Below are 84,637 nucleotides of genomic sequence, written 5' to 3' on the forward strand. Positions count from 1 at the left end.
GGCTCGCTCGCCTGCACCAGCCGTCGTCCGCGCGCCGAAAGCACCATGCGCCGCCCCTCGCGCTGGAACAGGGCGACGCCGAGCTGCTCCTCGATCTCGCGAACACGGGCGGAAATGGCGGGCTGGGTGGTGTTGAGGCGCTGCGCGGCTGCGGCGAAGGTGCCGAGCCGGTCGATCCACATCAGCGTTTCGAGATGGAACAGGGCGATGCGCTTCATGGCAATATGATAACCAATGGCTATCGGAATTGATAAAAAATAATCGCTATTCGTAATGGAAACCGCGCTCTAGCCTCCGCCCCGCAATCGGAAGAGGATTTGCCTCATGAAGAAGATCTATCCCAGCGCCGAGGCCGCGCTGGAAGGCGTGCTCAAGGACGGACTGCTGATCGCGGCAGGCGGTTTCGGCCTCTGCGGCATCCCCGAGCGCCTGCTCGACGCGGTGCGCGATGCAGGGGTCAAGGACCTGACGTTCGCCTCGAACAATGCCGGCATCGACAACGAAGGCATCGGCAAGCTGCTGCGCACCAAGCAGGTGAAGAAGATGATCTCGTCCTACGTCGGCGAGAACAAGGAGTTCGAGCGCCAGTACCTCGCCGGTGAACTCGAGGTCGAGTTCTGCCCGCAGGGCACGCTGGCCGAGCGGATGCGCGCGGGCGGCGCCGGCATCCCGGGCTTCTACACCAAGACCGGCGTCGGCACCCAGGTCGCCGAGGGCAAGGAAGTGAAGGTCTTCGGCGGGCAGGAATACATCCTCGAGGAAGGCATCTTCGCCGACCTCAGCCTCGTCAAGGCGTGGAAGGCGGACGAGACCGGCAACGTCGTGTTCCGCAAGACCGCGCGCAACTTCAACGTGCCGGCCGCCACTTGCGGCAAGATCTGCGTGGTCGAGGTGGAGGAGATCGTGCCGGTCGGCAGCCTCGATCCCGACGCGATCCACCTCCCCGGCGTCTTCGTCCAGCGCATCGTCGTGGGCGCGCCCTACGACAAGAAGATCGAGTTCACGACGACCCGCGAGAGGGAGGCTGTCTGATGCCCTGGAATCGCAATGAAATGGCCGCGCGCGCGGCGAAGGAGCTTGAGGACGGGTTCTACGTGAACCTTGGCATCGGCATCCCGACGCTGGTGGCGAACTACGTGCCGCAGGACATCACGGTCACGCTGCAGAGCGAGAACGGGATGCTCGGCATCGGGCCGTTCCCCTACCCGGACGAGGTCGACCCCGACCTCATCAACGCCGGCAAGCAGACGATCAGCGAACTGCCGCAGTCGGCCTACTTCGACAGCGCACAGAGCTTCGGCATGATCCGCGGCGGGCACATCGACCTGACCGTGCTCGGCGCGATGGAAGTGGCCGAGAACGGCGACATCGCCAACTGGATGATCCCGGGCAAGATGATCAAGGGCATGGGCGGCGCGATGGATCTCGTCGCGGGCGTCAAGAAGATCATCGTCGTCATGGAGCACACCTCCAAGAACGGCGATCCCAAGTTCATCCCCTCGTGCACCCTGCCGCTGACGGGGCGCAACGTGGTGGACATGGTCATCACCGACCTCGCGGTGTTCCAGCGCGCCGACCACGACAGCCCGTTCAGGCTGGTCGAGATGGCGCCGGGCGTCACCGCCGAGGAAATCGCCGCGAAGACGACCGCGCACTACGTGAGCTGAAACCGCCGATGTCGTCCCCGTGTTCGCGGGGACGGCGTTGCCGCGAGGGGGCTCGCCTTCCTCGGGACTTGTCATTATTCCTCCCCGCACTCGACGCCGAGAGGACCCACATGACCTACACGCTGATCACCGCGAACCGGAACTATTCGAGCTGGTCGCTGCGCCCCTGGGTGCTGATGAAGGCCCTCGGCATTCCCTTCGAGGATGAGCTGGAGCAGTTCACCATGCCGGTGAACTACGACGCCTTCCGCAGCTTCTCGCCCACCGGACAGGTGCCGGTGCTGATCGACGAGGAGCGCACGATCTGGGACTCGCTCGGCATCGCGCTCTACCTCGCCGACCGTCATCCCGGTGTCTGGCCTGCCAACGAGGACGCCCGGACCTACGCCCAGAGCGCGGTCTGCGAAATGCACGGCGGCTTTTCGGCGCTGCGCGGCTTCTGCACGATGAACGTGGGCGTGCGGGTGAAGCCCCGGCCGATGGACGGACAGCTGGTGCGCGAGATCTACCGGGTGCGCGAAATCTTCGAGGAAGGCCTCTCGCGCTTCGGCGGGCCATGGCTGGCGGGGCCTGAGTTCACCGTGCTCGACGCCTTCTACGCCCCCGTCGCGTTCCGCGTGCGGACCTATGGCCTCGATGTCGGGCGCGGGCAGGCGTGGGTCGACGCCGTGCTCGCCCATCCGGCGATGCGCCAGTGGGAAGAAGAAGCCCTCGCCGAGGAATGGCGCGAAGAGAGCCACGAGGCGGAACTGGCCGCAGCGGGCGAGATCATCGCCGATTACCGAACCGGGGGCTGATCCCATGCGCGTCCTGCTGACAGGCTCCTCGGGCTGGCTCGGCAGGCACCTTGCGCCGCTGCTGGGATCGCGGGGGCACGACGTCGTCGGGCTCGACGTGACGCCGGGCGCGGCGACCACGATCGTCGGGTCAGTGGCCGACCGGGACCTCGTGTTCCAGACGGTCGCGCACCACGGCATCGAGGCGGTGATCCACGGCGGCGCGCTGCACAAGCCGGACATCGCGCGGTTCCCGCGGCAGGCTTTCGTCGACGTCAACGTGACCGGCACGCTCAACCTGCTGGAAGCTGCCGCCGAGGCCGGGCACGCGCGCTTCGTGTTCACCTCCACGACCTCGCTGATGGTCCGGGGCGACGTGCGCGCCGGGGCGGGCGAGCAGGGCGCCTGGTGGATGGACGAGAGCTTCGGCCCCATCGCCCCGCGCAACGTCTACGGGATCACCAAGCGCGCCGCCGAGGACCTGTGCCGCCTCGTCTCGCGGGAGAGCGGGATGGCGGTGGCAATCCTGCGCACCGGCCGCTTCTTCCCCGAGGACGACGACACCCACGCGGTCCCCTCCGGCCCGAACCTCAAGGCCAACGAGTTCCTGAACCGCCGCCTGACGGTTGCCGACGCGGCGCTCGCCCATCTTGCCGCGCTGGAGCGGATCGAAGGCTGCGAGACCTTCGTGCTCAGCGCCCCGCCGCCGTTCGTGCGGATCGATGCGGCGGAACTGGCGACCGATGCACGCGCGGTGATCGCCCGCCACTTCCCCGATGCCGAGGCGCTCTATGCGCGCGCCGGCTGGGTGCTGCCCGAGCGGATCGAGCGGGTCTACGATCCCGCCAAGGCCGAACGCCTGCTCGGCTGGCGCGCGCGGACGGACTTCGCCGCGATCCTGGACGCGCTGCGCTGCGGCGCAGAAATGCCCTTCGCCCACGATCCGGAATGGGTGTCGCCAGTGCTGGGACAGTCATCCCGCTGGTGATGCCGACTGTCTTGCGGCGGTCAGACGGGCACTCCATAACCCGCCGGTCATCACATGGGAGAATCTCGAATGGCCGACCTCGCCTCCATCCCGCTCGAGCGTATCGACGGCAAGTCCGATAGCCTCGCCGATCATGCCGGCAAGGTGCTTCTCGTGGTCAACGTCGCGTCCAAGTGCGGGCTCACGCCGCAGTACGAAGGGCTCGAGGCGATCTACAAGGAGTACCAGGACAAGGGATTCGAAGTGCTCGGCTTCCCCGCCAACGACTTCGGCGCGCAGGAGCCCGGCACCCACGAAGAAATTGCCGAGTTCTGCTCGGTGAACTACGGCGTCTCGTTCCCGCTCTTCGCCAAGGCCGACGTCACCGGCGAGGCCAAGCAGCCGCTCTACGCGGCGCTTACCGAAGCCGTGCCGACCAAGCAGGGCGATGTTGCCAGCATGAAGGAGCGCTTCAAGGGCTATGGCATGACGCCGAACGACGACCCCGAAGTGCTGTGGAACTTCGAGAAGTTCCTGATCGCGCGCGATGGCTCGGTCGCGGGCCGCTTCGCTCCGGGCACCGCGCCTACGGACCCGCTGCTGATCGGCGCGATCGAGGCCGAACTGGCGAAGTAATCCAGGCGGGGGCGTCAGTCCCCCACCAGCACGAACGGCGCCCAGCTTGCGGGGTGGGCGCCGCCGGGGATCGAGGGGTCGCGCATCACGTCCAGCTGGGCGCGGCGCAGCGCCTCGGCCCGCGATAGGCCGGAGCTTGCGCCTTCCAGCGTGCGCAGCGTCAGGCGCCCGGCCACGTCGTCGCGCACCGGCCAGTGCGAAAGCAGCAGCGCGCGCGATCCCGCCGAGATGAACGCCCGCGCGAGTCCCGAGTAGGTCGGCGCGTTCTCGCTGTCGCCCGCGCTGGTGTCGCAGGCCGAGAGGATCACCCAGTCCGCGTCGAGCCGCAGCTGCGCCACTTCCGAGGCCGTCAGCAGCCCGTCGTCGAGCGCCGAAGGCACATGCGGCGGGGTCATCACCAGTGCCGGCTCGACCACCCCGCGCAGCGCGCCGCCGACGAGGCCGTGGGTGGCGAAGGCGATCACGCGCGCCTGTTCGAGCGGCGCCTGCTTCACCGCCGTCTCCGTCGCCCCCGCGCCGACGAACAGCTGGCTTCGGGTCCCGAAACGGCTCGCCATGTCGTGCAGCTCGCGCCCGGCGTCGGGCAGGCTGGCAAGCTGCGCGAGCGACTCGACGCTGACATCGCCCCCCTTGATGCGCGGCGCCGAGCGCATGGCCAGCACGGAAGGCGGGCCGAGCAGCGGCGCCCCGATCCCGGCGAAAGTCAGCGCCCTGGCGGACCGGGACGGACGCCGGGGCAGGGGAGAGGCGCTGATCATCACGCTCACCGCCAGATCGCGCGCAAGCCAGCGTGTCTCGCGCAGCGTCTTGGCGTCGGCGTCGTCGCCCTTGGGCGGGCGGCTCACCAGCGCGGCGAACGGCACCGTCGACAGGCTGCCGGGCGCCAGGATTTCCAGCTCTCGCACCGACTTCAGCACGCCGCGCACCGCCTCGGGGAACACCAGCTGGTAGAGTTCGTAGGCGGCCTGCCGGTCGAACCCCGCGTGCGTTTCATCCAGCAGTCCCGCCTCGACCGAGGCGCGTATCCGCTGTTGCAGCTCCAGCAGGCGCCGGGGAGCGACGCCTGTCTCCCCGATCACGACCGCCTCGCGCGTGACGAGCTGCGCGATGATGCCGGTCTCGTCGTTGCCGATGAGCAGCAACCCCTGTCCGGGCTTCAGCCGCGCACGCGCGTCGGCGAGCTTCGCCGGCTCGACGGCGGTCAGCGCCTTGTAGCCCGGCACGAGAGCGGCGACCTCCGCATCCGCATCGCGCAGCTTCGCATCGAGTGCGGCGGTGTCGGACGCGAGGTCGCGGGCGGTGGCGGCGTCACCGGAGATCATCGCCTGGTCGAGCGCCTTGCGCAGCTGACGCGCCTGTACCGTCAGCGAAAGGTAACCACGGATCGCCTCGCGCGCCTGCGGCCCATACTTGTCCTGCAGCACCGCGAGCGAGGAGAACGCGCCTTGCAGATCGCCAAGGTTCGCCATCTGCAACGCGTCGAACGCCTGAGCCTGCGTCCCGGTCTGGGCGGCGATGTCAGCCAGTTGCATGAAGGCGGCGCGAAACTCTCCCGCCATCGCCAGCACGTCCCGGCGCGCGGTGGCGCGGTCGAGCAGGCGGGTGCGCAGCGGGGCGAGCGCTTGCGACAGCATCGCGAGCGCCTGCACCGGTTCGCGCTCGCTGGCATCTAGGCGCGCTTCGAGCAGAGTGGCGGTTATGCGCGCCCGGTTGGTGGGCGTGGTGCTGATTTCGAGGGCCTGGCGCGCGTGGGTGAGCAGGGGCCGCGCCTCGTCGTCGCGCCCGGCCCTCATGAGCGCGGCGGCGAGATTGTATTCCGCGGTGAGCACGACCTGGTCCTCGGGCGAGGCCGAGTACTTGCGCGCTACGTCGAGCGCTTTCCGGCGCAGCGCGAGGGCCTTGTCGCTGTCACCCTGCCAGGTCGCCATCCGTGCCTGCTGGCCGATCATGGTGGCGAGGCCATTCGCCTGCCGGCGATCGGGATGGGCTTCGAATATAGCCACCGCGCTGTCGTAGAGCGGCCCGGCCTCGGCACGCATCCCGGCATTGTCGAGCGCATAGCCGAGGCTGTGCAGCGAGATCGCCAGCTGCGGGCTGTCGGGCGGCAGGATCGCCCGTCGCTTCTCCAGCGCGGCGCGCAGCAGCGGGATCGCCTGCCCGTATTGCCCTGCCTCGGCCAGGATGGCGCCCAGTTGCTGGGTGGTTGCGACGCGCACCCGGTGGTTCTCGGGCAGGTGTGCTTCGGCCCAGGCGGCGGCTTCCCGCGCGGTGACGACCGCCGTCTCTGCGTCGGACACGTAAAGCTGCAAAGCGGCGAGGCTCATGGCCCAGTCGGCGGGGCTTTCTAGGTCCTCGCCCGTGGCGAGCGCATGGGCACGGGCGATGGCGACCGCTTCGGTGACCAGGGGGATCGCCTCGATCTGGCGTCCGCGCTGGTATTCGATGATGCCGAGGCCATAGAGCGCCTCGCCATATTCGGGACTTTGCCTGCCCTCCAGCTGCGCGGCGAGATCGAGCGCGCGGCGGGTATAGGCCTCCGCCTCTTCGAGCTTGCCCAGCGCGCCGAGTTCGGAGCCGATGTGGAGCAGCAGTCCGGCGCGGTCGGGGGTCAGCGGGGCGTTGCGGGCCTCCAGCCCGGCATCGACCTGCCGGAAAAGCGCCAGCGCCTCCTCCGTGCGGGCGAGGGAGGACAGCGCCTGTGCGCGCACCGCCTGCGCGTAGAGCAGATCGACCGGATCGACGCCGCGCTCCTTCGCAGCGCGGGAAAGCACGTCGTCGACATGGCGCAGCGCCGTCTCGGGATCGCCCGCGGTGTCGTAGCCGCGCAGGCGATGGAGTTCGTCCGTGGCCGGGGAGGACCGCGCCGGGCTTGCTCCCGGGAGCGTGATTGCCAGCACGATCGCGCACCACAGCCTGCGCATTCCAGTCCCCACCCCCTGGCGAACGCGGAGGGCCGCAAGTGGCCGCTCCCAAGCGCCGAGGAGAAGCCCATTCGGCTGTTAATACAACTCACAAGTTCTGTAATGACGGGTGAAAATCATGTCACGTCACCCGTCGCGACCGGCCTGGCGGGGTCGGCGATCCATTCGCTCCACGAGCCCGGGTAAAGCCGACCGGCAGGCAGCCCGGCGACCGCCATCGCCAGCGCATTGTGGCAGGCAGTGACGCCCGAGCCGCACTGAAGAATCGCCGGTGCATCGTCCAGCAGCGCGGAGAACTCCGCCGCGAGGCTTCCCGGATCGCGGAAGCGGCCGTCGGGGCCGAGGTTGTCGCGGAAGAAGCGGTTGCGCGCGCCGGGGATGTGGCCGGCCACGGGATCGAGCGGATTGGGTGTGCCCGCGAAGCGCGAGGGATCGCGCGCGTCGAGCACTTGCGACGTGTCCGCGCCGATCTGGCCAAGAACCTCGGCGGCGGTCACGGGAGCAGGTACGAGCGTTTCGCCCACCTCGAAGTCGCCCGAGGCGGTGCGGGGCGTCGGCCCGGTTTCGAGCGGGAGTCCGGCCGCGACCCACGCGGGCTTGCCGCCGTCGAGCACGGCGACCGGCGCATGGCCGAGCCAGCGCAGCAGCCACCACGCCCGCGCCGCCCAGGCACCGCCGCTGCTGTCGTAGGCGACGACCTGCTGGTCCCTGCGCAGCCCCTGCGCGCGCAGCCACGCCGCGAGCGCGACGGGCGCGGGCAGCGGATGGCGGCCGTTGCTGCCATCGGGCGGGGAGGCGAGGTCGTTGTCGAGGTGGGCGTAGCGGGCGCCGGGGATGTGGCCCCTGGCGTAGATCTCGGCGCCCTTGTCCGGCGCGCTCAGCTCGAACTCGCAGTCGAGCACCAGCACGTCGCTGCCCGCCGTGAGCAGGCCGCGCAGGGCATCGACGCCGATCAGCGTTTCGTAGATCATCGTATGGCCCGCCTATGTGAACTGGTGGACACAGCGTAAAGTCTGAGAGGGCCGCTGTCGATGCGTTAGCGCAGGGAACCGGCGGTTTTCACGCTGCCGCACCACTCGCCGAACAGATGTATGCGCTCCCAGAGCAGGGCGCGGGTGCCGGCCATGTTGTGGACGTGGCCCATGCGCGGGCAGACGAACAGGTCGACGCTGCGGGCCGAGGCATAGGCGCGCGCCTCTCCGCGCGGGTCGGGCACGAGATCGCGCACGCCCATGGCGCAGAGCACCGGCACCGTGATCGCGGCCGCCTCGGAGGCGACGACGCCCGGCGTCAGGGTCGAACGCGCCGCGCGCTGGGGCGTGCGGCGCGCGTACCACGGCGGCGAGGGCGCGTCGGGATCGCCGCCGCGCGCGATGCCTTCGTAATGGGCAAGGTCCTGCTCGACGACCTCGACCGGCACGTCGTCGTAGTGAAATCCCCAGGCGACGGCTTCCCACGCGGCCTGTGCGGGCGCGCCCTGAACGGCGGCGAGCGCGGCGGCGTTGAGCGGCTCGCGGCATTCCGAGAGCCGGGCGTCGCGCGGATACCAGGCGACCACCACCGGCGCGCCGCCGGGCGGGGTCGCGGGGTGCGAATGTACCGCGCTGAAGCCGAGCACGCCGATCCCGTCGAAGCTGCCGTGGCGCGCCTGCTGAGCGATCAGCAGTGCTCCGCCAAGCGACTGGCCGATGCCGACCACGCAGGCGCCGTTCACCGGCGGATAGTCCGGTGCGAGCACGCCGTTGGCGAGGCGCAGGACGATCTCGGCCTGCGCGGCATGGGCGGCGGCGGTGAGCATCGAGTAACCGAGGTCCTCGGGGTCGATGCCGCTGGAGCCGTCGCAGCCCAGCCAGTCGAGCGCGACGAAGATCCAGCCGCGCTCCGCGTGGAACGCGCTCTGTGCTCCGCTGCCCGCTCCCGGCAGATCGCATGTATAATACCCGCGGGCATAGCTGCTGCTCGGCATGGCGATGCAGATCACGGGCCGAGCGGGCAGCATGGCGGGCTCGGGGAGGATCACCGTGGCCGAGATTCTGGCCGCCACGCCCAGCCCTACTGCATCGCTGACGTCGATACTGACTTCGAGCTGCCGCACGCGTTCCCTTCCTTCTCCCGGCCGTCCCTCGTGCCTTGGCATCTCTTGTCACCCTGATTGACGGCGCCGGGCAATCCCATATTGTTCGCGGCACAGGACCGATCGTCCCGAGGATCGGCAAGGAGAGAGGGACCGCGACCCATGCCCGGCCAGTCCGAGACGAGGGCGCCGATGGTAAGCTCGAACGCGCGGCGCGGCCTGTCCGAACTGCTGGCGGAACTGCGCCTGTCCGGGCGGACATGGTGCTACGGCGACTTCGGCGGGAACGCGGGCTGCGCGGTGGCCTCGGGCGATGCGGTCTTCGTCCATGCAGTGATCCACGGCACGTTGCGTCTCGCCTGCGCGGGCGGGGCGATGGCGCAGCTCGGGCCGGGCGACGTTGCGCTGGTGCTCTCGGGCGAGGCCCATGCCCTGCGCACCGCACCGGGAGCCGCCGCCCAGCCGCACGACCTCCTTCGCCGGGACAGTGAGAATGACGTGCCGCCGACGCTGAGCTTCGGCGAACCGGGCCGGGTCGGTGCGCGCGTACTCAGCGCGCGGCTGCGGGCGACCTGGCCCGGCGACGTCGCCCGCTCCTCGCTGCCGGCGCTGCTGCGCGGCCCCTGCGGCCTGCTGCAGGGCGAGGCACTGGCCGGGGCCGGGATGGGCGCGGGATCGACCGCGCTGCTCACCCGCATCGCCGAGATGCTGCTGGTCGCCGCCTTGCGCGCCGACCCGGCCTGCCGCCGCATCCTCTCCTGCGAGAAGCGCGATCCGGTGGAGGAGGCGATGCAGCTCATCGCGGCCAGCCCGGCGCATCCCTGGACGGTCGAATCGCTCGCCCGCGCGGTAGGCATGGGACGCTCCAACTTCGCGGCGCATTTCTCGACCGGGGTGGGCAAGGCGCCGATGGAAGTCGTCGCGCAGGCCCGCATGGAGCACGCCGCGCTGCTGCTGCGGCAGGGGCGCATGAAGATCGCAGAGATCAGCGAACTCGCCGGGTACGGCTCGGAAGCCGCCTTCAGCCGCCGTTTCAGCCGCCATTTCGGCGTCACTCCCAGCCAGATGCGCGAGGACGCCCGCGCCGCCCGCGCCGAGGCGGCGGCGGTGCCCGCCTTCCGCGCGATGCTGGCCGGCGCGCGCGGCCGCGCCGCCCCGCGCGAACCGGTCGCCGAGAGCGTGACGGCGGGCGAGCACCTGCCGCCGGGCCATGTGTTCATCGCTCCGGGGCGGCGGGACTGATAGAGCGGACGCACTGGACGATCGGTCAACGTGCATGGAGGCCCGGGGCTTCTCTCCGCCCCCGACATGCGCGACCCATGGTGCAACGAAACCAAAAGCACGGGAGAGCACCATGGCCACCGCCCCCCTCGACAGGCCCCGGACCGCGTACAAGGTCATCGACGCCGACACGCACCTCACCGAGCCGCACGACATGTGGACCCGCCGCGCGCCCGCATCGATCCGGGACCGGGTGCCGCAGGTGAAGATGCTGAACGGCCAGCGCTGCTGGGTGATCGACGGCGACAAGTCGATCGGCACCGGCGCGCACCCCAACAGCGCGATCCTCAAGGACGGCGGCAAGGTCCGCGTGCTCGACGAGTTCCTCAAGCTGCAGTTCGAGGACGTTCATGTCGGGTCATCGTCGCTCAAGGAACGGCTTCAGGTCATGGACGAATGCGGCGTTTTCGCACAGATCGTCTACCCTAATATCCTGGGGTTCGGCGGGCAGGCGGCCGCCCATGTGGATGCCGACCTGCGCCTCGCCTGCGTGCAGATCTACAACGACGCGGTGGCGGAGATGCAGGCCGAATCGAAAGGCCGCTTCTTCCCGATGGCACTGCTGCCGTGGTGGGACGTGAAGCTCTCGATCGCCGAGACCGAGCGCTGCGCCGCGATGGGCCTGCGCGGCATCAACATCAATTCCGACCCGCACCTCGTCGCGCTGGATGGCGGAAAGATACCCGACCTCGCGCACGAGCACTGGTATCCGCTGTGGGAAGCCTGCGAGGGGCTGGAGATGCCGGTGAATTTCCACATCGGCGCATCGGAAACCTCGATCGACTGGATGGGGCAGCAGGGCTGGCCCTCGCTCACCCGTGACCTGCGTTCGGGGATTTCGGGGGCGATGCTGTTCTTCAACAATGGCAAGGTCGTGGCGAACCTGATCTATTCCGGCCTGCTCGACCGCTTCCGCAAGCTCAAGTTCGTCTCGGTGGAGAGCGGGATCGGCTGGGTGCCGTTCATGATGGAGGCGCTCGACTACCAGCTCGTCGAGATCGCGGAGGGGCGCAGCTTCGAGAAGAAGCCCAGCCAGTACTTCAAGAGCAACTTCTACGCCTGCTTCTGGTTCGAGACCGGCCAGAACGCCGCCGACATGGTGCGCAAGGTGGGCGTGGACAACGTGCTGTTCGAAACGGATTTCCCGCATCCGACCGGGCTCTACCCGATCAAGAACCTGGAAAGCCGCATGGGCGACCTGACACACGAGGAGAAGGTCAAGGTCCTGGGGGGCAATGCGGCGAAGCTCTACCGCATCGAGGTCTGAGGCCGTCACGTCGCCGGGGCGGATTCTCGCCTCTACCTGCGCCGATGGCTTCTGCACGCGGTGATTGTCGGTAAGCCTGCGCCAGAAAACCCCGGGAGAGACCTCAGATGACCTACAGAGTTGCCATCGTCACCGGCGCCGCAGCCGGTATCGGCGCCGCCTGCTCGATGCGCCTTGCACAGGACGGGATCGCCGTCGGCGTGCTCGACCTCGACGAAGCCCGCTGCGCCGATACGGTTCAGGCGATCAAGGACGCGGGCGGCACCGCCATTGCGCTGGGCGCCGACATCTCGAACCGCGAGCAGGCCGCCGCCGCCGTCGCCAAGTGCCGCGACGCGTTCGGCCCGATCTCGATCCTGGTAAACAATGCGGGCGTCACCGACTTCACTCCGTTCGAGGAGCTGACCGACGAGCGCTGGGACCTCGTCTACGCGATCAACGTGCGGGGGCCGATGGTGATGACGCAGCTGGTGCTGAAGGACATGAAGGACGCTGGCTGGGGCCGCATCGTCAACATCTCGTCGTCCTCGGCGCAGACCGGGGCGATCAACATGGTGTGCTACTCCTCGTCGAAGGGCGCGGTTGTGACCATGACGCGTTCGATGGCGCAGGAATTCGGACCCTGGGGCATCACCGTCAACAACATCCCGCCGGGCTCGGTGATGGGCACGATCATGTCGGAAGCCAACCGCGAACGCTTCCAGATCCCGACCGAAGTGCTGCTCCAGACCGTGCCCGTCCGGCGACTGGGCGAGCCTGCCGACATCGCCAATGCCTGCGCCTGGCTGTGCCATGAGGCGTCGGGCTACGTCACCGGCCAGACCATCGGCGTCAACGGCGGCCGCGTGGTCACCTGACGTCCGCAGGCGGGTTATGTCCCGCCGTCCAAAAACGACGAAGGGGCCGACAGCCTGCGCTGCCGGCCCCCGATCCACATGGGGGGTGGAAATCGTCGAGACCGACGATCAGGCCTTCTTGTCGGCCTCGTAACGCTCGATGGCTTCGATCACGATGCGGCGCGCGTCTTCAGCGTTGCCCCAGGTGCCGACGCGAACCCACTTTTCCTTTTCCAGGTCCTTGTAGTGGGTGAAGAAGTGCTCGACCTGCTGGTAGACGATGTCGGGCAGGTCTTCCTTTTCCTTGACGTGCGAATAGTAAGGGAAGGTCGAGTTCACCGGCACGCAGAGCAGCTTCTCGTCGCCGCCGTGCTCGTCTTCGAGATTGAGGACGGCGATCGGACGCACCTTCACAACGCAGCCCGGGATGAACGGCGAGCGCGCCACGACCAGCGCGTCGAGCGGGTCGCCGTCGGGCGAGAGGGTGTGCGGCACGAAGCCGTAGTTCGCCGGGTAGCGCATCGGCGTGTGGAGGATGCGATCGACGAAGAGTGCGCCCGACGCCTTGTCGAACTCGTACTTGACCGGCTCACCGCCGACGGGAACTTCGATGATGACGTTCAGGCTCTCCGGCACATTGTCGCCAACGGGAATCATGTCGATGCGCATAACGGTCCTTACTTTAACAGGTACGCCCAAGTCGCACCGGTTGGATCACGATGCGGCCGGACTTAGCGGCGCAACTATTGCACTGCAACAGGCTATTGGAATGAACGTAATCTAGTTGTCGGGCCCGATTTCGAGACCGAATTTTCGCCCTCTAGTTTTTACGGGGGCTGAGAAGCCGGTCCAGTCCGTTGGGCTTGCCGGGCGTTGTGCTTTCGAGCACCGGGTAGCGAAGTCCGCCGTGATAGTCGATCGTCACCATCTGGTAGCGGTCGTCGCGGCGCACGAGCAGCGAGATCGGCTCCTTGGACGATTTTGCCGCGGTGATCGCGTCCTTGATGACGTCGTCGGAATAGGCACGGCCGTTGACGGCGGTGATCTTGACGGTGTTGACGATCCCGGCGTCGTAAGCCGGGCCATCCCACAGCGTGGAGGTGACTTCGCCGTCCTTGTTGAGCGCCATGCCCAGCGAATAGGTCAGGTCCACCGTCTTGCGCGACTCGGCCACGCCCTTGTCGTAGGCGTTCTGCTTGTCCTTCCAGACCAGCTTGTAGCCGGCCATCTCGATGCCCTTGAGCGGCGCGGGCTGGCCGGTCGCATAGAGGCGGGTGCGCAGGAAGCTGGCCCAGTCGTAGGCATAGACGCCGTTCAGCGTCGCCACGATCTCGTCGAAGTCGTAGGTTACCTCGCCCCAGTCGCCGTCGCGCACGCCGAAGAACGCCCTGGCGAAATCGTCGAGGCCCTTCTTGCCGGCCGTGCCCTGGCGGATGATCTGGTCCGCCTCGAGCCAGGTGAGCGCGCCCTCGACGTAGTAGTCCTCGCTGCGGGTCAGCGAGGTGTAGGGCAGCGGCTTGCGGCGGGCGAGCTGCGGCGCGTTGGTCGTGTCCTCGACCGAGCGCCAGCCGCGGCCCGGAGTGCCCTCTGCGTACTTGGCGGCGGCGGTGGCGAACGAGCCGAGAATGGTGTCGCGCGTTTGCACGCCCGAGCGCGCGGCCAGGACATAGCCCCAGAACTGGGTCTGGCCCTCGTACATCCACAGGAGCGTGTTCTGCATCGGCTGCTGGTAGTCCGGCGTCCAGGCATCGGCACCGCGGCGGAACTTGCCGTTCCAGCTGTGGACGAACTCATGCGGGATCACGTTGTGGTCCCAGTCCATGTCGTCCCAGCTGGTCCAGGCCTTGGGCTCCATCTGGTTCTCGCTCGAGCGATGATGCTCGAGCCCGATGCCGCCCATGCGGTCGGTCAGCGCCAGCAGGAAGTCGTAGTGGTCGAAGTGTTTCGCGCCGAAGGTCGCCAGCGCCTCGGTAACGAGGTTGCGATAGGTCTGCATGTGCTCGGGCTTGATCGCGAGCATTTCAGGCTCGTCGGCGACGACGTCCATCGAGACGCCCTGACCGAGGTCCCAGCGCTGGGCGTGGACGCCGGCGAAGATCGGCGAATCGACCAGGCGCTCGAAGTCGATGGCGTTCCAGCTCACCTTGTCGCCAGCGCGGGTCATGCCGTCGAGCGCGGTGTAGACGGTCCAGCCTTTGGGGAAGGTCACAGTCGGCTTCATGACGATCCCGCGCGTGTAGTAGCCGGCGGGGTAGAGGCTCATCTTCTCCCACTGGAGGTTGAGCATCTCCTGCGTCATCGTCACGCGGCCTTCGCTCGTCTGCAGCGGCGAAGTGTGGACGAACTTCGCGGTGACGGCCTTCGTGCCCTCAGGCAGCGCGAGGTGGAAGGCGTTGACTGCCACCGTATCGCGCACCCACGGAATCTCCTTGCCGTCGGCGAAGAAGTGGATCTGCGCGAGCAGCGCATAGGGCCCGGTCTCGGAGTGGTTGCCGGGCAGCCAGCCCGCCTGTAGCAGCGTCAGCGCCTTGGTGCCGGCGGCGACCGGAAAGGTCTGCGTCACGCGGTAGACGCCGCGCTCGATGTCGCTGGCGTCGATGGCGAGCGCGACCGTCCCGGCATAGGGCACGTCGCGCGCCGCCGCGATCTCCGGTGGCAGCGGGGGCGCCATGGGAGTGCTGCGGGTAGCGTCCTGTGCCAGAGCGGCCGTCGAAAGGAACAGGGAGGCGAGGAGCGTGGTAGTCGCGAACCGATAGATCATTACGCAATCCATTGCGTCTGGAATCGCGTTTGGCAACTATCGAAACATCCATTTCCCCCGCTACCACTTCCCCCACGCGCCCTATCGGTCTAAGCGCGCGCGTCATGAACACTACGCCACAGGCCATTCGCGGAACCCAGGATATCTTCGGTGCAGAGGCCGAAGCCTTCGCCCATGTCGTCGAGACGTTCGAACGCGTGCGCCGGCTCTACCGCTTCCGCCGCGTGGAAATGCCGGTGTTCGAAAAGACCGCCGTGTTCTCGCGCTCGCTGGGCGAGACGACCGACGTGGTTTCCAAGGAAATGTACTCTTTCGAGGACCGAGGCGGCGATTCGCTGACGCTGCGGCCCGAATTCACCGCCGGCATCGCCCGCGCCTACCTGACCGACGGCTGGAAGCAGTTCGCCCCGCTCAAGGTCGCCACCCATGGCCCGCTGTTCCGCTACGAGCGCCCGCAGAAGGGCCGCTACCGCCAGTTCCACCAGATCGATGCCGAAGTGATCGGCGCGCCCGAGCCGATGGCCGACGTGGAACTCCTCGTCATGGCCGACCAGTTGCTCAAGGAACTGGGCATCTCGGAAGGTGTGACGCTGCAGCTCAACACGCTGGGCGACGGCGCCAGCCGCGATGCCTGGCGCGCCGCGCTGGTGGAATACTTCCGCGATCACAAGGATGCGCTGAGCGAGGATTCGCAGGACCGGCTGGAGCGCAACCCGCTGCGCATCCTTGATTCCAAGGACCCGCGCGACAAGCCGTTCACCGCCGACGCGCCCAGGATCGACGACTTCCTTTCGGGGGAGGCGCAGGACTTCTTCGGCGCGGTGACACAAGGGCTCGAGGCGGCCTCGGTGGACTTCGTCCGCGCCCCGTCCCTTGTGCGCGGGCTGGACTACTACAGGCACACGGCTTTCGAATTTGTGACAGATCGTCTGGGCGCGCAGGGCACCGTGCTCGGCGGCGGCCGCTATGATGGCCTTATGGTCGCGCTCGGCGGCCCCGAGACCCCGGCGGTCGGCTGGGCGGCGGGCATCGAGCGTCTGGCGATGCTGGTCACCGATGCCGGCGGCGCGGCGGAAGCGCCGCTCACCGCGATCCTCGCCGTCGAGGACGATGCGGCCTTGCCGTTCGCGCTCAAGGCGATCACCGCGCTGCGCCACCAGGGCATCGATGCCGAGATGATCGCGACGGGCAGCCCCCGCAAGCGCTTCGACAAGGCCGTGAAGCTGGCCGCCAAGGTGCTCGTCTCGTTCGTCGTCAAGGACGGCGTGCCCACCGCCAACCTGCGAGCCGGTGACACCACCGCCGAGCGCCTGGCGGTCGAGCAGGTGCTGGTGTCGATCCACCCGTGAGCATTTCGGACGCCCGCCTCGCGCAGATGGCTGCGCGTCTGGCCGAACTCGAAGCGCGGCTCGCCTCGGGCACGCTGGAGGGGGACGCCTTCGTCGCCGCCAGCCGCGACTATGCCGAGCTGGAGCCGGTGGCGCGCGTCGCCGCCGACGTGGCCTCGATGCGCGGCGAACTGGAAGTGCTCCAGAAACTCGAAGACCCCGACCCCGAGATGCGCGCCCTTGCCGCCGAGGAAGTGCAGCGCCTCAAGACCGAACTGCCGGAGGCCGAGCGCCGCCTGGCCGTCTCCATGCTGCCCCGCGACGCGGCCGACGTGCGCCCGGCAATGCTGGAAATTCGCGCCGGAACCGGCGGCGACGAGGCCGCGCTGTTCGCCGCCGACCTCTACCGCATGTACGAACGCTACGCCGCCGAGCAGGGCTGGCGGGTCGAAATGGTCAGCGCCAATGCCAGCGACGTGGGCGGCTTCAAGGAAGTGGTGGCCAACGTCACCGGCTCGGGCGTCTTCGCCAAGCTCAAGTTCGAAAGCGGCGTGCACCGCGTCCAGCGCGTGCCGGTGACCGAGAGCGGCGGGCGCATCCACACCTCGGCGGCCACCGTCGCGGTGCTGCCGGAGCCCACCGAGGTCGACGTCCAGATCGAGGACAAGGACCTCAAGATCGACATCTACCGCGCATCCGGCGCGGGCGGCCAGCACGTCAACACCACCGATTCGGCCGTCCGCATCACCCACCTGCCCACCAATCTCGTGGTGATCTGCCAGGACGAGCGCAGCCAGCACAAGAACAAGGCGAAGGCCATGCAGGTCCTGCGCGCGCGCCTCTACGAGAAGATGCGCGACGAGGCGCAGGGCGCCGAGGCCGAGGCTCGCAAGGCCATGGTCGGCTCGGGCGACCGCTCGGAACGCATACGCACCTACAATTTTCCGCAAGGGCGCGTCACCGACCACCGCATCAACCTGACGCTCCACCGCCTGCCCGAGATCCTCGAGGGGCCGGGCCTAGCCGAACTGGTCGATTCGCTCATCGCCGAGGACGAGGCCAAGCGCCTCGCGGCGATGGATGGCTAAACCCACGGTCGGCGAGGTCATCCGCGATGCCGCCCAGCGCCTGAGCGCCTCCAGCGACACCGCCCGGCTCGACGCCGAGGTGCTGATGGCCCACGCGCTCGGTACCGATCGATCGACGCTGCTGCTGCGGCACATGCGCGATCCCGCGCCGGAGATCTTCGCCGATCTGGTCGAACGCCGCGCCGCCAGCGAGCCGGTGGCCTACATCACGGGGCACCAGGAATTCTTCGGCCTGCCCTTCATCGTCGGCCCCGACGTGCTGATCCCGCGCGGCGATTCGGAAACCCTCGTCGAAGCCGCCATCGCCGCCCGGCCGGACGCGCGGAGGGTGCTCGACTGCGGCACGGGCTCGGGCGCGCTGTTGTTGGCGGTGCTGGCGAAGCTGCCCGAAGCGCGGGGCCTCGGCATCGATCGGTCGCCGGGCGCGCTCGCCGTGGCCGCCGCCAACGCCCGGGCGCTGGGGTTGGACGACCGCGCCGAAATGCTCGCCGCCGACTGGCACGCCCCGGGCTGGAGCGAGGCCCTTGCAGGCTCGTTCGACCTCGTCCTCGCCAATCCGCCTTACGTCGAGGACGGCGCGGTGCTCGACACGTCGGTCCGCGCCTTCGAGCCGGCTGGAGCGCTGTTTTCCGGACCCGAAGGGCTCGACGACTACCGCGTGCTGGTACCCCAGCTTCCTGGGCTGCTCGCCCCCGGCGGCGTCGCGCTGGTGGAGATCGGCCATGAGCAGGCGGAGGCGGTCATGGCGATCGGCATGGACTGCGGGCTTGCTTCCCAGCTTCACCGGGACCTTGCCGGACGGGCTCGGGTCGTCGCTTTTTCGGTGGGAAACGTAAGCTCCGGGTAAGTTTTCGCTTGGAATTCGCCGGTACAATGCCTAATGAATGAACCGAACCGGCCTATGGACGATGTTTTCCCATACCCGGTTCGCCTCCAGCATTTGCAAGCGTTCGTGGTTTAAGCGCCACGGCAAGGCAGATGGGGAACTCGCGGCAGCCGGGGGCCAGCCGGGATCACAGACGTTCGGCAGACCGGCCTTTGGGGCGCAGGTCGATGCTAAGGGTTTTGAGGAAAATCATCCTTGAATAACAATCGCGGTAACAACAATAACCGCCGGCGTGGCCGCGGTAACAACAATCGCCAGCAGGGCGGCGGCCAGCAGACTAACCGGATCGACAGCAGGGCGCGCGGCAACGCGCCGCAGATGCTCGAGAAGTACCGGAAGCTGGCCCATGACGCCCATCTGAACGGCGACCGTGTGACGGAGGAATACAACCTCCAGTTCGCCGATCACTACTTCCGCGTCATCGCCGACCAGAAGCAGCGTCAGGACGATTCGCGCCAGCCGCGCCGGGACGACCGTCTTTCGGAATACGGTGACGACTTCGCCGCTGCCGAGTACGATCCCTACGGCGAAACGCCTTCGATGCCGGCAACGCATGCCGATCGCGGGCCGCGCCAGGAGCGTGAGCAGCGCGGCGATCAGCAGCAGCGCGAACCGCGCGAGCAGCGCCAGGACCGCTACGAGCGCGAACCGCGTGCCGAAGCGGCAGCCGAGCAGGCGACCGAGGTCGAGGAAACCGGTTCCGAGGAAGCCGCGCAGGCTCCCGGTTCGGTCTACGAGCCGCCAGAGAACCCCTTCATTCGCGACAACCGTGGTCCGGGCCGCGGCCTGAAGCAGCGCAAGCCGCGCCGTCCCCGCGACGACGAGGCGGGCGAAGGCCAGGCCGATGCCGTTTCGCAGGACGTTTCGGAAGAGCCGGGCGGCAACTTCGATGCGGCGGTCCTGCCGCCGGCGATCTCGGCCCGCCCCGCGCGCAAGCCCAAGGCAGCACCCGCCGAGCAGCCCTCGGAAGGCGCCGAGGCTTCGGCCGAGCCGGCCGGCGAGGAAAAGCCCCGCCGGCGTCGTACCCGCAAGCCTTCGGCCGACGACGCGGGCGCCACGCCCGAAACCGTGAACGGTTGATTTGAGACACTCCATCCATCGCGGCGCAACTGGACTTGCGCCGCGATGGACCGGGCTTACAAGCCCATGGCGATGCAGTCCGATCGGCGCTCTTCGCCCACCCCCCGAACCCCCCGCCAGACCCTGAGCCTGGCACTGGCTCCCCGGCGACCCCGGGCCCGGGCCATCGTGGCGACGATCGCCGGTGCCGTGGCGGCCTGCGGCTTCCAGCCCTTCGCGCTATGGCCGCTGACGTTGATCGGCGTGGCCTGGCTGCTCGAACTCACGATGCGGGCGCGCACCGGCCGACAGGTCTTCGCGCTCGGCTGGTTCTTCGGCCTCGGCCACTTCACCCTCGCCAACAACTGGATCGCCACGGCCTTCACCTACCAGGCTGAGATGCCTGCGTGGTTGGGCATGATCGCGGTGGTGCTGCTCGCCCTGTACCTTGCGCTGTTCCCCGCCGCGGCGATCCTCGCGGCATGGCTAGTGGTGCGGCCCGACCGTGACGGCGCGGCGCCCCGGCGCTTCGGCGCGCTCCTTCTCGCATTCGCGGGCGCGTGGATCGTCACCGAGTGGACGCGCGGCTGGCTGTTCACGGGCTTCGCCTGGAATCCCATTGGCGTGGCGCTGCTGGGCGGGTTCGACAGCCGGGGCCTTGCTCTGCTGACGCAGTGGGTCGGGACTTACGGGCTCTCAGGCGTACTCCTCCTGCTGGCCGGACTGCCGGGTGTCTGCGCCAGAGCGGGGATGGGCACGAAGCGCCGTGCGGTGTGGGCTCTGCCGGTGGTCGTCATCGCCGCCGGACTGACGTGGGTCATGTACGCACCCGGCCCGCCGGCAACGCAGGGCGCGATTCCCTATACCCTCGTCCAGCCTGACCTGCGCCAAGAGGTCATCGACGATCCGCGTCACTTCGAGCCCAACTTCCGCAAGCTCGCCACGCTCTCGCTGCCGCTCCAGCCGGGTGACCGCAGGCTGGTGCTGTGGCCCGAGTCGGGGCTCGGCGACTTCCTGCGCGATGGCTATCCGGCCTACACTTACGCCGCCTATACCTACGCCGCCGACCCGCTCATTGCGCGCAAACGCATCGGCCGGGTGATCGGCCCCTACGGCCTCCTTCTGACCGGCGCGGTCGACCTCGTGATCGACCACGACGAGGAGGTCGCCGCGCGCAACTCCGTCACCGCGATCGACGGCGGCGGTGCCATCCTCGCGGGTTATTCCAAGGCCCACCTCGTGCCTTTCGGCGAGTATCTGCCGCTGCGCTGGGTGCTGGAGCCGCTCGGGGCCAGCCGCTTCGTCGCCGGCACGCTCGATTTCTGGCCGGGCCCGGGGCCGCGCACGATCGACTTCGGCCCTTATGGCGAGGCGGGCATTCAGATCTGCTACGAGATCGTCTTCAGCGGCCATGTCGTCGACCCCCACAACCGGCCCGACTACATCTTCAATCCCTCGAACGACGGCTGGTTCGGCGCCTGGGGCCCGCCCCAGCACCTTGCCCAGGCGCGGCTGCGGGCGATCGAGGAGGGGATGCCCGTCCTGCGCTCCACGACCACCGGTATCAGCGCGGTGGTCGACGCGGACGGCATCGTGCGGGCGTTCGTGCCCTGGCACAAGGCCGGGCGGCTCGATGGCCGCATCCCGCCGCCGCACGAGCCGACCCTGTTCGCGCGGCTCGGCAACCTGTTGCCGCTGGCGCTCGCCGCGCTGTTGCTTTTTTCAAGTCTTTGCGTGGTTGCACTGAACCGCCGGTGGAGCTAAACGGGGTCACATAAAGTTTCCTTTATATCCCAAGGTCTCTCATGCGCAGCAACTACGTCTTCACCTCCGAGAGCGTCTCGGAAGGTCATCCGGACAAGGTTTCCGACCAGATTTCCGACGCCATCGTCGATCTTTTCCTGTCCAAGGACCCCGAGGCGCGCGTCGCCTGCGAAACCCTGACGACGACGCAGCTCGTGGTCCTTGCGGGTGAAATCCGCTGCAAGGGCGTCTACGAAGACGGCAAATGGGCCGATGGCGCGCTCGATGAGATCGAGAATACCGTCCGCCAGGTCGTGAAGAAGATCGGCTACTGCCAGGACGGCTTCCACTGGGAGACCTTCGAGTTCATCAACCGCCTGCACGGGCAGTCCGCGCACATCGCGCAGGGCGTCGATGCCGACGGCAACAAGGACGAAGGCGCCGGCGACCAGGGCATCATGTTCGGTTACGCCTGCGACGAGACGCCCGACCTGATGCCGGCGACGCTCTACTACAGCCACAAGATCCTGCACCGCCTGGCCGACGACCGCCACTCGGGCGCGGCCCCGTTCCTCGAGCCCGACGCCAAGAGCCAGGTCACCCTGCGCTTCGAGGACGGCGTGCCGGTCGCCGCGACCGCGGTCGTCGTCTCGACCCAGCACCAGGCTGGCTACGACGAGGGCGAAAAGGAAGCCGAGCTCAAGGCCTACGTCCGCAAGGTCGTGACCGAAGTGCTGCCCGATGGCTTCGTCAACGGCGAGACGGTGTTCCACATCAACCCGACCGGCTCGTTCGAGATCGGCGGCCCTGACGGCGACGCCGGCCTCACCGGCCGCAAGATCATCGTCGACACTTACGGCGGCGCGGCTCCGCACGGCGGCGGCGCGTTCTCGGGCAAGGACCCCACGAAGGTTGACCGCTCGGCCGCCTACGTGACCCGCTACCTCGCCAAGAACGTGGTTGCCGCGGGCCTCGCCACGCGCTGCACGATCCAGGTGTCCTACGCGATCGGCGTGTCCGAGCCGCTGTCGCTCTATGTCGACACCCACGGCACCGGCACCGCCAAGGATGCCGACCTCGAAGTGGCGATCGCGCGCGTCGCGGCCGACACGCTGGGCGGCCTGACCCCGCGCGGCATCCGCGTCGGCCTCGGCCTCAACAAGCCGATCTACGCGAGCACCGCTGCCTACGGCCACTTCGGCCGCCAGCCCGAGGGCGACCTGTTCCCCTGGGAGCGGACCGACCTCGCCGACGCGCTCAAGGCGGCGCTGGCCTGACCTGATACTCCGTCGTCCCCGGGTTGCCCGGGGGCGACGGACGGTCATCGACCGAACCCGGATGCCTGTCGACCGGCGGCATCACTCCCCTTGCCATGATCGAAACAGGCGATAGCTTCGCCCGATCATCTCCGCGCTTTCCTGACGCGGACTGCAGGGGACTTATCCATGATCGAAACCGACCGCCGCGGCGCTCTCGGCCTTGCCGCCGTGCTTCCCCTCGCCTCGGCGATCCCGTCGTTGCTGGCGAATGCAGCACAGGCAGCCGAAACGGGGAGCGCCGCCGCCTGGGACCTGACAGAGCTATTCCCTGACCTCGCCGCCTGGGATGCGGCGCGCAAGGACGTGGTCGCCGCGCTGCCGCGCCTTGCCGGCTACAAGGGCACGCTGGGGCAGGGCGCGGGTGCGATGGTCAAGGCGCTGGAAGATATCTCGGCAGTGACGCTCAAGTTCATGCGCGTCTACGTCCACGCCTCGCTGCGCGCGGACGAGGACGTGCGGGTCTCCGCCAACCAGGAGCGTAATGCGCAGGTAGAGGACCTTTACGCCCAGTTCGGCGAGGCGACCGCCTGGACGAGCCCGGAAGTGCTGGCACTCGGCAAGGACAAGGTCGAGGGCTACATCGCCTCGAACGACACGCTGAAGCGCCGCTTCGCCTATTCGCTGCGCAAGACGCTGCGGCAGGCGGCGCATACGCTGGACACCAAGGGCGAGCAGATCCTGGCCGCCGTGTCCTCGCCGCTGTCGGGCCCGCAGACGATCCGCGAGCAGCTGTTCAGCTCCGACATTCCCTGGCCCACGGTCACGCTGTCCGACGGGCGCAGCCAGCGCCTCGACGCGCAGGGCTATACGCTGACCCGCGACGCGCCGAACCGGGATGACCGCAAGAAGGTCATGGACGCCTTCTTCGGGCAGATGGGCAAGTTCCAGAACTCGCTCGGCACGGCGATGGCGGCCAAGCTCAAGGGCGACGTCTTCGAGGCGCGGGCGCGCAGCTATCCCAGTTCGCTGGCGGCGGCGCTCTCTCCCGACAACGTGCCCGAGGGCGTCTACCGCACGCTGATCGCGGAGACCAACGCGGGCCTGCCGCAGCTGCACCGCTCGTTCCAGCTGCGGCGCAAGATGCTTAAGCTGCCGGACATCCACTACTACGACATCTACCCGCCGCTGGTGAGCCTGGAGCGCAAGTTCACGCTGACCGACATGCGCAACATCACCCTGAAAGCGGTCGAGCCGCTCGGGCCAGACTACGTCAAGCGGCTGGGCACGGCGACGGCGGCGAAGTGGATGGACCCGCTGCCGCGTCCCGGAAAGCGCGCGGGCGCCTACATGAACGGCGCCGCCTACGGGGTGCATCCGTACCTGCTGCTCAACCTCGGCGAGAACTACGAGGGGCTGTCGACTTACGCGCACGAGTGGGGTCATGCCATGCACACGCTGCTGGCCGATACCGCGCAGCCGTTCGAACTGTCGGACTACCCGATCTTCACCGCCGAGATCGCCTCGACCTGCAATGAGGTGCTGCTGACCGAGTACATGCTCGCGCAGGCGAAGACCAACGAGGAGAAGATCTACTACCTCGGCATGCGGCTGGAGGGTATGCGCGGCACCTTCTTCCGGCAGGCGATGTTCGCCGAGTTCGAGCTGAAGATGCACGAGATGGCGGAGGCCGGCGAGGGCCTGTCGGGCGAGAGCCTGACCAGGGTCTACCTCGACCTGCTGAAGCGCTACCACGGCCCGGACTTCGTCATCGACGAGCCCTACGCGGTGGAATGGGCCTATATCCCGCACTTCTACAGCCAGTTCTACGTCTACAAGTACGCCACCTCGATCGCGGCGGGGACGTGGTTCGCGCATTCGATCCTGAACGGCGGCAAGGCCGAGCGCGAACGCTACCTCGACGTGCTGCGCGCGGGCGGCTCGGCCGACCCGGTGGACATCATCAAGGCGTCCGGCCTCGACATGACCGGGCCCGAGCCATACCGCGGCCTGGTCGCGGACTTCGCTGCGACCATCGACCAGATCGAGAAGCTGATGGCTTGATGCGCAATCCGCCCCGTCGCCTGGCGGTGGGGAGGATCGGCTGCGATCAAGCGCTCGTTTTTGCGGGCTCCATCCCGTCGAGCGGCGTTTTGCGTCCCGGCCCGCCGCTGACGGCGACGGTCATCTCGCCGAGGCCCTCCATCCAGGCGTGCATGGTGTCGCCCGCCACCACCGGCCCGACCGAGCGCGGCGGGGTGCCTGAGAAGATCACGTCGCCGGGGTACAGCGTCATCACCGAGGCGGCGTGTTCCACGAGGTCGGCGATGCCCAGCACGAGGCGGCGGGTGCTGTCGACCTGCCGGTCCTCGCCATTGACCTTGAGCACGAAGTCGAGCGCGTCCGGGTCGGCGATCTCGTCGCGGGTGGTGAGCCAGGGGCCCATCACGCCGTAGGTGTCGAAGCTCTTGCCGAAGCTGGGAAATTCGCTGCCCTGCATCGTCATGTCGAGGCCGATGCAGTAGCCCGCGACGTAATCCAGTGCCTCGCTCGCAGGGATTTCGGTGCCCTGGCGGCCGATGACGATGGCGATCTCCATTTCGTGGAAGGTGGTGCGCTCGGGCCAGCGCAGGGTGACGCCGTCCGCCTCGCCGGCAGCGGCATTGGTCATCTTGAACAGCAGGCCGAGGCGGCGCGGGTGGCCGCCCATCGCCAGCACTTCCTCGAAATTGCCCGCGCCGCACAGGAACTTGCCCGGATTGGCGACGGGGTTGCGCAGCAGCACGTCGGCGACGGGGATGCCCGGCGCGTTGCCCGCGAGGTCCTCCATCAGCGGGCGCAGCGTTTCCAGGTTGGCGATGAACTGGTCGCCCGCCGGGTAGGGCCAGCGCACGTCGGGCAGGGTGTCGGTGACGGCGGTGACGTCATGCACCATGTCGCCGCGCACGACCCCCACGCGCACGGGCTCGTCGGGCCGTGTCTGGTAGCGGCAGATCTTCATGGCGGCGTCCTCTCCCGTCGTGTTTGGGAGAGCTAATCGCCCGCATGCCGCGCGGGCAAGCACCGCATGTCCACGGCGCCTGCCCCGGCGTCCAAGCCGTCCCCGGCGTCGCCGGGGACGAATAGGGATCAGGCCGGCTTGATGCCCATGCAGAGGTACTTCACCTCCATGTAGTCATCGAGGCCGTAGTGCGAACCCTCGCGCCCCAGCCCGGACTGCTTGACGCCGCCGAACGGGGCGACCTCGGTGGAGATGAGGCCAGTGTTGATGCCGACCATGCCCGCTTCCAGCCCCTCGGCCACGCGCCACACGCGGCTGAGGTCGCTGGCGTAGAAGTAGCTGGCGAGACCGAACTCGGTGTCGTTGGCCATGCGGATCGCCTCGGCCTCGTCGGTGAAGCGGATGACGCCCGCGAGCGGCCCGAAGGTTTCCTCCCGGGCGAGCTTCATGTCGGGCTTCACGCCGGAGATGACGGTGGGGTTGAAGAAGCTGCCGCCGCGCTCGTTGCGCTGCCCGCCCGCGAGCACGGTGGCCCCGCCGTCGACCGCGTCCTTGAGGTGCTCCTCGACCTTCTCGACCGCCTTTTCATCGATCAGCGGCCCGACGTCGGTGCCCTTGTCCATGCCGTAGCCCACGGTCATGGCGTTGACGCGTGCGGCGAGCTTGGTGACGAACTCGTCGTAGACGCCGTCCTGCACGTAGAAGCGATTGGTGCAGACGCAGGTCTGGCCGCCGTTGCGGAACTTGGAGATCATCGCGCCTTCGATGGCCGAATCCACGTCGGCGTCGTCGAACACCAGGAACGGCGCGTTGCCGCCGAGTTCCATCGAGCACTTCTTGATGGTCTCGGCACATTCGCGCAGCAGGTCGCGGCCGATCTCGGTCGAGCCGGTGAAGGTCAGCTTGGCGACCTTGGGGCTCGAGGTCAGGGCCGAGCCGATCTGGCCGGCGCTGCCGGTGACGACGTTCACGACGCCCTTGGGGATGCCCGCCATCTCGCACAGCTGAGCGATGGCCAGCGCCGAGTAAGGCGTGGCCGAGGCGGGCTTGATGACGATGGTGCAGCCCGCCGCCAGCGCCGGGCCGAGCTTGCGGGTGATCATCGCGTTGGGGAAGTTCCAGGGCGTGATCGCGGCGACGACGCCGACGCCCTGCTTGATGACGACGATGCGGCGGTCTGCCGCATGGCCGGGGATGACGTCGCCGTAGGCGCGCTTGCCCTCTTCGGCGAACCACTCGATGAAGCTGGCGCCGTAGGCGATCTCGCCGCGCCCTTCGGCGAGCGGCTTGCCCTGCTCGCGGGTGAGCAGTTCGCCGAGGTCGTCCTGGTGCTGCAGCATCAGTTCGTAGAGCTTGCGCATCAGCTTCGAGCGCTCGCCGGCGGTCTTGGCGCGCCAGGCGGGGAGGGCGGCCTCGGCGGCGTCGATCGCGCGGGCGGTTTCGTCTGCGCCCATCTTGGGAACCGTGCCGAGCACCGCGCCCGAGCCCGGATCGGTGACTTCGAACGTCGCGCCGGAATCGGCATCCACCCACTCGCCGTCGATGTAGCACTGCTGCTTCAGGAAGTCGGTGTAGGCCATGTGGTGCGGTTCCTCTGATGCCGGTGGCGAGTGGGGCGCATCGGAAGCACGCCCGCGAATGTCCCGGTTTGAATAGGCACGACCCCTAGCCCTGACAAGGCGCACCGATCTCCTCGCATAAGCGCGAGGTCGGGCGATTGACGCTTCTCCGCTGCTCGGTTAGTCTTGGTGTCGAATAATAATTCACAAATGCGAACTCTTTGGGAGAGATCGGCTTGGAATACGCAGGGTACATCGGCGGCGCCTTCGTGAAGGGCGAGGGCGAGCGCTTCGAGGTGCAGAATCCTTCCGACGAATCGGTGGTGGCCGAAGTGGTGGGCGTCTCCGCCGCGCAGGCCGACGCGGCGATCGGCGCGGCGCGGCAGGCGTTCGATTCGGGCGTCTGGTCGGGGCTGACGATGAAGGCGCGCGCCGCCGCGATGACCCGCTTCGGCGAGGCGATGCGCAAGCGCGCCGACTGGCTGAAGGAATGCGCGATCGACGAGGCCGGGTGTCCGGTCTCCTCCACGGTGATGGGCGCGCAGGTCCACGCGCCGCTGCGCATGACCGACGAGATCATCGACCTGTTCCTGCGCCTGCCCGAGCAGGAGGAGAATCCCCTGCCGATCCACGAACGGGTCAATCCCTACTTCGTGGTGCAGAGCCTCAAGCGCTGGTCGCCGCTGGGCGTGGTCTCGGCGATCTCGGCCTACAACGTGCCGTTCTACACCGCGTTCTGGAAGGTGGTGCCCGCGCTGATGGCGGGTGACACGGTGATCCTGCGGCCCAACCCGCTGACCCCGATCTCGTCGATGATCTTCGCGGCGGCGGCGGAGGAAGCGGGCCTGCCGCCGGGCGTCATGAACGTCATCGTCGAGCCTGGGCTTGCCGGCGGCCACGCCATGACCACCGACCCGCGCGTCGACATGGTCTCGTTCACGGGCTCGTGCACCGTCGGCGCCAAGGTGGCCGAGCAGGCGGCGCCCACGCTCAAGCGGCTGGTGCTGGAACTGGGCGGCAAGTCCGCGCAGATCTACCTGCCCGACGCGGTGGGCCGCGCGGCGTCGGCGGCGTATTCGGTCTGCACTTCGCACGCGGGGCAGGGCTGCGTGCTGGGCACCCGGGTGTTCGTGCCCGAGGAGAATAAGGCCGAAGTGCTCGACGGCATGGCCAAGGCGCTGTCGGCGGTGAAGATCGGCCCGGCCAGCGATCCCGCCACCCAGCTCGGCCCGGTCATCAGCGCCGCCCAGCGCGACCGCTGCGAGCATTTCACCAACGCCGCCGTCGCTGCGGGCGGGCGCGTGGTGTGCGGCGGCAAGCGGCCCGAGGGGCTGGACAAGGGCTTCTACTGGGAGCCCACCGTGCTCGACCTTCCCGACAACTCCAACCCCGCCGCGCAGGAGGAGATCTTCGGGCCGGTGGTGGGCGTGATCGGCTACCGCGACCTCGATCATGCGGTGGAGATGGCCAACGACAGCCGCTTCGGCCTGTCGGGCTGGGTCCACGGCGCGAACAAGGTCAAGGCGCTGGAAGTCGGCCTGAAGATCCGCAGCGGCGCGGTCAACATCAACGGCGCGGTGATGTCGAGCTACGCGAGCGGCGGCGGCATCAAGATGAGCGGTCAGGGCCGCGAGCGCGGGATCGACGGCCTGCGCGAGTTCCAGATGATCACCACGCTGAACATCGGCGGGTAGACAAAAACAACAGAGACGGGAGAGGGACGATGGACGGACTGGTTCAAGGCAAGGTGGCGCTGATCACCGGCGCGGGTTCGGGCGTGGGGCGCGCGGCGGTGCTGCTGTTCTGCGAGCACGGCGCCAGGGTCGTCGCCGCCGACATCAACGGTGCCAATGCCGAGGAAACCGCCGCGCTCGCCAAGGCGGCGGGCGGCGAGGCGATCGCAGTCACCTGCAACGTCGCCGACCCCGCCAGCGTCGATGCGGCGGTGGCGGGGTCGGTGGAGAGCTTCGGCCGCCTCGATATCATCTACAACAACGCCGGCATCACCATCAGCCCGGTCCCCGGCAAGGGGTTGCGCAGCCTCGTCGAGTGCGCGCCCGAGGAGATGAAGCGGGTCGAGGACGTCAACATCAACGGCGTCGTTTACGGCTGCCAGGCGGCGATCCGCCAGTTCGAGGCGCAAGGAGGCGGCGGGGTGATCGTCTCCACCGCCTCGGTCGCGGGGCTCATGGGCTATGGGGGCGTGCTCTACGGCGCGACCAAGGGCGCGGTGGTACAGCTCACCCGCGCGCTGGCGATCGAGGTCGCGGACAAGGGCATCCGCGTCAACGCGGTCTGCCCAGCCGGCATGCTCACCCACTATGCCGGCATGGACCCCGACAGCGAGCACCGCGGCCGTATCCTCGAAGGCATGGGCAAGGCGCATCCGCTGGGCAAGGCGATCGACCCGCGCGACACCGCCTCCGCCGCGCTGTTCCTGTGCTCGGACCTCGCGAGCAACATCACCGGCGTGAACCTGCCGGTCGATGGCGGGTTGTTCGCCGGCCGCAAGGCGGGAGGCTGACCATGGCGAGCTGCCCGATGCATGGCGGCAATTCCGCCGCCCTCGCCTCGCTGATGAGCGACAATCCGCGCTATGCCGAGATGTTCGACGTGGGCAAGGAGAGCGCGAACGCCGGCGTGGACGGCAACCGCGACTACACCGACGACATGAACGCGCTGCGCGATGCTGCCCCGGTCCACAAGGGCTCCTTGCGCGAACTGCTCGGCGTGCCCGAGATGGCGCATTCGATGGGCCCGCCGCGCGAGGCTATGACGTTCTTCTCGTACCGCGCCTGCGAGATTGGCTTTCGCGAGAACCTGCTGTTCTCGTCCGAGGGCTACAACGAGAGCCCTGGCGTGCGCACCATCGGGCCGACGATCCTCTCGATGGTCGGCAAGCCGCACAAGCGGTTGCGCTCGGCCGCGCAGCCGCTGTTCAAGCGGCCCAAGGTGATCGACTGGTGGAACAAGCGCTGGATCGAGGAGACCGTCGATGCCCTGCTCGACCGGCTGGTGGACGAGGAGACGACCGACCTCAATTCCCAGCTCTGCGCGCGCCTGCCGATGGCCACCGTCACCCGCGCGATCGGGCTTGAGGGCGAGGACGTCATCGAGTTCCGCTACCAGCTCAACCGCGCAACTTTCGGCGCGGCGAAGCTGACGCCTGCCGAAGCGGCCGAATCGCGCGCCTGGGTGGACAAGACCCTGCGCGACCTCATTGCGGAGAACACCCGCAATCCCGGCGACAATCTCATCACCGGCCTCATCGCCAGCGAGATCGTCGACGAGGAGGACGGCTTCAAGCGCAAGCTCACCGAGGACGAGATTTTCGGCTACTGCAAGCTGGCGATCTTCGCGGGCGGCGGCACCACATGGCGCCAGCTGGGCATCGCCATCGATGCGCTGATGAACCACCGCCATTTCTGGGACGCCTGCCGGGACGACCGCTCGCTTGTGGAACTGGCGGTCGAGGAATCGCTGCGCTGGCGCTGCACCGACCCGATGATGCCGCGCCTCTGCACCGCCGATGCGGAGGTGGAAGGCGTCGCCGTCCCCGAGGGCACCCGCGTGTTCCTGGCCTTCGGCGCCGCCAACCACGATCCCGCCGTGTTCGAGCGTCCGGGCGAATACGATATCTTCCGAAAGAAGCAGGCCAACATGGGCTTCGGCTTCGGCCCGCACCGGTGCCTGGGCATCGAGGTCGCGCGGCAGGAGATGATCGTCGCCATCAATGGCCTGCTCGACCGGTTCCCGAACATGACGCTCGATCCCTCGAAACCGAAGCCCGAATATCGGGGCCTCGAGCACCGGGGCATGACGGCGGTGACGGTGAAACTGAAATGAGCGAGACGATGAAACAGGTCGTGCTGGCGGCCTATGCCAAGGGCAATCCCAAGCCGTCCGACTTCCGCATCGAGGAGGTGCCGGTGCCTGTCGCCGGGGAGCGCGAGATCCTGCTCAGGACGCTGTGGCTGGCGGTCGATCCGCTGATCCGCTTCTCGCTCGACGAAAAGCTGCTTTCGGGCGCGACGCGGATGGAGCTGGGCGCGGTCATGGTCGGGCCGACGGTGTGCGAGGTCGCCGCCTCGAACCATCCCGACTATGCTGTGGGCGACGTGGTCGAGGGCCGCTCGGGCTGGCAGGAATACGCCGTCGTCGCGCCGGACCAGAGCGACTATCGCGGGCCCCCGCGCAAGGTCGATAGCTCGCTGGCGCCGGTCTCCACCGCGCTCGGCGCGCTGGGCGGGCCGGGACAGACCGCCTACGAGGGCATCGTCAACGTCGGCAAGGTCAAGGCGGGCGAGACCGTGGTGATCTCCGCTGCCGCAGGGGCAGTCGGCTCGATCGCCGGGCAGATCGTCAAGGTGCTGGGCGGCCGGGCGGTGGGCATCGCCGGGGGCGCGTCCAAGTGCGCGGCGCTGCTGGACCTCGGCTTCGATGCGGTGGCGGACTACAAGGCGCCGGACTTTGCGGACCAACTCAAGGCCGCGCTGCCCGATGGGGCGGAAGTCTACCTCGACAATGTCGGCGGCGACGTGACCCTGGCCGTGCTCCCCCACCTCAAGCGCGGCGCGCGGATGCCGATGTGCGGCTTCATCGCCTACTACGGAGTCGGCATGGAAGGGCCGGGCCCCGACCACCTCCCCGGCTTCTACCGCCAGATCATGGCCAAGGCGCTCGAGATCAAGGGATTCGCCGGGATCTTCGCCGGCAAGAAGGGGCTGGAGGACATCGCCGGGTGGATGAAGGACGGAAAAATCCGCTTTGCCGAGTCCGTCGTCGAGGGGCTGGACGCCGCGCCGCAGGCCTTTTCGAGCGTGTTCTCCGGTCATGACCACGTCGGCAAGCTGCTGGTGCGCGTCGCACCCGAGGCTTGATCCGGGGCGCAGGCCGGTTCAGCGTGGATCACATGCACAGCACCACTCTACCGCGCCCGCCGCGCAGCACCGCGAACCCTGCCCCTGCGCGCGTCGCCGGGTCGGTGCGGCGCACGACGAGCATCGACGTCTCGTGGCCGGACGGCGTCGAGGGCCAGCGCCTCTTCATCGGCGCGGCGCGCGACTTGTGGACCCCGGTCGCGGGCGAGGACGGGCTGACCCTCGCCGAGGCCCGCTTCGAAGTGCGCATGACCGAGGACAAGGCCATCACCGCGATCACCGCCGAGCCCGCGCCGGAGGGTCTCCAGCGCCTCGTCGGCGCGCGCGCGGGCGGACACCTGAGGATGCTGCTGCGCGAAGTGATGCCGGACCTCGCCGCGCGGGCGCATCCGCTCTACCTCGTGCTCGACGACCTCTCGGGCACCGCGCTGGTCAGCGCCTTCGCGTGGTCGCAGTGGTATCCCGACTGGGCCGAACGCCTGCGCCAGCGCCTCGGCGAGGAGCAGCATGCGCAGTTGATGGCGCAGCGCGTCAACGTGTGCTGGGGGCTGCAGGAGGGGAACAGCGGCGTGCAGCCGGGCGGCGTGCCCAAGGATGTCGCCAGTGCCGATGCCGGGGACGTGCGCAACCCGCTCGACCCGCAGGGCTGGCATGAGCTCTCGGACCGCGACGGCGCCGGTTTCCGCCGCGCCCGCCGCATCGACGTGACGCGGGATGAAGCCGCCGGGGTCATCCGCATCGACTCCGCCTTCCAGGACAGCGCCACCCGCCCCGAGGGCGGCCGCGTCGCCATCCATGAATACAACCTGCGCGCCGTCGCCGACATCGCCACCCTGGAAGTGCTGTCGATCGAGCCCGAGGCGCGCATCCTGCCGTTCTCCGAATGCCCCGGCGCCATCCACAACACCCAGCGCCTCGTCGGCCGCAATCTCGGAGAAATCCGCGAGGAGGTGCTGGCGCAGCTGCGCGGGCCGGAAGGCTGCACCCACCTCAACGACGCCCTGCGCGCGCTGGCAGACGTCCCCGAACTGGCGGCGCGGATCGCTTCCTAACGTCACCCCGACCTTCGCCGGGACGACGGATGGGCGATGCAACGTGCGCTCCCCCGCAACCCTGCTTGACCGCCGCAGTGCAAGCGCCCCGGCTCGCTTGCGCCGCCCCGCGCCACGTGGAAGGCCATGGCCAACAACCATGACCCCCGGGGAAAAGAGTGACCAAGTCGGTCGTCACGCTCGATGACAAGTACGTGCAAGGCGAAGGCCAGGTCATGCTCTCGGCGCTTCAGGGCGTGGTGCGCCTGCTGCTCGACCAGGCGCGGCGGGACAAGGCGGCGGGGCTGAACACAGCGGGCTACGTCACCGGCTACCGCGGCTCGCCGATCACCACGCTCGACGCGCAGCTCTGGGCGACCGAGAAGCTTCTCACCGCCCACGACATCCGCTTCGAGCCCGGCCTCAACGAGGAACTGGCCGCCACTTCGATGCGCGGCACCCAGCAACTCGGCTGGTACGGCAAGCCGCGCGTCGAGGGCGTCTTCGCGCTGTGGTACGCCAAGGGCGTCGGCGTCGAGCGCGCGGGCGAGGCGATCAAGGCGGCGAACTTCGAAGGCACCCACGCGAAAGGCGGCGCGCTGCTGCTCTGCGGTGACGACCATGCCGCCAAGTCCTCGCTCACCGCGCACCAGAGCGAGCACGTGCTGGTCACGGCGATGGTACCGGTGCTCTATCCCGCGACCACGGACGAGATTCTGACGATGGGCCAGCTCGCCTGGGCACTGTCACGCGCCAGCGGGCTCTATGTCGGGATCAAGGCGGTGACCGACACGCTCGACCTCACCACCACCGTGACTTTGCCGGGGCACACTTTCCCGATCCACACGCCCGAAGTTAACGGATCGCCAAACCTGCGCCTCGCCATGTCGGCGCTGGAGCAGGAGGCAGCGGTGATCGAGCAGCGCCTGCCGATCGTCCAGCGCTTCGCCGCGCTCAACCGCCCCGACCGGGTGAGCCACGAAGCCGCCGACCGCCGCCTGACCATCGTCAGCGCCGGCAAGGCGTGGCTCGACGTCTGCCAGGCGCTCGCCGACCTCGGCCTCGACGACGACGCCCGCCGCCGCGCGTTGGGCCTCCGCGTGGTGAAGCTGGGCCTCGTCTGGCCGCTCGACGTCGCCTTCGTGCGCGAGGCCTGCGGGCACAGCGCCGAACTGCTGGTGGTCGAGGAGAAACGCTCCTTCATCGAGGAACAGCTCGCCCGCCTGTTCTACGGCCGCGCCGACGCCCCGGTGCTGACCGGCAAGACCCTGCCCGACGGCACGCCGCTGCTGCGCGAAACAGGCGTCCTCGATCCCGCCACGGTGAGGCGCGTGATCGCCGCCCGCCTCGAAGCACTCGGCGTGCTCGACGACGAAACGCGCGCCCGCGACGCCGCGTTACGCGTGATCGAGGACGGCGCGACGGCTCTCCAGCGCACCGCGATCCGGCCCGCCTATTTCTGCTCGGGCTGCCCGCACAACACCTCGACGCTGGTGCCCGAGGGCAGCGCGGCGATGGGGGCGACCGGGTGCCACGGCCTCGCCCACTACATGCCCGAGCGCAATACGATGCAGACGGTGTCGATGGGGCAGGAGGGCATGCCCTGGGTGGCGGCGCAGAGCTTCGTCGATACGCCGCACATGTTCCAGAACCTCGGCGACGGCACCTACACCCACTCCGGCCTGCTGACGATCCGCGCGGCGGTGGCCGCGAAAAGCCGCGTGACATTCAAGATCCTATATAACGATGCCGTCGCGATGACCGGCGGCCAGCCTGCCGAGGGCGCGCTGACGCCGGAGCAGATCGTCCAGGAACTCGTCACCGAGGGCGTCTCGCCCGTCGTGCTGGTGAGCGAGGACCCCACCCGTTTTGCTGCGGCTGACCTGCCGCGCGGCACCCGCGTGCTGCACCGCGACCACCTCGACGAAGTGCAGCGGGAGCTTCGCGACGTTACCGGCACCTCGGCGATCGTCTACGAGCAGACCTGCGCCAACGAGAAGCGGCGGCGGCGCAAGAAGGGCGCCATGCCCGACCCCGACAAGCGGCTCTGGATCAACCCGGCGGTCTGCGAGGGCTGCGGCGACTGTTCGGTGCAGTCGAACTGCCTCTCGGTGGTGCCGATCGAGACCGAACTGGGGCGCAAGCGGGCGATTGACCAGTCGACCTGCAACAAGGACTATTCTTGCGTGAAGGGCTTCTGCCCGAGCTTCGTCGAAGTCTCCGGCGCCCCGCTCGCCAAGCGGGCGATGGACGATGCGGCGCTCGCGGAGAAGGTGGCCTTGCTGCCGGTCCCGCCGGTGCTGCAGGCGCGGACCTGCGCGCTGGCGGTGGCGGGGATCGGCGGCACCGGGGTGCTGACGGTCGGCGCGATCCTCGCGATGGCCGCGCATCTCGAGGGCAAGGCGACGAAGATCCTTGACCAGACCGGCATGGCGCAGAAGGGCGGCGCGGTGACCAGCCATATCCGCATCGGCCCGGATACCGCCGCCATCCCCTCGGCGCGGCTGGGGGCGGGGCAGGCCGATGTGCTGATCGCCTGCGACCTCGTCGTCGCCTCCGGCCCCGAAGTGCTGGCGCTCGCCCGCTCGGACACGCGCGTGCTCGCGAACGAGGACGTGGTGCCCACCGGCGAATTCCAGCGCAACCGCAACCTCGACCTTACTGCCAGCCGCTTCCTGTCGGCGATGGGCAAGCGCGTCGATCCGGCCCACGTCTCCTCGCTGCGGGCAGGGGCATTGGCGAGCCGCCTGCTGGGCGACACGATCTTCACCAACCTGATGATGCTGGGCTTCGCGGCGCAGAAGGGGCTGCTGCCGGTGGCGCTGGCCTCAATCGAAGAGGCAGTGCGGCTGAACGGCGTCGCTGTGCGCGCCAACCTCGCGGCATTTGCGGTCGGCAGGCTGGCGGCGGCAGGCGCGGACGACCTCTTCGCGCTGGCCGACACTTCGGCCGCGCCGCCCGCCGGACCGCAGGGCTATGCTGCGCTGGTGGAGCATCGCACCCGCCTGCTCACCGACTACCAGAACGAGGGATATGCCGCACAATACCGCAGCTTCCTGGCCGCCATCGAGGCTACCCTGGCAGCGCGGGGCATCGCCGACCTAGAGCCCCTCATGACGCAGGTCGCGCGCGGTCTCGCCAAGCTCATGGCCTACAAGGACGAGTACGAAGTCGCCCGCCTCTACGCCGCGCCCGCCTTCCGCGCCGGGCTGACGGACACCTTCGCGGGCAGTCCGAAGCTGAAGATCCACCTCGCCCCGCCGCTGCTTGCCTTCCGCAAGGATGCGCGCACCGGCAGGCCGCGCAAGATCGCGTTCGGCGGCTGGATATTCCCGGTGTTCTCGGTACTGGCGAAGCTGAAGGTCCTGCGCGGCACGCCGCTCGACCCGTTCGGCTACACGGCCGAACGGCGTATGGAGCGCGGCCTCGTCGGCGAATACCGCGCGCTGGTCGAGGAGGTCGCGGCCGTGGTCATGCCCGGCACGATGGACACCGCCGTCGAACTCGCCGCCAGTGTCGACCTCGTGTCGGGTTACGGTTCGGTCAAGGACGCGGGCGTCGCCGCCTACCGCGCGCGGGTTGCGGACCTGCGGGGCAGGCTTTCGACCTCGCCCACGCCCACCGAGCGGGTGCCCGAACCGGCCTGACGGTCGATCACCTCTTCGATCGCGGCGCGCATCTGGGTGTAGAAGCCCGAAAGCCGCTCGAACCGGTCGGCGACCGCGCCGTCGACCCCGCGATCACGCTGGTTGGTGAACATCCGCACCTGCCGGTCCAGCAGCTCGGCCTTGGCCACGAACGGTCCACTGAAGTCCTCGGGCACCGAATAGTAGATGCGCCGGCTGCCCGGCTCGCCCTGCCGGCGGGCGTTGCCGCAATGCTCGAGCGTGCGCGCGGCGACGCTGGCGTTGCTTTTGCTCATGCCGAGGTCGGCGGCGATCTCGTCGAGCGTGGCGGCCGACTCGCGCAGCAGCAGGTAGGCGTAGATGCGTCCGACCGGCCGCGCCCAGCCCCAGGGCGCCATCAACATCGCCATGGCGTCGAGAAAGGCCTCGTCCTGTTCAGAGAGCTTGATATTCGTCATATTCTGGATTTACTGAATTTGATCGTGGGACGCCAGCGGAAAAGCTGGGGCGGGATGGAGAGCCTGAAGCATGGACGACCTGGAATTCAACCGCCGCTACGGTCCCTGGGCGCTGATCGCCGGGGCGTCGGAAGGCACCGGCGCCTCCTTCGCCCGCCAGCTGGCCGCCAAGGGGCTCAACCTGATTCTCGTCGCCCGGCGTGAAGGGCCGCTCGACGCGTTGGCCGAGGAACTGCGCGCCGGCAGCGGCGTCGAATGCGTGACCGCCTCGATCGACCTCGCCGGCGACGATGCCGCGCAGCAATTGCTGGCGGCGGCGGGCGGGCGCGAGGTCGGACTGCTGATCCTCAACGCCGGCGCCGATCCGAACGGGGCGATGTTCCTCGACAACGAGGTCGCCAACTGGGACGCGCTGGTCATGCGCAACGTGATGACGACCATGCGCGCGCTCCACGCCTTCGCCGCACCGATGCGGGCGCGCGGGCGCGGCGGGCTCATCGTGGTGGGCTCGGGCGCCTGTTACGGCGGGCTCCCCGGCATCAACGTCTACGCCGCGACCAAGGCCTTCGACCTCGTGCTGAGCGAAGCACTTTGGGCCGAGCTTGAGCCCCACGGCGTCGATGTGCTGAGCTTCGTGCTCGGCCGCACCGACACCCCGGCGCACCGCGAACTGATGGAAGCGCGCGGCATGGCGATCCCGGACGGCCTTGCCGATGCCGACGACGTCGCCCGCCTCGGCCTCGAACGCCTGCCGCACGGCCCGGTCTGCAACTGGGGTGAGGCCGACGACGAGGCGATTATGTCCGCTTCCTCCGCCGCCGATCGCCGGGCCCGCATCCGCCAGATTTCCGCGATCGCCGCTTCCTACGCCAAGAAAGGCTGATCCGATGACCGACAGCTTCGAGCAGATCGCCGCCAAGCACGCGATCACCGAACAAATCTACCGCTACTGCCGCAGCGTCGACCGACTCGACGTGCCGCTCGGCCACTCGGTGTTCCACCCTGAGGCGACGGCGGACTATGGCCCCACCGGTTATCGCGGCACCGGGCCCGGCGCGATCGACTGGGTCTGCGAGGCACACCGCGGCCTCATCGCCCATTCGCACCAGGTCTCGAACATCAACATCGTCCTCCATAGCGAGGAGAGCGCCGGCAGCGAGGCCTACGTCACCGCCACCCTGCGCATGGAGCGCGAGGGGAAGATGATGCACATGGAAATCTGGGCGCGGTACTGCGACCGCTGGTCGCGCCGCGACGGCGCGTGGCGCATCGACCACCGCGACACCGTGATCGATTACGATTCGATCCGCGAGGTTACGCCGATGAACCGCCACGAATGGACGCGCCGAGATCCGCAGGACCCGTCCTACAAAGCTTTGGGAGCTGCGTGATGAAGGACTTCAAGGTTTCCGTCTCGTTCGACATGCGCTCGCCCGATTGGGCGACGCCGACGCACGAGCTCTACCGCGCCGCCATCGAGATGGCGGCGTTCGTCGACGAGATCGGCGCAGACCAGATCGGACTGATGCAGCACCACGGCTCGGACGATGGCTACCTGCCGCAGCCCTTCGCGCTGGCGGGCGGCATGGCGGCGGTGACCAAGCGCATCCGCTTTCTGCTGGGCGCGGTGATCCTGCCGCTGCACGATCCGCTCGAACTCGCCGAGCAGATCGCGGTGGTCGACAACATGTCGAACGGGCGTCTCGGGGTCATCTTCGGCGCGGGCTATGTGCCCTATGAATTCGCGATGTTCCGCAAGTCGCTCAAGGACCGCGCCAAGCTCATGGACGAGGGGCTGGAAGTGATCCTGCGCGCGCTCAAGGGCGAGCGGTTCGAGCACGGCGAAGGCGAGGCGGCGCGCCCGATCTTCGTGCGCCCGCTGCCGGTGCAGGAGCCCGAGGACATCATCCTCGTCGGCGGCGGCGTCCCCGCTTCGGCGAAGCGCGCGGCGAAGTTCGGGGTCGGCTTCGGGCCGATGAAAGGCGACCTCGTCGACATCTACCTCGCCGAATGCGAGCGCCTCGGCCACCGGCCGCGCCAGTACTTCCGCCCGCGTCCCGGCATGCCGATGGCGGTGCACTTGTGCGAGGACCCCGACCAGGGCTGGGACGCCATCGCCCCTCACGCCGTCCACGTCATCACCGAATACGCCAAGTGGGCGGCGGCCGAGGGCGACGGCTCCAACTCGCCGTTCAAAGGCCTGACCGACCCCGCCGTGCTGCGCCACGCGGGCATGTTCGTCGCCTGGACGCCGCAGATGCTGCTCGACAAGGTTAAGGAACTCGAAGGCGGCAACATCGGCTTCCAGCCGCTGCTCGGCGGCCTGTCGCCCGAAGAAGGCTGGAAGAGCCTCAGGCTATTGGAGCAAACGATGCCCGCGCTGCGCGAGGCAATCGCAGCATGAAGGCCGCCTGCATCGAGAACGGCGAGGTCCATGTCCGCGAATTCGCCGACCCGGAGCCGGGCAAGGGGCAGGCGCTGGTGCGCACCCACTCCTGCGGATTGTGCGCCTCCGACGCGCATTTCCTGACCGGCGGGCAACACATCATCGACCTGTCGCGCAAGATGGGCGGGCCTTATGCCGCGCTCGACTATACGCGCGCCTTCGTGCCGGGCCACGAATATGTCGGCGAAGTGCTGGACTATGGCGTCGGCAGCCGCCGCCCGGTGGCGACGGGGCGGCGGGTCACTTCGGTGCCGATCATGCGGCAGGGCGGTGCCCACGCGGTCGTCGGCTTCAGCCACGACTGCCCCGGTGGCTGCGGCGAACTCATGCTGCTCGACGAGGATTTCCTGCTCGAGATCCCGGACGGGCTGCCCGACGACCACGCGGCGCTGATCGAGCCGCTCGCGGTCGGCCTCGAACACGCGCGGCGGGGGCGGCCCGACAAGGACGACGTGGCGCTGGTGCTCGGTTGCGGCGCCATCGGCCTCGGCGTGATCGCAGGCCTGGCGCTGGCGGGGGTGGCCCCGATCGTCGCGGCCGACTTCCACGCCGACCGCCGCGAACTGGCGCTCAGGATGGGGACCCACATCGCCATCGACCCGCGCGAGACCGACCCCTACGGCCCGCTCCCCGACCTCGGCGGCAAGCGCGTCAACCTGATCTACGAGAACGTCGGCCTGCCCGGCATGCTGCAGCGGATCATCGAGAGCGCGCCGTTCGACGGGCGCATCGTAATGGGCGGCTACTGCATGGAGCCCGAGCCGCTCTACGTCTTCGCTGCGCAGAACAAACGCCTCAACATCCAGTTCGCCGGCGGCGAGGAACCGCAGGACATGGACCTCGCCATGCGCAGCATCGCCGATGGGCGCATCGACGTGACGCCGTGGCTCGGCGGGCGGATCGGGCTGGGTGCGGTGGCCGGGGCGATCGCCAACCTGTCGGCGCCGGGGACGCCGGTGCGCACGGTGGTGGATCCTCGGCTGCTGTAGGGGGGAGGGTAAGACCTGGGGCCATGGGGCCAGGCCCCTCCGACCGCCGCCGCAGGTCTCCCGTCGCCCGCCCTGATTCAAATCTTTCCCGCCCGCCGCCAACGACGGGCTTTTCATTTCCTCGCGCCCTCGCTAACCGCGCTTTCCCATGGACTATATCAGCACCCGCGGCAGCGCACCGGCGCTCGACTTCGAAGGCGCGACGCTCGCCGGGCTCGCATCGGACGGCGGACTCTATGTCCCGCGCGAATGGCCCCGCTTCTCGGCAGACGAGATCGCAGGCTTCGCGGGCTTGCCTTATGCCGAGCTGGCCGCGAAGGTCATGGCGCCGTTCGTGGCGGGAAGCCTCAGCGAAGAGCGCCTGCTCGAACTGACCACGCAGGCTTACGGCCGCTTCGCGCACGACGCCGTCACGCCGCTCAGGCAGCTCGACGAGCAGCAGTGGCTGCTGGAGCTGTTTCACGGCCCGACGCTGGCGTTCAAGGACGTGGCCCTGCAGCTCCTGGGCCTGCTGTTCGAGGAGTTCCTCGGCCGCTCGGACCGCAACCTGACGATCGTCGGCGCGACTTCGGGCGATACCGGCTCGGCGGCGATCGATGCGGTGGCGGGCCGCGCCAAGGTGGATATCTTCATGCTCCACCCACAGGGCCGCGTCTCGGACGTCCAGCGCCGGCAGATGACCACGGTGCTGGCCCCCAACGTCCACAACATCGCGCTGGAGCACGCCAACTTCGACGACGCGCAGGCGATCGTGAAGCGCGTGTTCAACGATAAGGGCATGACCGACCGTTTCTCCATCGGCGCGGTGAACTCGATCAACTGGGCGCGCCTGATGGCCCAGGTGGTCTACTACTTCGCCGCGGGCCTCCAGCTAGGCGCGCCGCATCGCAAGATCGCGTTCTCGGTTCCGACCGGCAACTTCGGCGACGTCTTCGCCGGTTATGTGGCCGCGCAGATGGGCCTGCCGATCGAGAAGCTGATCGTCGCCACCAACGTCAACGACATCCTCCACCGCGCGCTGGCCGACGGCGACTACTCGCAGGGCACCGTAACGCCGACCGCCGCACCCTCGATGGACATCCAGGTCTCGTCCAACTTCGAACGCCTGCTGTTCGACCTCGGCGGCCGTGACGGCGAGGCGCTGGCCGCTCAGATGGCCGGGTTCGAGAGCACCAAGGCGATGCAGCTCACCAATGCCCAGCGCGAAGGCGCCTCGGCGCTGTTCACCTCGGCCCGCGCCGATGCGGACGAGATGGCTTCCACCATCCGCTGGGCCTGGGAAAGCTGCGGCGAGCTGATCGACCCGCACACCGCCTGCGGCCTTTTCGCCGCACGCAGCGCAGGGATCGAGCCGGGCACCCCGGTCGTCACCCTGGCGACCGCGCATCCGGCCAAGTTCCCCGAGGCGGTCGAGCGCGCCACCGGCCACCGCCCGAGCCTTCCCACCCGCGTCGGCGACCTGTTCGAGCGCGAAGAGAAGTGCGAGACGCTTCCCGGCACTTTCGAGGCCGTCACCGAATACGTGGCGCAGCACGCCAGCCCCAGGGTCTGATGGCTACGCTCTCTCCCCAGCCCCTGATCCTCGCGGGCGAGGGCTGGGCGGACTACGGGCTCGTCGATTCGGGCCATGGCCGCAAGCTCGAGCGCTACGGAGACTATCGCTTCGTGCGCCCCGAACCGCAGGCCATGTGGAGCCCGCGTATCGCCGGCGGTGAGTGGGATGCCCACGGCGAGTTCGTCCCCGGCTCCGACGAGGACGGCGGCGGCAGGTGGCAGTTCGACAAGGCAGTGCCGCCGGGCGGCTGGCCGCTCGCGTGGAACGAGGTCAAGTTCACCGCGCAGTGCACCCCCTTCCGCCACCTCGGCTTCTTCCCCGACATGGCACCGGTGTGGAACTGGATGCGCGGGATGCTGGCCGGCCGCGAGGATGCCAGCACCCTCAACCTGTTCGGCTACACCGGAGTGGGTACGCTGGCGCTTTCGGCGCACGGCCCGGTGACGCACGTCGATGCCTCCAAGAAGTCCGTGGCACAGGCGCGCGAGAATGCTGCCCTGGCGGGTCTTCAGGACCGTCCGGTGCGCTGGATGATCGACGACGCCGCCAAGTTCGCCGCACGCGAAGTGCGCCGCGAGAAGCGCTACGACGGCATCATCCTCGACCCCCCGAAGTTCGGGCGCGGTCCCACCGGCGAGACCTGGCGGCTGGAGGAGAACCTTCCGGGCCTGCTCGCCGACTGCCGCAAGCTGCTCGACGCCGACAGCCGCTTCCTGTTCCTCACCGTCTACGCCGTGCGCATGTCGTCGCTGGCTCTGGCGGGACTGATGGAAGAACTGTTCACCGATCTGCCCGGCGTCATCGAGCACGGCGACCTTGCCGTTCGCGAAGATGAGCAGAGCCGCCTCCTTCCCACCGCGATATTCGCGCGCTGGTCGAATCCCGAGTAAGGCGCGCCATGGCCGATTCGCTGATCCTTGAAATTGCCGACTTCGAGCAGGATGTCCTGACCGGCATCTACTCCGAAGAGACGGGCAAGCCGCAGCCGCTGCGCTTCACCATCACGGTGCGGCTGACACCGGCCGACCACTACGCGCCCGACACGCCGCTGACCGCCAGCAAGAACTACATGGACCTCAAGTTCGCCGCCTCCGAGGCGCTGCCGGTGGGGCTTCATTTCAAGCTGATCGAGGCGGTCGCCGACCACATCTGCGAAACGCTGTTCCTGCAGGACGAGCGGGTCGAGGCGGTCACGGTCAAGATCGTCAAGCTGGCGCTCACCGAGGCCAACGAGCAGATCGGGATGACCTTGTCGCGGGATCGCCGCCGGTGACGGAACTGCTGCACCTCGGGCCGCTCTCGGAAGACGCGCTCGAGGCCGCGGCCGATTTCCATGCCCGGTTGCTGCCCTCGGTCGTGGCCACGCTGCTGGGCGGCGCCGACCCGCTGACGCTCGTGTTCCTGCCCGCCGGCCACGATCACCGCGCCTGGCGCCTCGCCGTGGTGCAGGGCCTCGCCCGCCGTTTCGCCCCCTCGCGCATCAACGCGGTGGAGTCGGGCGAGGCCGATGCCACCGCCGCCGCCTCGCGCTGGCTTGACGGTGCAGGAGGCGTGACCGGTCAATTGCTGCCGCTGGATGGAACTGGCGCGGGCGGAGTGCTATATCCTCCCCGATGACATCGCCAGCGCCCCTCGTCGACCAGTTCCAGCGCAGGATCACGTACTTGCGCCTGTCGGTCACCGACCGCTGCGACTTGCGCTGCGCCTACTGCATGCCCGAGCGCATGACCTTCCTGCCCAAGAAGGACGTGCTGACCCTCGACGAGATGCACGATCTCGCGCTCGGCTTCATCGCGCGGGGCATCACCAAAATCCGGCTGACCGGCGGCGAACCGCTGGTGCGCCGCGATATGATCGAACTGGTCCAGGCGCTTGGCCGCCGCATCGGCGCCGATGACGGACGCGGACATCTCGAGGAACTGACCCTCACCACCAACGGCACTCGCCTGTCCGAGTTCGCCGAGCCGCTTTACGCCGCGGGCGTGCGGCGGATCAACGTCTCGCTCGACACGCTCGACCGCGATGGCTTCGCGAAGCTCACCCGCCGCGATTCGCTGCCGCAGGTGCTCGAAGGGCTGGCGGCGGCCAAGGCGGCGGGCCTCAAGGTCAAGCTCAACACGGTCGCGCTCAAGGGCATCAACGAGCACGAGATCGCCGACCTCATCGCCTGGGCGCACGGCCAGGGGTTCGAGGCCACGCTGATCGAGGTCATGCCGCTCGGCGAGGTCGAGGAAGACCGCATCGACCACTACCTGCCGCTCGTCGCGGTGCAGGACGACCTCGCGCGGCGCTGGACGATGACGCCCAGCGGTCACCGCACCGGCGGTCCCGCGCGCTACTGGGACGTGGCTGAAACCGGCGGCCGGCTCGGCCTTATCACCCCGCTCACCAACAACTTCTGCGAAGGCTGCAACCGCATCCGCGTCACCGCGACCGGCCAGCTCTACGCCTGCCTAGGCGGCAGCGAGCAGGTCGACCTGCGCGCCGCGCTGCGTTCGGACGATCCGGAAACGGCACTGACCGAAGCGCTCGACCTCGCCATGCGCATCAAGCCCGCGCGCCACAACTTCGCTATCGACCAGCGGGGCGCGGCTCCGGCCCTGCCGCGCCACATGTCGATGACCGGCGGCTGACGATGGCGGCGAGGCTGGTGTTCCTGGGCCGGCTCGAGGAGCTGGCGGGAAGCGGCGGTGCGGATTTCGCGCTAGACGCTCCTCTGGATTGGACGGCACTGGTGGCGCGGCTTTCTGACGAATACTCCCCAGAACTGGCCGACCTGATCTCCAGCGACCGTGTGAAAGTCGCCCTCAACGGCGCGCTCGTGGCCGACAAGCAGGGCATCATGCTCTCCAACGGAGACGAGATCGCGTTCCTTCCCCCCGTTTCGGGCGGCTGACATGTCCGACGTGCGCCTGCTCGCCGCCCCGTTCGACCCGGCGGAGGAACTGCGCGCCTTCACCGCGGCGCATATCGTGGCCGGCGGGATCGTCAGTTTCCTGGGCCAGGTCCGCGAGGGCGGCGGGGTAGAGGCGCTGGAACTCAAGCACTACGATCCGCTCACCCTGCCCGCGATGCAGGATCTCGCGGTGCGGGTGCGGGATCGCTGGGTGCTCGACGGGCTGCTGGTGATCCACCGCAGCGGCGTGATGGCGGTGGGCGAGCCGATCGTCCTGGTCGCCGCAGCCGCGCGTCACCGCCGCGACGCCTTCGCCGCCGCCGACTTCGCGATGGACCACCTCAAGAGCGAATCGTGGTTCTGGAAGCGCGAGAAGGTCGCCGGCGAATGGCGTTGGATCGAACCGCGCGCGCAGGACTTCGAGGACATCGGCCGCTGGTAGTGCGCCAAATCCCGCGCATCCAACGCCAATCAACGAATATACTGCCACCGTCGCAAGGGGGGCGGGGCTTTTCGTCCGTCCTTCAGGCTTTGAGGCGCGTCGAAAGCTCGGCGATGACCTTGTCCTGTGCATCGAGCAGGGCAGCCACTTGCGAGCGAGCGCCGCCGATAGCCGTGGCGCTCGGCGATTCGTCCAGCGGCGCGGTGCTGCGGGCCTCGGCGTAAAGCAGGTCGAGTTCGGCAAGCGCGCCCATGCCGCTGGAGCGGCTCGATTCGAGCTTCGCGAGCGCGACGCTTGCCGCGCTCCACGAATCGCTGCCTTCGCTCCCAGCTGCCGCTACGGCGCGCTGGGCTGCGGTGCGGTTGGTCTGGAACTGCCGGTCCGCCGCCTCCGCCACGTTCACTAGCCCCTTTAGCTTCGTGACGAGGTCCGCGCTGGCGGGTGGCAGAGCCGGGACGGCAGGCGCCTCGTCCGCGGCGGGCGTACCCGAGCCCCCGACTCTCTCGACATCGCGCACGGCGAGCGAGGGATAGGAGCCGGATGTGGAACAGGCTGCCATGCCGAAAGGGAGCAGCAGGGCGAGGAAACGGGCTTTCGCGCGGGTCATGTTGCTGCCATAGCATGGTCGCGCGGTAGCGGGAGGCCCTTTCGTCGCCATTCGACCGGGAACTGGCCGCCGACGGGGCTAGTCCTTGTTGACACGAATCGGTCCATCCACTAACGGCACCCTCTCTTTCCGGCACCCCGCGCCAAGCGGGGCGGTCGGCGCGTCGCCCGAAAGGCTCATGGTTCCTCGGAACCAGAGCGGCCGGGGCAGTTCTGTTTCGGCTCGTTTCGGGCACATTGATATTAGGTAAGGGCACCATGTTCGCAGTTGTGCGCACGGGCGGCAAGCAATACCGGGTTGCCGCCGGAGACAAGATCGCGGTCGAGAAGCTGGCTGGTGAAGCCGGTGACAAGATCACCCTGGGTGACATTCTTCTGGCCGGCAAGGACGGCGAGGTCGCGGACATCGCTAACCTCACGGTTGCTGCCGAGATCATCGCGCAGGCCAAGAGCGAGAAGGTCGTGGTGTTCAAGAAGCGCCGCCGTCACAACTACCGTCGCAAGAACGGCCACCGCCAGCAGCTCACGCTGCTGCGCATCGTGTCCGTCGGCTGACCCAGATTTCGGAGTAACCAGAAATGGCACATAAGAAAGCAGGCGGTTCGTCGCGTAACGGTCGCGACTCCGCTGGCCGCCGTCTCGGCGTGAAGAAGTTCGGCGGTCAGGAAGTGATCGGCGGCAACATCATCATCCGCCAGCGCGGCACTCGCGTATACCCCGGCGTGAACGTGGGTATGGGCAAGGACCACACCCTGTTCGCGACCGCCGAAGGGCGCGTGCGCTTCCACGACGGCAAGCAGGGCCGCAAGTACGTGTCGGTCGACGCGCAGCTCGCGGAAGCCGCCGAGTAATCGGATGGTCTTGCATAGGGCCATCCTGACGGGATGGCCCCCGCCACGCTCCTGAGCGTGGCAGAACGAGGGAGAGGGCCATAAAGCCCGTCTCCCTTTTTCCGTTTCTCCCTCTGCCGCCTGTTTCGCGCGATGTTGCGTTCGATTGCAGGCATTTGCGTAATCGCACTGTCACGTCCGCCCGTTAACGGGCCGGCGGGGCGGATGGAGAGACGACGATGTTCATTCGCAGCGAAAGGCTGTTCCTGCGCCCCGGCTGGTCCGAGGACTGGGAGGAACTGCTCACCCTGATCGCCGACGAGGCGATCGTTCACAACCTTGCCAATGTGCCCTGGCCCTACACGGCCGAGGACGCGCACACCTTCATCGCCATGGCGCAGGACCGTCTGCTGCCTCGCTTCCTCATCACCGTGCCGGGGGCTGGAGGCGCGCGCCTGATCGGCGGGTGCGGCCTGTCGCTGCTCGATGGCGAGGTGAACCTGGGCTACTGGATCGCCCCCGGCGAATGGGGCCGCGGGTTCGGCACCGAGGCGGCACGCGCGGTGCTGGGCCTCGCCCATGCGCTGGGCCACCGCCGCGTGGTCGCCAGCCACTACATCGACAACGCGGCTTCGGGCCGGGTGCTCGAGAAAGTGGGCTTTCGGCGGACCGGCCGCGTGGTCGAGCGCTTCAGCAAGGGGCGCGGCTTCGCCAGCCCCTCGCGCGAGTACGAGGTGCTGTTCGAATCGTCCGGCGATTCGCCCGGCGACTGTGACGGCGACGACGCCATGAACCGCCGACGCGCGGCCTGACGAAGACCGGACACGCGACTGCGTGATTCGGAAGGCAGGCCGCTTCTTAGAGGACTACCCCTAGGGGCGCTCTTACCCTGCGTTAATCGGGTCCTGTCAGGTATTTATCGCGTGCCGCATTCGGCATGCAGCAAACTTCGTGCATTGGCAGAAGCTTGTGTGCATGATCCCCGTACAAATACGACGGAGAACCATGGAATGTTCGTCCGCACGGAGAGACTGTTTCTGAGGCCCGCCTGGCCTGAAGACCTGGACGATCTCGTCGAGGTGCTCGGGGAGGAGGATATCCAGCGCAATGTCGGGGTGGCGCCGCTGCCCCGGACGGCAAAGGATGTGCGCGCCTATCTCGACCGCCCGCGCGACCCCCGCCTGCCCCACTTCTTCATGTACCTGCGCGCACCGGGCGGCCCCCAGCTCGTCGGCGGCATTGGCCTTGGCCGGTACGACGAGGACGTGGAGGTCGGCTACTGGATCGCAGCGCGGCACCGGGGCCGGGGCTTTGCCGGGGAGGCGCTGCGGGCACTGATCGGACAGGCGCGGACGCTCGGACACACCCGAATCGTCGCCAGTCACTTCGCGGACAGCCCGGGCACGCACCAGGTGCTCGAAAGCGCGGGCTTCCGCGATACCGGGCAGGTGAAGTCGCGCTACAGCGCGTCGCGGGCGATGGAATACGCGGTGCGGATCTACGTCGCCGACCTCGAACGCCGCGCCAGCCCGAGGATGGACACTTCCGACAGCGCGATGAGCGAGTCGAGCGCGGCCTGACCGCTACGCCGGCAACCAGTGCGGCGCCACGTCCGGGGTAATGTCCTCGATCCGCAGGTGATCGACCGCGAATCTCAGCTCGGGATAGGCGGCGCGTCGGCGCTTTTCGTCCGAGCGGGCGAGGGGGACGACCACCAGCCGGCGGTTGACCTTGGCGCGCCAGTTCATCCGCGCGGTGTTTTCCTGCCCGACGTAGCAGCCCTTGGTGAAGCTGACGCCGTTCAGCTCGGCAGCGTTGCATTCCAGCCAGAGCGTCTCACCGTCACCCAGTTCGGCGCGGCCTTCGGGCACGCCTTGCGCCAGCCGGTGCGCACGCCAGGCAGCGTCTGCGCCGGTTTCTGCTTCCTCGGGGTCGGTCTCGTCGATGGGGGCGACCCAGCGCTCGCCCAATGCGTGCAGGCGCGGATCGGGAGCGGCGCCATCGCCGGTATGGGGACGCCAGTGGACCGCGAGACGGTCGTCGCGGACGATGTCGATCGCCTTGCGCAGCCGGTACATCGACAGGCGCTTCACCAGCGCGTCGGCGACTTCGGCCTCGCAGTCGATCAGCAACCCAACGCCTGCGGGCCAGACGATGAAGTCGAACAGCGCCTTGCCTTGCGGCGTCAGCAGCGCGGCCCAGACCGGCAGCGCCTTGGCGACGTCCGAGGTCACGAGGCCCTGGAGGAAATCGACGACGTCTTCGGACGAATCGGGACGGGGGGAAAGCCGGATGAGGGCGCGGTCGAACAGGCGGGTTGCGGTCATGGCCCCTAAGTGGGGCGAATCGCGGATCGGCTCAAGTGTTCGTCGGGCACTTCGCCAGTCGTTCGCGCATCTCGTCCAGCACCCAGAGCGCGGCGGGGCCGGGCGGCGTGTCCTTGCGCCATAGCGCGACCAGCGCGTAGTCGATCACCGTCCGCTCGGGCAGCTGCAGTTCGACCAGCGCCCCCGATTCGATGTCGCCCGTGACGACATGGCGCGGCATCGAGCCCCAGCCGATCCCCTCCTTGAGCAGCGCATGCTTGGCGCCGAGGTCCGCCAGACGCCACGAGCGCGGGCTGAACACCGAGAAATCGCGCCCGTCGGTCAGCGGCGAGCGGTCCGTCAGCACCAGCTGCAGGTGCTTGCGCGCTTCACCCGGCGCGATCTTGCCGGCGCGGGCGAGCGGGTGGTCGGGCGCGGCGACGGCCACCAGTTCCACCGAACCGATGATCTCGCGCTCGATGTCGGCAAGGTCGACGATGTCGGGACCGGCGATGGCGAGCGTCGCGCGGCCTTCCAGCACCAGTGCTGCCACGGCGCCCAGCGCTTCGACGTTGAGGCGCAGCGGGACGGTGGGGAAACGCACCTGGAAGTCGCGCAGCAGGCGGGCGAGGACGTGGCCGGGGACCATGACGTCGATCGCCAGCGAGAGTTCGGCTTCCAGCCCCTGCCTCAGGCTTCGCACCTTGGCGAGTAGGGCGTCGACGTCGTCCGAGATCGCGTGGGCCTCGGATAGCAGGGCGCGGCCTTCGTCGGTCAGGACCGGACGGCGCGAGCCCTCACGGTCGAACAGGCGCACGTCGAGCTGGGCCTCGAGCTGGGCGATGGCGTAGCTGACCACCGAGATCGCCCGGCCCAGCTTGCGCGCGGCGGCATTGAAACTACCCTCCTCGACCACGGCCAGGAAGCAGCGCAGGTGATCGAGACTGGGGGCAACGAGATCGACCATTCAGGTTTTCCGAATAACTTTGTCGATTTTATCGCAATTATGCGATCGGCTTGCAAGCCATAGATAGGGCGCAACAGGTCAACCCGACCTCACCAATTCGAGGAACCAGCCATGATCGAACTCCGCCCCTTCGACAGCCTCGGCGCCGCCAACCACGGATGGCTCGACGCTCACCACCACTTCTCGTTCGGTGGCTACCATGACCCGGCGCGCACCAACTGGGGCCGCCTGCGCGTGTGGAACGACGACACGATCGCCGCCCAGACCGGCTTCCCGCCCCATGCGCACAACGACATGGAAATCATCACCTACGTCCGCAAGGGCGCGATCACCCACCGCGACAGCCTGGGCAACACCGGCCGCACCGAGGCCGGTGACGTGCAGGTCATGAGCGCGGGCACCGGCATCCAGCACTCGGAATACAACCTCGAGGACGAGGACACCACGCTGTTCCAGATCTGGATCATGCCCGACCGCCGCGGCGAGAAGCCGCAGTGGGATGCGCGCCCCTTCCCCAAGGGCGACCGCACCGGCCGCTTCGTCACCCTGGCGAGCGGTATCGCGGGCGACGACGATGCGCTGCCGATCAATGCCGAGGCCCGCGTTCTGGGCGCCACGGTCAAGGCGGGCGAGACGGTGACGTATGAAACCGCGCCGGGCCGCCATTCCTACCTCGTTCCCGCCAAGGGCCGGATCAGGGTGGGCGACGTGGAAGCCGGCGCCCGCGACGGCGTGGCCATCACCGGGCTCGACACGATTTCCGTGACCGCGCTCGAGGATGCCGAACTGGTCCTCGTCGACGCGGCCTGACATACGAGCGGCGGGCGATTCGCAAGGGTCGCCCGCCTGCTTGCGCAATTCCTCCCAAACCTGAGCAGAGCTCAGCGTGTGCAGATAAGGACAGTTTTCGATGACCGGACGCATTGCCAACCCCAAGATCGAGAAGCTCATCGTCGATCGCTGGAGCCCCCGCGCCTTCGATGGCAGCGAGATCCCGCAGGAGGACCTCGACACCATCCTCGAAGCGGCCGGCTGGGCGCCTTCCGCCTACAACGTGCAGCCCTGGACCTTCCTCTACGCGCGCCGCGGCGATGCGAGCTGGGACCTGTTCCTCTCGCAGCTGATCGACTTCAACCAGAGCTGGGCAAAGGACGCCTCGGCGCTCGTGTTCGTCGTCTCGGACAAGTACATGCGATCGGACAAGGGCAACTCGGACAACCACAGCCACAGCTTCGATGCCGGTGCGGCCTGGGCGCTGGCCGCCCTTCAGGCGCAGGCGCTGGGCTACCACACCCACGGCATGACCGGCCTGAAGTTCGGCGAGGCCGAGGCCGCGCTGGGCATCCCCGAGGATTACCGCCTCGAAGCCGGCTTCACCATCGGCAAGCAGGGCGACAGGGCCTCGCTGCCCGACTTCCTGCAGGAGCGCGAAGTCGCCAGCACCCGCAAGCCGCTCGCCGAGATCGCCAAGGCGGGCAAGTTCGCCTGATCCAGCCGCTCGGCTGTTGGTACATCTGGCCCGGTCTCTCGCAGGAGAGGCCGGGCCGTTTGCTGAGCGGGCCACGAAATCGCCTTTATTGCATGGCCAACTGCCGGCTCTTTCCGCCGCTCGCGAGGCCGCCATGCCGATCGCCGACCTGCCGTCCCCGCCGCCGCCCGCGATCGAGGCTGCCGCATTCGACCTCGCGCAGATGCCCTCCGGCGAGGATGGGGTCGACTTTCGCGCGGTAAGGCGCCGCTGCCCCGAGGGTCGCCCGGGCGAGATCGTGGTCTGCGCCACGAACCCCGAAAAGGAGCGCGTGCGGCCGCTGCCGGATGCTTATGCGGTGGAAGGGGGCCTGCCGCGCGCGGAGCTGGGCCTTGGTGAAAACGCCACCCTCGACCTGCATGTCGACCAGAACGTGCTGCCCGGCGCGGTGAGCAACCGCGTCATGGTGGGCGCGAAGATCAAGTTCTGAACCGTCTCCAAAGCGGTCCTTGTCGGCCGCGAGGCAAGCCTTGGCTCGTCATGGCGCGCGCTCTCGGCCATAGCGCCGTCAGTTTGCAGGACAGGTTGGAAGGCATGGCGCCAGCTTCATCGACACACGAGCATTGGCGTACCCGCGCGATCGGCCATCTTGGCTGGGCGCGCGGCGCGGTGGGTGCAGGCATCGGCATCGCGCTGGCGGGCCTCGCGACATGGCTGGCGCTCGGACTCACGCCGGGCGGGCGCAGCGATGTGCTGCCGTTCCTCGTCGCGCCGCTCGGCGCATCGGCGGTGCTGGTGTTCTGCGTGCCCGCGAGCCCGCTGGCGCAGCCGTGGGCGGTGATCGGCGGGGACCTGCTCTCCGCCGCCGTGGGGCTCATCGCCGGGCACCTCATCGGCGATCCGTGGGCGGCGGGGAGCCTTGCCGTTGGCACTGCGATCGCGGTCATGTCGCTGGCGCGTTGCCTGCACCCGCCGGGCGGGGCCTGCGCGCTGCTCTGCGCGCTCGGGGCGAGCGGCAAGGTACCCTGGGACTGGACCTGGATGGCGCCGATAGCCGCCAACGTCATGCTGCTCTGCGCGGTGGGCTGGCTCTACAACAACCTGACCGGCCACCCCTGGCCGCACCGCCCGCCGCGCGTACCGCACCCGCCGGTCGCCGCGCCGCCCTACACCCGCGAGGACATCGTGGCCGTGCTGGACGACTGGAACGAAGTGCTGGACGTCGACGTCGACGACCTCGACGCCTTCGTGCAGGCGCTTCTGCGCCGGGGCGGGCGGGGCTAGGGACGACCGAACTGCCTTCCCGCCTTGAAAGGGCGCGCCCACGGGCCTAGGTCGTCGGGCATCCTTCCCGAACCGCCAGAAAGGCCCCTCGCGATGAGCGCACCCGCACCCGAACTCGTCCTTTCCGGCGGCACCGTCCACACTCCCAGCGGTCCCGTGATCGCCGACGTCGCGGTGCGCGACGGCAGGATCGTGGGCGTAGGCTCATACCCCGACGCCGGACGGCGGATCGACTGCACCAGTCTCGATGTGCTGCCCGGCGTGATCGACAGCCAGGTCCACTTCCGCGAGCCTGGCCTCGAGCACAAGGAAGACCTGGAAACCGGCAGCCGCGCGGCAGTGATGGGCGGGATCACCGCGGTGTTCGAGATGCCGAACACCAACCCCAACACCGACACCGTGATGCGCGTCCACGACAAGCTGGAGCGCGCGCATCACCGCATGCACTGCGACCACGCGTTCTACGTCGGCGCCACCGCCGACAACGCGGTCGAACTCGCCGAGCTGGAGCGCATTCCCGGCACCGCAGGCGTAAAGATCTTCATGGGCGCCTCGACCGGCAGCCTCTTGGTGGCCGAGGACGACCAGCTCGCCCGCGTGCTCGCCCACGGTCGCCGCCGCGTCGCCATCCATGCCGAGGACGAGGCGCGGATGAATGCGCGCAAGGACTTCCGCGTGGAAGGCGACCCCTCAAGCCACCCCGTCTGGCGCGACGACGAAAGCGCGATGCTGGCGACCAAACGCATCCTGCGTCTCGCCCGCGAGGCGAAGCGTCCGATCCACATCCTCCACGTCACTACGCCTGCGGAGCTGGAACTGATTGCCCAGCACCGCGACATCGCGACCTGCGAAGTGACCCCCCAGCACCTGACGCTGGCGGCCGAGGAAGCCTATCCCAGGATCGGCACGTTCGCGCAGATGAACCCGCCGATCCGCTCGGCCGCGCACCGTGACGGGCTGTGGCACTGGCTGCGCCAGGGCGTGCCCGACGTGCTCGGCTCCGACCATGCGCCGCACACGCGCGAGGAGAAGGCCAAGACCTATCCCGCCAGCCCTTCGGGGATGCCGGGCGTGCAGACGCTGCTGCCGCTGATGCTCGATCATGTCGCCAAGGGGCGCCTGACGCTGGAGCGGCTGATCGACATGACCTCGGCCGGCGTGCAGCGCGTGTTCGGCCTTGTCGGCAAGGGCCGCATCGCGGCGGGCTACGACGCCGACTTCACGGTGGTCGACCGCAAGGGACGCTTCACCGTCACCGAGGACTGGAACCAGAGCCGATGCGGCTGGTCGCCCTTCACCGGAATAGAACTCGAAGGCCGCGTCGTCGGCACCATCGTGCGCGGGCATACCGCGATGTGGGAAGGCCAGCTCGCCAACGAGGCAGTGGGCGAGCCGCTGCGCTTCGCCGGGGCGCTCTGAAACGAGGACCGTCCCCGGCGCGGCCGGGGACGCCGCCTCAGGCCGCCTTGCGCCGCGACAGGATATCCCAGCAGAACACTGCGATCGCGGTCCAGATGAACAGGAAGCAGACCAGCTGGATCGGCCGCAGCGGCTCGCCGAAGACGAAGACGCTGAGGAAGAACAGCCCGGTCGGCGTCACGAACTGGATGAAGCCCAGCACCGAGAAGTCGAGCCGCCGCGCCGCGCTGGCGAACAGCATCAGCGGGATCGCCGTCAACGGCCCGGCGCAGGCCAGCAGCAGGTCGAGCCTCAGCGAACTGCCCATCGCCAGTCCCTGAGGGCTTGCCGCCTGCCATGCCAGCAGGCCGAGGCCCGGCACCAGCAGGACGAGGGTCTCCACCGTCAGCCCAGGCAGCGCGTCCACCGGCGCCAGCTTGCGCACGAGGCCGTAGCCCGCGAAGCTGAATGCCATGACGAGGCTGATCCACAGCGTCTCCAGCGCGCCCTGCGCCAGCAGCGCCACGCCGATCGCGGCAAGGCCCACCGCGATCCACTGCCGCCGGGTCAGCTTCTCATGGAGGAAGACCGTGGCGGCCAGCACGTTGACCAGCGGGTTGATGTAATAGCCGAGGCTGGCCGCGAGGACGTGCCCGTCCATGACCGCGATGACGTAAATCAACCAGTTGGCGCCGATCAGCAGCCCGCTCAGCGCCAGTGCGCCCAGGATGCGCGGGGTCGTCAGCGCGGCTTTCAGCGCCGCGCCCTGCCGGAACAGCAGGACCATCGCGAGACAGAACGGCAGCGTGAACAGCAGCCGCCAGACCACCACCTCGAACGGTGCCACTTCGTGCAGCAGCGCGAAGTAGAGCGGGAACAGCGACCATACCGCGTACGCGCCCAGCGCCTGCGGCAGGCCGGCGATCGTGCGGGTTTGGCGGGGCATGGTCTCGGGCATGGACGTGTCTCTGCGGGCGGCAGCGCCCGGAAGGTGGCCTTTAGGGGCGCGTTCGAATGCGAACAACCGCTCGCACCATCGCCGCAGCGCCTTCGGCTCGTCGCAAAATCGAATTCTGACAGCGGCGTTGCGGATTGTTCAGAATAACCGGCCTAAAGATGAATGCAGACAGCGGATCGACTGAGATGGCCGGTTCGCCCTCACTTCGAGAGGAGAGATGTAATGCACGCATTCTTCAAGGCTTCCGCCATCGCCGCCGCTGCCGCCAGCCTCGCAACCGCGATGCCCGCGACTGCTGCGATCGCGGCTTACAACCCGGCCGCCAGCTTCACCGCTCCGGGCGAGCAGGTTTCCGACTATGGCCGCCAGCGTTATTCGAACGAGGATCGCCGCCGCGGCTACGGCAATTACGACCGCTATGATCGCCGCGACGACCGCCGCGATTATCGCAACAACGCCCGCTCGTGGCGCGGGAACGATGGCCGCTACTACTGCCGCAAGTCGAACGGCACCACCGGCCTCCTGATCGGCGGCGCAGCGGGTGCCCTGCTGGGCCGCGGCATCGACACCCGCGGCGACCGCGCCACCGGCACCCTGCTCGGTGCGGCTGCCGGCGCGCTGCTGGGCCGCGAGGTCGATCGCGGCGGCTCGAACAACTGCCGCTAAAGCGCTCCTGAGCTCAGTTTCCCCGAGCGAACGGCGACGCAACGGGAAACCGTCCGGGCCCCATGTGCCCGGGCGGGGAGGGCGTCCGCTTCACGCGGGCGCCCTCTTCGCGTGCGTAATGCCGGCGGGTGCGACCTTCCCGAAATGGGACGCGGAGCACAGGCGGCTGGCACTCAACGGGTTTTTCGCGTTTTCCTCCGACATGCAACGATGTGGCCCGCCTGTGGCCGGACGAAGGAATGCGCCGATGAAGACCCCCGCCCGTCTCGCCGTAATCGGTCTCGCCGGAACGCTGCTGCTCGCCGGCTGCGATTCGAACAAGGGCGCGCCGGACCCGGTCGAGACCGATCCCGCGCTCAGCGGCGCGCTCGGCGACCAGATCATGGTCGATCCCGAGATGGCGGGCGAGCAGGGTGCGGCGGTCGCCCCGAACGGCGGGCAGATCACCATCCCCCCGCAGGACCGCACGCCCGAAGCGATCGCGGCGGCGAAGAAGCAGGCCGCGCAGATGGTCGGCGGATCGCTCAAGCCGGCCCCGGCCCCCGCGCAGGGCGGCGCCAACGCACTGGCCGCGAGCGCGGCGACGGCGGCTCAGGTGGCGCAAGGCTCGAAGGCCGCCAGCGCCGATTGCTCGGCCAAGGTCCAGTATTCGAACACCTGGGCGGCCAAGCTCCCCGCCGAACTGCCGGTCTATCCGCGCGGCGCGGTGCAGGAAGCGGCGGGCATCGACGGCAATGGCTGCGCGCTGCGCGTCGTCAACTTCGCGACGCCGGTGAGCGTGGGTGACGTCATCAGCTTCTATTACACCAAGGCGGCCGCCGCCGGTTACGGCGCCGAATACAAGCTTGACGGCGGCGACCATGTGCTCGGCGGGCGCAAGGGCGGCAAGGCCTACGTGGTCTATGCGCGCAAGCTGGCGAGCGGGCTGACCGAAGTCGATCTGGTGGCAAGCGGGAACTAAGGGCGCCCGCTCAGTTCAATCCCACCCCTATCACTGCGCGCGGCTGTTCCATCTCGCCCGAGGCGACGGGGTAGGCGCAGTAGTCCGCCGCATAGTAGCCTGTAGGCCGGTGATTGCCTGAGAGGCCGACGCCGCCCATCGGCGCGGAGTGGCTCGGGCCCACGGTGGCGCGGTTCCAGTTGACGATCCCGGCGCGCACGTTGGCCCAGAAGCGGTTGTATTCCTGCGGTGTGCCCCCCACCAGCGCGGCGGCGAGGCCGTAGCGGGTGGCGTTGGCCTCTGCGATCGCCTCGTCAAAGTCGGAGACGCGGATCACCTGGAGGATCGGGCCGAACAGTTCGACATCGGGGCGGTCCTTCATGGCGGTCACGTCGATGATCGCGGGGCTGAGGAACGGCAGCGTATCGTGCACGCGCACCAGATGCTTGATCGCCTTCCCGCCGTGGCTGAGGAGGTAGAGGAAGCTCTCGGTCAGCCCGTCGGCGGCGGCATTGTCGATCACCGGGCCCATGAACGGGGCGGGCTCGTCGAACGGCGCGCCGACGATTACGCGGTCCGCCAGCGCCTTCACCTCGCTCATCACCGCGTCGTACATCGTGTCACGCACGAACAGCCGGCGCGCGGCGGTGCAGCGCTGGCCGGCAGTGGCAAAGGCGGACTGGACGATGAGCGCCGCAGCGTCGGTCAGCTTGGGCGTGTCCCAGACCACCATCGCGTTGTTGCCGCCCATTTCCAGCGCGACCATCTTGTCGGGCCGCGCGGCGAGGCGGCGGTTGATGGCGATGCCGGTGCTGGCCGAGCCGGTGAACAGCACCCCGTCCACGCCCTCGTGCGCGACGAAGGCAGAGCCCTCGGCCGGGCCCCCGGGGGCGAACTGCATGACGGCGGCGGAGATTCCCGCCCGGTGGAAGCACCGCGCCAGCACTTCGCCCGAAGCCGGAGCGCGCTCGCTCGGCTTGAAGATCACCGCATTGCCCGCGATCAGCGCGGGCACGATGTGGGCATTGGCGAGATGCGCGGGGTAGTTGAAGGGGCTGAGCACCACCAGCACGCCGTGCGGCTTGTGGCGGACCGCCATCGTTCCCTGCAGCGCCGAATCGAGCTTCCGCTGGGCGGTGCGCTCCGCATACGAGCGGATCGAGACCTCAACTTTGCCGATCACCGCGTCCACTTCGGCGCGCGCTTCCCACAAGGGCTTGCCCACTTCGCGGGCGATCGTGGTGGCCAGTTTCTCGGCGTCCTTGCGCACTTCATTGGCGAAGCGGCGCATCAGTTCCATGCGGGTGGAGAGCGGCTGCGCGGCCCAGGCGGGCCACGCGCGGCGCGCGCGCGACACGGTCTCGTCGACGTCGGCCACGGGCCCACGCCAGACTTCCGCGCCGGTGGCGGGCTCCCACGAGATGACTTCGGCCTTGCTCACGTTCCTCTCGGGTCCCTGTCCGCGATGTGTCCCGCTGGCCGGTGGGGGCGGGCCTGCGCCCGTGTCCATGACTGAACCGTTCATCGCGGCCAATGATCCGTTAACTGTAATGTGTCGAGATTTCACGACCTTGGCACAGGTATTCCTACCGTGGTGCTAACGGGCCGACATTCGTCACGCGCCGGCACGGCCTTGCCCCGCCGGTGCGGGCGCGGGGCCGAGGTTTGCGCCGAGCCGGCGAATTGCCGCCACCTTGGCGTGGAGTTCGGTCCAGTCGTCGTCGGTGTCGATCGCGGACCAGATGCGCTCGACCTCGTCGACGAGAACGCCGGGAGGGGCGTCCTCGCGCCAGAGCGGATCGTCGGTCTGGGCGGAAGGCTCGTAGCCGCGCAGGATCGCGCCGAAGTCGCCGTCGCCCGGATTACGGCCCGAGCGGTGGTCGAAGAAGAACTGCTCGGGCGCCGCGCCGCTGGCGACCATGCTGGCCTCGGCCGCCTGGATCAGCGCGGTGTCGGCCTCGGCCCCGCGCGATTCCACGCCGAGGCGCCAAGTGAAACGGCGGGCCATGGCCTCCTGGTACAGCGGCCCGAAGCGGTCGAGGGCGGCGACCAGCGGCGCGGTTTCAGCAAGCTGGCGGAGCGCCACCGCGAGCTGGCCGCAGTTCCACAGCAGCGCCTCGGGCTGGCGGCCGAAGGCGTAGAGGCCGGAGTGGTCGAAATAGGCGGCGGTGAAGCGCGGGTCCCAGCGCGGCAGCCAGCGCCACGGGCCATAGTCGAAGCTCTCGCCCGAAATGTTCATGTTGTCGGTGTTGAGCACGCCGTGGACGAAGCCCGCGACCATCCACGAGGCGGCAAGGTCCGCCAGCCGCTCGACCACCTGGTGCAGCAGGATGACAGCCGGCTCGTCCCGTCCGGGCACGTCTTCGGGCGGCAGGCTGCCGGGGTAGGTTTCGAGGCTGTAGGCGACCAGCGCTGCCAGATGGTCCTTCTCCTCCAGTACCGCGAGCCGCTGGAAGCTGCCGATGCGGATGTGCCCGTGCGAGAGGCGCACCATCACCGCCGAGCGGGTAGGCGAGGGCTCGTCGCCGCGCCACAGCGCCTCGCCGGTCTCGATCACCGAGAAGGTCTTGCTGGTATGGACGCCCAGCGCCTCGAGCATTTCGGTGGCGAGGATCTCGCGCACCGCGCCTTTCAGCGTCAGCCGGCCGTCGCCGTCGCGGCTCCACGGGGTCTGGCCCGAACCCTTGGTGCCGAGGTCGAGCAGGCGATCCTGCGCGTCTCGCATCTGCGCGAACAGAAACCCGCGCCCGTCGCCGAGGTCGGGGTTGTAGTTGCGGAACTGGTGGCCGTGATAACGCAGTGCCAGCGGCTGGGGCAGGTTGCCCGGAAGCGGTTCGAAACGGCCGAAGTGAGCGGTCCACTGCGCATCGTCGAGAGTGTCGAGACCCACGGCGGCTGCCCAGCGGTCGTTGCGGAAGCGCAGTTCGGTCTTCGGGAAGTCGGCGGGGTGGACCGGGTCGGCGACCCATCCTGCGATCGCCTCGATGCGCGGGTCGGGGCGGTAGGGCGCGGCTTGCGGTTCGCTGTGCATCAGGCGATAGTGGGGCCCCGGTGCCCGCCGATCAAGCGCGGCGGTTTTCTTTGTTTTTTAGCGTTTGAAGGGTAGCCGCTCGGGCATGAAGGTTTTCGAAGATCGCTTCTGGACGAGCCGCGACGGTCTCAAGCTGCACTTCCGCGATTATGCCGGGCCCGAAGGGGGCGGCGGGCGGCTGCCGGTGCTCTGCCTCCACGGACTGACCCGCAACGCCCGCGACTTCGATGTGCTGGCGCCCCGCCTCGCCGCGACGCACCGCGTCATCTGCCCCGACCTGCGCGGCCGCGGCGACAGCGAATATGCCCGCGATTCGGCGACCTACACTCCCATGCAATATTGCGACGACGTGCTGGCGCTGCTGGAGCAGGAAGGCGTCGACCGCTTCGTCGCGATCGGCACCTCGCTCGGCGGGCTGATGACGATGGGCCTCGCCACCGTCATCCCCGAGCGGATCGCGGGCGCGGTGATCAACGACGTCGGGCCATGGCTCGAACCGATGGGTCTCGCGCGGATCAAGGACTACGTCGGGCAGGGCCGTTCCTTCGCGACCTGGGTCCACGCCGCGCGCGGGCTCGAGGATACGCAAGGCGCCGCCCACCCCGGCCACACTCTCGACTTCTGGATCGGCATGGCCAAGCGGCTGATGACGGTCGCCGGCAACGGGCGCGTGGTGTTCGACTACGACATGAAGATCGCCGAGCCGTTCCTTGCCCTCGATGTGGACGACCAGCCCGACCTATGGCCTGCCTGGGACGCTTTAGGTGCGGCCAAGGTCACGGTCGTGCGCGGTGCGAGATCGGACCTTCTTTCGGCGGCGACGCTTGATGAAATGGTGCGCCGCATCCCCTCCACCGAAGCGCTGACGCTCCCCGATGTGGGCCACGCGCCGACCCTGGACGAGCCCGAATCGGTGGCCGCGATCGAGCGTCTGCTGGCCCGGGTCGATGGGGGGCTTGGCTGAACTTGCGGGTTCTCCACCTCCATTCCAGCTTCTCCGCAGGCGGCAAGGAACTGCGCGCCGCGCGGTTGATGAACGTCTTCGGCGCCGGGATTGAGCACACCGTCGTCTCCGCCCAGCCCGGGGCGTTCGGGGCGAAAGTGGCGCTGGATCCGGCGCTGAAGGTTGAATTTCCCGAGGATTTCCCAAGCCTCCAAGGCCGTCCCACCCCTCTGCGATTGCTGCGGATCGCCTGGGCCATGCGGGGGTTCGACCTCGTCCTGACCTACAACTGGGGCGCGATGGACGCCGTTCTCGCCCACCGCCTCTACGCCCGCCTGCTGCGCCTGCCGCCTCTGGTCCACCACGAGGACGGCTTCAACGAGGACGAGGCGAGCGGCCTGAAGCCGAGGCGTAACCTGTTCCGCCGCCTCGCCCTGGCGCGGGCCTCGGCGCTGGTGGTACCGTCCCGCCGGCTGGAGGGCATCGCGCTGCGAGCCTGGAAGCAGCCGCGCCGCCGGGTTCGCCTCATCATCAACGGCATCCCCGTCGCCGCCTATCGTGAGCCTCCGCCGGCTGATGCTATCCCCGGCCTCGCCAAGGCGCCGGGCGAGAAGTGGGTCGGCACTCTCGCGGGGCTGCGCGCCGTCAAGAACCTGCCCAGTCTTGTGCGTGCCTTCGCCGGCCTCCCGCCCGAATGGCGACTGGTGATCCTGGGCGAAGGCCCCGAACGCGCCGCCATCGAGGCGCAGGCCAAGACCTGCGGTATCGCCGACCGGGTCTACCTCCCTGGCTTCGTTCCCGACCCGTCGCGCGCGGTCGGGCTGTTCGACTTCTTCGCGCTTTCCTCCGACAGCGAGCAGTTCCCCATCTCTGTAGTCGAGGCCATGGCGGCGGGCCTAGCGGTCGCCTCCCCGGCGGTCGGCGACGTCGCCGCGATGGTATCGGGGGAAAACCGCAGCTACGTCACGCCCCCTGGTGACGAGGCGGCGCTCGCCTGGGCGATGTCCGAACTGGCGGGAGACGAGGCCCTGCGCGCCGCCGTAGGTGAGGCCAACCGCGCATGCGCCGAGGCGCAATACGACGAGGACGCGATGATTAGCGCCTATGCCGCGGTCTATGGCACCGCTATGGGCCAATCTCGTTTCCCCTGAGCGAATCTCCGTTCAGCGGCGCTTCACGCCGGGACATGCACCGACATCCCCGTTGAAAAGCCCTGTCCATTCGCTAAACACCCCCGCACCATCCCGATTTTTCCGCAGAAAGCGCCCGAATCTTGGCTCTGCCTCCCGACAACTCCACCCCTTCGACCGTGCGTGACGCCGCCCAGCGCGAGGTCTTCCTGCGCGAAGTCGACGAAGCCGTCCGCCAGGACCAGCTCGAAGGCTTCATGAGCCGCTACGGCAAGGCGCTGCTGGCTGTCATCGTCATCGGCCTGCTGGCTTTCGCCGGCTGGATCTACTGGGATCACCGCCAGACCAAGGCGCGCGAGGAGCGGGCCGAGGCTTACGTGCAAGCGCTCGACAGCCTCCAGTCGGAGAACCTCGACGCCGCGAAGGCGAAGCTGGCGCCGATCGCCGCCGCTTCGGGCTCGGACGCCAACGTCACCTCGGCGCGCCTGCTGCTCGGCGGGATCGCCTTGCGCCAGGAACGCAAAGCCGACGCGCTCAAGCTGTTCCGCCAGGTCTCTGCGGACACCAGCGCCCCGCAGCCGATGCGCGACCTCGCCAGCGTGCGCGAAATCGGTGCCGATTTCGATGCAATGAAGCCGCAGGACGTGGTCGATCGCCTCAAGCCGCTCGCGGTGCCGGGCAACGCATGGTTCGGCGTCGCGGGCGAGATGGTGGGCATGGCCTACCTCAAGCTGGGCAAGCAGGACCAGGCCGGTCCGCTGTTCGCGGCCATCGCCAAGGACGAGAAGGTCGAGCAGGGCCTGCGCAGCCGCGCGCGCCAGCTCGCTGCCGTTCTGGGCGTCGATGCGGTCGACGATGTCGTCGACGAAAAGGGCGAGCCGCTGAACAAGCCGGCCGCCAAGGTGTCCGCCGAAGACGCGGACGCTGGAGAATGAGCCTGTCTCGTGAGGATATTCGCATGAACGCAAGCGTTTCCAATACCCGCAAGTCCGGCATGCTGCCGGCGCGCAAGGTGGTGCCGCTGATCGCGCTCGCGCTGGTCATGGGCCTGTCGGGCTGCAAGGTTTTCGGCGGCGGCAAGGGCCCGGCCAAGACCCCCACGGTGGGCGACCGCGTGCCGATCCTCTCGCGCATCGAGAGCGGCGCCAAGGTCGACCCGACGCTCGGCGCGGTGTCGGTGATCCTGCCTCCGGCCGAGGTCAACGCAACCTGGGCGCAGGGCGGCGGCACCCCTAACAAGGCCTATGGCCACCTCGCTCTTGCAGACAACCCGGTCAAGGCCTGGACCGCGCAGATCGCCGGCTCCACCAACCGCCGCCGCCTCGCGGCTGCTCCGGTGATCGGCGACGGCAAGATGTTCGTCATGGACACCGACGGCGTCGTCCACGCCTTCGACGCCCAGAGCGGCGCCAAGCTGTGGACCAAGAGCTTCTCGGTCGATGGCAGCAACGAGAACTCGGTCTTCGGCGGCGGCGTCAGCTTCGACGGCGATAAGGTCTACGTCACCACGGGTCTCGGTGAAGTCGCCGCGCTCAACGCCGCGGACGGTAGCCAGATCTGGACCAAGAAGCCTGCCGGCCCGCTGCGCGGATCGCCGACGGTCGCGTTCAACTCGGTCTTCGTGATGACCCAGGACAACCAGATCGCCGCGCTCAACGCCGCTGACGGTGCTTCCGTTTGGAGCGAATCGGCCTCGCTGACGCAGTCGGGTGTGTTCGGCGTCGCCACTCCGGCCGCCGGGCAGGGTACCGTCATCGCAGGCTTCTCGTCGGGCGAACTGGTCGCGTACCGCTACGAGAACGGTCGTCAGCTGTGGTCCGACGCGCTCTCGCGCACCTCGATCTCGACTGAAGTCGGCAGCCTCACCGACGTCGATGCCGACCCGATCATCGACCGCGGCCGCGTCTACGCGCTCGGCCAGGGCGGGCGCATGGCCGCTTACGAACTGGTCACCGGCCAGCGCATCTGGGAACTCAACCTCGCAGGCATCTCGACGCCTGCGGTGGCGGGCGACTGGGTATTCACCCTCGACGACCACGCCGAGATACTTGCGATCGCGCGCTCGACCGGCAAGGTCCGCTGGCTGACCGAACTCCAGCGCTACAAGAACGCCAAGAAGCGCAAGAATCCGTTCTTCTGGGTCGGCCCGGTTCTTGCCGGCAACAAGCTGTGGATCGCCAACTCGCGCGGCCTGCTGGCGACCGTGGAACCGGCAACGGGCGCCATGACGCCGGTCACCGAACTGGACGGACCCGTCTCGCTGGCGCCGGTGGTGGCCAACCAGACGCTTTACGTCCTCGACGATTCGGGTCGCATCACCGCCTTCCGTTGAGACCGCTTTTCCTCCCCGGGCCTCGCTCGGGGAAGGTCCGCGCAGCCCGTCAAGGTTTGCGCGCCCTTAACCAATTGCGGTTAGGCCGCGCCGCATGAACCATGCCCCGACCACTCTCGAACACCGGCCCGCCAGCGACGTCTCTGCGGGGGTCGGCCTGTCCGGAGTGGCTGCGCTGGTGGTCTGGCTGCTGGTCTGCCGCAACTGGGCGGCCATCGCCGAGGCACTTTCCCTTCCGGGCCCTCGCGCGCCGCTGAGCGGGCCTTACGCTGCCGTCGCGACACTGTTCCTCACCGGCGGGGCCATGAGCGCATGGTCGCTGCTGGTCGACAAGGTTCACCGCCGCCCCTCCACCGGCATCGACTGGTCGCGGCGCCGTGCGCTCTCCGAGACGCTCGACGTGTCGATCACCAAGATCGCCGGTCTCTGGGCGACCTGGGCCGCGATCGCCTGCTTTTACTGCATCTGCCGCTGGTACTGGGACGGCCAGTACCTCTTCGCCATGCAGGTGCTCGGCGCGGCGGCCGTGCCGCTGTTCGTCCTGTCGATCCCCTACGTCCTGTGGCTCGACGGCATCATGGTGGAGCCGCGCGATTCGTCCTGGCACTTCGGCGCGCTGGTCGTCGGAGGCGGCGCCTGGGACTCCGCCGAGGTGAAGAAGCACTGGCGCGCCTGGGCCATCAAGGGCTTCTTCGGCGCCTTCATGATCTCGATCCTGCCCGGCGGCTTCGGCAATGTGGTGGAGGCCGACTTCGCCGCCATTGCCAGGGACCCGGTCGCCCTCGGCTCCATGCTGATCGAGGCGCTGTTCCTCATCGACGTGCAGATCGGCGCAGTCGGCTACCTGTTTACCTTCCGCCCGCTCGACGCGCACATCCGTAGCGGCAACCCGCTGCTCGCCGGTTGGGTCACCGCGCTGATCTGCTATCCGCCGTTCGTGTGGGGCACCATGGGCCGCGCCGACGTGCTGGGCTACGAGGTCCACACCGGCGGATGGGCTTACTGGCTGGCGGGACACGACTGGTTGCTGTGGGCCTGGGCCGGGATGATGGTGGTGCTGACCGGCATCTACGCCTGGGCGACCTTCGCTTTCGGCCTGCGCTTCTCGAACCTCACCTACCGCGGCATCCTGACCAACGGCCCCTACCGCTTTACTCGCCACCCGGCCTACCTGTCGAAAAATCTGTTCTGGTGGACCTCGACGCTGCCGTTCTTCGTCACCAACGGGTCGTGGACCGACGCGGTGCGCAATACGGTGCTGCTCGGAGTGGTCAGCGGCATCTATTACTGGCGCGCCCGGACCGAGGAAGCGCACCTGCTGGCCGAGGACCCGAAGTACCGCCAGTACCATGCGTGGATGGGCGAGAACGCCCTGATCACGCGGTCACTGACACGCCTCGGTGGTCGTCTGTTCCCACTTCGCGGGCAGGCTCGCTGATCAGAGGACTTCGCTGGCGCCTACGACATGGGCGCTGACCGTGCGCCCCGTCAGTCCCAGGGCGGCGCGCTCTTCCTGCCAGCGCTTCATGTGCGGCCGGGTGAAATGGGCATCGAGGGCGGCGCGATCGGTCCAGCTTTCCATGACGCGGAACAGTCCGGGCTCGAGCACGTCCTGCGCATAGGCATAGCCCAGGCACCCCGGCTCCACGCGCGATGCGGCGATGACACGCGCCATCGGCTCCGTGGCCGCTCCCAGCGATTCGGCCGGCAGCCGGAACTCGCCAGTGACCCGGATCATGTCAGAAGCTCTTCACCGCGTAGATCCGCGACAGGTCCCCGCCCCACTCCCCATTGTACAGGTCGAGCAGGCGCTGCGCCGGCACCTTGCCGGTCTTCACGATCTCGGCAAGCGGCTCGAGATAGCCGGTCTCGTTCTCGCCGCTGGCATTGAGTTTGCCACGAGCGGCCAGGCCCGATCGGGAGATGTCGACCACCTGCGCCGCGATGTCGCGCAGGGTGCCGCCGCCGGGGATCGGCGAATCGAGGCCGAGCTTCGGTGCGGCGGAGCGCAACGCCTCGCGGCCTTCCATGTCCCAGTCCTTGACGAGGTCCCAGGCGGCGTCGAGCGCGCCCTGGTCGTACAGTAGACCGACCCAGAGCGCCGGTAGCGCACAGATCCGGCCCCACGGGCCGCCATCGGCGCCGCGCATCTCGAGGAAGGACTTGAGGCGCACTTCGGGGAAGGCGGTCGAGAGGTGGTCGGTCCAGTCGGACAGGCGGGGCAGTTCGCCCGGAAGGACCGAAAGCTCGCCCTTGAGGAAGTCGCGGAACGACAGCCCGGCAGCGTCGATGTACTTGCCGTCGCGGAACACGAAGTACATCGGCACGTCGAGCATGTAGTCGACGTAGCGCTCGTAGCCGAAGCCGTCCTCGAACACGAAGGGCAGCATGCCGGTGCGCTGCGGATCGGTGTCCGACCAGATATGGCTGCGGTAGGAAAGATAGCCGTTGGGCTGCCCTTCCGTGAAGGGCGAATTGGCGAACAGCGCGGTCGCCAGCGGCTGCAGGGCGAGGGACGTGCGGAACTTTTTCACCATGTCGGCTTCGCTAGAATAGTCGAGGTTGACCTGGATGGTGCAGGTGCGCAGCATCATGTCGAGGCCCATCGAGCCCACGCGCGGCATGTGCCGCAGCATGATCTCGTATCGGCCCTTGGGCATGATCGGCAGCTCTTCGCGGGTCTTGTCCGGCCACATGCCGAGCCCGAGGTAGGCCTTGCCGATGCGTTCGCCGATGGCCTTGACCTGGGCGAGGTGGCGGCCGGTTTCGGCGCAGGTTTCGTGAAGCGTCTCCAGCGGAGCGCCGGAGAGTTCCAGCTGTCCGGCCGGTTCAAGGCTGACGTTGCCGTCAGAGCCCTTCATGGCGATGACGTTGCCGCCCTCGATGATGGGCTCCCAGCCGAATTCGGTGAGGTTGTTCAGCAGATCACGGATGCCGCCGGGCTCGTCGTAGGACGGGGCGTGGTGGTCAGCGGTGTCGTAGACGAACTTCTCGTGTTCGGTCCCGATCCGCCACGCCTCACGCGGCTTTTCGCCCGCTGCCATCGGCGCGGCGAGTTGATCCAGGCTTTCGACCACCGGATCTTCGCGATCCGAAACCTCACGGGTGCTCATGGCGGCGGAATTAGTGCGCTGCGAGGGGAGACGCTAGAACTTTTTGTACCGGCTGGTCTTTTTGTACCGATCGGTCGTTAAGAATGCGGCGCCGACCAGTCGCCGGAGACCGCCATCCACAGTCCCACGGCCGAAATGCAGGCCGTTTCCGCCCGCAGGATGCGCGGGCCGAGCGTGATGGCGCGGGCCTGCGGATGGGCGCGGATCAGGGCGCGCTCCTCCTCGTCGAAGCCGCCTTCGGGGCCGACCAGGAGCGCGGCGGGGCCGGAATGGGCGGTGAAGGCGGCGGCGGCGGGCTCGCCGCCCTGCTCGTCGGCGAAGAACAGGGCACGGTCGTGCGGCCAGTCACGCAGGAGCGAATCCAGTTTCGTGACCGGCTCGACACGGGGCAGGGCGGTACGGGCGCATTGCTCGGCGGCTTCGGTAACGATCGTAAGCGCGCGCTCGGGGTTCAGCTTGTCGGCCACGCAGCGGCGGGTGACGACGGGCTGGACGGCGGCAGCCCCCAGTTCGGTCGCCTTTTCCAGCACCAGGTCGAAATTCGGTTTCTTGAGCAGGGCGGCGCAGAGCACGAAGTCGGGCACGTCCTCGCGAGACCGCAGGCGTTGGCGGGCGGCGAGCACGACGTCGCGCTTGCCGGCCGAGACCACCTCGCAGGCCCATTCGCCGGTCATGTCGTCGCAGGCGACCACCGCGTCGCCCACAGCCACGCGCATGACCTTGCCGAGATAGTGTGCCTGTTGGCCCTCCAGCGTGATCTCGCCGCCTTCGGTCAGCGGCCCGGGAACGAACAGGCGCGGGGCCGAGCGTGGCGGCCAGGCGGGAGTGGCGGGCATGACTTTGCGAACTTTCTCAGGGTCGTCGGGGGCGGAGCGGCCCTTGTCGCTCGATCGTACTGGGGATGCAACGGCGGCGGCGAAGTGTGCACGAATCACGTTCGGGATGACACAATCGCCGCGATGGACTAGGCCTCGATGCGTGACCCAACCTTCGCTTGTTCCAGACAGTCAGCATCGCGGCCTGGTTTCGCTCCTGCCGCCGCGCCTGCGCGACTTCGCCATGCTGGCGCGCTTCGACCGGCCGATCGGGTGGTGGCTGCTGTTCTGGCCCTGCGCCTGGGGCGTGATGCTCGCCGGCGGCGAAAAACGTTGGGACCTCGTGCTGTGGATGCTGCTGGGCTCGATTGCGATGCGCGGCGCGGGCTGCGTCTACAACGATATCGTCGATGCAGACCTCGACCGCCGTGTCGCGCGCACCGCGCTCCGCCCCGTTGCAAGCGGGCGAGTGAGTCGCGGCGCCGCGTGGACCTGGCTTGCGATCCTCTGCGTCATCGGGCTTGTGGTCCTGCTGCAACTTCGGCCGCAAGCGCAACTGGTCGCGCTGGGCAGCGTGCTGCTGGTAGCGGGCTATCCCTTCATGAAGCGCATTACCTGGTGGCCGCAGGCGTGGCTGGGCATGGTGTTCACCTGGGGCGCGCTGGTCGGCTGGGTGGAAATTCGCAGCGACCATATTGAGGCGCTGGCCGCGCTCTACGCCGGCTCGATCGCCTGGTGCATCGGCTACGACACGATCTACGCCTTGCAGGACCGCGAGGATGACGCGCTGGTCGGCATCCGCTCCTCGGCGCTGCGGATGGGCACGCGGGTACGCGCCGGGGTCGGCGGGTTCTACGTGCTGGCGCTGGCGCTGTGGGCGCTGGCGTTCTGGACGATGCGTCCGGATTGGGTGGCGCTCGTGGCTCTCGCCCCGATGGCGCTGCATCTGGGGTTTCAGGTCGCGACTCTCGACCCCGACGACGGGGACAATGCGCTGGCACGGTTCCGCTCCAATCGCGACGCCGGCCTCGTCATGGCGCTGGCCTGCTGGGTCGTGGGCAACGCCGGCATCGTGTGAGCTAGCGCAAAATTGACCTGACCCCCGCCGCGCCGTAACGCGCAGGCCATGACCGTAACCCGCTTCGCGCCGTCGCCCACCGGGCACCTTCACGTCGGCAACATTCGTACCGCGCTGCACAACTTCCTGCTCGCGAAGCAGGCAGGGGGCCGGTTCCTGCTGCGCATCGACGACACCGACGCCGCGCGCAGCCGCGAGGAATACGTCGAGGCGATCCGCGCCGACCTTGCCTGGCTGGGCCTCGACGCCGAGGGGGAGGAGCGCCAGTCGGCCCGCTTCGCCATCTACGAGGAGGCGTTCGCGCGCCTCGAGGCGGAGGGCCGGGTCTATCCGTGCTGGGAAACGCCGCGGGAGCTGGAACTGGGGCGCAAGGTCCTGCTCGGGCGCGGGCTACCGCCTATCTACGACCGAGCCGCGCTGGCCCTGAGCGAGGACGAGAAGGCGGCGAAGATCGCGGCCGGCGATCTCCCGCACTGGCGCTTCATGCTTGAACGTGATGAACCGATTGAGTGGATCGACGGCATCCGCGGCCCGCAGAAGTTCGACGCCGCCCAGGTGAGCGACCCCGTCATCCGCCGCGCCGACGGCTCTTGGCTCTACATGCTGCCCTCGGTCATCGACGACATCGCGATGGGCGTGACCCAGATCCTGCGCGGCGAGGATCACGTCTCGAACACCGCCACGCAGGTGCAGATGTTCACTGCGCTCGGCGCCCCGGTCCCGGCCTTCGCGCACGAGGCGCTGCTGGTGGGGAGCGAGGGCAAGCTGTCGAAGCGCCTCGGCTCGCTGGGACTGGCCGAACTGCGCGAGGTGGGCATCGAACCGCAGGCGCTGGTGGCCCTGCTCGGGCGGCTGGGGACGAGCGATCCGGTGGACGCCTCGCTCGGCCTGGAGGAACTGGCGGCGAGCTTCGACCTTTCCCGTTTCGGGCGCGCACCGGCGCGGTTCGACGAGGCGGAATTGGAGCGCGTCAACGCGGCGGTGGTCCATGCGCTGCCCTTCGAGGCGGTGCGCGCGCGCCTGCCCGAAGGCATGGACGGGGCGGCGTGGGAGGCCGTGCGTCCCAATCTCGCCCGCGTGGCCGAAGTGCAGGACTGGTGGCAGGTCGTCACAGGGCCGGTAGCCGTGCCGGACCTCACCGACGAGGACCGGGCCTTCTGTGCGCAGGCGGCGGATGTGCTGGCCTCGCTCGAATGGGATGAGGGCGTGTGGAAGGCGCTGACGGCGGCGCTGAAGGAAGCGACGGATCGCAAGGGCAAGGCCTTGTTCCTGCCGCTGCGCCAGGCGCTCACCGGCATGGACCACGGGCCGGACATGGCCTCGCTGCTCCCGCTGATCGGGCGCGAGGCGGCGGCGGAGAGGCTTGCCGCTGCATCGTCCCCGGCTTGACCGGGGTGTACGACAAAGCTGGCGCAACAAAATGCCCATTTACACTGCGCGCGCTTGCCGCTAGTGGCGCGGGCATGTTCGCCAAGCCGATCATTATTACCGCGCCGAAACCGACTGCCATCGCGCGGTCGGTGTCGGTGGTGTGCGTGATCTAAGGCACCACCCGGACATCGACCCCGCATACGGCAGGCGGGGCTTTTCACTTTCGAAAACAACAACCTCGCGCTGCTCCCCTCGATAGGAGAAGCATAGTCATGGTTGCAAAGTTCGCCCCCGGTCAGAAGCTTAACGTCGGCGTCGTCGGCGCGACCGGGCTCGTCGGCTCGATGATTCGCGAAATCCTCGCCGAGCGCAATTTCCCGCTCTCATCCCTGCGCCTGTTCGCGTCGGCTCGCTCGGCAGGCAAGGAACTCGACGGCGTGGTGGTCGAGGATGCGGCGACCGCCGATTACTCCGGCCTCGACGTCGTGCTGTTCTCGGCAGGCGGTTCGACCTCGAAGGAACTGGCGCCCAAGGTTGCCGCCTCAGGGGCCATCGTGATCGACAACAGCTCGGCCTGGCGTTCGGACCCGGACGTGCCGCTGGTCGTCGCGGAGGTGAACCCGGAAGCGCTTGAACACCTACCCAAGGGCATCATCGCCAACCCCAACTGCACCACCATGGCAGCGATGCCGGTCCTGCGCCCGCTCCATGACGAGGCGGGGCTGAAGAAGCTCGTCGTCTCGACCTACCAGGCGGTCTCGGGCGGCGGGCTTGAGGGCATCGAGGTCCTCGCCGGCCAGATCGCCCATGTCGGCAACGACGCCCGCGAACTGGCGACTGGGGGCCATGAGAACCTGCTGCCCAAGGCCGAAAAGTGGGCCGTGCCGATCGCGCACAACGTGGTGCCGCTGAACTATGTCTACGCCGAGGATGGCTACACCGAGGAAGAGATCAAGCTGCGCGACGAGAGCCGCAAGATCCTCGATATCCCGGCCCTGCCGGTCTCGGGCACCTGCGTGCGCGTGCCGGTGTTCACCGGCCACTCGCTGTCGATCAACGCCGAGTTCGAGCGTCCGATCAGCGTCGAGCGCGCGCTGGAACTGCTGGGCTCGGCGCCGGGCGTGGTGGTGACCGAAGTGCCCAACCCGCTGGATGCGACCGGCAAGGACCCGGTCTTCGTCGGCCGCGTGCGCCGCGATCCCACCGTCGGGTCCGGCCTCGCGCTGTTCGTCGCGAGCGACAACCTGCGCAAGGGGGCGGCGCTGAACGCGGTGCAGATCGCCGAAGTGCTGCTCGGCTGAGTGTAACGGCGCTGCCCCCGGGGCGATCCGGGGGCGGCGCGCTACCTCACTCCATGAACCACCCGTGGCTTGCCACCAGCGACTGGCCGGTCAGCGCATTGGTGGGGAAACCGGCGAAGAACAGAGCAACTTCGGCGATGTCCTCGACCGTGGTGAACTCACCGTCGACAGTCTGGCCGAGCATGACCTTCTTTACGACCTCGTCTTCGGAGATGTTCAGTTCCTTCGCCTGCTCGGGGATCTGCTTGTCCACGAGCGGTGTGCGCACGAAGCCGGGGCAGATCACGTTGGTGCGCACGCCCTTCCGGCCGCCTTCCTTGGCGATCACGCGGCTGAGGCCGAGCAGTCCGTGCTTGGCGGTGACGTAGGCGCTCTTGAGCGGGCTGGCCTCCTTGGAGTGGACCGAGCCCATGAAGATGATCGAGCCGGATCCCTGCGCATACATGTGCGGCAGCACCGCCTTCGAGGTCAGGAAGGCGCCGTCGAGGTGGATCGCCAGCATCTTCTTCCAGTCGGAGAAGGCGTAGTTCTCGACGGGGTTCACGATCTGGATACCGGCGTTGGAGACCAGCACGTCGACCGTGCCCCAGGCCTCGACGACTTTGGCGACGCCCGCGTTCACCTGCTCCTCGCTGGTCACGTCCATCGCCACCGCCATCGCCTGGCCGCCCTTGGCGACGATGTCGTCGGCGGCCTTCTGCGCGGCTTCGAGATTGAGGTCAGCGATGACGACCTTGCCGCCTTCGCCTGCGTATGTATCGGCGATGGCCTTGCCGATGCCGCTGGCGGCGCCGGTGACGATGCAGACCTTGTCCTGAAGCTTCATGCTTGTACTCCGATGCGGTGTTGGTCAGGCGGTTAGCGGTTTTTCCGGCTTGAGCCCGGCGAGGTCGAAGGTGACGATCTCGTCGGGCTTCAAGCGGCGGTCCAGCCAGTCGGGATGTTCGAGCGAGCGCAGCGCGTCGGCGTGGCCGGTGGCCCAGTGCTCGTCCACCGTCATCCGCGAGAACTCGTAGTCCTTGGAATTGGTCTCGTAGTCCTCGGGCCGGTTGATGAGGTGCATCACCGCGACCGCGCCGGCGGGGCGGCAGTCGAGCAGGCGGGCGAGGTCGGGGTCGTTTCGGTACTCCGCGGGCAGCCGCTCGGCGAGGCGCTTGGCGGCGGCGCGCATCTTCTGGAGCTGCTTCGACTGGTCGGTGCCGAGGCGGGTGCGACTGGAGAAGCGGATGTCCTTCTCGCGCTGCGAGACGTCGGCCATCGTGCGCGGGATCATGCCGCGCGAGGAGAACAGGTCGACCTGGTAGACCGTCATCTCGCTCGGCGGGCGGTTGTCGAGCACGTATTGCAGCGGCGTGTTGGAGACGAGGCCGCCGTCCCAGTACCATTCGCCGTCGATCTCTACCGGGGGGAAGCCCGGAGGCAGGGCGCCGCTGGCCATGACGTGCTCCGGTCCGATCGTGCGCTTGGTGTTGTCGAAATAGGCGAAGTTGCCGTTGAGCATGTTCACGGCGCCGACGCTGAAGCGCATGTCGGTGCGGTTGAGCCGCTCGAAATCGACCAGTTCCAGAAGCGTCCGGCGCAGGGGGCTGGTGTCGTAGTAGCTCAGGCGGCCGAGGTCGGCGGGCCATTCGGGCATCGGCATGGGAATGCGCGGGCTGAAGAAACCGGGGATGCCGAACATGGCGACCCACTGCGCGGCGGCCTCGTTGAAGGTGCGGCGGGCGAAGCCGAGGGGTTCGTCGAGCTTGTAGGGCAGTTCCGAGGAGACGTGATTCCAGAACCGGCGCAGCGCCTTCACGCGGTCTTCGGGGGCGTTGCCGGCGATGATCGCGGCGTTGACCGCTCCGATCGAGATGCCGGCGACCCAGTCGGGCAGGGCGTCCTCCTGCGCGAGCGCCTCGTAGACCCCGGCCTGGTAGGCGCCCAGCGCGCCGCCGCCCTGGAGGACGAGGACGGATTGCGGGCGGAGGTTGGAGTCGGAGTGCGGGCGGGTCACGGAAGAACTTTGTACCAAAGTTTTGTCCCCATATGCTGCAGCGCAACAGTTGGGGGCGTTCGGCCGGGGTTTCAACTCATAGTTTGTGAAGGTTAGTTCATGAAGTACATGCGCGCGCGGCCGTCCACGAAGGGGCGGGGCCGGGCGGGTTTCGACGATTGGAAAGAACCTGCGCGAACGTAGCAAGGCTTTGCCGTGTAGGAAAATCGCGCAGTGCCCGGCCTCTTCGCGCCAGCCCCGCGGGCGAGCGGCTCCCGGCCAGGAGCCGCCCCGTCAGGCCGCGACCACCGCATCCGCCGGATCGCTCGCGGCTTCGAGCAACCGGCGCTCCAGTGCCTTGAGCCGCGGCGTCGCGGTCAGTTTTTCGCCGAGCAGGTCGGTCACGTAGAACGTATCCGCCGCGCGTTCGCCGTAAGTGGCGATGTGGGCGGAGTGGACCATGAGCTTGGATTCGAACAGCGCATGCGCCAGCCGGTTGAGCAGCGCGGGCCGGTCGCGCGAGTTGACTTCGACCACGGTGAAGCGGTTCGACGCCTTGTTGTCGAACAGCACGCGGGGCCGCACTTCGAAGGCGTCGGCGCGAGGCCGGGCGTCGGGGCGGGCGTTGAGCTGGGGCAGGATCTTGATCCGGTTCGCCAGCGCGTTCTCGATCGAGGTCGAGAGGCGTTCCAGCTGGCTAGCCTCCATGAACGGGCGGCCGAGCGGGTCCTGGATCAGGAAGTTGTCGACCGCGCGGCCGGTGCGCGTGGTGTGGATCCGCGCGTCGATGATGTTGCCGCCCGCAAGGTGGATGCCCCCCGCGATGCGGTAGAACAGGCCCGGATGGTCGGAGGCGATCACCGTCACCAGCGTGGCGCCGCGCGCCGGATAGTATTCGGTGAAGATCGAGAGCGGCTCGTCGTCCGCCGCGTCGAGTTCGACGAGGTTGCGGGCGATCACGTCCTCGGGCTCCGCGATCCAGTAGGCATCGCCCAGCTTGCCGCCGACCTTCTCGATCAGCGCCGGGTACTCCCCGCCCATCGCCTCGACCGCGGCCTTCTTGGCGGCGACGCGGTTGGGGCGGCCGAACTCGGCATGGCCGAGCCGCAGGCGCTCCTCGGCGGCGCCGTATAGCGTGGCGATCAGCTGGCGCTTCCACGAGTTCCAGGTGCCGGGCCCCACCGCGCGGATGTCGACGATGGTGAGCACGGTCAACTGGCGCAGGCGGTCGACCGACTGCACCACTTCGACGAAGTCGGTGATGGTCTTGCCGTCGGAAAGGTCGCGCTTCATCGCGGTGGCGGAGAGCAGCAGGTGCTGGCGCACCAGCCAGGCAACCAGCTCGGTCTCCTCCTCGTCCAGCCCGAAGCGCGGGCCGAGCTTGCAGGCGATCTCGGCGCCAAGCACCGAATGGTCGCCCTGCCGCCCCTTGGCGATGTCGTGCAGCAGGGTCGCGACGTAGAGGGCGCGGCGCGAGCGGACCTTGTGGATCACCTCGTGCGCGAGCGGATGGTCCTCGCGCAGTTCGCCCTTCTCGATGCGCGAGAGCAGGCCGATGGCGCGGATGGTGTGTTCGTCGACCGTGTAGTGGTGGTACATGTCGAACTGCATCTGTGCGTTGACGCGGCCGAACTCGGTCACGAAGCGCCCGAACACCCCCGCCTCGTTGAAGCTGCGCAGCGCGACTTCGGGATTGTTGCGGCTGGTGAGCAGTTCCATGAACAGCTCGTTGGCGCGCTTGTCGCGGCGCACCTCGTCGCGGATCAGCACGGCATCACGGGAGATCAGGCGCAGCGTCTCGGGGTGGATTTCCAGATGCTCGCGGTCGGCCAGCACGAAAATCTCGATCATGCGGACCGGATCATTGGCGAACCAGTCGTCCGAAGGCGCCTTGAGCCGGCCGCCGAAGACCTTGTAGCCCTTGAGCAGGCGCTCCTTGGCGCGGAAGCCCGCCAGGAGTCCGCGCGGCTGGCGCTTGGCGAACTGCTCGTCGAGCTGGGCGAGGAACACGCCCGTCAGGTTGCCGACGACCTTCGCCTGCAGGAAGAACATCTGCATGAACCGCTCGACCGAGCTTTTGCCGGGGCGGTCGGAGAAGTTCATCCGCGTCGCCACTTCGCGCTGCATGTCGAAGGTCAGGCGGTCCTCGGCGCGGCGGGTGATCGTGTGGAGGTGGCAGCGCACCGCCCAGAAGAAGTTCTCGGCGCGGCGGAAGGCGCGGTATTCCCGGTGCGTCAGCAGGCCGACGTCGACCAGTTCGGACGGCGCGCGGACCTGGTGGATGTACTTGCCGATCCAGTAGAGCGTGTGCAGGTCGCGCAGGCCGCCCTTGCCCTCCTTGATGTTGGGCTCGACGACGTAGCGGGTATCGCCCATGCGTTTGTGGCGTGCTTCGCGCTCGGCCAGCTTCTCGACCACGAACTGCCGCTCGGTGCCCGAGACCACGTCCTTGAAGAAGCGCACCCGCGCCTCCTCGTAGAGGTCCTGGTCGCCCCAGACGTAGCGGCCTTCCAGCATCGCGGTGCGGATCGTCAGGTCCGATTTCGACATGCGCACCATGTCGTCGAGGGAGCGGCTGGAATGGCCGACCTTCAGCGCCAGGTCCCACATGAAGTAGAGCATCGCCTCGATCACCTGCTCGCACCACGGCGTCTGCTTGATCGGGGTGAGGAAGGCGATGTCGACGTCCGAATGCGGCGCCATCTCGCCCCGCCCGTAGCCGCCCACCGCCATGATCGTCAGCCGCTCGCCCTTCGACCGGTTCCCCGCAGGGTAGACGTTGAGGCAGATGTGGTCGTGGATGACGCGGATCAGCTGGTCTACCAGGAAGGCCTGCGCCTCGGCGACCTCGTGTCCGGCGGACGGCTTCTCGATCAGGCGGCGCGCGATCTCGGCGCGGCCGTTCTCCAGCGCGGCCCGCAGCAGCTCGACGATCGCCTTGCGGCCCTTGATGCCGCCGTGCTCGGCGACGGCGGCGTCGATGCGTTCGACAAGGTCGCGCCGGTCGATCACGGAACGCGGGGAGGGGATACGGATCACGCTGCTCATGCCCCTGCATCTAGACACTGCCGGCCCCGAGGAAAAGCCGACAGGACGCGATCTGCGCATCCTCTGCGATTATGGCGCAGAGATATGAATTGCCGGCTACCATCGCGTACCGGGCTATGCCAGAAGGCCGGCCATTCAAGGCGCCCCTCCCGAGAGCGTCCGGACATGAAGCACGCGAGGTCCACGACTTGTCCCTGACACTGCTCGCCGCAGCCGCGGCAGAGGCGCACGAGCCCATCTACTGGGTCAACCTCGGCCTCAAGAACTACCTGTTCCGCATCGGCAGCTTCGAGCTGCGCTGGTATTCGCTGGCCTATCTCGCCGGGATCATGCTGGGCTACTGGCACCTCTCGCGCATGATCAAGTCGCCCGGCGCACCGCTGGCGCAGCGCCACGCGGACGACCTGTTCTTCTACTGCACGCTGGGCATCATCCTGGGCGGGCGCCTGGGATACGCCACGTTCTACACCGGCGGCAGTTCGAACATCCCCAGCCTCTGGGCCAATCCGGCGGACCTCGTGAAGCTGTGGCACGGCGGCATGAGCTTCCACGGCGGCCTGATCGGCGTACTGCTGGCGCTGGCCTGGGTCTCGTGGCGCAACAAGCTGAACTTCATCCGGGTGGCCGACTACATCGCGGTCTGCGTGCCCTTCGGCATGTTGTTCGGGCGCCTCGCCAACTTCGTCAACGGCGAGCTGTGGGGCCGCGTGGTCACTGGCTACGTGCCCTGGGCGATGGTCTTCCCCGACGCGCCGGACCAGCTGCCGCGCCACCCCAGCCAGCTCTACGAGGCGGGGCTGGAAGGTCTGCTGATGGTGATCGTCATGCTGCTGCTGTTCTGGAAGACCCGAGCGCGGTTCCGTCCGGGCCTGCTGGTCGGCGTCTTCACCGCCGGCATCGCGGCGGCGCGCTTCACCGTCGAATTCTTCCGCGAACCCGACAAGCAGCTGGCGCAGTTCGCGCAGTCGACCGGACTGTCGATGGGGCAGTGGCTGACCATTCCGCTGATCCTGCTCGGCCTGTTCCTCGTCGCCCGAGCGCTCGCCCGCCCGGCGCTGTCGACGCGCCGGCCGATCGAGATCACCTGAGGACGCGCGCGCCGTGGCGGAAGGCGAATCGCTCGGAAGCATCTTCCAGCGCCTGATCGCCCGCTTCGGGCCGATCACGCTGCAGCATTACATGGGCGAATCGAACGCCCGCTACTACGCGGGCAAGGACCCGCTCGGCAGCGGCGGCGACTTCATCACCGCGCCCGAGATCAGCCAGATGTTCGGCGAGCTGATCGGCCTGTGGCTGGTCGACATCTGGGTGCGCGCGGGCAGCCCCTCCCCGGTCCACTACGTAGAGTTGGGCCCCGGACGCGGGACCCTCGCGCGTGACGCGCTGCGGGCGATGAAGCGGCAGGGACTGGACCCGCAGGTCCACTTCGTCGAGGGCTCGGAAGCGCTGCGCGCCCTTCAGCGCGAGGCGGTGCCGGAGGCGCAGTGGCACGACGATCTCGCCGCGCTTCCCACCGATGCGCCGCTGCTCATCGTCGGCAACGAATTCCTCGACGCGCTTCCCGTCCGCCAGCTGGTGAAGACCCCGCACGGCTGGCGCGAGCGGATGGTGGATTTCCAGGACGGCAAGTTCCTCCCCGTCGCGGGCGACAAGCCGATGGACGCCGCCGTCCCCGAAAACCTCAAGGAAGCGCCCGACCAGACCCTGATCGAGACCTGCCCCGGCGCCGCCGCCGTGGTCGACGAGATTGGCCGGCGGCTGGCCAGGCAAGGCGGCGCGGCGCTGCTGATCGACTACGGCCACGCCGCGCCGCAGACCGGCTCGACCCTGCAGGCGCTGAAGGACCACGCCAAGGTCGACCCCTTCACCTCCCCGGGAGAGGCGGACCTAACCTGCCTCGTCGATTTCGCCGCCATGGCCGAAGTCGCGCTGGCGGGCGGGGCGCGCCACCTCGGCACCGTCACGCAAGGTAGCTTCCTGCGCGCGCTCGGCATCGACATGCGTGCCGCCCAGCTTTCCGCCGTTGCGCCCCAGCAATCTTCTGCAATACTCGCCGCCAGGGATCGACTTGTCGACGAGGGGCAGATGGGGACTTTGTTCAAGGTAATGGGCCTGGCCGCGCCGGCGTGGCCGGATGGAGCCGGCTTCTGATGGCCGGCCACGAGGTCAAGGGACTCGGGCTGGAGCGCCTCGTGTTCTTCTCCGACGCCGTCTTCGCCATCGCCATCACCCTGCTGGTCCTCGAAATCGAGGTGCCGCACCTCCACCCCGGCGCGCCGCCGGCGGAATATTGGGAGGCGCTGGGCGAACTGGTGCCCAGCCTCCTCGCCTTCCTGCTGAGCTTCATGGTGATCGGGCGCTTCTGGCTGTCGCATCACCAGATCTTCGGCCGCGTCGCTCATTTCGACGTCCGGCTGGTCTGGCCCAACATGCTCTACCTGCTGGCGATCGCGTTTATGCCCTTCACCACCGCGTTCATGGCGGCAGGTCGGAACGGGTTCGTGCCGGCGCTGTGCTACAATCTCAATCTGCTGGTCGCCGGGCTGACCGCCTGGCTGCTGATGGCGCGGGTGGAACGCTTCAGCCCCGACGCGGCCATCCCGAACGAAGGCCGCACCGGCTCGCCGAGCGTGATCGCGGCAGCTGCGCTGAGCGTGGCGCTGACCTTCGTCATCCCGCAGATCAGCCAGTGCGGGATGGTGACGATCCCGCTCTGGCGCATGCTGTTCCATCGTAAGGGCAAGGGCTGATGGCGTCGGCGACAGGGGCCGTCAGCGGCGTCGCCTATTCCACGGCGCCCGACCGGCTGGAGCGCGCGCTGGGCGGGCTGGCGCTGGTCATGCTCGGCTTCATCATCGCCGCGCTGGTCAAGGGCATGCCCGACTGGCCGCAGATTCCCGGCGTGATCTGGCTGCACCTCGCGACGATCATGCTGGCGCTCGCGCTGACCCCGGTGCTGCTCTGGCGTCCGCGCGGGACGCTCGCTCACCGCCGGATCGGCTACGTCTGGTCGGGCGCGATGTTCTTGACCGCGCTCGACAGCCTGTTCGTGACGACCAGCCGGCCAGGCCATTTCAGCCCGATCCACGTGCTTTCGGTGGCGACCCTGGTGCTCGTGCCGCTGCTGGTCGTCACCGCGCGCCGCCGCAACGTCGCGCGCCATCGGCGCACCGTGCGCGGGCTCATCATCGGGGCGCTGCTGATCGCGGGGTTCTTCACCTTCCCGTTCGACCGGCTGCTGGGGCACTGGCTGTTCAGCTGAGTTCGGCTCTGGCCGCACCGGAGACGAACCCGCGTTGCCTTACTTCCCCACCTGCACCGCCCGGTTCTCCTGCGGGACCTGACGGACCGGCACGGCCTTGATCCAGTCCTCGAACGCCTCGATGTCGATGGCGCCGCGGACCCGGTCGGTGCCCTTGGTGAATGTGGTGTAGCCGTCGCCCCCCTCTGCGAGGAAGTTGACCACGCTCACGCGGTAGCTCGCGCGTCCCGCAACCGGCTTGCCGTCGAGGGTAAGCGTTTTGATGCGGCTGCCGGACGGGCGGGTCATGTCGTAGCGGAACATCAGCCCGGCGGAGGGCGACAGGACCTGCTTGGGGCCGTTGTCGTCCAGCCCCTCCTCGATCACGGCGCGAAGCTGGTCGCCGGTGAGCGTCATCGTCACCAGCTCGTTGTTGAACGGCTGGACGGCGTAGAGCTGGCCGAAGGTGACGGTGCCATCGGCGGCAGGCACCAGCGAGGCGCGGATGCCGAAGGGGTTGGTGAACGAGACCTGCGCGCCCACCACGCGGGTGGCGGCGAGCTGGCCGTCGGCGATGAGGTTGCCCAGCGAACCGCCGGTGCCTGATTCCTCGCCGTCGCTCTTGGCGGCCGCCCCCACGATCTTGCCCACCGGCCGCGCCACCAGCGACAGCGAGGCGTCCTTGTACTGCTTGACGTAGGCCGCCACGTCGGCGCGCGGCTCGAAGCGGGGGAAGGCGTCGGTATTGGCGATGTCGCCGCGCGTGGCCTTGTAGGGCGTCGACTGGACGATGACGTTGTGCGCCGCCTTCGAGATCACGCGGTGCGCTGAGGGATCGATCTTGAGCGTGATGTCGGTGACCAGTTCGCCGTAGACGCCCGCGCTCGTCAGCAGGATCGGCGCATTGCCGTTCGCCGGCTTGTAGTCGCAGACATAGGACCAGTGCGTGTGGCCCGAGACCACGACGTCGACGCCGGGCGCCAGGTGGTCGAGGATCGGAGTGATGTCGCCCGCGAAGTCGGCGCAGCCGTTGGGGTCGCCCACCGGGGTCTTGCCGCCCTGGTGGATCAGCACGACCACCGCGTCGGCGCCCTCGGCCCTGAGCACGGGGATCGCCTTGTTGATCGCCTCGGCCTCGTCGCCGAAGGTGAGCCCGGCGACCTGATCCGGCGAAACCAGCGTCGGCACCGACTTGAGCGAGAGGCCGACGAACCCGATCGTCACCTTGTTCGCGCCCGACCCGAAGGTCTTGAGCCCGGTTGCCGGGAACAGCGTGGTGCCGTCGGCCTTGAAGGTGGCGGCGGACAGATACTTGTACTGGGCGCCCGCGAACTGCTCGAGCTGGCAGGGCCGCAGCCGTCCCGTCTTCTCGCATCCGCCGTTCTGCAGGCGCTGGAGTTCCTTCCAGCCGCGGTCGAATTCATGGTTGCCCACCGCGTTGAATTCCACGCCCACGCGGTTCATCACGCCCACCGCCGGCTCGTCGAGATAGAGCGAGGAGGCCAGCTGCGAGGCGCTGGTGAGGTCGCCTGCCGCCACCACGACATTGTTCGCGTGGCGCGCCTTGATCGAATCGACCGCCGAGGCCAGCCATGCGCCGCCGCCTGCCGGAACCGGCAGCAGGGTGCCGTCGGCCTGCTTCACGTTGACCGACTGGCCCGGCGGCTCGAGCGCGCCATGGAAGTCGTTGATGCCGATGATGCCGACCTCGACCGGGCCGGAAGCTGCGGGCGTGGCGGTAATCGGGTGGGTGGCCTGCGGCGCTGCGCAGGCGGCGAGCAGGGAGACGGCGAGGAGCGGGAGGCCCCGGAAGTGCGCAGTGGTCATGGCCCGGCTCTATCGCAAGGAAAGGTGACGTTCAAAGGTCCAATTCCGTCAGCTTGGTGATATGACCGGCCCAATCAGCGCACCCCGTCCTCCAGCGCGTGCATGTCCTCGTCCGACAGGCCGAAGTGGTGACCGACCTCGTGGATGACGACATGAGCGACGAGGTCCTCCAGCGCCACCTCGGTCTCGCACCACTCGGCGAGCAGCGGCTGGCGGTAGAGCGTGATGCGCGGCGGCAGCTCGCCTGAGATCCACACCGAATCGATGTCCATCGAGCGGCCATGGTAGAGCCCGGTGAGCTGGAACGGGTCCTCGATCTCCATCTCGCGCAGGGTTTGCTCGTCGGCGAATTCCTCGACGTGGACCGTGATGCCTTCCAGATGCTGGGCGAACGGCGCGGGGATGCGCGCGAAGGCCGCGTGGGCGAGCGCCTCGAAGTCGGCGGGTGAGGGGGGGGTTCCGAAGCGGCGGGTCATGGCGCGGTTGTGGCACCGATGGGGGGGCCGTGTAAACGCATCACCCCCGCGCCGAGGCCAGATGCCGCAGGATCACCGCGCGGTTGCTGCGGTCCGCCTCGAAGCGGGCGAGCGCACCGTCGCGTGCGAGGATCGCGGCGATGATGCGGCGGCGCCCCGCCTTCCACCCGGCGAGATCGTGGTCGAGCGCATGGACCGGCGCGCCGGGGCGGGTGGTGGCGTAGTGCAGGGTGACGCGGGTGAGCATTTCGAACAGCGGGCGGCGGACCATGCGGAACAGCAGTTCCTGGAACTCGAACTCGAACGCGCCGAGATCGCCCTCGGTGACGCAGTGCTCGATCCGCTCGCCCATGGCGCCGAGCTGGGCGCGCAGCGCGGTGTCGGCGCATCCGGCGGCGGCGGCGACCAGTTCGTTGAACAGCAGCGAGGTCATGTCCAGCGCCTCCTCCCAGGTCGTGGGATGGACGCGCAGGTAGGCGTCGAAGGCGCGTTCGAGCGAGGCATCGTCAGGCCGCGCGCCGTAGTAGCCGCCGCCGGGCCCGCGCCGGACCTCCAGCAAGCCCTCGTGCTCGAGCACGCGCGCCGCCTGCTGCAGCGTCACGATGCCGACCTCCAGGCTGCGGGCGAGCGCGTGGAGCGAACCGATCAGCGCGCCGGGCTCGGCGGCGAAGATACGCTCGCGCAGCACCTCGGTGGTGGCAGCGACGAGGTTGACGCCGCGCCGGCGGCGGACCCGGGGTTCGGGCGCGGTTTCAATTATAGGCATATAATAAGGTCATACCTTGCCATCTCGGCGCTCGAAAATGCAATTCAAGTCCGTTGCCCTGCTATTTAGACGCACATAAACTGCCGCTCAAGACGGATCGCCGCTGAACGGCCCTCTCGTCATTCCCGCGAAGGCGGGAACCCATCTGATGCTGCCTCAGGTCGCACCGTCATCAGTTGGGTCCCCGCCTTCGCAGGGATGACGAAGTTGGAGCGCAGCGAAGGTCCGCGTTTTTGGGACGGGAGCAATTCGATGGCATTTCTCACACCGGATCGGTCGGCCTTGCCCGGCCGCGCGCTCGTGATCGGCGAGACCGCCGAGGCGGGCGGCAGCGGCGAGGCGTTCGAGCACGTCTATCCCGGCACCGCCGAAGTCACGACCAGCTTCCGCCTCGCCAATGCCGACGACGTCGACCGCGCCGTCGCCGCCGCGAAGGCCGCCGCGCCCGCGTGGCGCGCGCTGCCGGGCGACAAGCGCCGCGACCTCATGTTCCGCCTCGCCGCGCTGATCGAGGAGAAGGCGGCGGAAATGACCCCGCTGCTCTCGATCGAGAACGGCTCGATCGTGCTCGCCGGCCCGCACATGAGCGCCGACGCCGCGCAGAAGTTCCGCTACTTCGGCGGCTGGGCGGACAAGATCGAGGGCCGCACCGTCTCCACCTGGGGCGGCCCGGCGCACGACTACGTGAGCTACGAGCCCTACGGCGTCGTCGGCCTGATCGTGCCCTGGAACGGCCCTTTGTTCGCTGCGACGATGTGCATGGCCCCGGCGCTCGCCGCCGGCAACTGCGTGGTGCTGAAGGCGCCCGAGAACGCCCCGTTCTCGCTGATGAAGCTGGTCGAGATCATCGGCCAGGCGGGCTTCCCGCCGGGCGTGGTCAACCTCGTCACCGGCGGCCCGGACGTGGGCGCGGCGATGGTTTCGCACCCCGGCATCGGCAAGATCGAGTTCATCGGCTCTGGCGGGACCGCGCGCAAGATCCTCGCCAGCGCGGCGGAGAGCCTGAAGCCCGTGGGGCTGGAACTGGGCGGCAAGTCGGCGGTGCTGGTCTTCGCCGACGCTGACCTCCAGGCCGCCGCCAAGCGCGGGCTGTCGGGCGCCGTCAGCGCCAACGGGCAGGGCTGCGTCAACGGCACGCGCCTGCTGGTCGAGCGGTCTATCTACGAGCCCTACGTGCAGATGCTCGGCGCGATGGCCGGCTACATCAAGGTCGGCGATCCGCTGGCGATGGATACGATCATGGGCCCGGTCATCTCCGAGGCCGCGCTCACCCGCATACAGGGCATGGTCGACGGCGGCGTGGCCGACGGAGCCCGCCTCGTCTGCGGCGGCGAGCGG

At 68.5% G+C, this 84,637-nt stretch carries 81 protein-coding genes; 57 read left to right on the plus strand and 24 right to left on the minus strand.

Annotated features, from left to right (window positions below; genetic code table 11):
• The coding region (locus tag PMI02_RS17805; RefSeq protein ID WP_007685368.1) for a LysR family transcriptional regulator at nt 1-218 on the minus strand (218 nt) is incomplete at its 3' end.
• Between the two features lie 106 nt (nt 219-324).
• On the opposite strand from PMI02_RS17805, the gene PMI02_RS17810 reads away from it, so the two are divergent.
• The 5 genes from PMI02_RS17810 (at nt 325) to PMI02_RS17830 (ending at nt 4,046) form a co-directional block, all read left to right on the plus strand.
• A complete protein-coding gene (locus PMI02_RS17810; protein ID WP_007685369.1) occupies nt 325-1,032 on the plus strand; it encodes a CoA transferase subunit A in 708 nt (235 codons plus the stop codon).
• Nucleotides 1,032-1,667 (plus strand): CoA transferase subunit B, encoded by a 636-nt coding sequence (locus tag PMI02_RS17815; protein WP_007685370.1) that lies wholly within the window; start codon nt 1,032-1,034, stop codon nt 1,665-1,667. The genes PMI02_RS17810 and PMI02_RS17815 overlap by 1 nt, the downstream gene beginning before the upstream one ends.
• 110 nt (nt 1,668-1,777) lie before the next feature.
• Entirely contained in the window at nt 1,778-2,464 is a 687-nt protein-coding gene (locus PMI02_RS17820; protein WP_007685371.1) for a glutathione S-transferase family protein, read from the plus strand.
• Nucleotides 2,465-2,468: 4 nt separating this feature from the next.
• Nucleotides 2,469-3,431 carry an NAD(P)-dependent oxidoreductase gene (locus PMI02_RS17825; RefSeq protein ID WP_007685372.1) on the plus strand — a complete coding sequence of 321 codons (963 nt, stop codon included), beginning with the start codon at nt 2,469-2,471 and terminating at the stop codon, nt 3,429-3,431.
• A gap of 69 nt (nt 3,432-3,500) precedes the next feature.
• Nucleotides 3,501-4,046 carry a glutathione peroxidase gene (locus PMI02_RS17830; RefSeq protein ID WP_007685373.1) on the plus strand — a complete coding sequence of 182 codons (546 nt, stop codon included), beginning with the start codon at nt 3,501-3,503 and terminating at the stop codon, nt 4,044-4,046.
• 14 nt (nt 4,047-4,060) lie between these two features.
• On the opposite strand, the gene PMI02_RS25980 is transcribed toward PMI02_RS17830, so the two are convergent.
• From PMI02_RS25980 to PMI02_RS17845, 3 genes are all read right to left on the minus strand, one after another.
• Nucleotides 4,061-6,967: a CHAT domain-containing tetratricopeptide repeat protein gene (locus PMI02_RS25980; RefSeq protein ID WP_007685374.1), complete on the minus strand. Its 2,907-nt coding sequence runs from the start codon at nt 6,965-6,967 to the stop codon at nt 4,061-4,063.
• A gap of 116 nt (nt 6,968-7,083) precedes the next feature.
• Nucleotides 7,084-7,938: a sulfurtransferase gene (locus tag PMI02_RS17840; RefSeq protein ID WP_007685375.1), complete on the minus strand. Its 855-nt coding sequence runs from the start codon at nt 7,936-7,938 to the stop codon at nt 7,084-7,086.
• A gap of 65 nt (nt 7,939-8,003) precedes the next feature.
• The gene (locus PMI02_RS17845) at nt 8,004-9,062 is read right to left on the minus strand and encodes a hypothetical protein (protein WP_052025648.1); all 1,059 of its coding nucleotides are present in this window, start codon (nt 9,060-9,062) and stop codon (nt 8,004-8,006) included.
• A 141-nt stretch (nt 9,063-9,203) separates the two neighbouring features.
• On the opposite strand from PMI02_RS17845, the gene PMI02_RS17850 reads away from it, so the two are divergent.
• The 3 genes from PMI02_RS17850 (at nt 9,204) to PMI02_RS17860 (ending at nt 12,446) form a co-directional block, all read left to right on the plus strand.
• Complete coding sequence (locus PMI02_RS17850; RefSeq protein ID WP_036504431.1) at nt 9,204-10,283, plus strand: AraC family transcriptional regulator; 1,080 nt, start codon at nt 9,204-9,206, stop codon at nt 10,281-10,283.
• Nucleotides 10,284-10,395: 112 nt separating this feature from the next.
• Nucleotides 10,396-11,589, plus strand: a complete 1,194-nt coding sequence (locus tag PMI02_RS17855) for an amidohydrolase family protein (RefSeq protein ID WP_007685380.1) — start codon at nt 10,396-10,398, stop codon at nt 11,587-11,589.
• 107 nt (nt 11,590-11,696) lie between these two features.
• The gene (locus PMI02_RS17860; protein ID WP_007685382.1) at nt 11,697-12,446 is read left to right on the plus strand and encodes an SDR family NAD(P)-dependent oxidoreductase; all 750 of its coding nucleotides are present in this window, start codon (nt 11,697-11,699) and stop codon (nt 12,444-12,446) included.
• Between the two features lie 108 nt (nt 12,447-12,554).
• Here PMI02_RS17860 and ppa read toward each other — a convergent pair whose 3' ends face one another.
• Both ppa and PMI02_RS17870 read right to left on the minus strand, forming a co-directional pair.
• Nucleotides 12,555-13,094, minus strand: coding sequence for an inorganic diphosphatase (ppa, locus tag PMI02_RS17865; RefSeq protein ID WP_007685384.1), 540 nt, complete (start codon nt 13,092-13,094; stop codon nt 12,555-12,557).
• 151 nt (nt 13,095-13,245) lie between these two features.
• Complete coding sequence (locus PMI02_RS17870) at nt 13,246-15,186, minus strand: M61 family metallopeptidase (protein WP_007685386.1); 1,941 nt, start codon at nt 15,184-15,186, stop codon at nt 13,246-13,248.
• Between the two features lie 104 nt (nt 15,187-15,290).
• Between PMI02_RS17870 and hisS the strand changes: the two genes are divergently transcribed.
• The 7 genes from hisS (at nt 15,291) to pepF (ending at nt 24,610) form a co-directional block, all read left to right on the plus strand.
• Nucleotides 15,291-16,535: a histidine--tRNA ligase gene (gene hisS, locus PMI02_RS17875; RefSeq protein WP_007685388.1), complete on the plus strand. Its 1,245-nt coding sequence runs from the start codon at nt 15,291-15,293 to the stop codon at nt 16,533-16,535.
• Nucleotides 16,532-17,602, plus strand: a complete 1,071-nt coding sequence (gene prfA / locus PMI02_RS17880; protein ID WP_007685390.1) for a peptide chain release factor 1 — start codon at nt 16,532-16,534, stop codon at nt 17,600-17,602. The genes hisS and prfA overlap by 4 nt, the downstream gene beginning before the upstream one ends.
• Entirely contained in the window at nt 17,595-18,449 is an 855-nt protein-coding gene (gene prmC, locus PMI02_RS17885) for a peptide chain release factor N(5)-glutamine methyltransferase (protein ID WP_007685391.1), read from the plus strand. The genes prfA and prmC overlap by 8 nt, the downstream gene beginning before the upstream one ends.
• 234 nt (nt 18,450-18,683) lie before the next feature.
• On the plus strand, nt 18,684-19,568 hold the full coding sequence (locus PMI02_RS17890; protein ID WP_007685392.1) for a DUF4167 domain-containing protein: 885 nt from the start codon (nt 18,684-18,686) through the stop codon (nt 19,566-19,568).
• A 45-nt stretch (nt 19,569-19,613) separates the two neighbouring features.
• On the plus strand, nt 19,614-21,311 hold the full coding sequence (lnt, locus tag PMI02_RS17895; protein ID WP_007685393.1) for an apolipoprotein N-acyltransferase: 1,698 nt from the start codon (nt 19,614-19,616) through the stop codon (nt 21,309-21,311).
• A 41-nt stretch (nt 21,312-21,352) separates the two neighbouring features.
• Complete coding sequence (metK, locus tag PMI02_RS17900; RefSeq protein WP_007685394.1) at nt 21,353-22,567, plus strand: methionine adenosyltransferase; 1,215 nt, start codon at nt 21,353-21,355, stop codon at nt 22,565-22,567.
• A 168-nt stretch (nt 22,568-22,735) separates the two neighbouring features.
• Nucleotides 22,736-24,610 (plus strand): oligoendopeptidase F, encoded by a 1,875-nt coding sequence (gene pepF / locus PMI02_RS17905; RefSeq protein WP_007685395.1) that lies wholly within the window; start codon nt 22,736-22,738, stop codon nt 24,608-24,610.
• 46 nt (nt 24,611-24,656) lie between these two features.
• On the opposite strand, the gene PMI02_RS17910 is transcribed toward pepF, so the two are convergent.
• Together PMI02_RS17910 and PMI02_RS17915 are read right to left on the minus strand one after the other, a co-directional pair.
• The gene (locus PMI02_RS17910) at nt 24,657-25,547 is read right to left on the minus strand and encodes a fumarylacetoacetate hydrolase family protein (RefSeq protein WP_007685396.1); all 891 of its coding nucleotides are present in this window, start codon (nt 25,545-25,547) and stop codon (nt 24,657-24,659) included.
• Nucleotides 25,548-25,675: 128 nt separating this feature from the next.
• Nucleotides 25,676-27,127: an NAD-dependent succinate-semialdehyde dehydrogenase gene (locus PMI02_RS17915; protein WP_007685397.1), complete on the minus strand. Its 1,452-nt coding sequence runs from the start codon at nt 27,125-27,127 to the stop codon at nt 25,676-25,678.
• A 215-nt stretch (nt 27,128-27,342) separates the two neighbouring features.
• Between PMI02_RS17915 and PMI02_RS17920 the strand changes: the two genes are divergently transcribed.
• The 6 genes from PMI02_RS17920 (at nt 27,343) to PMI02_RS17945 (ending at nt 36,664) form a co-directional block, all read left to right on the plus strand.
• A complete protein-coding gene (locus PMI02_RS17920; RefSeq protein ID WP_007685399.1) occupies nt 27,343-28,800 on the plus strand; it encodes an aldehyde dehydrogenase family protein in 1,458 nt (485 codons plus the stop codon).
• 29 nt (nt 28,801-28,829) lie between these two features.
• Nucleotides 28,830-29,630 (plus strand): SDR family NAD(P)-dependent oxidoreductase, encoded by an 801-nt coding sequence (locus PMI02_RS17925; RefSeq protein ID WP_007685401.1) that lies wholly within the window; start codon nt 28,830-28,832, stop codon nt 29,628-29,630.
• Nucleotides 29,631-29,632: 2 nt separating this feature from the next.
• Nucleotides 29,633-30,952, plus strand: a complete 1,320-nt coding sequence (locus PMI02_RS17930) for a cytochrome P450 (protein ID WP_007685403.1) — start codon at nt 29,633-29,635, stop codon at nt 30,950-30,952.
• Complete coding sequence (locus tag PMI02_RS17935; protein ID WP_036504436.1) at nt 30,949-31,986, plus strand: NADP-dependent oxidoreductase; 1,038 nt, start codon at nt 30,949-30,951, stop codon at nt 31,984-31,986. Before PMI02_RS17930 ends, PMI02_RS17935 begins: the two co-directional genes overlap by 4 nt.
• 32 nt (nt 31,987-32,018) lie before the next feature.
• On the plus strand, nt 32,019-33,038 hold the full coding sequence (locus PMI02_RS17940) for a DUF2889 domain-containing protein (protein ID WP_007685407.1): 1,020 nt from the start codon (nt 32,019-32,021) through the stop codon (nt 33,036-33,038).
• 158 nt (nt 33,039-33,196) lie between these two features.
• Nucleotides 33,197-36,664, plus strand: a complete 3,468-nt coding sequence (locus PMI02_RS17945; protein WP_007685409.1) for an indolepyruvate ferredoxin oxidoreductase family protein — start codon at nt 33,197-33,199, stop codon at nt 36,662-36,664.
• Here PMI02_RS17945 and PMI02_RS25985 read toward each other — a convergent pair.
• Nucleotides 36,583-37,101, minus strand: coding sequence for a GbsR/MarR family transcriptional regulator (locus PMI02_RS25985; protein ID WP_007685411.1), 519 nt, complete (start codon nt 37,099-37,101; stop codon nt 36,583-36,585). The two genes, PMI02_RS17945 and PMI02_RS25985, sit on opposite strands and share 82 nt — an antisense overlap.
• A 70-nt stretch (nt 37,102-37,171) precedes the next feature.
• Here PMI02_RS25985 and PMI02_RS17955 point away from each other — a divergent pair, with 70 nt between their 5' ends.
• The 11 genes from PMI02_RS17955 (at nt 37,172) to PMI02_RS18005 (ending at nt 45,429) form a co-directional block, all read left to right on the plus strand.
• Complete coding sequence (locus PMI02_RS17955) at nt 37,172-37,984, plus strand: SDR family oxidoreductase (protein ID WP_007685413.1); 813 nt, start codon at nt 37,172-37,174, stop codon at nt 37,982-37,984.
• Nucleotides 37,985-37,988: 4 nt separating this feature from the next.
• Nucleotides 37,989-38,492 (plus strand): nuclear transport factor 2 family protein, encoded by a 504-nt coding sequence (locus PMI02_RS17960; RefSeq protein WP_007685415.1) that lies wholly within the window; start codon nt 37,989-37,991, stop codon nt 38,490-38,492.
• Entirely contained in the window at nt 38,492-39,505 is a 1,014-nt protein-coding gene (locus tag PMI02_RS17965) for an LLM class flavin-dependent oxidoreductase (RefSeq protein WP_007685417.1), read from the plus strand. The genes PMI02_RS17960 and PMI02_RS17965 overlap by 1 nt, the downstream gene beginning before the upstream one ends.
• Nucleotides 39,502-40,536, plus strand: a complete 1,035-nt coding sequence (locus PMI02_RS17970) for a zinc-binding dehydrogenase (RefSeq protein WP_007685419.1) — start codon at nt 39,502-39,504, stop codon at nt 40,534-40,536. Before PMI02_RS17965 ends, PMI02_RS17970 begins: the two co-directional genes overlap by 4 nt.
• A 148-nt stretch (nt 40,537-40,684) precedes the next feature.
• Nucleotides 40,685-42,088: a threonine synthase gene (gene thrC / locus PMI02_RS17975; protein WP_007685421.1), complete on the plus strand. Its 1,404-nt coding sequence runs from the start codon at nt 40,685-40,687 to the stop codon at nt 42,086-42,088.
• A complete protein-coding gene (locus tag PMI02_RS17980; protein ID WP_007685423.1) occupies nt 42,088-42,981 on the plus strand; it encodes a class I SAM-dependent methyltransferase in 894 nt (297 codons plus the stop codon). Before thrC ends, PMI02_RS17980 begins: the two co-directional genes overlap by 1 nt.
• A gap of 8 nt (nt 42,982-42,989) precedes the next feature.
• Nucleotides 42,990-43,364, plus strand: a complete 375-nt coding sequence (locus PMI02_RS17985) for a dihydroneopterin aldolase (protein WP_007685425.1) — start codon at nt 42,990-42,992, stop codon at nt 43,362-43,364.
• Nucleotides 43,361-43,708 (plus strand): Rossmann fold domain-containing protein, encoded by a 348-nt coding sequence (locus PMI02_RS17990; protein ID WP_007685426.1) that lies wholly within the window; start codon nt 43,361-43,363, stop codon nt 43,706-43,708. Before PMI02_RS17985 ends, PMI02_RS17990 begins: the two co-directional genes overlap by 4 nt.
• Nucleotides 43,705-44,724 (plus strand): GTP 3',8-cyclase MoaA, encoded by a 1,020-nt coding sequence (gene moaA / locus PMI02_RS17995; RefSeq protein ID WP_036504439.1) that lies wholly within the window; start codon nt 43,705-43,707, stop codon nt 44,722-44,724. The genes PMI02_RS17990 and moaA overlap by 4 nt, the downstream gene beginning before the upstream one ends.
• Nucleotides 44,725-44,726: 2 nt before the next feature.
• The gene (locus PMI02_RS18000; RefSeq protein WP_007685430.1) at nt 44,727-44,987 is read left to right on the plus strand and encodes a MoaD/ThiS family protein; all 261 of its coding nucleotides are present in this window, start codon (nt 44,727-44,729) and stop codon (nt 44,985-44,987) included.
• A 1-nt stretch (nt 44,988) separates the two neighbouring features.
• The gene (locus PMI02_RS18005; protein ID WP_007685432.1) at nt 44,989-45,429 is read left to right on the plus strand and encodes a molybdenum cofactor biosynthesis protein MoaE; all 441 of its coding nucleotides are present in this window, start codon (nt 44,989-44,991) and stop codon (nt 45,427-45,429) included.
• 82 nt (nt 45,430-45,511) lie between these two features.
• On the opposite strand, the gene PMI02_RS18010 is transcribed toward PMI02_RS18005, so the two are convergent.
• Nucleotides 45,512-46,036 (minus strand): hypothetical protein, encoded by a 525-nt coding sequence (locus tag PMI02_RS18010; protein WP_007685434.1) that lies wholly within the window; start codon nt 46,034-46,036, stop codon nt 45,512-45,514.
• 257 nt (nt 46,037-46,293) lie between these two features.
• Here PMI02_RS18010 and rplU point away from each other — a divergent pair, with 257 nt between their 5' ends.
• From rplU to PMI02_RS18030, 4 genes are all read left to right on the plus strand, one after another.
• Nucleotides 46,294-46,590 (plus strand): 50S ribosomal protein L21, encoded by a 297-nt coding sequence (gene rplU, locus PMI02_RS18015; protein WP_007685436.1) that lies wholly within the window; start codon nt 46,294-46,296, stop codon nt 46,588-46,590.
• Between the two features lie 23 nt (nt 46,591-46,613).
• Entirely contained in the window at nt 46,614-46,886 is a 273-nt protein-coding gene (rpmA, locus tag PMI02_RS18020) for a 50S ribosomal protein L27 (protein ID WP_007685438.1), read from the plus strand.
• A 218-nt stretch (nt 46,887-47,104) separates the two neighbouring features.
• Nucleotides 47,105-47,677 carry a GNAT family N-acetyltransferase gene (locus tag PMI02_RS18025; protein WP_007685440.1) on the plus strand — a complete coding sequence of 191 codons (573 nt, stop codon included), beginning with the start codon at nt 47,105-47,107 and terminating at the stop codon, nt 47,675-47,677.
• Nucleotides 47,678-47,875: 198 nt separating this feature from the next.
• Nucleotides 47,876-48,445: a GNAT family N-acetyltransferase gene (locus PMI02_RS18030; RefSeq protein ID WP_007685443.1), complete on the plus strand. Its 570-nt coding sequence runs from the start codon at nt 47,876-47,878 to the stop codon at nt 48,443-48,445.
• 3 nt (nt 48,446-48,448) lie between these two features.
• On the opposite strand, the gene PMI02_RS18035 is transcribed toward PMI02_RS18030, so the two are convergent.
• Both PMI02_RS18035 and PMI02_RS18040 read right to left on the minus strand, forming a co-directional pair.
• On the minus strand, nt 48,449-49,192 hold the full coding sequence (locus PMI02_RS18035; protein WP_007685446.1) for a folate-binding protein YgfZ: 744 nt from the start codon (nt 49,190-49,192) through the stop codon (nt 48,449-48,451).
• Nucleotides 49,193-49,223: 31 nt separating this feature from the next.
• A complete protein-coding gene (locus tag PMI02_RS18040) occupies nt 49,224-50,138 on the minus strand; it encodes a LysR family transcriptional regulator (RefSeq protein WP_007685448.1) in 915 nt (304 codons plus the stop codon).
• Between the two features lie 111 nt (nt 50,139-50,249).
• Here PMI02_RS18040 and PMI02_RS18045 point away from each other — a divergent pair, with 111 nt between their 5' ends.
• The 5 genes from PMI02_RS18045 (at nt 50,250) to PMI02_RS18065 (ending at nt 54,309) form a co-directional block, all read left to right on the plus strand.
• The gene (locus PMI02_RS18045) at nt 50,250-50,948 is read left to right on the plus strand and encodes a pirin family protein (RefSeq protein WP_007685450.1); all 699 of its coding nucleotides are present in this window, start codon (nt 50,250-50,252) and stop codon (nt 50,946-50,948) included.
• Nucleotides 50,949-51,048: 100 nt separating this feature from the next.
• Nucleotides 51,049-51,627: a nitroreductase family protein gene (locus PMI02_RS18050; protein WP_007685452.1), complete on the plus strand. Its 579-nt coding sequence runs from the start codon at nt 51,049-51,051 to the stop codon at nt 51,625-51,627.
• 133 nt (nt 51,628-51,760) lie between these two features.
• Nucleotides 51,761-52,096 (plus strand): hypothetical protein, encoded by a 336-nt coding sequence (locus PMI02_RS18055; RefSeq protein WP_007685453.1) that lies wholly within the window; start codon nt 51,761-51,763, stop codon nt 52,094-52,096.
• 104 nt (nt 52,097-52,200) lie between these two features.
• On the plus strand, nt 52,201-52,890 hold the full coding sequence (locus tag PMI02_RS18060; RefSeq protein ID WP_007685454.1) for an HPP family protein: 690 nt from the start codon (nt 52,201-52,203) through the stop codon (nt 52,888-52,890).
• 93 nt (nt 52,891-52,983) lie between these two features.
• Nucleotides 52,984-54,309, plus strand: a complete 1,326-nt coding sequence (locus PMI02_RS18065; protein ID WP_007685455.1) for a dihydroorotase — start codon at nt 52,984-52,986, stop codon at nt 54,307-54,309.
• Nucleotides 54,310-54,346: 37 nt separating this feature from the next.
• On the opposite strand, the gene rarD is transcribed toward PMI02_RS18065, so the two are convergent.
• Nucleotides 54,347-55,234, minus strand: a complete 888-nt coding sequence (gene rarD, locus PMI02_RS18070; RefSeq protein WP_238539109.1) for an EamA family transporter RarD — start codon at nt 55,232-55,234, stop codon at nt 54,347-54,349.
• A 234-nt stretch (nt 55,235-55,468) separates the two neighbouring features.
• Here rarD and PMI02_RS18075 point away from each other — a divergent pair, with 234 nt between their 5' ends.
• Both PMI02_RS18075 and PMI02_RS18080 read left to right on the plus strand, forming a co-directional pair.
• Complete coding sequence (locus PMI02_RS18075) at nt 55,469-55,912, plus strand: glycine zipper 2TM domain-containing protein (protein WP_007685457.1); 444 nt, start codon at nt 55,469-55,471, stop codon at nt 55,910-55,912.
• Nucleotides 55,913-56,159: 247 nt separating this feature from the next.
• Nucleotides 56,160-56,873, plus strand: coding sequence for a hypothetical protein (locus tag PMI02_RS18080; protein WP_007685458.1), 714 nt, complete (start codon nt 56,160-56,162; stop codon nt 56,871-56,873).
• 10 nt (nt 56,874-56,883) lie between these two features.
• Here PMI02_RS18080 and PMI02_RS18085 read toward each other — a convergent pair whose 3' ends face one another.
• Together PMI02_RS18085 and PMI02_RS18090 are read right to left on the minus strand one after the other, a co-directional pair.
• Entirely contained in the window at nt 56,884-58,362 is a 1,479-nt protein-coding gene (locus tag PMI02_RS18085; RefSeq protein WP_157222585.1) for a succinylglutamate-semialdehyde dehydrogenase, read from the minus strand.
• A 105-nt stretch (nt 58,363-58,467) separates the two neighbouring features.
• On the minus strand, nt 58,468-59,883 hold the full coding sequence (locus PMI02_RS18090) for a protein adenylyltransferase SelO family protein (RefSeq protein ID WP_007685460.1): 1,416 nt from the start codon (nt 59,881-59,883) through the stop codon (nt 58,468-58,470).
• A gap of 85 nt (nt 59,884-59,968) precedes the next feature.
• On the opposite strand from PMI02_RS18090, the gene PMI02_RS18095 reads away from it, so the two are divergent.
• The 5 genes from PMI02_RS18095 (at nt 59,969) to PMI02_RS18115 (ending at nt 65,726) form a co-directional block, all read left to right on the plus strand.
• Nucleotides 59,969-60,847, plus strand: coding sequence for an alpha/beta fold hydrolase (locus PMI02_RS18095; RefSeq protein ID WP_007685462.1), 879 nt, complete (start codon nt 59,969-59,971; stop codon nt 60,845-60,847).
• A 2-nt stretch (nt 60,848-60,849) separates the two neighbouring features.
• Nucleotides 60,850-61,977, plus strand: coding sequence for a glycosyltransferase (locus PMI02_RS18100; protein ID WP_007685465.1), 1,128 nt, complete (start codon nt 60,850-60,852; stop codon nt 61,975-61,977).
• A 122-nt stretch (nt 61,978-62,099) separates the two neighbouring features.
• Nucleotides 62,100-62,891, plus strand: coding sequence for a tetratricopeptide repeat protein (locus PMI02_RS18105; protein WP_007685467.1), 792 nt, complete (start codon nt 62,100-62,102; stop codon nt 62,889-62,891).
• A gap of 23 nt (nt 62,892-62,914) precedes the next feature.
• Nucleotides 62,915-64,288 (plus strand): PQQ-like beta-propeller repeat protein, encoded by a 1,374-nt coding sequence (locus tag PMI02_RS18110; protein ID WP_007685469.1) that lies wholly within the window; start codon nt 62,915-62,917, stop codon nt 64,286-64,288.
• A gap of 94 nt (nt 64,289-64,382) precedes the next feature.
• Nucleotides 64,383-65,726 (plus strand): isoprenylcysteine carboxylmethyltransferase family protein, encoded by a 1,344-nt coding sequence (locus PMI02_RS18115; RefSeq protein WP_007685471.1) that lies wholly within the window; start codon nt 64,383-64,385, stop codon nt 65,724-65,726.
• Here the strand turns inward: PMI02_RS18115 and PMI02_RS18120 are convergent, their stop codons facing one another.
• The 3 genes from PMI02_RS18120 to PMI02_RS18130 all read right to left on the minus strand — a co-directional run bounded on the left by PMI02_RS18120 (nt 65,727) and on the right by PMI02_RS18130 (nt 68,237).
• A complete protein-coding gene (locus PMI02_RS18120; RefSeq protein ID WP_007685473.1) occupies nt 65,727-66,026 on the minus strand; it encodes a putative quinol monooxygenase in 300 nt (99 codons plus the stop codon).
• A 1-nt stretch (nt 66,027) separates the two neighbouring features.
• Nucleotides 66,028-67,401: a glutamate--cysteine ligase gene (locus PMI02_RS18125; protein ID WP_007685474.1), complete on the minus strand. Its 1,374-nt coding sequence runs from the start codon at nt 67,399-67,401 to the stop codon at nt 66,028-66,030.
• 77 nt (nt 67,402-67,478) lie between these two features.
• A complete protein-coding gene (locus tag PMI02_RS18130) occupies nt 67,479-68,237 on the minus strand; it encodes a 16S rRNA (uracil(1498)-N(3))-methyltransferase (protein ID WP_007685476.1) in 759 nt (252 codons plus the stop codon).
• Between the two features lie 142 nt (nt 68,238-68,379).
• On the opposite strand from PMI02_RS18130, the gene ubiA reads away from it, so the two are divergent.
• From ubiA to PMI02_RS18145, 4 genes are all read left to right on the plus strand, one after another.
• On the plus strand, nt 68,380-69,294 hold the full coding sequence (ubiA, locus tag PMI02_RS18135; RefSeq protein ID WP_007685478.1) for a 4-hydroxybenzoate octaprenyltransferase: 915 nt from the start codon (nt 68,380-68,382) through the stop codon (nt 69,292-69,294).
• A 48-nt stretch (nt 69,295-69,342) separates the two neighbouring features.
• A complete protein-coding gene (gene gltX / locus PMI02_RS18140; RefSeq protein WP_007685480.1) occupies nt 69,343-70,683 on the plus strand; it encodes a glutamate--tRNA ligase in 1,341 nt (446 codons plus the stop codon).
• The gene (locus tag PMI02_RS27265; RefSeq protein WP_157222583.1) at nt 70,680-70,838 is read left to right on the plus strand and encodes a hypothetical protein; all 159 of its coding nucleotides are present in this window, start codon (nt 70,680-70,682) and stop codon (nt 70,836-70,838) included. Before gltX ends, PMI02_RS27265 begins: the two co-directional genes overlap by 4 nt.
• Nucleotides 70,839-70,937: 99 nt before the next feature.
• Entirely contained in the window at nt 70,938-71,966 is a 1,029-nt protein-coding gene (locus tag PMI02_RS18145) for an aspartate-semialdehyde dehydrogenase (protein ID WP_007685482.1), read from the plus strand.
• A 46-nt stretch (nt 71,967-72,012) separates the two neighbouring features.
• Here PMI02_RS18145 and PMI02_RS18150 read toward each other — a convergent pair whose 3' ends face one another.
• The 3 genes from PMI02_RS18150 to PMI02_RS18160 form a co-directional block, all read right to left on the minus strand.
• Nucleotides 72,013-72,792: a 3-hydroxybutyrate dehydrogenase gene (locus PMI02_RS18150; RefSeq protein WP_007685483.1), complete on the minus strand. Its 780-nt coding sequence runs from the start codon at nt 72,790-72,792 to the stop codon at nt 72,013-72,015.
• Nucleotides 72,793-72,816: 24 nt separating this feature from the next.
• Entirely contained in the window at nt 72,817-73,962 is a 1,146-nt protein-coding gene (locus PMI02_RS18155) for a patatin-like phospholipase family protein (protein ID WP_007685484.1), read from the minus strand.
• A gap of 273 nt (nt 73,963-74,235) precedes the next feature.
• Nucleotides 74,236-76,989 carry a [protein-PII] uridylyltransferase gene (locus PMI02_RS18160; RefSeq protein WP_007685485.1) on the minus strand — a complete coding sequence of 918 codons (2,754 nt, stop codon included), beginning with the start codon at nt 76,987-76,989 and terminating at the stop codon, nt 74,236-74,238.
• Nucleotides 76,990-77,177: 188 nt separating this feature from the next.
• Between PMI02_RS18160 and lgt the strand changes: the two genes are divergently transcribed.
• The 4 genes from lgt to PMI02_RS18180 are packed head-to-tail and all read left to right on the plus strand — an operon-like array spanning nt 77,178 to nt 80,251.
• A complete protein-coding gene (lgt, locus tag PMI02_RS18165; RefSeq protein ID WP_007685486.1) occupies nt 77,178-78,077 on the plus strand; it encodes a prolipoprotein diacylglyceryl transferase in 900 nt (299 codons plus the stop codon).
• A 13-nt stretch (nt 78,078-78,090) separates the two neighbouring features.
• The gene (locus tag PMI02_RS18170) at nt 78,091-79,140 is read left to right on the plus strand and encodes a class I SAM-dependent methyltransferase (protein WP_007685487.1); all 1,050 of its coding nucleotides are present in this window, start codon (nt 78,091-78,093) and stop codon (nt 79,138-79,140) included.
• Nucleotides 79,140-79,739, plus strand: coding sequence for a TMEM175 family protein (locus PMI02_RS18175; protein ID WP_007685489.1), 600 nt, complete (start codon nt 79,140-79,142; stop codon nt 79,737-79,739). Before PMI02_RS18170 ends, PMI02_RS18175 begins: the two co-directional genes overlap by 1 nt.
• Complete coding sequence (locus PMI02_RS18180) at nt 79,739-80,251, plus strand: DUF2306 domain-containing protein (RefSeq protein WP_007685490.1); 513 nt, start codon at nt 79,739-79,741, stop codon at nt 80,249-80,251. Before PMI02_RS18175 ends, PMI02_RS18180 begins: the two co-directional genes overlap by 1 nt.
• A 39-nt stretch (nt 80,252-80,290) precedes the next feature.
• On the opposite strand, the gene PMI02_RS18185 is transcribed toward PMI02_RS18180, so the two are convergent.
• From PMI02_RS18185 to PMI02_RS18195, 3 genes are all read right to left on the minus strand, one after another.
• A complete protein-coding gene (locus tag PMI02_RS18185) occupies nt 80,291-82,057 on the minus strand; it encodes a bifunctional UDP-sugar hydrolase/5'-nucleotidase (RefSeq protein WP_007685492.1) in 1,767 nt (588 codons plus the stop codon).
• A 74-nt stretch (nt 82,058-82,131) separates the two neighbouring features.
• Nucleotides 82,132-82,533: a metallopeptidase family protein gene (locus tag PMI02_RS18190; protein ID WP_007685494.1), complete on the minus strand. Its 402-nt coding sequence runs from the start codon at nt 82,531-82,533 to the stop codon at nt 82,132-82,134.
• A gap of 40 nt (nt 82,534-82,573) precedes the next feature.
• Nucleotides 82,574-83,299, minus strand: a complete 726-nt coding sequence (locus PMI02_RS18195) for an FCD domain-containing protein (protein ID WP_007685496.1) — start codon at nt 83,297-83,299, stop codon at nt 82,574-82,576.
• A 252-nt stretch (nt 83,300-83,551) separates the two neighbouring features.
• Between PMI02_RS18195 and PMI02_RS18200 the strand changes: the two genes are divergently transcribed.
• Nucleotides 83,552-84,637: aldehyde dehydrogenase (locus PMI02_RS18200; RefSeq protein ID WP_007685498.1), on the plus strand; the 1,086-nt coding region annotated here is incomplete at its 3' end.

This window comes from Novosphingobium sp. AP12 (genome assembly GCF_000281975.1).
In the GTDB taxonomy this organism is placed as follows: Bacteria; Pseudomonadota; Alphaproteobacteria; order Sphingomonadales; family Sphingomonadaceae; genus Novosphingobium.

Coding starts and splice junctions, on each gene's coding strand:
- PMI02_RS17810 (WP_007685369.1), top strand. CDS start 325: ATGAAGAAGATCTATCCCAGCGCCGAGGCCGCGCTGGAAGGCGTGCTC.
- PMI02_RS17815 (WP_007685370.1), top strand. CDS start 1,032: ATGCCCTGGAATCGCAATGAAATGGCCGCGCGCGCGGCGAAGGAGCTT.
- PMI02_RS17820 (WP_007685371.1), top strand. CDS start 1,778: ATGACCTACACGCTGATCACCGCGAACCGGAACTATTCGAGCTGGTCG.
- PMI02_RS17825 (WP_007685372.1), top strand. CDS start 2,469: ATGCGCGTCCTGCTGACAGGCTCCTCGGGCTGGCTCGGCAGGCACCTT.
- PMI02_RS17830 (WP_007685373.1), top strand. CDS start 3,501: ATGGCCGACCTCGCCTCCATCCCGCTCGAGCGTATCGACGGCAAGTCC.
- PMI02_RS25980 (WP_007685374.1), bottom strand. CDS start 6,967: ATGCGCAGGCTGTGGTGCGCGATCGTGCTGGCAATCACGCTCCCGGGA.
- PMI02_RS17840 (WP_007685375.1), bottom strand. CDS start 7,938: ATGATCTACGAAACGCTGATCGGCGTCGATGCCCTGCGCGGCCTGCTC.
- PMI02_RS17850 (WP_036504431.1), top strand. CDS start 9,204: ATGCCCGGCCAGTCCGAGACGAGGGCGCCGATGGTAAGCTCGAACGCG.
- PMI02_RS17855 (WP_007685380.1), top strand. CDS start 10,396: ATGGCCACCGCCCCCCTCGACAGGCCCCGGACCGCGTACAAGGTCATC.
- PMI02_RS17860 (WP_007685382.1), top strand. CDS start 11,697: ATGACCTACAGAGTTGCCATCGTCACCGGCGCCGCAGCCGGTATCGGC.
- ppa (WP_007685384.1), bottom strand. CDS start 13,094: ATGCGCATCGACATGATTCCCGTTGGCGACAATGTGCCGGAGAGCCTG.
- PMI02_RS17870 (WP_007685386.1), bottom strand. CDS start 15,186: ATGATCTATCGGTTCGCGACTACCACGCTCCTCGCCTCCCTGTTCCTT.
- hisS (WP_007685388.1), top strand. CDS start 15,291: ATGAACACTACGCCACAGGCCATTCGCGGAACCCAGGATATCTTCGGT.
- prmC (WP_007685391.1), top strand. CDS start 17,595: ATGGCTAAACCCACGGTCGGCGAGGTCATCCGCGATGCCGCCCAGCGC.
- lnt (WP_007685393.1), top strand. CDS start 19,614: ATGGACCGGGCTTACAAGCCCATGGCGATGCAGTCCGATCGGCGCTCT.
- metK (WP_007685394.1), top strand. CDS start 21,353: ATGCGCAGCAACTACGTCTTCACCTCCGAGAGCGTCTCGGAAGGTCAT.
- pepF (WP_007685395.1), top strand. CDS start 22,736: ATGATCGAAACCGACCGCCGCGGCGCTCTCGGCCTTGCCGCCGTGCTT.
- PMI02_RS17910 (WP_007685396.1), bottom strand. CDS start 25,547: ATGAAGATCTGCCGCTACCAGACACGGCCCGACGAGCCCGTGCGCGTG.
- PMI02_RS17915 (WP_007685397.1), bottom strand. CDS start 27,127: ATGGCCTACACCGACTTCCTGAAGCAGCAGTGCTACATCGACGGCGAG.
- PMI02_RS17925 (WP_007685401.1), top strand. CDS start 28,830: ATGGACGGACTGGTTCAAGGCAAGGTGGCGCTGATCACCGGCGCGGGT.
- PMI02_RS17930 (WP_007685403.1), top strand. CDS start 29,633: ATGGCGAGCTGCCCGATGCATGGCGGCAATTCCGCCGCCCTCGCCTCG.
- PMI02_RS17935 (WP_036504436.1), top strand. CDS start 30,949: ATGAGCGAGACGATGAAACAGGTCGTGCTGGCGGCCTATGCCAAGGGC.
- PMI02_RS17940 (WP_007685407.1), top strand. CDS start 32,019: ATGCACAGCACCACTCTACCGCGCCCGCCGCGCAGCACCGCGAACCCT.
- PMI02_RS25985 (WP_007685411.1), bottom strand. CDS start 37,101: ATGACGAATATCAAGCTCTCTGAACAGGACGAGGCCTTTCTCGACGCC.
- PMI02_RS17955 (WP_007685413.1), top strand. CDS start 37,172: ATGGACGACCTGGAATTCAACCGCCGCTACGGTCCCTGGGCGCTGATC.
- PMI02_RS17960 (WP_007685415.1), top strand. CDS start 37,989: ATGACCGACAGCTTCGAGCAGATCGCCGCCAAGCACGCGATCACCGAA.
- PMI02_RS17965 (WP_007685417.1), top strand. CDS start 38,492: ATGAAGGACTTCAAGGTTTCCGTCTCGTTCGACATGCGCTCGCCCGAT.
- PMI02_RS17970 (WP_007685419.1), top strand. CDS start 39,502: ATGAAGGCCGCCTGCATCGAGAACGGCGAGGTCCATGTCCGCGAATTC.
- thrC (WP_007685421.1), top strand. CDS start 40,685: ATGGACTATATCAGCACCCGCGGCAGCGCACCGGCGCTCGACTTCGAA.
- PMI02_RS17980 (WP_007685423.1), top strand. CDS start 42,088: ATGGCTACGCTCTCTCCCCAGCCCCTGATCCTCGCGGGCGAGGGCTGG.
- PMI02_RS17985 (WP_007685425.1), top strand. CDS start 42,990: ATGGCCGATTCGCTGATCCTTGAAATTGCCGACTTCGAGCAGGATGTC.
- moaA (WP_036504439.1), top strand. CDS start 43,705: ATGACATCGCCAGCGCCCCTCGTCGACCAGTTCCAGCGCAGGATCACG.
- PMI02_RS18000 (WP_007685430.1), top strand. CDS start 44,727: ATGGCGGCGAGGCTGGTGTTCCTGGGCCGGCTCGAGGAGCTGGCGGGA.
- PMI02_RS18005 (WP_007685432.1), top strand. CDS start 44,989: ATGTCCGACGTGCGCCTGCTCGCCGCCCCGTTCGACCCGGCGGAGGAA.
- PMI02_RS18010 (WP_007685434.1), bottom strand. CDS start 46,036: ATGACCCGCGCGAAAGCCCGTTTCCTCGCCCTGCTGCTCCCTTTCGGC.
- rplU (WP_007685436.1), top strand. CDS start 46,294: ATGTTCGCAGTTGTGCGCACGGGCGGCAAGCAATACCGGGTTGCCGCC.
- rpmA (WP_007685438.1), top strand. CDS start 46,614: ATGGCACATAAGAAAGCAGGCGGTTCGTCGCGTAACGGTCGCGACTCC.
- PMI02_RS18025 (WP_007685440.1), top strand. CDS start 47,105: ATGTTCATTCGCAGCGAAAGGCTGTTCCTGCGCCCCGGCTGGTCCGAG.
- PMI02_RS18030 (WP_007685443.1), top strand. CDS start 47,876: ATGTTCGTCCGCACGGAGAGACTGTTTCTGAGGCCCGCCTGGCCTGAA.
- PMI02_RS18035 (WP_007685446.1), bottom strand. CDS start 49,192: ATGACCGCAACCCGCCTGTTCGACCGCGCCCTCATCCGGCTTTCCCCC.
- PMI02_RS18040 (WP_007685448.1), bottom strand. CDS start 50,138: ATGGTCGATCTCGTTGCCCCCAGTCTCGATCACCTGCGCTGCTTCCTG.
- PMI02_RS18045 (WP_007685450.1), top strand. CDS start 50,250: ATGATCGAACTCCGCCCCTTCGACAGCCTCGGCGCCGCCAACCACGGA.
- PMI02_RS18050 (WP_007685452.1), top strand. CDS start 51,049: ATGACCGGACGCATTGCCAACCCCAAGATCGAGAAGCTCATCGTCGAT.
- PMI02_RS18055 (WP_007685453.1), top strand. CDS start 51,761: ATGCCGATCGCCGACCTGCCGTCCCCGCCGCCGCCCGCGATCGAGGCT.
- PMI02_RS18060 (WP_007685454.1), top strand. CDS start 52,201: ATGGCGCCAGCTTCATCGACACACGAGCATTGGCGTACCCGCGCGATC.
- PMI02_RS18065 (WP_007685455.1), top strand. CDS start 52,984: ATGAGCGCACCCGCACCCGAACTCGTCCTTTCCGGCGGCACCGTCCAC.
- rarD (WP_238539109.1), bottom strand. CDS start 55,234: ATGCCCCGCCAAACCCGCACGATCGCCGGCCTGCCGCAGGCGCTGGGC.
- PMI02_RS18075 (WP_007685457.1), top strand. CDS start 55,469: ATGCACGCATTCTTCAAGGCTTCCGCCATCGCCGCCGCTGCCGCCAGC.
- PMI02_RS18080 (WP_007685458.1), top strand. CDS start 56,160: ATGAAGACCCCCGCCCGTCTCGCCGTAATCGGTCTCGCCGGAACGCTG.
- PMI02_RS18085 (WP_157222585.1), bottom strand. CDS start 58,362: ATGGACACGGGCGCAGGCCCGCCCCCACCGGCCAGCGGGACACATCGC.
- PMI02_RS18090 (WP_007685460.1), bottom strand. CDS start 59,883: ATGCACAGCGAACCGCAAGCCGCGCCCTACCGCCCCGACCCGCGCATC.
- PMI02_RS18095 (WP_007685462.1), top strand. CDS start 59,969: ATGAAGGTTTTCGAAGATCGCTTCTGGACGAGCCGCGACGGTCTCAAG.
- PMI02_RS18110 (WP_007685469.1), top strand. CDS start 62,915: ATGAACGCAAGCGTTTCCAATACCCGCAAGTCCGGCATGCTGCCGGCG.
- PMI02_RS18115 (WP_007685471.1), top strand. CDS start 64,383: ATGAACCATGCCCCGACCACTCTCGAACACCGGCCCGCCAGCGACGTC.
- PMI02_RS18120 (WP_007685473.1), bottom strand. CDS start 66,026: ATGATCCGGGTCACTGGCGAGTTCCGGCTGCCGGCCGAATCGCTGGGA.
- PMI02_RS18125 (WP_007685474.1), bottom strand. CDS start 67,401: ATGAGCACCCGTGAGGTTTCGGATCGCGAAGATCCGGTGGTCGAAAGC.
- PMI02_RS18130 (WP_007685476.1), bottom strand. CDS start 68,237: ATGCCCGCCACTCCCGCCTGGCCGCCACGCTCGGCCCCGCGCCTGTTC.
- gltX (WP_007685480.1), top strand. CDS start 69,343: ATGACCGTAACCCGCTTCGCGCCGTCGCCCACCGGGCACCTTCACGTC.
- PMI02_RS18145 (WP_007685482.1), top strand. CDS start 70,938: ATGGTTGCAAAGTTCGCCCCCGGTCAGAAGCTTAACGTCGGCGTCGTC.
- PMI02_RS18150 (WP_007685483.1), bottom strand. CDS start 72,792: ATGAAGCTTCAGGACAAGGTCTGCATCGTCACCGGCGCCGCCAGCGGC.
- PMI02_RS18160 (WP_007685485.1), bottom strand. CDS start 76,989: ATGAGCAGCGTGATCCGTATCCCCTCCCCGCGTTCCGTGATCGACCGG.
- PMI02_RS18175 (WP_007685489.1), top strand. CDS start 79,140: ATGGCCGGCCACGAGGTCAAGGGACTCGGGCTGGAGCGCCTCGTGTTC.
- PMI02_RS18180 (WP_007685490.1), top strand. CDS start 79,739: ATGGCGTCGGCGACAGGGGCCGTCAGCGGCGTCGCCTATTCCACGGCG.
- PMI02_RS18185 (WP_007685492.1), bottom strand. CDS start 82,057: ATGACCACTGCGCACTTCCGGGGCCTCCCGCTCCTCGCCGTCTCCCTG.
- PMI02_RS18190 (WP_007685494.1), bottom strand. CDS start 82,533: ATGACCCGCCGCTTCGGAACCCCCCCCTCACCCGCCGACTTCGAGGCG.
- PMI02_RS18195 (WP_007685496.1), bottom strand. CDS start 83,299: ATGCCTATAATTGAAACCGCGCCCGAACCCCGGGTCCGCCGCCGGCGC.